Origin of the sequence: Arthrobacter sp. Soil764 (assembly GCF_001428075.1) — a bacterium.
In the GTDB taxonomy this organism is placed as follows: domain Bacteria; phylum Actinomycetota; class Actinomycetes; order Actinomycetales; family Micrococcaceae; genus Arthrobacter.
On record NZ_LMSI01000020.1, the window covers coordinates 391,876 to 505,928 of the forward strand.

Annotated in this window: 108 protein-coding genes, 1 tRNA gene, 1 other RNA gene, 3 pseudogenes and 1 riboswitch (1 of these 114 running past the window's edge); of the genes and pseudogenes, 76 read left to right on the forward strand and 37 right to left on the reverse strand. The window is 65.9% G+C overall.

The annotated features are described in order from the left end of the window. The coding region (locus ASG86_RS20790; protein ID WP_442854303.1) for an LGFP repeat-containing protein at positions 1-277 on the reverse strand (277 nt) is incomplete at both ends. A gap of 1 nt (position 278) precedes the next feature. Continuing rightward, positions 279-1,290, reverse strand: a pseudogene (locus tag ASG86_RS21035) (GH25 family lysozyme); the annotation flags it as partial. Positions 1,291-2,021: 731 nt separating this feature from the next. Here ASG86_RS21035 and ASG86_RS13165 point away from each other — a divergent pair. The 16 genes from ASG86_RS13165 to ASG86_RS13235 all read left to right on the forward strand — a co-directional run bounded on the left by ASG86_RS13165 (position 2,022) and on the right by ASG86_RS13235 (position 17,385). Beyond that, entirely contained in the window at positions 2,022-3,245 is a 1,224-nt protein-coding gene (locus ASG86_RS13165; RefSeq protein WP_056334912.1) for a CpaF family protein, read from the forward strand. Continuing rightward, positions 3,242-4,099: a type II secretion system F family protein gene (locus ASG86_RS13170; protein ID WP_082566785.1), complete on the forward strand. Its 858-nt coding sequence runs from the start codon at positions 3,242-3,244 to the stop codon at positions 4,097-4,099. Before ASG86_RS13165 ends, ASG86_RS13170 begins: the two co-directional genes overlap by 4 nt. Further along, positions 4,096-5,037, forward strand: coding sequence for a type II secretion system F family protein (locus ASG86_RS13175; protein WP_056334914.1), 942 nt, complete (start codon positions 4,096-4,098; stop codon positions 5,035-5,037). The genes ASG86_RS13170 and ASG86_RS13175 overlap by 4 nt, the downstream gene beginning before the upstream one ends. A gap of 74 nt (positions 5,038-5,111) precedes the next feature. Further along, the gene (locus tag ASG86_RS20795) at positions 5,112-5,399 is read left to right on the forward strand and encodes a hypothetical protein (protein ID WP_056334916.1); all 288 of its coding nucleotides are present in this window, start codon (positions 5,112-5,114) and stop codon (positions 5,397-5,399) included. 3 nt (positions 5,400-5,402) lie between these two features. Next, the gene (locus tag ASG86_RS13185; RefSeq protein WP_056334918.1) at positions 5,403-5,816 is read left to right on the forward strand and encodes a TadE family protein; all 414 of its coding nucleotides are present in this window, start codon (positions 5,403-5,405) and stop codon (positions 5,814-5,816) included. Positions 5,817-5,931: 115 nt separating this feature from the next. Beyond that, positions 5,932-6,420, forward strand: a complete 489-nt coding sequence (locus tag ASG86_RS13190; protein ID WP_327019829.1) for a hypothetical protein — start codon at positions 5,932-5,934, stop codon at positions 6,418-6,420. Then, positions 6,417-6,863: a pilus assembly protein TadG-related protein gene (locus ASG86_RS13195; protein ID WP_235565176.1), complete on the forward strand. Its 447-nt coding sequence runs from the start codon at positions 6,417-6,419 to the stop codon at positions 6,861-6,863. Before ASG86_RS13190 ends, ASG86_RS13195 begins: the two co-directional genes overlap by 4 nt. A gap of 127 nt (positions 6,864-6,990) precedes the next feature. Beyond that, the gene (gene prfB / locus ASG86_RS13200; protein WP_056334923.1) at positions 6,991-8,106 is read left to right on the forward strand and encodes a peptide chain release factor 2; all 1,116 of its coding nucleotides are present in this window, start codon (positions 6,991-6,993) and stop codon (positions 8,104-8,106) included. A 186-nt stretch (positions 8,107-8,292) separates the two neighbouring features. Then, the gene (gene ftsE / locus ASG86_RS13205; protein ID WP_056334926.1) at positions 8,293-9,081 is read left to right on the forward strand and encodes a cell division ATP-binding protein FtsE; all 789 of its coding nucleotides are present in this window, start codon (positions 8,293-8,295) and stop codon (positions 9,079-9,081) included. Further along, positions 9,078-9,992 (forward strand): permease-like cell division protein FtsX, encoded by a 915-nt coding sequence (gene ftsX, locus ASG86_RS13210; protein WP_056334929.1) that lies wholly within the window; start codon positions 9,078-9,080, stop codon positions 9,990-9,992. Before ftsE ends, ftsX begins: the two co-directional genes overlap by 4 nt. A 27-nt stretch (positions 9,993-10,019) precedes the next feature. Next, entirely contained in the window at positions 10,020-11,450 is a 1,431-nt protein-coding gene (locus tag ASG86_RS13215; RefSeq protein ID WP_156386186.1) for a M23 family metallopeptidase, read from the forward strand. A gap of 84 nt (positions 11,451-11,534) precedes the next feature. Continuing rightward, a complete protein-coding gene (gene smpB, locus ASG86_RS13220; RefSeq protein ID WP_043453530.1) occupies positions 11,535-12,008 on the forward strand; it encodes an SsrA-binding protein SmpB in 474 nt (157 codons plus the stop codon). 73 nt (positions 12,009-12,081) lie between these two features. Further along, positions 12,082-12,450: a transfer-messenger RNA gene (ssrA, locus tag ASG86_RS20235) on the forward strand. A 211-nt stretch (positions 12,451-12,661) separates the two neighbouring features. Next, positions 12,662-13,126, forward strand: coding sequence for a pyridoxamine 5'-phosphate oxidase family protein (locus ASG86_RS13225; RefSeq protein WP_056334931.1), 465 nt, complete (start codon positions 12,662-12,664; stop codon positions 13,124-13,126). Positions 13,127-13,183: 57 nt separating this feature from the next. After that, entirely contained in the window at positions 13,184-16,363 is a 3,180-nt protein-coding gene (locus ASG86_RS13230; RefSeq protein ID WP_056334934.1) for an HAD-IA family hydrolase, read from the forward strand. Beyond that, positions 16,360-17,385, forward strand: coding sequence for an ATP-dependent 6-phosphofructokinase (locus ASG86_RS13235; RefSeq protein ID WP_056334936.1), 1,026 nt, complete (start codon positions 16,360-16,362; stop codon positions 17,383-17,385). Before ASG86_RS13230 ends, ASG86_RS13235 begins: the two co-directional genes overlap by 4 nt. 8 nt (positions 17,386-17,393) lie before the next feature. Here the strand turns inward: ASG86_RS13235 and ASG86_RS13240 are convergent, their stop codons facing one another. Both ASG86_RS13240 and ASG86_RS13245 read right to left on the reverse strand, forming a co-directional pair. Then, positions 17,394-18,404 (reverse strand): zinc-dependent alcohol dehydrogenase family protein, encoded by a 1,011-nt coding sequence (locus ASG86_RS13240; RefSeq protein ID WP_056334940.1) that lies wholly within the window; start codon positions 18,402-18,404, stop codon positions 17,394-17,396. Positions 18,405-18,426: 22 nt separating this feature from the next. Then, on the reverse strand, positions 18,427-18,897 hold the full coding sequence (locus ASG86_RS13245; RefSeq protein ID WP_056334944.1) for a pyridoxamine 5'-phosphate oxidase family protein: 471 nt from the start codon (positions 18,895-18,897) through the stop codon (positions 18,427-18,429). A 163-nt stretch (positions 18,898-19,060) separates the two neighbouring features. On the opposite strand from ASG86_RS13245, the gene ASG86_RS13250 reads away from it, so the two are divergent. Together ASG86_RS13250 and ASG86_RS13255 are read left to right on the forward strand one after the other, a co-directional pair. After that, a complete protein-coding gene (locus tag ASG86_RS13250) occupies positions 19,061-19,984 on the forward strand; it encodes a hypothetical protein (RefSeq protein ID WP_235565177.1) in 924 nt (307 codons plus the stop codon). Next, positions 19,981-21,035: pseudogene (locus tag ASG86_RS13255) on the forward strand (zinc-dependent alcohol dehydrogenase family protein). The gene ASG86_RS13250 and the pseudogene ASG86_RS13255 overlap by 4 nt, the downstream one beginning before the upstream one ends. Before the next feature lie 31 nt (positions 21,036-21,066). Here the strand turns inward: ASG86_RS13255 and ASG86_RS13260 are convergent. Then, positions 21,067-21,531, reverse strand: coding sequence for a pyridoxamine 5'-phosphate oxidase family protein (locus tag ASG86_RS13260; RefSeq protein ID WP_056334947.1), 465 nt, complete (start codon positions 21,529-21,531; stop codon positions 21,067-21,069). 164 nt (positions 21,532-21,695) lie between these two features. Here ASG86_RS13260 and ASG86_RS13265 point away from each other — a divergent pair, with 164 nt between their 5' ends. Next, complete coding sequence (locus tag ASG86_RS13265) at positions 21,696-22,679, forward strand: S1C family serine protease (RefSeq protein WP_056334949.1); 984 nt, start codon at positions 21,696-21,698, stop codon at positions 22,677-22,679. A 97-nt stretch (positions 22,680-22,776) separates the two neighbouring features. Here ASG86_RS13265 and ASG86_RS13270 read toward each other — a convergent pair whose 3' ends face one another. The 10 genes from ASG86_RS13270 to ASG86_RS13315 all read right to left on the reverse strand — a co-directional run bounded on the left by ASG86_RS13270 (position 22,777) and on the right by ASG86_RS13315 (position 31,261). Then, a complete protein-coding gene (locus ASG86_RS13270; RefSeq protein WP_056334952.1) occupies positions 22,777-23,154 on the reverse strand; it encodes a hypothetical protein in 378 nt (125 codons plus the stop codon). 62 nt (positions 23,155-23,216) lie between these two features. After that, complete coding sequence (locus ASG86_RS13275) at positions 23,217-23,615, reverse strand: fluoride efflux transporter FluC (protein ID WP_056334955.1); 399 nt, start codon at positions 23,613-23,615, stop codon at positions 23,217-23,219. Further along, positions 23,612-24,013, reverse strand: a complete 402-nt coding sequence (locus ASG86_RS13280; RefSeq protein ID WP_056335536.1) for a fluoride efflux transporter FluC — start codon at positions 24,011-24,013, stop codon at positions 23,612-23,614. Before ASG86_RS13280 ends, ASG86_RS13275 begins: the two co-directional genes overlap by 4 nt. A gap of 7 nt (positions 24,014-24,020) precedes the next feature. Continuing rightward, positions 24,021-24,734, reverse strand: a complete 714-nt coding sequence (locus ASG86_RS13285; RefSeq protein WP_056334958.1) for a metal-dependent transcriptional regulator — start codon at positions 24,732-24,734, stop codon at positions 24,021-24,023. A gap of 45 nt (positions 24,735-24,779) precedes the next feature. Then, complete coding sequence (locus ASG86_RS13290) at positions 24,780-25,538, reverse strand: class I SAM-dependent methyltransferase (RefSeq protein WP_056334960.1); 759 nt, start codon at positions 25,536-25,538, stop codon at positions 24,780-24,782. Positions 25,539-25,639: 101 nt separating this feature from the next. Continuing rightward, entirely contained in the window at positions 25,640-27,058 is a 1,419-nt protein-coding gene (locus tag ASG86_RS13295) for an aminotransferase class V-fold PLP-dependent enzyme (protein ID WP_056334963.1), read from the reverse strand. 36 nt (positions 27,059-27,094) lie between these two features. Next, a riboswitch (SAM riboswitch) is annotated at positions 27,095-27,208 on the reverse strand. Positions 27,209-27,361: 153 nt separating this feature from the next. Beyond that, positions 27,362-28,174: a histidinol-phosphatase gene (gene hisN, locus ASG86_RS13300; RefSeq protein ID WP_056334967.1), complete on the reverse strand. Its 813-nt coding sequence runs from the start codon at positions 28,172-28,174 to the stop codon at positions 27,362-27,364. Between the two features lie 44 nt (positions 28,175-28,218). Continuing rightward, positions 28,219-29,334 carry a ribosome small subunit-dependent GTPase A gene (gene rsgA / locus ASG86_RS13305; protein WP_056334969.1) on the reverse strand — a complete coding sequence of 372 codons (1,116 nt, stop codon included), beginning with the start codon at positions 29,332-29,334 and terminating at the stop codon, positions 28,219-28,221. Beyond that, the gene (gene aroA / locus ASG86_RS13310) at positions 29,324-30,706 is read right to left on the reverse strand and encodes a 3-phosphoshikimate 1-carboxyvinyltransferase (protein WP_056334972.1); all 1,383 of its coding nucleotides are present in this window, start codon (positions 30,704-30,706) and stop codon (positions 29,324-29,326) included. Before aroA ends, rsgA begins: the two co-directional genes overlap by 11 nt. Positions 30,707-30,712: 6 nt before the next feature. Next, the gene (locus ASG86_RS13315) at positions 30,713-31,261 is read right to left on the reverse strand and encodes a DoxX family protein (protein ID WP_056334973.1); all 549 of its coding nucleotides are present in this window, start codon (positions 31,259-31,261) and stop codon (positions 30,713-30,715) included. 276 nt (positions 31,262-31,537) lie between these two features. On the opposite strand from ASG86_RS13315, the gene ASG86_RS13320 reads away from it, so the two are divergent. Together ASG86_RS13320 and rsrA are read left to right on the forward strand one after the other, a co-directional pair. Next, positions 31,538-32,311, forward strand: coding sequence for a sigma-70 family RNA polymerase sigma factor (locus ASG86_RS13320; protein ID WP_235565178.1), 774 nt, complete (start codon positions 31,538-31,540; stop codon positions 32,309-32,311). After that, the gene (gene rsrA, locus ASG86_RS13325; RefSeq protein WP_056334975.1) at positions 32,308-32,568 is read left to right on the forward strand and encodes a mycothiol system anti-sigma-R factor; all 261 of its coding nucleotides are present in this window, start codon (positions 32,308-32,310) and stop codon (positions 32,566-32,568) included. Before ASG86_RS13320 ends, rsrA begins: the two co-directional genes overlap by 4 nt. 117 nt (positions 32,569-32,685) lie before the next feature. On the opposite strand, the gene ASG86_RS21215 is transcribed toward rsrA, so the two are convergent. From ASG86_RS21215 to ASG86_RS13345, 5 genes are all read right to left on the reverse strand, one after another. After that, the gene (locus ASG86_RS21215) at positions 32,686-32,760 is read right to left on the reverse strand and encodes a 50S ribosomal protein bL37 (RefSeq protein ID WP_369299106.1); all 75 of its coding nucleotides are present in this window, start codon (positions 32,758-32,760) and stop codon (positions 32,686-32,688) included. A 121-nt stretch (positions 32,761-32,881) separates the two neighbouring features. Next, on the reverse strand, positions 32,882-33,343 hold the full coding sequence (locus tag ASG86_RS13330) for a PadR family transcriptional regulator (RefSeq protein ID WP_056334978.1): 462 nt from the start codon (positions 33,341-33,343) through the stop codon (positions 32,882-32,884). Further along, entirely contained in the window at positions 33,343-34,176 is an 834-nt protein-coding gene (locus ASG86_RS13335; RefSeq protein ID WP_056334981.1) for a DUF4097 family beta strand repeat-containing protein, read from the reverse strand. The genes ASG86_RS13330 and ASG86_RS13335 overlap by 1 nt, the downstream gene beginning before the upstream one ends. An 82-nt stretch (positions 34,177-34,258) precedes the next feature. Further along, positions 34,259-34,858: a GDSL-type esterase/lipase family protein gene (locus ASG86_RS13340; protein WP_056334984.1), complete on the reverse strand. Its 600-nt coding sequence runs from the start codon at positions 34,856-34,858 to the stop codon at positions 34,259-34,261. Between the two features lie 155 nt (positions 34,859-35,013). Then, positions 35,014-38,823 carry a multifunctional oxoglutarate decarboxylase/oxoglutarate dehydrogenase thiamine pyrophosphate-binding subunit/dihydrolipoyllysine-residue succinyltransferase subunit gene (locus tag ASG86_RS13345; protein ID WP_056334987.1) on the reverse strand — a complete coding sequence of 1,270 codons (3,810 nt, stop codon included), beginning with the start codon at positions 38,821-38,823 and terminating at the stop codon, positions 35,014-35,016. A 596-nt stretch (positions 38,824-39,419) separates the two neighbouring features. On the opposite strand from ASG86_RS13345, the gene ASG86_RS13350 reads away from it, so the two are divergent. The 5 genes from ASG86_RS13350 (at position 39,420) to ASG86_RS13370 (ending at position 44,571) form a co-directional block, all read left to right on the forward strand. Next, on the forward strand, positions 39,420-40,754 hold the full coding sequence (locus tag ASG86_RS13350) for a hemolysin family protein (RefSeq protein ID WP_056334989.1): 1,335 nt from the start codon (positions 39,420-39,422) through the stop codon (positions 40,752-40,754). Continuing rightward, entirely contained in the window at positions 40,751-41,830 is a 1,080-nt protein-coding gene (locus tag ASG86_RS13355) for a hemolysin family protein (protein ID WP_056334992.1), read from the forward strand. Before ASG86_RS13350 ends, ASG86_RS13355 begins: the two co-directional genes overlap by 4 nt. Positions 41,831-41,897: 67 nt before the next feature. Continuing rightward, the gene (locus tag ASG86_RS13360) at positions 41,898-42,875 is read left to right on the forward strand and encodes a metal ABC transporter solute-binding protein, Zn/Mn family (protein ID WP_056334995.1); all 978 of its coding nucleotides are present in this window, start codon (positions 41,898-41,900) and stop codon (positions 42,873-42,875) included. Next, complete coding sequence (locus ASG86_RS13365) at positions 42,872-43,687, forward strand: metal ABC transporter ATP-binding protein (RefSeq protein WP_056334998.1); 816 nt, start codon at positions 42,872-42,874, stop codon at positions 43,685-43,687. The genes ASG86_RS13360 and ASG86_RS13365 overlap by 4 nt, the downstream gene beginning before the upstream one ends. Further along, positions 43,687-44,571 (forward strand): metal ABC transporter permease, encoded by an 885-nt coding sequence (locus ASG86_RS13370; protein WP_056335001.1) that lies wholly within the window; start codon positions 43,687-43,689, stop codon positions 44,569-44,571. Before ASG86_RS13365 ends, ASG86_RS13370 begins: the two co-directional genes overlap by 1 nt. On the opposite strand, the gene ASG86_RS13375 is transcribed toward ASG86_RS13370, so the two are convergent. Then, complete coding sequence (locus ASG86_RS13375) at positions 44,549-45,010, reverse strand: Fur family transcriptional regulator (protein WP_018768436.1); 462 nt, start codon at positions 45,008-45,010, stop codon at positions 44,549-44,551. The genes ASG86_RS13370 and ASG86_RS13375 overlap by 23 nt on opposite strands. Before the next feature lie 116 nt (positions 45,011-45,126). On the opposite strand from ASG86_RS13375, the gene ASG86_RS13380 reads away from it, so the two are divergent. Beyond that, on the forward strand, positions 45,127-45,783 hold the full coding sequence (locus ASG86_RS13380; protein ID WP_056335004.1) for an MBL fold metallo-hydrolase: 657 nt from the start codon (positions 45,127-45,129) through the stop codon (positions 45,781-45,783). Here ASG86_RS13380 and ASG86_RS13385 read toward each other — a convergent pair. After that, positions 45,780-46,889, reverse strand: a complete 1,110-nt coding sequence (locus tag ASG86_RS13385; protein WP_056335006.1) for a PLP-dependent cysteine synthase family protein — start codon at positions 46,887-46,889, stop codon at positions 45,780-45,782. The genes ASG86_RS13380 and ASG86_RS13385 overlap by 4 nt on opposite strands. A 109-nt stretch (positions 46,890-46,998) precedes the next feature. On the opposite strand from ASG86_RS13385, the gene ASG86_RS13390 reads away from it, so the two are divergent. Genes ASG86_RS13390 through ASG86_RS13400 form a run of 3 tightly spaced genes read left to right on the forward strand, consistent with a single transcriptional unit; the run spans position 46,999 to position 49,489 of the window. Next, a complete protein-coding gene (locus ASG86_RS13390; RefSeq protein WP_056335009.1) occupies positions 46,999-47,913 on the forward strand; it encodes a sulfurtransferase in 915 nt (304 codons plus the stop codon). Then, complete coding sequence (locus ASG86_RS13395) at positions 47,910-49,058, forward strand: NAD(P)-dependent alcohol dehydrogenase (protein WP_056335012.1); 1,149 nt, start codon at positions 47,910-47,912, stop codon at positions 49,056-49,058. The genes ASG86_RS13390 and ASG86_RS13395 overlap by 4 nt, the downstream gene beginning before the upstream one ends. After that, positions 49,055-49,489 carry an HIT family protein gene (locus ASG86_RS13400; protein ID WP_056335015.1) on the forward strand — a complete coding sequence of 145 codons (435 nt, stop codon included), beginning with the start codon at positions 49,055-49,057 and terminating at the stop codon, positions 49,487-49,489. Before ASG86_RS13395 ends, ASG86_RS13400 begins: the two co-directional genes overlap by 4 nt. Before the next feature lie 18 nt (positions 49,490-49,507). On the opposite strand, the gene ASG86_RS13405 is transcribed toward ASG86_RS13400, so the two are convergent. From ASG86_RS13405 to ASG86_RS13420, 4 genes are all read right to left on the reverse strand, one after another. After that, positions 49,508-50,491, reverse strand: coding sequence for a beta-ketoacyl-ACP synthase III (locus tag ASG86_RS13405; protein WP_056335017.1), 984 nt, complete (start codon positions 50,489-50,491; stop codon positions 49,508-49,510). A gap of 26 nt (positions 50,492-50,517) precedes the next feature. Further along, positions 50,518-54,483, reverse strand: coding sequence for an ATP-dependent RNA helicase HrpA (gene hrpA / locus ASG86_RS13410; protein WP_056335020.1), 3,966 nt, complete (start codon positions 54,481-54,483; stop codon positions 50,518-50,520). 67 nt (positions 54,484-54,550) lie between these two features. After that, positions 54,551-54,889 carry a protealysin inhibitor emfourin gene (locus ASG86_RS13415; protein WP_056335023.1) on the reverse strand — a complete coding sequence of 113 codons (339 nt, stop codon included), beginning with the start codon at positions 54,887-54,889 and terminating at the stop codon, positions 54,551-54,553. A gap of 59 nt (positions 54,890-54,948) precedes the next feature. Continuing rightward, positions 54,949-56,001, reverse strand: coding sequence for a M4 family metallopeptidase (locus ASG86_RS13420; protein ID WP_056335026.1), 1,053 nt, complete (start codon positions 55,999-56,001; stop codon positions 54,949-54,951). Positions 56,002-56,126: 125 nt separating this feature from the next. Here ASG86_RS13420 and ASG86_RS13425 point away from each other — a divergent pair, with 125 nt between their 5' ends. Next, on the forward strand, positions 56,127-57,077 hold the full coding sequence (locus tag ASG86_RS13425; RefSeq protein ID WP_056335029.1) for a cation diffusion facilitator family transporter: 951 nt from the start codon (positions 56,127-56,129) through the stop codon (positions 57,075-57,077). An 81-nt stretch (positions 57,078-57,158) separates the two neighbouring features. Here the strand turns inward: ASG86_RS13425 and ASG86_RS13430 are convergent. The 4 genes from ASG86_RS13430 to ASG86_RS13445 all read right to left on the reverse strand — a co-directional run bounded on the left by ASG86_RS13430 (position 57,159) and on the right by ASG86_RS13445 (position 60,289). Next, positions 57,159-57,231, reverse strand: a tRNA-Arg gene (locus ASG86_RS13430). Positions 57,232-57,341: 110 nt separating this feature from the next. Next, on the reverse strand, positions 57,342-58,925 hold the full coding sequence (locus ASG86_RS13435) for a ferredoxin--NADP reductase (protein ID WP_056335031.1): 1,584 nt from the start codon (positions 58,923-58,925) through the stop codon (positions 57,342-57,344). Then, positions 58,922-59,794 carry an FAD:protein FMN transferase gene (locus ASG86_RS13440; protein WP_056335034.1) on the reverse strand — a complete coding sequence of 291 codons (873 nt, stop codon included), beginning with the start codon at positions 59,792-59,794 and terminating at the stop codon, positions 58,922-58,924. Before ASG86_RS13440 ends, ASG86_RS13435 begins: the two co-directional genes overlap by 4 nt. A gap of 3 nt (positions 59,795-59,797) precedes the next feature. Beyond that, positions 59,798-60,289 carry an FMN-binding protein gene (locus ASG86_RS13445; protein ID WP_056335037.1) on the reverse strand — a complete coding sequence of 164 codons (492 nt, stop codon included), beginning with the start codon at positions 60,287-60,289 and terminating at the stop codon, positions 59,798-59,800. Positions 60,290-60,453: 164 nt separating this feature from the next. Here ASG86_RS13445 and argS point away from each other — a divergent pair, with 164 nt between their 5' ends. The 26 genes from argS to ASG86_RS13575 all read left to right on the forward strand — a co-directional run bounded on the left by argS (position 60,454) and on the right by ASG86_RS13575 (position 89,726). After that, complete coding sequence (argS, locus tag ASG86_RS13450) at positions 60,454-62,103, forward strand: arginine--tRNA ligase (protein ID WP_056335040.1); 1,650 nt, start codon at positions 60,454-60,456, stop codon at positions 62,101-62,103. Between the two features lie 5 nt (positions 62,104-62,108). Next, on the forward strand, positions 62,109-63,581 hold the full coding sequence (gene lysA, locus ASG86_RS13455) for a diaminopimelate decarboxylase (protein ID WP_056335043.1): 1,473 nt from the start codon (positions 62,109-62,111) through the stop codon (positions 63,579-63,581). After that, positions 63,582-64,898, forward strand: a complete 1,317-nt coding sequence (locus tag ASG86_RS13460; RefSeq protein WP_056335046.1) for a homoserine dehydrogenase — start codon at positions 63,582-63,584, stop codon at positions 64,896-64,898. Then, the gene (gene thrC, locus ASG86_RS13465; protein WP_056335048.1) at positions 64,899-66,005 is read left to right on the forward strand and encodes a threonine synthase; all 1,107 of its coding nucleotides are present in this window, start codon (positions 64,899-64,901) and stop codon (positions 66,003-66,005) included. It begins immediately after the preceding gene. 2 nt (positions 66,006-66,007) lie between these two features. Next, entirely contained in the window at positions 66,008-66,982 is a 975-nt protein-coding gene (gene thrB, locus ASG86_RS13470; protein ID WP_056335051.1) for a homoserine kinase, read from the forward strand. 293 nt (positions 66,983-67,275) lie between these two features. Beyond that, positions 67,276-69,411 carry a transcription termination factor Rho gene (gene rho, locus ASG86_RS13475; protein ID WP_056335054.1) on the forward strand — a complete coding sequence of 712 codons (2,136 nt, stop codon included), beginning with the start codon at positions 67,276-67,278 and terminating at the stop codon, positions 69,409-69,411. A 246-nt stretch (positions 69,412-69,657) separates the two neighbouring features. Then, positions 69,658-70,731, forward strand: a complete 1,074-nt coding sequence (gene prfA / locus ASG86_RS13480) for a peptide chain release factor 1 (RefSeq protein WP_056335055.1) — start codon at positions 69,658-69,660, stop codon at positions 70,729-70,731. A 13-nt stretch (positions 70,732-70,744) separates the two neighbouring features. After that, positions 70,745-71,644 carry a peptide chain release factor N(5)-glutamine methyltransferase gene (gene prmC, locus ASG86_RS13485; protein ID WP_056335058.1) on the forward strand — a complete coding sequence of 300 codons (900 nt, stop codon included), beginning with the start codon at positions 70,745-70,747 and terminating at the stop codon, positions 71,642-71,644. Continuing rightward, positions 71,641-72,438, forward strand: a complete 798-nt coding sequence (locus tag ASG86_RS13490; protein WP_056335062.1) for an L-threonylcarbamoyladenylate synthase — start codon at positions 71,641-71,643, stop codon at positions 72,436-72,438. Before prmC ends, ASG86_RS13490 begins: the two co-directional genes overlap by 4 nt. 1 nt (position 72,439) lies before the next feature. Continuing rightward, a complete protein-coding gene (locus ASG86_RS13495) occupies positions 72,440-73,351 on the forward strand; it encodes a glycosyltransferase (protein WP_056335063.1) in 912 nt (303 codons plus the stop codon). A gap of 6 nt (positions 73,352-73,357) precedes the next feature. Beyond that, positions 73,358-74,320 carry a glycosyltransferase gene (locus ASG86_RS13500; RefSeq protein ID WP_056335066.1) on the forward strand — a complete coding sequence of 321 codons (963 nt, stop codon included), beginning with the start codon at positions 73,358-73,360 and terminating at the stop codon, positions 74,318-74,320. A gap of 99 nt (positions 74,321-74,419) precedes the next feature. After that, positions 74,420-76,288, forward strand: a complete 1,869-nt coding sequence (locus ASG86_RS13505) for a polysaccharide biosynthesis protein (protein WP_056335069.1) — start codon at positions 74,420-74,422, stop codon at positions 76,286-76,288. Then, a complete protein-coding gene (locus ASG86_RS13510; protein ID WP_082566787.1) occupies positions 76,285-77,310 on the forward strand; it encodes an MraY family glycosyltransferase in 1,026 nt (341 codons plus the stop codon). Before ASG86_RS13505 ends, ASG86_RS13510 begins: the two co-directional genes overlap by 4 nt. A 99-nt stretch (positions 77,311-77,409) precedes the next feature. Then, the gene (locus tag ASG86_RS13515; RefSeq protein WP_056335072.1) at positions 77,410-77,880 is read left to right on the forward strand and encodes a hypothetical protein; all 471 of its coding nucleotides are present in this window, start codon (positions 77,410-77,412) and stop codon (positions 77,878-77,880) included. A 4-nt stretch (positions 77,881-77,884) separates the two neighbouring features. Continuing rightward, on the forward strand, positions 77,885-78,223 hold the full coding sequence (locus tag ASG86_RS13520) for an AtpZ/AtpI family protein (protein WP_056335076.1): 339 nt from the start codon (positions 77,885-77,887) through the stop codon (positions 78,221-78,223). 81 nt (positions 78,224-78,304) lie between these two features. Beyond that, a complete protein-coding gene (gene atpB / locus ASG86_RS13525; protein ID WP_056335080.1) occupies positions 78,305-79,105 on the forward strand; it encodes a F0F1 ATP synthase subunit A in 801 nt (266 codons plus the stop codon). 107 nt (positions 79,106-79,212) lie between these two features. Further along, positions 79,213-79,416, forward strand: a complete 204-nt coding sequence (gene atpE / locus ASG86_RS13530; RefSeq protein WP_009356484.1) for an ATP synthase F0 subunit C — start codon at positions 79,213-79,215, stop codon at positions 79,414-79,416. Positions 79,417-79,467: 51 nt separating this feature from the next. Continuing rightward, the gene (locus tag ASG86_RS13535) at positions 79,468-80,019 is read left to right on the forward strand and encodes a F0F1 ATP synthase subunit B (protein WP_056335084.1); all 552 of its coding nucleotides are present in this window, start codon (positions 79,468-79,470) and stop codon (positions 80,017-80,019) included. Continuing rightward, on the forward strand, positions 80,019-80,846 hold the full coding sequence (locus ASG86_RS13540) for a F0F1 ATP synthase subunit delta (RefSeq protein WP_056335089.1): 828 nt from the start codon (positions 80,019-80,021) through the stop codon (positions 80,844-80,846). The genes ASG86_RS13535 and ASG86_RS13540 overlap by 1 nt, the downstream gene beginning before the upstream one ends. Positions 80,847-80,923: 77 nt before the next feature. Further along, a complete protein-coding gene (gene atpA / locus ASG86_RS13545; protein WP_056335091.1) occupies positions 80,924-82,561 on the forward strand; it encodes a F0F1 ATP synthase subunit alpha in 1,638 nt (545 codons plus the stop codon). A 72-nt stretch (positions 82,562-82,633) separates the two neighbouring features. Further along, a complete protein-coding gene (locus ASG86_RS13550) occupies positions 82,634-83,524 on the forward strand; it encodes a F0F1 ATP synthase subunit gamma (protein ID WP_056335093.1) in 891 nt (296 codons plus the stop codon). 82 nt (positions 83,525-83,606) lie between these two features. Continuing rightward, positions 83,607-85,061, forward strand: coding sequence for a F0F1 ATP synthase subunit beta (gene atpD, locus ASG86_RS13555; protein WP_056335096.1), 1,455 nt, complete (start codon positions 83,607-83,609; stop codon positions 85,059-85,061). A 1-nt stretch (position 85,062) separates the two neighbouring features. Further along, positions 85,063-85,347: a F0F1 ATP synthase subunit epsilon gene (locus ASG86_RS13560; protein ID WP_056335099.1), complete on the forward strand. Its 285-nt coding sequence runs from the start codon at positions 85,063-85,065 to the stop codon at positions 85,345-85,347. Positions 85,348-85,357: 10 nt separating this feature from the next. Beyond that, positions 85,358-85,789, forward strand: coding sequence for a DUF2550 domain-containing protein (locus tag ASG86_RS13565; protein WP_056335102.1), 432 nt, complete (start codon positions 85,358-85,360; stop codon positions 85,787-85,789). A 5-nt stretch (positions 85,790-85,794) separates the two neighbouring features. After that, a complete protein-coding gene (locus ASG86_RS13570) occupies positions 85,795-87,123 on the forward strand; it encodes an alpha/beta hydrolase (protein ID WP_056335105.1) in 1,329 nt (442 codons plus the stop codon). Positions 87,124-87,155: 32 nt separating this feature from the next. After that, on the forward strand, positions 87,156-89,726 hold the full coding sequence (locus tag ASG86_RS13575; RefSeq protein ID WP_056335544.1) for a phosphatidylglycerol lysyltransferase domain-containing protein: 2,571 nt from the start codon (positions 87,156-87,158) through the stop codon (positions 89,724-89,726). 155 nt (positions 89,727-89,881) lie between these two features. Here the strand turns inward: ASG86_RS13575 and ASG86_RS13580 are convergent, their stop codons facing one another. After that, positions 89,882-90,085: a cold-shock protein gene (locus ASG86_RS13580; RefSeq protein WP_011692441.1), complete on the reverse strand. Its 204-nt coding sequence runs from the start codon at positions 90,083-90,085 to the stop codon at positions 89,882-89,884. A 305-nt stretch (positions 90,086-90,390) separates the two neighbouring features. Further along, positions 90,391-91,086 carry an endonuclease NucS gene (gene nucS, locus ASG86_RS13585; RefSeq protein WP_056335108.1) on the reverse strand — a complete coding sequence of 232 codons (696 nt, stop codon included), beginning with the start codon at positions 91,084-91,086 and terminating at the stop codon, positions 90,391-90,393. 120 nt (positions 91,087-91,206) lie between these two features. Here nucS and ASG86_RS13590 point away from each other — a divergent pair, with 120 nt between their 5' ends. Then, positions 91,207-91,560: a hypothetical protein gene (locus ASG86_RS13590; RefSeq protein ID WP_056335111.1), complete on the forward strand. Its 354-nt coding sequence runs from the start codon at positions 91,207-91,209 to the stop codon at positions 91,558-91,560. Between the two features lie 78 nt (positions 91,561-91,638). After that, a complete protein-coding gene (locus ASG86_RS13595; RefSeq protein ID WP_056335113.1) occupies positions 91,639-92,436 on the forward strand; it encodes an alpha/beta hydrolase in 798 nt (265 codons plus the stop codon). On the opposite strand, the gene ASG86_RS13600 is transcribed toward ASG86_RS13595, so the two are convergent. Continuing rightward, positions 92,433-93,752, reverse strand: coding sequence for an AI-2E family transporter (locus tag ASG86_RS13600; protein ID WP_056335118.1), 1,320 nt, complete (start codon positions 93,750-93,752; stop codon positions 92,433-92,435). The two genes, ASG86_RS13595 and ASG86_RS13600, sit on opposite strands and share 4 nt — an antisense overlap. Before the next feature lie 233 nt (positions 93,753-93,985). Here ASG86_RS13600 and ASG86_RS13605 point away from each other — a divergent pair, with 233 nt between their 5' ends. The 4 genes from ASG86_RS13605 to ASG86_RS13620 are packed head-to-tail and all read left to right on the forward strand — an operon-like array spanning position 93,986 to position 98,115. Then, a complete protein-coding gene (locus tag ASG86_RS13605; protein WP_056335120.1) occupies positions 93,986-95,662 on the forward strand; it encodes a hypothetical protein in 1,677 nt (558 codons plus the stop codon). Positions 95,663-95,714: 52 nt separating this feature from the next. After that, entirely contained in the window at positions 95,715-96,710 is a 996-nt protein-coding gene (locus ASG86_RS13610; RefSeq protein WP_056335547.1) for a tetratricopeptide repeat protein, read from the forward strand. After that, the gene (locus ASG86_RS13615) at positions 96,710-97,807 is read left to right on the forward strand and encodes an NADH:flavin oxidoreductase/NADH oxidase (protein WP_056335123.1); all 1,098 of its coding nucleotides are present in this window, start codon (positions 96,710-96,712) and stop codon (positions 97,805-97,807) included. Before ASG86_RS13610 ends, ASG86_RS13615 begins: the two co-directional genes overlap by 1 nt. 14 nt (positions 97,808-97,821) lie before the next feature. After that, positions 97,822-98,115, forward strand: a complete 294-nt coding sequence (locus ASG86_RS13620; RefSeq protein WP_056335125.1) for a DUF3253 domain-containing protein — start codon at positions 97,822-97,824, stop codon at positions 98,113-98,115. A 14-nt stretch (positions 98,116-98,129) separates the two neighbouring features. Here ASG86_RS13620 and ASG86_RS13625 read toward each other — a convergent pair whose 3' ends face one another. Further along, a complete protein-coding gene (locus tag ASG86_RS13625) occupies positions 98,130-100,004 on the reverse strand; it encodes a Na+/H+ antiporter (RefSeq protein WP_056335128.1) in 1,875 nt (624 codons plus the stop codon). A gap of 50 nt (positions 100,005-100,054) precedes the next feature. On the opposite strand from ASG86_RS13625, the gene ASG86_RS13630 reads away from it, so the two are divergent. The 5 genes and pseudogenes from ASG86_RS13630 to ASG86_RS13650 all read left to right on the forward strand — a co-directional run bounded on the left by ASG86_RS13630 (position 100,055) and on the right by ASG86_RS13650 (position 105,434). Next, a complete protein-coding gene (locus tag ASG86_RS13630) occupies positions 100,055-100,849 on the forward strand; it encodes an ABC transporter ATP-binding protein (RefSeq protein WP_056335131.1) in 795 nt (264 codons plus the stop codon). Then, a complete protein-coding gene (locus ASG86_RS13635) occupies positions 100,831-102,402 on the forward strand; it encodes a hypothetical protein (RefSeq protein ID WP_056335134.1) in 1,572 nt (523 codons plus the stop codon). The genes ASG86_RS13630 and ASG86_RS13635 overlap by 19 nt, the downstream gene beginning before the upstream one ends. A 22-nt stretch (positions 102,403-102,424) precedes the next feature. Further along, positions 102,425-103,203: pseudogene (gene nagB, locus ASG86_RS13640) on the forward strand (glucosamine-6-phosphate deaminase). Between the two features lie 108 nt (positions 103,204-103,311). Further along, positions 103,312-103,653 carry a DUF3039 domain-containing protein gene (locus tag ASG86_RS13645; RefSeq protein ID WP_056335137.1) on the forward strand — a complete coding sequence of 114 codons (342 nt, stop codon included), beginning with the start codon at positions 103,312-103,314 and terminating at the stop codon, positions 103,651-103,653. Next, positions 103,653-105,434 (forward strand): DEAD/DEAH box helicase, encoded by a 1,782-nt coding sequence (locus ASG86_RS13650; RefSeq protein ID WP_056335139.1) that lies wholly within the window; start codon positions 103,653-103,655, stop codon positions 105,432-105,434. The genes ASG86_RS13645 and ASG86_RS13650 overlap by 1 nt, the downstream gene beginning before the upstream one ends. Before the next feature lie 4 nt (positions 105,435-105,438). Here ASG86_RS13650 and ASG86_RS13655 read toward each other — a convergent pair whose 3' ends face one another. Further along, positions 105,439-106,071: an isochorismatase family protein gene (locus ASG86_RS13655; RefSeq protein ID WP_056335142.1), complete on the reverse strand. Its 633-nt coding sequence runs from the start codon at positions 106,069-106,071 to the stop codon at positions 105,439-105,441. A 10-nt stretch (positions 106,072-106,081) separates the two neighbouring features. Then, positions 106,082-107,410, reverse strand: a complete 1,329-nt coding sequence (locus ASG86_RS13660; RefSeq protein WP_056335548.1) for a nicotinate phosphoribosyltransferase — start codon at positions 107,408-107,410, stop codon at positions 106,082-106,084. Positions 107,411-107,565: 155 nt separating this feature from the next. Between ASG86_RS13660 and clpS the strand changes: the two genes are divergently transcribed. From clpS to rdgB, 6 genes are all read left to right on the forward strand, one after another. After that, positions 107,566-107,949 carry an ATP-dependent Clp protease adapter ClpS gene (clpS, locus tag ASG86_RS13665; protein ID WP_056335145.1) on the forward strand — a complete coding sequence of 128 codons (384 nt, stop codon included), beginning with the start codon at positions 107,566-107,568 and terminating at the stop codon, positions 107,947-107,949. Next, the gene (locus ASG86_RS13670) at positions 107,942-108,508 is read left to right on the forward strand and encodes a DUF2017 domain-containing protein (protein WP_056335147.1); all 567 of its coding nucleotides are present in this window, start codon (positions 107,942-107,944) and stop codon (positions 108,506-108,508) included. Before clpS ends, ASG86_RS13670 begins: the two co-directional genes overlap by 8 nt. A gap of 123 nt (positions 108,509-108,631) precedes the next feature. Further along, positions 108,632-109,645 carry a glutamate racemase gene (murI, locus tag ASG86_RS13675; protein ID WP_056335150.1) on the forward strand — a complete coding sequence of 338 codons (1,014 nt, stop codon included), beginning with the start codon at positions 108,632-108,634 and terminating at the stop codon, positions 109,643-109,645. Beyond that, the gene (locus ASG86_RS13680; protein WP_056335153.1) at positions 109,642-110,439 is read left to right on the forward strand and encodes an MBL fold metallo-hydrolase; all 798 of its coding nucleotides are present in this window, start codon (positions 109,642-109,644) and stop codon (positions 110,437-110,439) included. Before murI ends, ASG86_RS13680 begins: the two co-directional genes overlap by 4 nt. Positions 110,440-110,467: 28 nt before the next feature. Next, a complete protein-coding gene (gene rph / locus ASG86_RS13685; protein ID WP_056335156.1) occupies positions 110,468-111,226 on the forward strand; it encodes a ribonuclease PH in 759 nt (252 codons plus the stop codon). Continuing rightward, on the forward strand, positions 111,223-111,882 hold the full coding sequence (gene rdgB / locus ASG86_RS13690) for an RdgB/HAM1 family non-canonical purine NTP pyrophosphatase (protein ID WP_056335159.1): 660 nt from the start codon (positions 111,223-111,225) through the stop codon (positions 111,880-111,882). The genes rph and rdgB overlap by 4 nt, the downstream gene beginning before the upstream one ends. 89 nt (positions 111,883-111,971) lie before the next feature. On the opposite strand, the gene ASG86_RS13695 is transcribed toward rdgB, so the two are convergent. Then, on the reverse strand, positions 111,972-112,766 hold the full coding sequence (locus ASG86_RS13695; RefSeq protein WP_056335552.1) for a VTT domain-containing protein: 795 nt from the start codon (positions 112,764-112,766) through the stop codon (positions 111,972-111,974). 83 nt (positions 112,767-112,849) lie between these two features. On the opposite strand from ASG86_RS13695, the gene ASG86_RS13700 reads away from it, so the two are divergent. Both ASG86_RS13700 and ASG86_RS13705 read left to right on the forward strand, forming a co-directional pair. Continuing rightward, positions 112,850-113,908 (forward strand): exonuclease domain-containing protein, encoded by a 1,059-nt coding sequence (locus tag ASG86_RS13700; RefSeq protein WP_056335161.1) that lies wholly within the window; start codon positions 112,850-112,852, stop codon positions 113,906-113,908. A gap of 82 nt (positions 113,909-113,990) precedes the next feature. Further along, on the forward strand, positions 113,991-114,053 hold the 5' end (the start) of the coding sequence (locus ASG86_RS13705) for a DUF4395 domain-containing protein (RefSeq protein WP_056335164.1). The gene runs 417 nt beyond the window's last position; the window shows 63 of its 480 coding nt (coding positions 1-63); it begins with the start codon at positions 113,991-113,993; the stop codon falls past the right edge of the window.

The following is a 114,053-nucleotide window of genomic DNA, read 5'->3' on the forward strand; positions in this document are numbered from 1 at the left end:
CGTCGCGGATGGGYCCGKTGGGTGAGACGTGGGCGCCTGTGGCGGTGGACCAGAGGATGGCTCCGTTTTGGAAGTTCTGGTAGCAGCCGCCGTCTTTGAGGCCGCATGTTTGGTCGGAGGTTGGGTAGCCGAGGGTGCCGCGCTCGAAGCCGGTGGTTTTCCAGGCKTCGCGGATGGGTCCGTTGGGTGAGACGTGGGCGCCTGTGGCGGTGGACCAGAGGATGGCTCCGTTTTGGAAGTTCTGGTAGCAGCCGCCGTCTTTGAGGCCGCATGTTTGNTGGGTGAGACGTGGGCGCCTGTGGCGGTGGACCAGAGGATGGCTCCGTTTTGGAAGTTCTGGTAGCAGCCGCCGTCTTTGAGGCCGCATGTTTGATCGGAGGTGGGGTAGCCCAGGGTGCCCCCCTCGAAGCCGGTGGCTCTCCAGGCCTCACGGATGAGCCCATTTGGAGAAGCTTGGGCTCCCGTCGCAGTGGACCAGATTATGGCGCCATTCTCAAAGTCTTGGTAACAACCCCCGTCCCGCAAGCCACAAACTATTGAGCTTATTTGCGCGCCAAGTTCCGGCGTACGGGCACGGGCGTCAGCAATAGCTTGACTTGCAGCCGACGGAACTACGACCGAAGCGAAAGCCTTGAGGCCGGCGTAATCCCCGTTCCAGACGTTCGAGTCACCGGCGAAGGGGCCGGTGCTGCTGTACTGCCAAATGCTGTACGTGCCCCAGCTTCCCGTGGGAATGGCGCCGGCGTCATTGGTGGCCGAGTAGGGGTATGCAGCGACCCAAAGCGGATAGTCCCCGAAACCAGCAGGATTGCCCAAGCACTGGTTCCACCAATTCGTATTTGTATAGATCACCGGCAACCTGCCAGTGAGTGACCTCATGGTGTTGCCAAAGTCCTGAACCCATGATGTCAGCTGCCCTGGGGACATGCCGTAGCAGGTGTTACCAAAGTAGAAGCCGTTAATGGTCCGACCCTCGTACGGGTTGAACTCAAAGTCGAGAACCGGGGGCATGGTGTACCCGTCCGCAGACCAGCCACCGCCGTTATTCACGAAGTAGCGCGCCTGGTCGGAGCCTGAGGACCAGTTGGGAATCGCGAAGTGGTAGGCGCCCCGCACCATGCCAACGTTTCGTGCCCCCTGATATTGGGAGCCGAACAGGTCATTGGTGAAGTAGTTTCCTTCGGAAGCCTTCACGTAGGCGAATCTTGCACCCATGTTCCACTGCTGCTGCCAGTCGACGCTGGTCTGGTGTCCGCTGACATCGAGTCCCTGGACACCAAAGGAAGGCATCCACGTGCCTTCGGTCCCCAGTGACTCCGCGCTAAGCTTCTTCACGCCAGACGGGGATGACGAGGTCACTCGCTTTGACCTCTGTCCCATTTCCGCTCCACCCGGGCCAATGGCTTGGGACATCGACTCGGGAGTGGCCGCCGCAGACGGACTGGCTTCAATGGACGGCTGCGGCGCCGTTGCGGTTGTTGGCGCGGCTTCTGAAGTTGTCTGCGGCGAAGAAGGCGCCGGCGTTGTTTGCGGCGACGTGGCGGCCGTCTTGGACGGTGTGGGCGTGGGACTGGGCTCTAAAGCGGAAGCTGCTCCGGTGAGACCAGGCCCAGTCAGCAATGAGACGGCCAGCAAGCCAGTCCCAAGGGACATCATGATTGGGCGACGGGACTGAGACAGGTTCCGCTTCATATGTGCTCCGGAGACAATGTGGCGCTCCCCCGAGCGCCTCTTTGGATACTGCTCAGGTGGTTTCCCCAGGAAGACACCTGATAGTGCTATTTCGATAAATAACGCGCTCACCTTAGCACCGCTGTTACTGGTGGAACTAGTGATTCTCATGTTACTTATGTGAATACTGCGCTCCTCCAAGCAGAATCTTGAGGCTCTCCTGAGGAGAATCTTGAGGGTGGATAGTTGTCCACAGGAGCGCTGAATGACTTGTTGTGGCTGGACCTGCTCTTTAGGCTTTACCCAGTCGCACTGCCTCTGCCGGGGGCGGCAGTTGTATGGGGGAACATATGGACGCGCTGGGAATTGTCGAGGACGAGGTCCGTGAGCTCATCCGCCGGCGCGGACTGGATCCGCTCAGGCAAGCCGGAGAGGTTCGAAGGCTGGTGGAAGCAGCCGTCACTGACTATGACGAGCGTGCTCTGATGGGGCCTCTTCCGCCCCTTGGCCCGCTGGACGCAGCCCGCAGGTTCCTGTTCGATGCCGTCGCGGGCTTTGGGGTGCTCCAGCCACTGCTCGACGATCCGTCGATCGAAGAGATTTGGTTCAATGCCCCAAATGAAATTTATGTGGCACGCAACGGCGAGTCAGAGCTGACATCGTTGAGCCTCTCCGAGCAGCAGGTTCGCGACTTGGTCGAACGCATGCTGAAAAGCTCCGGCCGGCGGTTGGATATGTCGTCTCCGTTTGTGGATGCTGCCCTGCCTGATGGGTCAAGGCTCCACGTCGTCATCCCCGATGTGACCCGCCGCCACTGGGCCGTCAATATAAGAAAGTTCGTGGTGAAAGCCAGCCGCCTGGAACACCTGGTCGAGCTGGGGACGCTGACGCCGCAGTCGGCGCGATTTCTCGGCGCAGCGGTGTCCAGCGGCCTGAACATCCTCGTGTCAGGGGCGACACAGGCAGGCAAGACAACCATGCTGAACTGCCTGGCGGCCAGCATCGGAAGCCGGGAGCGTGTCATCACTGTCGAGGAAATCTTTGAGCTGCAGTTTCCGCTCCGGGACGTGGTGGGGTTGCAGTGCAGGCAACCAAACCTCGAAGGTGAGGGCGAAATTCCACTCCGTCGCCTGGTGAAGGAAGCCTTGCGGATGCGCCCGGACCGACTGGTTGTGGGCGAAGTGCGGGAAGCTGAGAGCCTGGACATGCTGATCGCACTTAACAGTGGACTTCCCGGGATGTGCACCGTCCATGCGAACTCGGCCCATGATGCTGTCACCAAAATCTGTACATTGCCGCTGCTGGCGGGGGAGAACATCTCAAGTGCGTTCGTTGTCCCCACCGTTGCATCCTGCATAGACCTGGTGGTGCACTGCAGCAGGAACGCCGACGGGCGGCGACAAGTGACTCAGATTCTGTCGCTGGGCCGACGCGTGGAAAATGGCATCATCGAGTCGTCAATGATCTTCGCTTTGGAGAATGGAGTCCTGCAGCCTCGTGCCAATGCCATGCCGGCGGCGGAAAAGTTCTCGCGGGCAGGATACGACGTCGCTGCACTGCTGGATCCGCGATGATCCCGGCGCTGGTGGGGGCGGCGTTGGGGGTGGGTTTCTTCCTGATCTGGTGGTCCTGCTGGGAAAGGCCGGACCACGGTGTCCGCAAGCGGAAGCCCAGCCGGCTGACTGACCTGCTCGCGGCTGCCGGGGTCGATAAGGTCTCAGCGCGCGGCCTGGCGGGCACGTGCCTGGGGCTGGGAATTTTCGTGGCACTCATCTTCTATGGCCTCAGCCGTTCGTGGCCGATTGCCGTCTGCTTTGGGCTTTTCGGCGCCTGGCTGCCAATCACCATCCTCCGGTGGCGGGCCAAAAAGAGAACGGCCATGCTGCGCCAGCTTTGGCCTGACGTCGTCGATCACCTCCGATCGGCAATCCGTGCCGGCCTGCCGCTGCCTGAGGCCCTCATTCAACTTGGAGAGAAGGGGCCTGAGGAACTGCGGCCCACCTTTCGTGAGTTCGGCGCTGACTACCGTGCCGGCGGCCAGTTCGATGGCTCCCTCAACAAACTGAAGCAGCGGCTGGCCGATCCCGTGGCTGACCGGATTATCGAAGCGCTCCGGCTGACCCGCGAAGTGGGCGGCTCAGACCTGGGGAAGCTCCTGGGCACACTGGCCGAGTTCCTGCGGGAAAACGCCCGGACGCGCAGTGAACTGGAAGCCCGTCAGTCCTGGACCATTAATGCCGCCCGGCTTGCCGTCGCAGCACCCTGGATCGTGATGATCCTGCTCGCCACCAGGCCGGAGGCGATCCAGGCCTACAACACGCCGATGGGTGCAGCAGTCCTGCTCGGCGGTCTGGTTGTCTCGCTCATTTGCTACACCGTCATGCTGAAGATCGGGGCCTTGCCACAGGACGAAAGGGTACTCCGGTGATCATCGTTCCGCCTTCAGCAGTACTTTGCGGTATCGGCCTTGGCTTGGGATTGTGGCTTGTGATCTTCCGGTCACCGCCAGTGCGGGCCATGACCCTCTCTGAACGCATCGAGCCGCAACTGAAGTCGCAGAACCTGGAGTCGCGGCTCCTCCGTGCAGGCGAGCAGAACCTGACACCTTTCGGCCCGCTGGAACGGATTCTCCGCCCTGTCTTCCGGGACTGGCTCTCCGCATTGGGGAAACTCAACCCCTCGCCCGGGGCCACCGGGCGCCGATTGGTCCAGGCAGGGATCAACAAGTCGCCAATCGACTTCCGTGCGGAACAGCTGCTCTGGGCCGCTGCCGGTTTTGCCCTATCGTTGGCCCTCATCTTCATCGGAGCCGCGGCCGGGAGGTTCAATCCGCTCCTGGCAGCTGCGGTAATCGCCGGCAGTGCTGCAGCAGGTTTTGTGCTGCGGGACTACTGGCTTGGTGCCCAGGTGCGCAGGCGGGAAGCACGGATGATGGCGGAGTTTCCCAGCCTCGCCGAACTGATGGCGCTGGCGGTCGGGGCAGGGGAGAGCGCAACGGGCGCTTTGGATCGCGTTTGCAGGAGTGCCAACGGTGAGCTGTCAAAGGAGTTTTCAAAGATCCTCGCGGAGACGAGGGCAGGCAAACCCCTGGTCTTGGCCTTGCAGGAGTTCTCTGCCCGCACCGACCTTGCCCCCTTGGTCCGGTTCGTTGACGGCATCATCGTTGCAGTGGAAAGAGGAACGCCCCTCGCAGACGTGCTCCGCGCGCAGGCACAGGACGTCCGCGATTCGGCCAAACGGGACCTCATGGAAGCTGCAGGAAAAAAGGAAATCGCGATGATGGTGCCTCTGGTTTTCGGAGTGCTTCCCCTCACCGTTGTGTTTGCTGTCTTCCCCGGCCTCGCTGCCATCAACCTGGGTTTCTGATGAGGAAACAACCCGAAGCCCGCATCCACCGCAACTACTAAAAGCCACTCCAGGATCCAGGAATAGGACGCAAGATGCAAAACATGGGAACCCGCTGTCTGCTGCTGCTTCTTGGCCTTACGGCCACACTGCAGCTAAAGGTGCCCCGCCCGGCCAGGGCGGGTCGACGTACAGGCTGGCATGTCAATGAAGGCCTCCAGCCGCGTCAGGCAAGCACAATCGATAATCCGGAGCGCGGTGACGTGCCGGGATGGGTGATGATAACCCTGATGTCCGCCGTCCTGGTTGCAGCCCTCCTGGCGCTCGCTGGCCCCGCTTTGGAAGCGATGTTCAACCAGGCAATGGACAAGGTTGGAAACTGAGCCGTGGTGATCTCCGCTCACGGGCCGGTGCAGCCGGAGCTGTCCCGGCCGGGGGAGCGGGGTTCAGCTGTGGTGGACTTTGTCCTGGTTGGCGGGTTGCTGACCATGTTCTTCCTTGCGATCATCCAGCTGACCCTGGTTCTGCACGTCCGGAACACACTCATCGATGCTGCGGCCTCTGGTGCACGGTACGGGACACTCGCTGACCGTAATGCCTCGGATGCGCAGGAACGGACCCGCAGCCTCATCGGCATGGCACTGAACGAGGGGTTTGCCGAACAGATCAGTGCGCAGGAAGTAACGGTCCAAGGCATGCGCACTTTGGAGGTAACCGTCCGGTCTCCAATGCCGGTTATCGGGTTCATTGGCCCACGGGACATGCTGGAGGTGAAAGGGCATGCGGCTGTTCAGCCCTGAGCCGCTCAGCGCCGGCCCATTGCCACGCTCCCATGGCCAGTCCGGTTCCAATGCCTTCCCGTTCCGCACCCGCCTGGCAGAAGCATTCTGCAGGGAGGGTCCCGGGGGCACACGAGTGGGTGACGCTATCCAGTGCCCCAGGCATGACCACCGGGAGCACGCGGAGCCGGGCTTCGTGTATGAGCGCCGTGGGCTGATGAATGAGGATGGAAGTGCAGTCGTCGAATTCACGTTCCTTGCACTCCTGCTGATGGTTCCGCTGGTGTACTTCGTCATCACCGTCGGCCAAATCCAAGGCGGTTCCTTCGCCGTGGTGGGCGCCGCCGACCAGGCTGCCAAGGTCTTTGTGGCACAGCCCGATGCCCCCACCGCCCAGGCAGCTGCTGAGCGGGCAGTGGCCCTTGCCCTCTCCGACTTCGGGCACCCTGTGGCAAGGGCCCACATGACCACCAGCTGCAACCCGGCTGACTGCCAGGCTGCCGGGACAACGGTAACGGTGACCGTCAGGCTGAACGTTCCGCTGCCGTTCATACCGTTCGTGGATGGATTGTCCGCCACGGAGGTTGAGGCGTCCTCCACGCAACTGGTGGGGAGGTACCGGTGAATCGCGGGGAACCGGATGAGAACGGCCAGGTGATGGTAATGATCCTCGGCTACATCGTCCTGGCGCTCTTGGTGGCGACAGTCGTCATCGGAATATCTGCTGTCTACCTGGAGCACAAGCGCCTGTTGTCCCTGGCGGACGGCGCCTCCCTGGCGGCGGCCGACAGCTACACCCTGGGTGAAGTCATGTCACAGGGCGGAAGCCCCTCGGCTGTCCTTAGTCCCGCCCGCGTCCGCAATGTCGCTGCCGATTTCGTCGCAAGAAGTCCTGCCTCGGAGCGTTTCTCCAGTCTTGCCGTCACTGGGGCAACGGGCACGCCGGACGGGTCCACCGCCGTCGTGGTCCTCACTGCAGCCGTGCACCCGCCTGTGGTGAACTTCCTCGTTCCGGACGGTATCCGGATCGAGGCGACATCCACGGCGCGCTCGCGCCTGACCCGCTGAGTCGCGCACCCGCCGGGTCAAGCACCTGCGTTGAGCATGACACTGAGACAGGCACGGTGCGGGGCCATGGGGCGTGCACGCCTCCCACGCAGGGCCGTATCCGCCAATAGCGTAGGCTTAAACCACCATGGCCAATATTGATTTTTCCGCTGAAATCCGCGCGCTGCGCGCCACGTACGAGTCCATTGAACGCGTCAGCGACGTGGAGACACTCAAGGAAGACATCGCCGAACTCAGCGAGCGGGCAGGGGAGCCGGACCTCTGGGACGATCCCTCGGCCGCACAGAAAATCACCTCCCGGCTTTCCCACCGCCAGTCCGAACTCGAACGCCTCACCAACCTGGCGTCCAGGATTGACGATCTCGAAGTCCTGGTGGAGCTTGGGCAGGACGAGGACGACGCCGACTCGATGGGGGAGGCCGCAGCCGAACTTGAATCCATCAAGAAGGCCCTCAAGGACCTGGAAGTAGTCACGCTGCTGTCCGGCGAATACGACGAACGCGAAGCCGTCGTCTCAATCCGCGCCGGTGCGGGAGGAGTGGACGCTGCTGACTTTGCCGAGATGCTGATGCGCATGTACCTCCGGTGGGCGGAACGCCACGGGTACCCCACAACGGTCATGGACACCTCCTACGCGGAGGAAGCCGGACTCAAATCGGCCACCTTCGAGGTGAAGGCTCCTTATGCGTACGGCACCCTGAGCGTGGAAGCCGGAACCCACCGCCTTGTCCGGATCAGCCCGTTCGACAACCAGGGCCGCCGCCAAACGTCCTTCGCTGCCGTTGAGGTCATCCCCCTGATCGAGCAGACGGACTCCATCGACATCCCGGATAATGAAATCCGGGTGGATGTGTTCCGTTCGTCCGGCCCGGGCGGCCAGTCGGTCAACACCACGGACTCCGCCGTCCGCTTGACCCACATTCCCACCGGCACCGTGGTGTCGATGCAGAACGAGAAATCACAGCTGCAGAACCGCGCCGCCGCCATGCGCGTGCTGCAGTCGCGGCTCCTGCTGTTGAAGAAGGAGCAGGAGGATGCGGAGAAGAAGGCGCTGGCCGGCGATGTCAAAGCATCGTGGGGTGACCAGATGCGCTCCTACGTCCTGAACCCTTACCAGATGGTCAAGGACCTGCGCACGGAACACGAAGTGGGCAATACGTCGGCAGTGTTCGACGGCGAAATCGACGACTTCATCGACGCCGGCATCCGCTGGCGTACTGACAACCGCAACGCCGACAAGTAACCCGCCAGGCCGGCAGGCCGCCAGCTGATCCGGCGACACGCCCCCGAAAGCAGGCCCAACCGCCGGGCATCCTGCGTATAGTCGAGGGGCCGGGGCCCTACTTTCCCCAAACGAAAACCCGTGCACCGGCTGCAGAACTGGGCTGCATCACATGAATCAGCCATGCCCTGCAGGGTACTTAGGGCCATGATCCGATTCGAAAATGTCACCAAGGTTTACGACCAGAAAGCCCGCCCGGCGCTGGACTCCATCAACCTTGAGATTGACCGCGGCGAATTCGCCTTCCTCGTGGGCGCATCCGGCTCCGGAAAATCCACCTTCCTCCGCCTCGTGCTGAAGGAAGACCGCGCCACGTCCGGCGCTGTCTACGTCGCCGGCCAGAACGTCGCCAAGATCTCCAGCTGGCGGGTTCCGCGCCTTCGCCGCGGCATCGGCGTCGTCTTCCAGGACTTCCGCCTCCTGCCTCAAAAGAACGTGTTCGCCAACGTAGCCTTCGCCATGCAGGTCATCGGCAAGAGCCGGAGCGTCATCCGCGACACGGTCCCGGAAGTCCTCAAGACCGTGGGCCTGGAAGGCAAGGAACACCGCATGCCGCACGAGCTCTCCGGCGGCGAGCAGCAGCGCGTGGCGATCGCCCGTGCCGTGGTCAACCGGCCCGGGATCCTCCTCGCCGACGAACCCACCGGAAACCTGGACCCCACCACTTCCATGGGCATCATGGGCGTGCTGGACAAGATCAACCAAAACGGAACCACCGTGGTGATGGCCACGCACGACGACGACATCGTCAACGAGATGCGCAAGCGGGTGGTTGAGCTCAGGAACGGCGTGGTGATCCGCGACGAAGCCAAGGCCTTGTACACGTCGATGATCCCCGTCGTCGGCCAGTCCAGGCGGCTGAAGGACGCCAGCGGCAGGGAAGCGCCCGACGGCGGCCTGCCGGGCAACGGCGCTGAAGGCGAGGCCCAGCGGTGAGGCTCGCATTCATCCTTTCGGAGATCGGCAGCGGCCTGCGCCGCAACCTTTCCATGGTGGTCTCGGTCATCCTGGTGACGTTCGTGTCCCTCACCTTCGTGGGCGCGGCCGGGATGCTGCAGATGCAGATCAACCAGATGAAGGGCTACTGGTACGACAAGGTCCAGGTTGCCATCTTCCTGTGCAGTGAAGGTTCGACGGCGCCCGGTTGCGCTTCCGGGCCGGTCACCCCTGAGCAGCAACAGGGCCTGAACGCCCTCCTTGAATCTCCGGCAGTGGCGCAGTACATCAACGACTTCCAGTTCGAGTCCAAGGATGAGGCCTACAAGCACTTCAAGGACCAGTTTTCGAACTCGCCCATCGTTGATTCCGTGACGCCGGACCAGTTGCCGGCATCATTCCGGATCAACATGAAGGACCCGGAGAAGTACCAGATCATCAGCGAGACGTTCTCCTCGCAGCCTGGTGTGGAGACGGTAATTGATCAGCGCCAGCTCCTCGAACGCCTCTTCTCGGTAATGAACGGGGCTTCCCTGGTGGCGGTCGGCATTGCCGGTGTCATGATCGTCTGCGCCATCCTGCTGATTGCCACCACCATCAGGCTCTCCGCATTCAGCAGGCGCCGCGAGACCGGGATCATGCGTCTGGTCGGTGCCTCGAAGACCGTGATCCAGCTGCCGTTCATCCTGGAAGGCGTCATAGCGGCCGTCATCGGTGCTGCCCTCGCCTCGGGCACCCTGTGGGCAGTTGCGCACTTCTTCCTGGGCGACTACATGTCCCGTCAGTACCCCGATACAGCCTTCATCTCATCCGGCCAGACCTTGATCCTCGTGCCGGCGCTGCTGATCCTTGGCGGATCCTTGGCAGGAATTTCGTCTCTCTTGACCTTACGCAGATATTTGCGCGTTTAGGCTGTGCACACCGACCAAGGAATGCCCATGAACCTGACTGATCACAACTTGCCCCGCCCCCGGCGCAGCCGAGGGCGGTCTGCTGCCCGCCGTTTGGGCATCGTCAGCGGCGTGCTCACCGTCATCCTTTCGGCCGGGATGGCCCTTGCCACTCCAGTCGCGTTCGCAGACGACCTCGAAGACCGCCAGGCCGCGCTCGAGGCTGAAGCTGCCCGCGTCCAGGCGTCCCTTGAGTTCGTCGACTCCCGGATCGCAAAGGCCGCCGGCGACTTGGTGATCTATCAGGGCCAACTGCCAGGCGCCCAGCAGGCACTCCTGGAGGCACAGGGGCGCGTAGCCGGCGCCGTCAAGGAAGTCGAAGCACTGTCGGCCCGCGTGGATATGGCCCAGCAGAACAAGGCCAAGATCACCCAGCAGCTGGAAACCGACAAGCAGAAGATCGCCGACACCAAGAAGCTGATCGGCCAGATTGCCACCCAGGCCTACAAATCCGGCGGTGTGCCCTCGAACCTGTCGCTCTTCTTCGGATCCAACAGCGGCAGCAGCCTGACCGAAACCATGGACCTCGCCGACCAGGCCATGCGCAGCCAGAACGCTGCGATGGACAAGCTCAGCCAGCAGAATGCCACCAACGTCAACTCGCAGGCACGGCTTCAGGCCGTGGAAGCAGAGATCAAGGACCTCAAGGCCAAGGCCGACGCCGCGCTGGAGCGAGAGAAGGCCGCACGCGACGAGGCCGCCGCCAAAAAGGCCCAGGTCGACCAGCTGATCGCGGATACCACGCGCCTCGACGCTGAGCTCCAGGCGGCCAAGCCCGGCATCCAGGCGCAACTGGCCGGTGTCCAGGCGAACCAGAACCAGGTGGCGAACGAAATCGCCGAACGTGACCGCAGGGCCCGCGAGGCGTGGGAAGCCGAACAGCGCAGACAGGCTGCGGCTGCGGCTGCTGCGGCGGCCGCTGCTGCAGCCGCCGCGAACCGCCCGGCACCGCCCGCCCCGCCGTACGTCCCGCCCGCTGCAGGATCGCCGTCGGCCTTTGGCCTCCGCCACCCCTTCGACGGCAGCATCTCCATCACCTCCGGTTTTGGGTACCGCACCACTCCGCCGGGAACCGTCGATTTCTACGGCACCGGCGGATACATGCACACCGGAATCGACTTTGGTGCCGCCTGCGGAACGCCCGTGTACGCTGCAGCTGCCGGTGAAGTCTTCAGCTCAGGCTGGAACTCCGCCGACGGCGGCGGCTGGCGCGTCAAGATTGACCACGGGGTGTCGCAGGGCAACACGCTCACCACCATCTACTACCACAACTCCAGCATCGTGGTCTCGAATGGGCAAAGAGTTTCCCAGGGCCAGCTCATTGCCTACTCCGGCAGCACCGGCAACTCAACGGGTTGCCACGCCCACTTCGAAACCTGGCTCAACGGGGCCGCGGTCGACCCCATGGGCCTGCTGTAGGGGCCAGGCACTGCTGCCGTAGACTGGTATAGCTCCGCGCCGCAGGCCCGGAGGCACCCGAACTGAAACCCGAGGAGTTTTCCCGTGCCGAAAGAAAGTGGCCGTAAGGTGGTGGCCACCAACCGCAAGGCCCGGCACGATTATCACGTGCTGGACACTTACGAGGCCGGCATCGCGCTGATGGGCACGGAAGTGAAGTCCCTGCGCGAGGGCCACGCCTCTATGGTGGACGGATTCTGTACGTTCTACAACGACGAGTTGTGGATGGAAGCCATCCACATTCCCGAGTACAACCAGGGCAGCTGGACCAACCACGCTGCCCGCCGCCGCCGGAAGCTGCTCCTGCACCGGGAAGAGCTGATCAAGATCTCCCGCAAGGTTCAGGAAGCCGGGTACACCATAGTGCCGCTCCAGCTTTACTTTGTGGACGGTCGCGCCAAGGTGGAAATCGCCGTTGCCCGCGGTAAGCGCGAGTACGACAAGCGCCAGACGCTGCGGGAGCAGCAGGACAACCGCGAAGCCCAGCGGGAGATGCGCGAGCGCAACCGGCGACGCTAGGAATTATTTCCGCGGGGCATGCGTTAGTATGGGTAGTCCGGCAGGCTTGCCAGCCGGTTTGGTAACAAAATACGGGGATGATCGGTTTCGACGGTGTTAGTCGCGACAGGTGAAGCGGGCCGAGGATGCAGAATTATCTCGTAAACGCTTTCTGCAAACCAATAAGTGCCGAATCTAAGCGCACTGACTTCGCTCTTGCTGCCTAAGCAGTAAGACAGTCCGTCAGCCCGGGGTTGCTATCGCCCCGGATCCTGGCGTCATTTAGATAGCCACTGCTGTTTGCTCCCGTCATCGGAGTAAACGGGACTTTTAGATGACTGGGCCCGGATCAGCCAGCTGTTTGCAGCATGGCTGGGGCCGAGAAAATCCGACGCAAACTGCGCCCGGAGAAGCCCTGACAACACGACATCGGACGGGGGTTCAATTCCCCCCATCTCCACCCTTGCGGTGAGTCGAGACATCCTTCCCGGATGAGTCGAGTCATCGGTAGCACCCCGGTCTTCGGACCGGGGTGTTTTTTTGCCCTGAAACCAGGTGCCCTGCCGCACGAGCCCTGCCGCACGAGCGGTCCTGCCCCAGGGCAGCCCGTCCCACATACATGGCGGGCCTAAATCCTCTAGCGGGGGAGCGCGCATGTCATTACCTTCGACAGCATGCACAATGACCCGCCCCAAACGCCCACTGAAGTCCTGGATCCCGGGACGTGCTGGGACCTCCTGCGCAGCGTGTCGGTCGGCCACCTGGCAGTACTGGTGAACGGGTACCCGGAAGTCTTCCCGGTGAACTACAAGGTTGACCAGCAGTCCCTGGTCTTCCGCACAGGCGAAGGAACAAAACTGCGGGCAGCCGGGGGCCCACTCGCCGTCGCCCTGGAAGCCGACGGCCATGACGACGCCAGGGCTTGGAGCGTCCTGGTCAAAGGCAAGGCCGTCGTCCTGGAGCCCTCGGAGGAACTGCTGACCGGGGCCGCGCTGACGCTCTTTCCATGGCAAGCCGGTGAAAAGGACCATTACGTCCGGATCGAACCCACGTCAATAACCGGCAGGCGCTTCACCATCACCTCGCCCTTGACATGGTGGAACCACGTGGGGCGGTCGTCCCATTCGGACACAGCGTAGCCGGCGCCGGGCCCTACGGCCCTGTCCGGAACGAGCGCTTGCTGGTACCACTGACCTATGATTGGGTCTCCCACCGCCGCTGCTGCCAGGCCACCCTTTGATGCCGTCATTTTCGACCTGGACGGGGTAGTCACCAATACGGCGCTGGTTCACCAGGCTGCCTGGAATGACGCGTTCGACCGGATCCTCCATGATCCAAGGGTGCCCCCGGACGCCAACCGTGCCCCGCTCAGCAGGGCGGACTACCTCACCTTCATTGACGGCATGCCGCGCGAGGAGGGGGTGGTGCGGTTCCTGGCTGCCCGGGGAGTGCAGGTTGAAAAGGGACAGGAGACGGATGAAGCGGGCGCCTGGACCGGGTTCGGCCTGGGCGCATGGAAGAACGAGCTGTTCCTGCAGCACCTGCGGGCCGACGGTGTCCAGAGCTACCCCGGGACGCTGGAACTGCTGCAGAGGCTTCAAGGCGCTGCAGTGCCAACGGCTGTGGTCACCTCGAGCCGCAATGCGGGCGTGGTCCTGGAAGCGGCGGGCATCCAGGACCTGTTCCGGGCAGTGATGGACGGAACGACGGCGGCACGGCTGGGCCTGCGCGGAAAGCCGGCGCCGGACATCTTTCTTGAGGCCGCATCACGGCTGGGCGTGGCCCCATCGCATGCCGTGGTGATCGAGGATTCCACGGCAGGGGTTGAGGCGGCCCGGCACGGAGGCTTCGGCCTCGTGGTCGGGATCGACCGCACCGGAAACCGCCGGCAGCTGGAGGCTGCCGGCGCCGACACCGTCCTGAACGACGTGGGGGAGCTGGACCTGGGACAGGTCATCGGCAACGCATGGCACCTCGTCTATCAAGGCTTCGACGCCGCACACGAGGGCCATCGGGAGGCCCTTACCACCTTGGGCAACGGCTACATGGGCGTCCGGGGAGCCGCGCCCGAAGGCGGCAACTTCAGCTACGCGGGACTGTACCTCGCCGGCGTCTACAACCGTGTCCAGGTAACTGCGGCCGGCGAGACGCTGCTGGAAGAGCACATGGTCAACGCACCCGACTGCCTCCCACTCGATCTGCGCCTGGCCGGCCAGCAATGGTGGTCCGAAGGCGGGATGGGGCCGATCCGCGAACACCGGGTCCTTGACCTCAAACGGGCAGTGCTCGAGCGGCGCCTGCTGCTGGAAAGTGCCGACCACCGCCGGCTGGAAGTGGTGCAGACCCGCTTCGTTTCCATGGCCGAACCCCATCTGCTGGTCCTGGAGACGGTGATCACCGCCCTGGGCTGGAGCGGGGAGGTGGAGGTCCGCAGCGGGATCAACGCCGGCGTCCGCAACGCCAACCTGCCCGAACCTGCCCAAGGCTCCGACCTCCACCTGGCTGACAGGACATCCTCCCCGCGCTCCCTCCCGGAGCGAGTCCAGGACGATGCTTCCGTCGTCGAAGTGGAAACCACCCAAAGCCTCATCCGGATCGCTGCAGCGTATCGAACTTACGTTTCTGCGAATACAGCGGCAATTGAGGATGGCAGGAAAGGGGACTTCCATTTCCAAACCCTTCTGCTGCCGCTTGACGCCGGCGCTGCGGTACGGATCACCAAGACGGTGGCAGTAGTGACGTCCCGTGACCGTGCCATCTCCTCGCCGGAGACGGGTGCCCGTGCTGTCCTGGAACGTACGGGTGGCGACTTCGACTTGCTGCTGGCGGCGCATGAGGAGGCCTGGCGGCGCGAGCTGCGTCCGTTCCTGGTGGAAATAGATGCCCCGGTCCAGGTTCGCCTGGTCCTGAACCTGCACATCTTCCATTTGCTTCAGACGTTGACACATCACACGGCCGAGCTGGACGCCGGCGTGACTGCGCGCGGACTCCACGGCGAGGGGTACCGTGGCCACGTCTTCTGGGATGAGCTGTTTGTCCTGCCGGTACTGACCTCAAGGACGCCCGAGGTTGCCAGGTCCGTGATCGAGTACAGGTGGCGGCGGCTTCCCGCCGCCCGGCATGCCGCGGCACTGGAAGGCTTGGCAGGGGCCAAGTTTCCTTGGCAAAGCGCCAGCGACGGAACCGAGGAAACGCCAAAATGGTTATACAACGACCGGTCCGGCAGATGGGTCAAGGACCACTCGCACCTGCAGGTCCACTCGGGACTGGCCGTCGCCTTCAATGCCTGGCAGTATTTCCAGGCCACCGGGAACAAGATCTGGCTCCTCCAAAAAGGGGCTGAACTCGTGATCGAGGTTGCCCGTTTCTTCCGTTCACTGGCGGACTACGACCAGCAAGGCGGCCGGTACCACCTGCGCGGCGTCGTGGGACCGGACGAGTACCATACCGGCTATCCCGGCAGCGACACGCCGGGGTTGGACGACAACGCCTACACCAATGTCATGGCGGCATGGGTCTGCTCCCAGGCGGGGGGAATCATGGGCTTCCTCCATGGCAGCGAGCGGGCCGGACTCATGGAACGCCTGGGCGTCACGGAAGAGGAAACCGCGGGATGGTCTCACATGGGAACGGCGATGTACGTCCCGTTTCATGATGACGGCGTCATCAGCCAGTTCGAGGGATACGGGGGGTTGAAGGAACTTGACTGGGAGCATTACCGGGACAGGTACGGCGACATCGAGCGGCTGGACCTCATCCTGGAAGCAGAGGATGACACCACCAACTGCTACAAGCTGGCAAAGCAGGCAGATGTCCTGATGCTCCCTTACCTGTTGGGCCACGAAGTGCTCGCCGCCACCCTTCAACGGCTGCAGTATGGCTTTACGCCTGAACAACTCAATAAAACCATCGAGTATTATCTGGCCAGGACCGCGCACGGGTCCACGCTGAGCAGGGTTGCCCACGCGTCCGTCCTTGCAGGCGTGGACGCGGACCGGGCGTGGGACAGCTTCCGCGAAGCGCTCGACGCCGATCTTGACGATACCCAGCACGGCACCACGCGCGCGGGTATCCATTTGGGCGCGATGGCAGGAACCATCGACGTGGTGCAGCGCAGCTTTGCTGGGCTGCGGTTCAGCGGCGACACCATCCTGTTCGCCCCCAACCTCCCCACCGGGCTGCGCGCCGTCGCTTTTGAGGTCCTCTACCGGGGGCACCGCCTCCGCGTGCACCTCAAGGGCGGGGACATGAGCATCGCCTCGGCCCCCGGCGACGCCGGGCCGATCAAGGTGCAGGTGCGTGGCCTCGATGAGGTCCTTCCTCCCGGCCAGACCCGGCATTTCCCGTTGCCTGCCTCGGAGGTGGTGGCGCCATGAAGCGGCTGGGGATACTTACCAGTGGTGGTGACTGCCCGGGGGTGAACGCCGTGATCCGGGGAGCGGTACTGGGCGGGGACATTGCACATGGCTACGAATTCCTGGGGTTCAAGGACGGCTGGCGGGGCGTCCTGGAGCAGGATGTTTTTCCGCTGCCCCGGACGAGCGTCCGTGGGATCTCGCGCCTGGGCGGAACCATTCTGGGCACGTCCCGGACCAATCCGCTGGTGGATGGCGGCATCGAGGGCGTCCGTGCCTGTTTGCGGAACAACGAACTCGACGGCCTGATTGCCATTGGGGGAGAGGGCACACTGGCGGCGGCCCGGGAACTGTGCGCCCAGGGCATCAATGTGGTGGGAGTGCCCAAGACCATCGATAACGACCTCGGCGCTACGGACTACACTTTCGGCTTCGATTCAGCGGTCCAGACCGCCACCGAGGCCATTGACCGGCTGCGGACCACCGGTGAATCACATCACCGCTGCATGGTGGCCGAAGTGATGGGCCGCAACGCGGGCTGGATTGCACTGCATTCCGGGATGGCGTCGGGCGCGCACGCCATCCTGATACCTGAACATCCTGTGTCCCTGGACCAAATCTGTTCCTGGGTGCTGTCAGCCCGTGACCGTGGCAGGGCACCCATGGTGGTGGTGGCCGAGGCCTTTGCTCCCGAGGGGCACGCGGCACCTTACGCGCCCCGCGGCCTGGACACTTTCGGGCGGCCGCGCTTGGGAGGCATCGGACTGCTCCTGGAAGGAGAGCTGCAGATACGGACCGGCATCGAAACGCGGGCCACCGTCCTGGGCCACATCCAGCGCGGCGGCGAACCTACAGCCTTCGACCGTGTCCTTGCCACCCGGCTTGGCCTCGCCGCCGTCGAATCCGCCGCGGCGGGCAGATGGGGCACCATGGTGTCGCTGCGGGGCACGGACATCATCAACGTCGGCCTGGGGGAAGCGCTGGGCGAACTGAAGGTGGTCCCGGAAGCCCGTTACCAGGAGGCCGCCGTCCTGTTCGGGTGAGGCAGGAACTAGTGTTCCGGCCGGACCCGCAGGACCGCCGAACCGGTAATCCTGTCGGCAGCCAGGTCTTCCAGGGCCCGGTCCGCAGCCTCGAACGGGTACACCGTAGTTGTGAGCGCCAGGGAAAGCCTGGCCGCGAGGGCCAGGAATTCACGCCCGTCGGCCCGGGTATTGGCGGTGACGCTCAGCAGCTGCCGTTCGAAAAAGAGCTCCCTGCCGTAATTGAGGGCTGGGATGTCGGTCAGGTGGATTCCGGCGATGGCCAGGGTTCCACCACGGTCCAGGGCACGCAGCGCGGCCGGGACAAGGTCCCCCACCGGTGCAAAAAGAATGGCGGAGTCAAGCGGTACCGGCGGTTGGTCATACGCTTTCCCCACATAGTCCGCCCCCAACTCCACCGCGAGCCGCCGCGCACGTTCGGACCGGGTCATGACAAACACCGAGGCACCCTGTTTGAGCGCCAGCTGGGCAGTGATATGGGCCGAGCTGCCAAAGCCGTAGATACCCAGGCGGCCCCCTACCGGGAGGGCGGCGCGCTTCAGTGCGCGGTAGCCGATGATGCCCGAACACAGCAGCGGCGCAGCCTGTTCGTCCGGGAAGCCAGGAGGCAGCCGGTAGGCAAAGTCCTCCAAAACCGTCAGATACTCGGCAAAGCCGCCATCCCGGTCCCAGCCCGTGAAGAGGGGCGTTAGGCATAGATTTTCGTCTCCGCGGCGGCAGTAGTCGCACCTGCCGCAGACGCCGCCAAGCCACGCGACGCCCACCCTGTCGCCGGTCCTGAAACGGGAGCAGTCAGCCCCTGTTTCAACAACGACGCCGACTGCCTCGTGCCCGGGTACGGTGCGCGGACGGTGCGGGCCCAGGTCTCCTTCTGCGAGATGGAGGTCCGTGCGGCAAACACCGCAAACAGTGACCTCCACCAGCAGTTCGCGGGCCGCAGGCGTGGGAGTGTCACGAAGCCCCTGAACCAGCGGGCGGGTGGAAATGGGGCCAGGCCCGTTTACCCACCAGGCACGCACAGTGCCTCCCGTCCGGGATGGTTTACTCGAAACCGGCGCGGGTTGCGTCATCCAGCGGGGTCTGCCACAGCAGCGGCGCGTCCACGCTGAAGCGCCTGCCCGTTATCGATTCGGGGGTGATGCGGATGAAGTGCTCCTGCCCCACGCCCTGCCACGGAAACAGCGCCCGCCGGACGTCATCCAGGTCAGCGCCGGTGGGCGTTGCCTCAGCTGCCGTCCCCTTAACCACGACGCTCCAGGCAAGGCCAAACTGGGAGCTGACCGCATCTGCTTCCAGGGCCACCGTGGCCTCCGACAGGAGGGCCTGGTGCTTGGTGCCCCCGCCGGTGCGGAACACCAGCGTCCGGCCGTCCACCTTGTAATTGACGGGAAAGACATCCGGATGGCCATCGGCGATGACGGCAAGGCGCCCCACCCCGCTTTGGGAAAGGAGGTTCCAGCACTCGTCCGCGTCAAGGATTTCCGGTACAGGCACGTTCGTTTTCTCAGTCATAGGGCACAGCGTAGGCAACTCTCCTGCCTCCGGTAAGGGCATAAAGGCCCGGCCTCAAAGGCCTGGCCGCAAAGGAAGGACCTATGGCCCTTGGGACCCGGCCCGGCTCAATGGGAGTCTGTGGGGAGGCAAGGAAACCCGGATCTTCCTGCGAAAGGTGGCCATGCTCACGCACTTGTTCGCCAGCCGCATGCTGTGGGCTGTTGCCGGTCTGCTGGCGCTGGCCGCAGCGGGGACCGGAATATGGCGGCCCGAAATCTACGATGGGGTGGTCGCCAGTGAATTGATCCCCGGTGCTTACTCCCAGGACCTGCTGTCCATGGCGGCCGGGATCGGATTGGTGTACTTGGCATGGGCCGCCAGGCCGGACAGGGCCAAACACCAGATCGTGGCCCTGGGACTGCTTGGCTATCTGTTCTACGCCTACGGAATCTATGTCATTGAGCGGACCTACAACGGCCTGTACCTGCTCTATATGGCCGTCTTCACACTGTCGTTCTGGGCCATGGTCACTGCCGGGGCCACCATGGGCCGCGACGCGCCATCCGTCTCCCTTCCGCATGGGTTCGGGATCGTGTCGGCTGCCGGTGCCGTCCTTCAGCCGCTCATCTTCTACCCCCTCTGGATCGGGATGCTCCTGCCCTTGATGCGGAGCGGCGAGCAACTCGATTCCCTGTACTCGATCTTCATCCTGGACCTTTGCTTCATCATGCCCGCATTCCTGGTCCTGTCCCTCCTGACCTACCGGAAGCACCGTGCTGGGCTGCTGCTTCTGCCGGCCCTGTACGTCCTCGGCTTCACCCTCATCTTTTCGCTGGCGGTGGGTGAAATGGTCAAACCCCTGTTCGGCGCTGAGGGCAGCATGGCCGCCCTGCTGCCCGCACTTGGGCTCTCTGGGCTGTTCCTGGTGCTCGGAATCCTGCATCTGGCCAAACTGCAGGTAACACAGGCACCCACAATAGGTCCCGGTGTTCCACCGTCGGGCGGTATCCAGCCCGTCCGTCAGCAATCCGCCCGCCAACAAACCCCGCAGGCCGGCCGGCAACCGCCGCCAAGCCCTCCGCAGAGTAAGGAAAAAACACCATGAAAGCTCTCGTCTACGGCGGACCCGGTGACAAGTCATGGACGGATGTTCCGGACCCCCGGATCCAGCAACCCGGCGACGTCATCGTCAAAGTCGACACCACCACGATCTGCGGCACAGACCTGCATATCCTCAAAGGCGACGTTCCCGCCGTCGAAAAGGGCCGGATCCTGGGCCACGAAGGAGTGGGAACGGTGGTGGAAACGGGTCCTTCCGTGACCGGACTGAAGGTAAACGACCGCGTCATCATCTCGTGCATCAAGTCCTGCGGCCACTGTGCCAACTGCAAGGCCGGCCTCTACTCGCACTGCCTGGGAAGTGAGGGCAGGAAGGCACCGGGTGGATCTTCGGACACCTGATCGACGGGACACAGGCCGAATACGTCCGGGTGCCCTATGCCGAAAACTCGCTGCACCTGCTGCCCGCGGGGGTCAGCGACGAACAGGCCGTCATGCTCTCCGATATCCTTCCCACTGGATTCGAGATCGGCGTCCAGTACGGCCGGGTGAAGCCCGGCGATGCCGTTGCCGTGGTGGGCGCCGGTCCGGTGGGCCTGGCAGCGATCACCACCGCGGGACTGTACGGCGCGGCCACGATTGTGGCCGTCGACCTTGACGCCAACCGGCTGGAGAAGGCAAGGGAGTTCGGCGCCACGGACACGGTCCTTTCCGGCAGCAGCGACTGGCGGGAACAGGTCCTGGCCCTGACGGGCGGACGGGGTGTGGATGTGGCCATCGAAGCTGTCGGCGTCCCGGGAACATTTGCCATGTGCACCGACATCGTGCGGCCCGGCGGATCCGTAGCCAACGTTGGAGTGCACGGAAAGCCGGTGGAGCTGCACCTGGAAAACCTCTGGATCCAGAACATCAATATCAGCATGGGGCTGGTGAATACCAACACCACCCCCATGCTGCTTAAGCTGGTGGCCCAGGGGAAGATCCGGGCGGAAAAATTCGCCACCCACCATTTTGGGTTCGACCAGTTCCTTGATGCCTACGACACGTTCTCCCGGGCCGCCGAAACCAAGGCGCTCAAGGTGATCCTCAAGTCCTGACGAGGCAAGGCCTGATCAGGTTCGGCGGCCGCTACAGCCAGTCGGCGGAGAAATCGACGGGCGGCCACCAGCGGGAACGCGGCGTGACCGGAAACCGGCGGCCGGTGACATCGGTGGGGGTAATGGCCACCAGGTGGTCCTTGATCCCCGGCTCCCAAGGTTCCCGGTCGGCGTCGCCGGCCGGAAGCCGCATGGTGGTCTCATCAAAGGGCCGCGGCCTGCCCTTGGCAACAACGCTCCAGACCTCCGTGGAATACGGATTGAGGCCGTCAACCTCCAGGGCGGCAATTCCGCCACCAAGCAGGGCGCGAAGCTTGGTCCCGGGTGCGGTGCGGAACACCAGAGTTTCTCCGGCGACGGAAAAGTTCACGGGGAAAATCTCGGGAATGTCACCGTTGATGACCGCCAACCGGCCGATATAGGAGGACCGAAGGTAGCGCCAGCATTCCTCGGCGTTCAGTATTTCTGTTTGAGACCCTGCGGGGGAGTCAGTCATGCTCCGATCCTAAAGCCTGCGACAGGTGCTGCCCACCGCAATGCCGGCGTTCACCCAAGGCGTAGCTGTTCCGGGAGTGGACCTGGCCCATCCATTGTTGTGTCCCATAAGGCCCGTAAAGGGCATGCCATTGCCGGAAGCGGCACCAAGGGCGGAGGTGCGTCATGGACCAGGCGCAGGAACCCATACCCACCGGGGACGATGACGTCCTGGACTCGTACTCGCAGACCGTCATGCGGGTGGCAGCAGCCGTTACGCCGCACGTGGCTGCGATCGAAATGACCGCAAAGAGGGGCAACGGCAGGGTCAGGGTGGGCGCGGGCTCGGCGGTGCTCTTCACGCAGGACGGCTACCTGCTCACCAATTCACACGTCGTGGCCGGCACCCGGCACGGTTTTGCCGCGTTCGGAGACGGCAGCCGGATGGACCTGGAGCTGGTGGGAGCCGACCCCCTGTCAGATCTCGCCGTGGTCCACGGTTCGCGGTCCAAGGTGCCGCCCGCCGAATTCGGCGCGGCAGAGACGCTGCGCGTGGGCCAGTTGGTGGTCGCCGTCGGAAATCCGCTGGGCCTGGCAGGTTCAGTCACCGCGGGCGTGGTCAGTGGCCTGGGCCGGGCCATCCCGGTCTGGTCGGGCGGCAACCGGCGGGTCATCGAGGACGTCATCCAGACAGATGCTGCCCTGAATCCCGGAAATTCCGGTGGAGCGCTGGCGGATACCCACGCCAGGATTGTCGGCATCAACACCGCAGTGGCCGGCGCCGGCCTGGGCCTTGCCATCCCGATCAACGCCACCACCCGCAGGATCATCTCCGCACTGTTGTCGGACGGGAGGGTGCGCCGCGCCTACCTGGGGCTTGTGAGCACCCCGATCCAGCTCAACCCGCGCGCCGTGATCCGCAGCGGACGGCGGGAAGGGCTGCGCATCGTGGAAGTGCTGCCCGGTTCGCCGGCCGACAAGGCAGGTCTTTCCGCAGGCGACATCATCGTCACCGCCGGAGGGCGGCCCGTGAGCAATGCCGAAAGCCTGCAGCGGCTCCTGTTTTCCGATGCCATCGGCGAGCCGCTCGATGTGGCCGTGCTGCGTGACGGTACCGAGCTGCACCTCACCGCTGTCCCGGAGGAAATGACGGGCAACGGCCCGGCATGATGCACGACGGCGGCCCGGCCGCTAGCAGGCATGTCACCGGGGCACATTGCCGGGGCAGTCATCGATCGCGTCCTCGGGCACGGCCACCGGGGCGGGCTTAAGGGCTGACCGGAGGCGCTTGCACGTCCGCGATGCCCACGAAACGCGTCCCCACGCCGTCGTACTCGCTGCGGACGCAGCCGGGACGGACGGCGGGAACATCGGCGGGCGCATGGTGACTGCACACCACGTAGGTGAAGTCCGGCCACCACTTCTTGGGCCGGGCCGCCTCCTCATAACCGCAGACCGCGCATTCCAGGTGCACCCACACCGGCCGCTTGCCCGTCCGGTTGGCGCGCGACTGCACCAGCCAAGGCGGAGGATTGTCCAGGATGCCACGGAGTTCGGCCTCCGTCATCCACTTCGGCAGGCCGTGGCGCTGCGCCATTTCAAGGGGAACATCAAGGGTTATTGCGGCGTCGCGTCTGCTGATCATCACCTTCCACCATACGGGAGGCCGCCAAATCGCCGGCCGGAACGCCGCCGGAAACAGTGTCCCTAGGCGGCCAGCGCAATCCCCGCGGCCGCGGCAGCAAAGCCGAAGCCCAGGTTGACCGCCACGTTCAGGGCAGCGGAGCCGAACCGGGCTTCGCTGAGCAGGCGGATGGTGGCGGTGGTCCACGAGCTGAAGGTGGTGAGCCCGCCGGCCAGTCCCGTAGCCAGGCCAACCTGCCATTCCGCGCCCAGTCCCAGCCTGGCAGTCAGCCCATGTGCCAGGCCGATGATGAAGCACCCCGCAACGTTGACCACCAGCGTGGCCCAGGGCCAGTGCAGTGCCGCATGGCCAGCGGTGCGGACGCTGCGGATGCTGCTGTGGTGCGCGAACCAGCTGTCGATTGCGAACCGCAGGAGTGCCCCGGCCACGCCAAAGACTCCCACCAGGGCTGCCGTGATCATTGCAGTCCGAGGTTCCGGGCAATAAGCCTTCCGGAACGCCAGCCCAGGCCGGCAGCCGCCAGGCCGAGCCCCAGTGACAATCCCAGATACAGAATCCATTCGGGGTGCGCACCTGCTCGGGCCAACTGGTCCGAGGCGAAAATCACCGCTGAAAACGTGGTGAAGGAGCCCAGCAGGCCCGGCCCTATCCCGGCCCGCAGCCAGAACGTCGTATGCGGGCGTGACATCCAGACGGTGGTCAGCGCCGCGAGGGCGAAACTGCCGCTGATGTTGATGGCCAGCGTGGCCCATGGGACCGAGCCGGGCACGTCCGGAAACGCCAGCCCCAGCCCGTAGCGCAGCTCACTGCCGGCCAGCCCGCCGACGGCGACAGCCAGCCAGGCGCGGCCGGTGGGCATCGCCACGTCAGAGTCCGTCCAGGGTGCAGCCGGCGTGCGGGGCGTCGCTGGAGACCCACAGCGCGGAGGCGATTTCGTCGGCGAGGTCGAACTCGCGGGCGCCGGCCGGACCGCTGATCCGCACCACCAGGGCGCCGCCGAAGGGCCGGCGTCCCACCACCTCCACATCGGCGTCGAGGTCGATGTCCTGGGCGGCAAGGTAGCGCAGCAGCTCCGGGTTGTCGTCGCTGATCCTGGTAATCCTGCCGGCATGCCCCTGGTCCAGTTCGGCGAGAAGGTGCGCGCGCGGCATCAGCACCTTCCCGTCGGCAGTGGGAATGGGGTCGCCGTGCGGGTCACGCTTTGGATTGCCGAGCTTGGCGGCCACCCGTTCGATGAACGTGTCAGACACGGCGTGTTCGAGTTGTTCAGCCTCATCATGGACTTCGTCCCAGCTATAGCCGAGCCGCTGGACAAGGTACGTCTCGATCAGCCGGTGGCGCCGGACCATGGACAGGGCCAGCCGCAGGCCGGCCTCGGTCAGCGTGACGGCGCTGTAGGGCTTGTGGTCCACCAGGCCCTGGTCCTTCAGCTTGCGGACCATCTCGGACACTGAGGAATTGGCCACCCCCAGCCGCTGTGCAAGCTGGGTGGACGTGATTGGCTTGTCCTGCCATTCGGTGAACGAATAGATGACCTTGACGTAATCCTCGATCGAGGAGGAGGGCGCGCTGGTCTTCACACGGTCAAGCCTACCGGCTCCGGGGGCGCCGCATGGGATGCGCCGTCATGCTTTGGCGGCCCGCCAGGCCAGGGTGAGGTAGGGGAGGGCAATTTCCTGGTCAGGGGTATAGGCCAGGTGTTCGTGCAGGTACCAGTCCAGGTTGGCCAGGACTTTGGCACGGGTTGCCTCGCCGGCCCGGAGGTAGTAGCTGCGGGACTTGGTGAGTTCCATCAGGTCCGTGGTGGTCACCGTGTCCTGCCAGTGGGTGACGTGCCCTTCGAGGCCTCGGAATTCGGGTCCGACGACGGGTTTGTGGCCGGGCCGGTACACGTCGCCCGCGTGCATGATCCGGGAGAGCCGGTGCACCCAGGGGACAGAGGTGTCCAGCTGGTTCCAGACCAGGGCCAGGGTTCCGTGCAGGCGCAGGACGCGGGCCAGCTCAGTGCTTGCCGCGAGGGCGTCGCACCAGTGCCACGCCTGGGCAACGGTGACGACGTCGAAGCGGGCGTCGGGCAGGCCTGTCGCCTCGGCAGTCCCCGGCACGGCCGTGGCGGCCGGGTAGTGTTCCATGAGCTGGGCGAGCATGTCCGCGGAGGGGTCCACGGCGGTGACATGCAGTCCCATGTCCAGCAGCAAGGCGGTGAACTTTCCGGTGCCGGCGCCCACGTCGAGGGCATCATGGGCATCCGTGGGCACCAGCCACCGGGCTGCCTCTTCCGGGTAGCCGGGGCGGACGCGCTGGTAGTGCCTGCCGCCGTCCTGGAAGCTCTGCCCGAGTTCCCTGCGCCGCCCGTGATCAAGCTTGGGGCCACCCCGAACCACGCGTGGCCTCCTTCACCTGACGTCCTGCGGTACCTTTCGAATTTACCGCATCCTCCTGGCCGCCGGATCGATTGCCTGGACGGCAGGGGTTGGGCAGGGTGTCAGTCGTCGATGCAGGGCGCGGCGCCGGCGGTGCCCGGGGTGTTGGGTGCCCAGTGCGGGTAGGTGCGGGTGTCATTGGCGGGCACCCAGCGGCCCGCGTCCACCACGTAGTCCCAGCCCAGCCCGTTGCTCCGCAGGGCACGGATGCCGGCCAGCAGGCGTTCGGCGTCCTCCAGGCGTGAACCGACACCGAAGCTGGCGCGGAGGGAACCGGACGGCAGGCCCAGTCGCTTCAGCAGCGGGTGCGCGCAGAAGCGGCCGTCCCGCAGTCCCACGCCGTGCTCTGCCGAGAGGTACGCCGCCACCAGTCCTGCGTCGTAGCCCTCAACGGAGAAGTTGACCACGCCGATGGTGTCCGTTTCCGGGTTGGTGTCCTTGAAGATCTGGTGGACGGTGACGCCGTCGATCTCCTGCAGGCCCTCCACCAGGAAGGAACGGATGGCGGACTCGTGGGCATGCCAGCGTTCCTGGTCCAGCCCGGCAATGACCTGGGTGGCGCGGGCCAGTGTGGCGGCTCCCAGGACGTTCGGTGAGCCCCCCTCATGGCGCGCCGGTCCAGTGGCCCAGCTGACGCCGTCGAGCCTGGCTTCCTTGACCGCGCCGCCGCCCGCGAGGTGCGGGACGCCGGTGTCCAGCCAGTCCGGGCGTCCCACCAGGACGCCGGCGCCGAAGGGCGCATACAGCTTGTGGCCGGAGAAGGCGAGGTAGTCGACGTCGTCCGCGCTGATATCCACGCGGCGGTGGGGGGCGAGCTGGGCGGCATCTACCACGATCCGTGCACCATGCTCATGGGCCAGCGCGGCCAGGGCGCGGATGGGCAGGATTTCGCCGGTGACGTTGGAGGCTCCGGTAACCGCGAGCAGGCTGACGCCGCCCTGGCTCAGCTCCGCGCGGACGGCGTCGATGGTTTCGGTGATGGTGTCGGCGGCAACGATGCTGCGGTGCGGGACGCCCTGCCACGGCAGGAGGTTGGCGTGGTGTTCGATGTCCAGGTAGAGCACCTCGCCGTCGTGCCGGCCATTGGTCACCGGCAGGCAACCGGCCAGCAGGTTCAGCGAATCGGTGGTGTTGCGGGTGAAGATGACCGAATCATCCGAGCGGCCGCCGACGAAATCCCTGACGATGCTGCGGGCGTTCTCATACACCGAGGTGCTGATCTGGGACGCGTATCCTGCCCCGCGGTGGACGCTCGCGTAGTAGGGGAGGATCTCGTTCAGGTAGGCCGACACCACGGACAGCGCCGGGGCGGAGGCGCCGTAATCGAGGTTGGCGTACCGCACGTGTCCGCCTGAAATCAGGGGTGCCTGGATTTCGGCGCCGGTGACGGCAGCGAGGGGCCGGCCGGCAGCGGCGTGGCGTCCGTCGGGGACGCTGGCTTCGGCAATGACGGGCTGGGGGGAGACGGTGGCAGTTGTCACAGAGACCTCACTTGATGACAGGACTCCGCCAGGGGGAATCCGCGCTTGCCGCATCCGCTCCGGACCGGCCTGGTCGTCACCCGGGGCACCCCACCGCGAATGGAGGGTTGCCGGCCAGCAAACCGGGGTTTTGCGCTGGCACTCGTGACCTGAATAAAAGCGTAGGACATGGGGCGGCCAGGATTGAAGCCGCGGCAATTGTTAAGGTGTTTATTACGTGCCGCCGAATAAACGACGCCGGACACTTCCCCAGGAAGGTGTCCGGCGTCGCATTATTCGCTTTTATGCGGAAAAGCGCATCAGTTACAGCAGATCATCCAGGTACGGGTTCAGGCGGTGCAGGACCTCCGAGTGCAGGATTGAGTTCGTGGCCAGGGCGTTTCCGCCGAACGGGCCGTCCTCGCCTTCCAGGGATGTGAACCGGCCGCCGGCCTCCACCACGATCGGCACCAGTGCGGCCATGTCATAGAGGTTCAGTTCCGGTTCGCAGGCGATGTCCACCGAGCCTTCGGCCACCATGCAGTACGACCAGAAATCGCCGTAGGCCCGGGTGCGCCAGACATCCTCGGTCAGGCCAAGGAACTCGTCCAGGTTTCCGCGTTCCTTCCACCCGCCCAGGCTGGAGTACGAGAGGGAGGCATCGGAAAGCTTCGACACGTCCGAGACGCGGAGCCGGGTGGCAGCGGCAAGGGACCTGCCCATGTACGCGCCCATGCCTTTCGCCGCCCACCAGCGCTTGCCAAGGGCCGGGGCGCTGACCACGCCCACCACCGGCTCACCCTCGTCCACGAGGGCGATCAGCGTGGCCCACACCGGAACGCCGCGGACAAAGTTCTTGGTCCCGTCAATGGGATCGATGATCCAGCGCCGCGAACCGTGGCCGGTGCTCCCGAATTCCTCGCCCAGGACGGCGTCGCGGGGGCGGGAACGGGAAAGCTGGCCGCGGATGGCTTCCTCGGCGGCCTTGTCCGCGTCGGTGACCGGCGTCAGGTCCGGCTTGGTCTCAACGTGGAGGTCCAGGGCCTTGAAGCGGCTCATGGTCTGGTCATCCACGGAGTCGGCCAGGACATGGGCCAGGCGCAGGTCATCGTTGTAGCTCGAAGCGGGTTGGATCATGGTTCCAAACTACCGTCTGCAAACGGTTCTGCCGGGAGAACGCGTCAGTTGACGCTGCCGAGCTCCTTGGTTTCCTGTGCTTCCATCCGTGGATCCGCACCCAGCAGCCGCCGCAGGGACGCCAGCCGGGCAGCCCCGGTGGGGCCTGCATGTCCGCCCGCCACCCAGTCGTCAAGGCCGCAGTCCACCGCGGCTGCCGTGTGCTTGCAGCCGCGTTCGCAGTTTTCGATGCCGGGGGAGAGGTCCGGGAAGGAGCGCAGGATCCGGTCCGGGTTCACGTGCGCCAGGCCGAAGGAGCGGATGCCGGGGGTGTCGATGATCCAGCTGCCGGGCGGCGCATCCGCCAGCCGCAAGGCAAGGGCGGAGGAGGATGTGTGGCGGCCGCGGCCGGTCACGGCGTTCACTCCGCCGGTGGCCCGCTCCGCGCCGGTCAGTGCGTTCACCATGGTGGACTTTCCGACACCTGAGTGCCCGAGCATCACGGTGACCTTGCCGTCCAGGTGGTCACGGAGGGCAGCCACCGCCGCGCTCTCCAGCCGCGCCGAGAGGCCGTCATCGGACCGGGCGTCGATGCCTGATGCCAGCGCATCGGCTGTCCGGCTGATGATGACCGGGAAGTCCAGGTGGGTGTAGTTGGAAAGGAGTTCCGCAGGGTCCTTGACGTCGGCCTTGGTGACCAGCAGGATGGGCTCGATCCCTGCGTCGTAGGCGGCCACCAGTGCGCGGTCGATGAATCCCGTGCGGGGCTCCGGGTTGGCCGCGGCCACCACGATCACCAGTTGGTCCGCGTTGGCCACCACCGCGCGCTCAATGGGGTCGGTGTCGTCGGCGCTGCGTCGCAGGAGGGTATGGCGGTCCTGGATCTTCACCAGCCGGGCCAGCGTGTCCGGTGCGCCGGACACGTCCCCCACCAGTGACACGAAATCGCCGGCAACCACTGGCGAGCGGCGCAGTTCCCGGGCGCGCGCCGCGATGACAACGCGCTCGTTCTCCGAGTCCTCGTCCACCACTGCGGTGTACCGGCCCCGGTCCACCGTGATGATCCGTCCGGTCACGGCGTCGTCATGGCTGGGGCGGTCCTTGGTGCGCGGCCGGGAACCCTTCTTGCTGGGACGGATGCGGACGTCCGATTCGTCCCAGGAACCAGTGCTACGCGCCACTGACGCGCCCTTCCGGTCCGGCTGCGGACCCCGCGTTCTGGGCCAGCATGCCGGCCCACAGCTGTGGGAAGTCCGGCATGGTCTTGGCAGTGGTGGCGATGTCCTCCACCTGGACGCCCTCCACCGCGAGTCCCAGGATGGCACCGGCCGTGGCCATGCGGTGGTCCGCGTAGCTATGCACGACGCCGCCGTGCAGCGGGGCGGGCCGGATCACCAGGCCGTCGCTGGTTTCCTCGGCGTCGCCGCCGAGCCGGTTGATCTCCGCCACCAGGGCCGCAAGCCGGTCCGTCTCGTGCCCCCTCAGGTGGGCGATCCCGCTGAGCCGGGAAGGTCCCGAGGCCAGGGCACACAAGGCTGCCACCGTCGGAGCCAGTTCACTGGTGTCCGCGAAGTCACCGCCCTTGATCTCCGGGCCGCCGGTGACGGTCAGGACGCCGTCAGCCAGGGTCACCGTGGCGCCCATGCTGGCCAGGATTCCGCGCCAAAGGTCTCCCACCTGCTGGGTTTCCGCCGGCCAGTTGGGAATCCGGACCGTCCCCCGCGAGGCAAGGGCCGCCGCAAGGAAGGGCCCGGCGTTGGACAGGTCCTGTTCGATCCGCTGGTCGAAGGCGCGGATGGGACCCGGCGCCACCACCCAGTGGTTGGGGACGGAATCGTCCACTGACACGCCGGCGCCGCGCAGGACGGCCACCGTCATGTTGATGTGGTCCAGGCTGGGCACCGGCTTGCCCACGTGTTCCAGGTGCAGGCCCTCGTCGAACCGCGCCCCCACCAGGAGGAGGGCGGAGACGAACTGCGAGGAGGCACTGGCGTCGATCACCAGATGCCCGCCGCGCACCGCGCCGGTGCCCTCCACCACGAAGGGGAGCGACGACGGCGCGCTGCCGTCCTCGGCGGATACGGCCACGCCCAGGGCCTTGAGGGCCTCGATGATGGTTCCCATGGGCCGCTTCCGGGCGTGGGGGTCGCCGTCGAACAGGCTGGTTCCATTGCGGAGTGCCGCCAGCGGCGGGACGAACCGCATGACGGTGCCGGCGAGTCCGCAGTCGATCCTGGTCACCGCTGCCGGCGCTGTCGCCGGCAGCGGTACCACCTCCAGGTCGGGACCGAAGGCGCCGTCCCCGGGCACTTCGGTGATGACGGCACCGAGCTGCCGGAGTGCGTCGACCATGAGCGCCGAGTCCCTCGAATGCAGGGGCGCGCGCAGCCGGGACGGGCCGTCCGCGAGGGCCGCCAGGACCAGGTACCTGTTGGTCAGGGATTTGGATCCGGGCACCGTCACGGTGGCGTCAATGGGCCGGGACGCAAAAGGCGCGGCCCAATTGTGGACAGGTGTTCCGGAGTCGTCCCGGGTGGCAGCTGCTGCGGTCATTCGTGCTTATGCTCCCGTGGCGTGTTCGACAGCGCGGCGCACGGCCTTGTCCGCCTTGTTCAGCTTCTTGGTGGTGGTTTTGCGGGCGTCGGCGGCCAGGTGCGAGGCATTCCTGCGGGCATCGGCCGCCAGGTGCTCGGCGCGCCAGGCCAGGCCGGGCTTGCCCGCGGTGTCCACGGAAGCGAGCAGGGCGCCGCCGCTCAGCGAGAGGTTCTTGAGCAGCTGGTTCCGGCGGCCTTCGCGCCCTTCCTTGCTGCTGATGTCCGCACTGCGCCACTCAACAAAGGTGTTCAGGAGCGAAATCACCGTCAACAGGCCGGCCGAGAGACGGGAGAACTTGCCAAGGCCGAACAGGACACCGGCACCCACCTGCGTCCCGCCGATAACCCGGGCAAGGGTCTTTTCATTCGCCTGGAACGGGAGCGCTGATGCGGCCTTGCGCAGCAGCGGTGAGAGCTGCTGTGCCGTGTCGTCGGCGTTCCTGAGCTTATCCAGTCCGGCAAGAACGAAACTGGAGGCAAGCATGGGCCGTGCGAGGGTGCGGACAAAGGGCATGGATTTCCTCCTGGATGGACGAGCCGCGGCGAGCGGCGGAGTCGGTCCTAGTCTTGCACTTTTGGGGAATATTTGCCCGTGGGAGCCGGTTATGGCAAAAGGGTCCGCGACAGGGGGCCCGACGATCATTCACCCGATACAGAGCGGAGTTGGCCCTTGGGGAAGGTGTTGGACGGAACCAGGCAGGCGGGCCCGGTGGCAGTGGACAAGCTGGCCTCGGAGCCCCGGGAGTACGGCATGCCCCGGGCAGGGAGCCTGACAGTAGACTTGAAGGCAATGAACACCCTGGATCCGGCCGTTGCGGCCATGTATGAGGCTACCCCCGGCGAAGTGAACGGGAAGGCCGGCTCCGCGCCTGTGCCTGCGGGAAAAGCAGGCGCTGATTCGGTGACCGCTGCTGCGGACACCGAGGACAGTACCCTGGACGTCTCCAAAGAGAGCGACGAACAACGCCGCCTTCGTTTTGAGCGGGACGCCATGCAGTACGTTGACCAGCTGTATTCCGCTGCCATGCGCATGGCGCGGAACCCGTCCGACGCCGAAGACCTGGTGCAGGAGGCCTACACCAAGGCGTTTTCGGCCTTCCACCAGTACAAGCCGGGTACAAACCTGAAAGCCTGGTTGTACCGGATCCTGACCAACACGTACATCAACCTCTACCGGAAGAGGCAGCGCGAGCCCCTGCAGTCCAACTCGGACAGCATTGAGGACTGGCAGCTGGCACGGGCGGAATCACACACCTCGAGCGGACTGCGTTCGGCCGAGGCAGAAGCGCTGGACCATCTTCCCGATTCGGACGTGAAGCGGGCGCTGCAGGATATTCCGGAGGAGTTCCGGCTGGCGGTCTACTTCGCCGACGTGGAGGGCTTCGCCTACAAGGAAATTTCAGACATCATGAATACGCCCATCGGCACTGTGATGTCCCGGCTCCACCGCGGCCGGCGAATGTTGCGGGACATGCTCGCGGAATACGCCGCCGAGCGGGGATTCAAAACGGCCGCGGACGCCACCGATGCGGCAGGAAGCAAAGCACAGGAGAACAGGAAATGAGCGACTGCCAGGGATTGGGCGATTGCGATGACACCCGGATGCAACGCATCTACGAATACCTTGACGGGGCACTGACCCGCGAGGACATTACGGAAATCAAGAACCACCTTGATGACTGCCCTGAGTGCACGGAGCAGTATGACCTGGAGTGCGTCATCCGCAACATGGTCAAGCGTTCCTGCACGGAGTCCGCTCCGGACAACCTGAAGAACGCCATCCTGGACAGGATCCACGCCATCCGTCCCGTGGAGGCATAGGTACAGCCATCCCTCGCACGGAGCGCGTGAGCGGATCAGGGCCGCAGACAGCAAAGGACCCCGGAAGCCGGTTGGCTTGCGGGGTCCTTTGCTTGAACCGTAGTTCCTGGCATGTGCCTAGGTGTTGGGGCGCTTCCCGTGGTTCGCGCCGCCACGCTTACGGTCACGACGCTTGCGTGCACGCTTGCTCATAGCTGGCCTCCTTACTGTTGGTACTCAAAAAGAGCTGCCCTCAAGTCTCGCACATGATGTGGCGGCCCGCGAACCGGGAAGGGGCGGATGACCTGCGGCAGCGCGGCAGGATGCGCCATGCCTAGGACTGGAGGGTGCTCCGGATGGCAGCGCGGGCCTCGTCCAGGGCTGCCCTGACGGTTTCCAGTGTGCCGGGGCTGATGGGACGGCGCATGCCCGGCTGCCGGAGGTCTGCGCACAACTCGTCGCGGAACTTCTGCACCATCAGTTCCACATCCAGTCTTTCCAGGGAGACCGCGATGTCATGCTCGACCCCCGCCACATCCTCCCGGCGCCGGTCCAGTTCGGCAAGGCCGGCGGCGGTGATGTAGTAGTTGGTGCGCCGCCCGGCCCGCTCGGTGGCCACCAGGCCGTCTTCCTCGAGCTTGCCCAAGCGGGGGTAGATGGTTCCGGCGCTGGGGGAGTAGGTCCCGCCAAACCGGTCCTTGAGCGCTTTGATGAGCTCATAGCCGTGCCTGGGCCCGCCTTCCAGCAGGGCCAGGAGGTAGAGGCGCAAGGCACCGTGTGCGAAGACGGGCGGCATCAGCCCTGTGCTTCCCCGTCACCGTCAACGGGTCCGGGAGAATGGACGATCGAAGTCCTGCCCGACACCGAATTGGTCCGGACGAGCATCAGTTGCCCGTCCGGTCCGGTAATGGTCTCCACTTTGCCATTGGCCAGGAGGCACTGCCGGCCGTCTAGGATCACCGCTCCACCGGCGGATTTTGCCACGATGTCGGCGCCGACGTCATGCGGCAGCACGATGGTGAGGTCCCCGGACACCGAGTTGGAGCCGAAGTCACGGGTAAAGCCGAGCAATTCGAAGTTGAGGTGGCCGCTCACGGTGTTGGTGCGGACATTGGTGAAGTGGCCGGAGGCGGTAACCGCTCCGGAGACACTCTTGGCGGTGAGCACGCCGTGGTGGTTCCTGACGTCCACGCTGCCGCTGATGGTGCTGACCTGCAGCTCGCCGGATGTGCTGTCCGCCACCACCGAACCTGACACGGTATTCAGCCTGACATGGGCGGAGATGCCCGAAATGATTCCCTCACCGCTGACGGTGCCTGCCTCGACCTCCACCCCTTGGGGAACGGCGATGGTGATGACAGCGGAATTCTCGCTGTTGTGGTTGACCGTCTTCATGAGGTTCTTGAACCAGCCCTGGGCACCGTGCAGCTGATGCCGCACTTCCAGCCTTCCGCTGTTGAGCGATACCGCCACCGGATCGCCGTGCACCTCGGCAAGCTCCAGCCGGACCCCGGGTCCGGTGTGCGTCACCATCTGGAACCTTCCCCGGACCATGCCCAGCTTCAGGGACGTCACGCCATCGATGTCCATCGTTTGCGGCTCTGTAACAGTCCAGTCCTGCCCGGTCATGGTCCCCTCCAAAAGACGATATATCGCGTTGGTCTCCAACGTAATGCCGCCGGAAGGTGTGGTCAAGGTATCCCGAAAGGGGTTACTGGGGCGCATCCAGGCGGAGCCACTGGAACCAGCCGCGGTGCAGCACCAGCCATGCCATGAGGCCATACCCCGCCTGGCCGGGCGTACCGCCGTTGGCCGCGAGGTCCTGGCGCCACTGTTCATGGTTCAGCAACGGCGAGAACGTGTCGACGTAGAGGTGCTTGCGGCGGGTGGTGACGTCAGCGAAGGCGGTGTTCAGTTCGTCAAGCCGCCGGTTCTGCGCTGGGTCAAGTGTGGGCGGCGGCCCCACAACGAAAACCTCGATCCGGTTCTGGGAGGCCGAGTCCAGGATGTTGGCCAGGTTCAGCCTGCTCCGTGCTGTGGAGAGGCCAAACTCGATGTCCCGTCCGGACAGGCCGATGACCAGCCTGTTCTCCGCCTGGGCGCTGAAGCGCCGGCCGGCTTCATCCAGCCACCGCGCGGCCAGCCCCTCCGTACCTTCCTGCGGACAGGGGAGGGAGTAGCTTTCCAGGAGCATGCCGTCCTGGGGAGTGCGGGCCAGGACGCGGCCCAGCCAGCCAAGCGCCCTGGGATCGCCCAGTCCGGCCAGCAGTTCGTCTCCTACAGCTGCGATCCGCAGCTTCCTGTCTTCCACGCGTTCCTCTTTACTTCGGTACGGGTTTGCTTCGGTACGGCCGCTGCATCGTCGCCGCCGCGGCTGCGGAGGTACGGGGCGGCGCTGTTCATCCATTAAACAGAACTGCCCGGCCGGAGTCTGGTATTTAGACTCCGGCCGGGCAGCCTTACTGCTTACTTCCGTGCAAATGCCTGCTTCAGCAGGACATCCTGTTCCGCGGCGTGCCGCTTCATGGAACCGGCAGCCGTGGAGGCGGATGCCGGCCGGGACACCAGGCGCACGCGGCGGTCGAGGATTTCCGGCAGGTTCAGGCCGATGAACGGCCAGGGGCCCTGGTTGGCAGGCTCATCCTGGGCCCAGACAACCTCGGCGTTGGGGTACTTGGCGAGTTCAGCCGCGATCTCCTCATGCGGCAGCGGGTAGAGCTGCTCCACGCGGATGATGGCGGTGGTCTTGTCGCCGGTCTTCTGCCGGGTGGACAGGAGATCGTAGTACAGGCGGCCGGACACCAGGAGGACGCGTTCGACGGCGGTCGCCGGCAGCTGCTCATGCTCACCGATGACGGGGCGGAAGGTGCCGTTGGTGAAATCCTCCACGGACGACGCGGCAGCCTTCAGGCGCAGCAGCTGCTTGGGCGTGAAGATGATCAGCGGCTTCCGCGGGCGGTTGTACGCCTGGCGGCGCAGCAGGTGGAAGTGCGAGGCCGCCGTGGTGGGGTTGGCCACGATCATGTTGTCTTCTGCACACAGCTGCAGGAAACGCTCGATCCTCGCCGAGGAGTGGTCAGGTCCCTGGCCTTCGTAGCCGTGCGGAAGCATCAGGACCAAGGAAGAACGCTGGCCCCACTTCTGCTCGGCAGAGGAGATGAATTCGTCGATGATGGTCTGCGCACCGTTGACGAAGTCGCCGAACTGGGCTTCCCAGAGGACCAGGGCGTCCGGGCGCTCCACGGAGTAGCCGTACTCGAAGCCCATGGCAGCGTATTCGGACAGCAGCGAGTCGTAGATCCACAGCTTGGCCTGGTCGTCGGAAAGGTTGCCCAGCGGCAGCCATTCCTTGCCATTGGCGCGGTCGTGGAAGACAGCGTGGCGCTGCACGAACGTGCCGCGGCGCGAGTCCTGGCCGGCGAGGCGTACGGGCACGCCTTCCATGATCAGGGAGCCGAACGCCGCGATTTCGCCGAAGCCCCAGTCGATGCCGCCCTGGCGGGACATCTGCTCGCGCTTCTCCAGCAGCTGCTTCAGCTTCGGGTGGACCGTGAAGCCCTCGGGGATCTCGACGTGTGCCTTGCCGATCCGGGCCAGGGTCTCGGCGCTGATGGCCGTGGAGGCCGGAGCGCTGACGCTGGAATCGGACTGCTGTGCCATGGGCCGCTCGATATCGGACACGGCGGCGGAATCCGCGGTGACGATCGGGATCGGGGAAGTCTGGGCGGCGTGGGTCTCGGCAAAGACCCGCTCCAGCCGTTCCTGGTAGTCGCGGAGCAGCTGCTCGGCTTCTTCCTCGGTGATATCCCCACGGCCGATCAGCGACTCGGTGTACAGCTTGCGGACGGAGCGCTTGGCCTCGATCAGGTTGTACATCAGCGGCTGGGTCATCGAGGGGTCGTCGCCCTCGTTGTGGCCACGGCGGCGGTAGCACACCATGTCGATGACGACGTCCTTGTGGAAGCGCTGGCGGAATTCGTAGGCAAGCTGGCCAATGCGGACAACGGCCTCGGGGTCGTCGCCGTTCACGTGGAAGACCGGTGCCTGGATCATCTTGGCAACGTCGGTGGAGTACGTGGACGAGCGCGATGACGAAGGGGCGGTGGTGAAGCCGACCTGGTTGTTGACCACGATGTGGATGGTTCCGCCGGTGCGGTAGCCGCGCAGCTGGGAAAGGTTGAGCGTTTCCGCCACCACGCCCTGGCCGGCGAAGGCAGCGTCGCCGTGGACCATGATGGGCAGGACGGGGAACGATTGGCCCTGGTCCAGCCGGTCCTGCTTGGCCCTGACAATGCCTTCGAGGACGGAGTCCACGGCTTCCAGGTGGGACGGGTTGGCGGCGAGGTAGACCTTGGTCTCCTTGCCGTTGTCCGACGTGAACGTGCCCTCGGTGCCCAGGTGGTACTTGACGTCACCGGAGCCCTGGACGGAGCGCGGATCCTGCGTGCCTTCGAATTCCCGGAAGACCTGGGCGTAGGTCTTGCCGGCGATGTTGGTCAGGACGTTGAGCCGGCCGCGGTGGGCCATGCCGATGGCAACTTCGTCCAGGCCGTCGTCGGCGGCATCGGACATGATGGCGTCCAGCAGCGGGATCAGGGACTCGCCGCCTTCCAGCGAGAAGCGCTTCTGCCCAACGAACTTGGTCTGCAGGAAGGTCTCGAAGGCCTCGGCCGCGTTCAGCTTGGAGACAATGCGCAGCTGCTCTTCACGGCTTGGCTTGGAGTAGGGGTGCTCCAGCTGGTCCTGGAACCATTTGCGCTCGGCAGGCTCCTGGATGTGCATGTATTCGATGCCGGTGGTGCGGCAGTAGGCGTCGCGCAGGACTCCGAGGATGTCGCGGAACTTCAGCATCGGCTTGCCGCCGAAGCCGCCCGTGGGCCATTCGCGGTCCAGGTCCCAGAGGGTCAGCCCGTAGGTGAGGACGTCGAGATCCGGGTGCTTGCGCTGGACGTACTCCAGCGGATCGGTATCCGCCATGAGGTGTCCGCGCACGCGGAAGGAGTGGATCAGCTGCTGGATCCGGGCCACCTTGTTGATCTCATCGGCCGGATCCACCTGCAGGTCCGGGCTCCAGCGCACGGGCTCGTAGGGGATGCGCAGGGCTTCGAAGATCTCGTCGTAGAAGTTCTGCGCACCGAGCAGCAGCTGGTGCACCAGCTTGAGGAACTCGCCGCTGCCGGCGCCCTGGATGACGCGGTGGTCGTAGGTCGAGGTCAGGGTGAGGACCTTGCTGATGGCGTTCTGCGCGATGATCTTTTCGCTGGCGCCCTGGAACTCGGCGGGGTAGTCAAGCGCGCCGACGCCGATGATGGCGGCCTGGCCCTTGGACAGGCGCGGCACCGAGTGCACGGTGCCGATGCCGCCGGGGTTGGTCAGGGACACGGTGGTGCCCTGGTGGTCCTCGGCGGTGAGCTTGCCGTTGCGGGCGCGCTTGATGAGGTCCTCGTACGTGTGCCAGAACTCGGCGAAATTGAGGGTCTCTGCCTTCTTGATGTTCGGGACCATGAGCAGGCGGGTGCCGTCGGGCTTGGGCATGTCGATGGCGATGCCGAAGTTGACGTGTGCCGGCTGGACTGCGACGGGCTTGCCGTCCACCTCGTCGTAGTAGACGTTCATCGACGGGAACTGGGACAGCGCGCGGATCACTGCATAGCCAATGAGGTGCGTGAAGGAAACCTTGCCGCCGCGGGCGCGGGCGAGGTTGGAGTTGATGACCACGCGGTTGTCGATCAGCAGCTTGGCGGGAATCGCGCGGACGCTGGTTGCGGTGGGCACCTCAAGGCTGGTGACCATGTTGGTGGCGATGGCCTTGGCCGGTCCGCGGAGGACGGAGACGACGTCCTCCTCCGGCGCGGTGGGAGCCTTGACGTTCTTGGGCAGCTGCGCAGGAATTGGCTGCGAGCCGGTTCCTGCTTCGGTCTTCTTGCCGCCGTCGCGTGCTTCCGTGGCGGGGGCCTTCTTTACAGGTGCCGGGGCCGCTGCCGGAGCGGCAGGCGCCGGGGCGGCCGGGGGAGCGGCAGGGGCTGCGGCCGGCGACGGTGCCGACGCAGCGGGTGCCGGCTTCACCACGGGAAGTTCCCGGGTGGGAGGGTTGGCAGCATGAGCGGAATTCCCGTTGTTGGAAGAACCGTTACCCGAGTCGAAGGATTCAAACAGCGGCCACCATTTGGCGTCCACAGCGTTCTTGTCCTTTTGGTACTGCTCGTACAGTTCGTCAACGAGCCACTCGTTCCCGCCAAATTCCTCTGGTAGACGGTGGCTTGGCTGCTCTGGCACTTGAAATACGCCTCTTCCATGAGTTTGATTTCTCTTTGGCCCCCCGGTGCTTCAGCACTGCGATCGAACCAGTCTCTGCGTCCTCTGAACCCAGACCCTTTGCAAGTCTAGTGAGCATCTTGTGTTAACTGCCAATAAGGGTGACCCAAATCATGAAGTGACGTTCGCGGGGCTAAATGCAGGGCTAAAAAAGCATCCCAATATGAACTCGGGGACGGTAGTTCCGGGGCGACGTCCATGCCTTACCGGCAGCCCCGGGGAGCGCTTGGGGACCGGAAAACGTCCCGGTCCCGGACACCCTGCCGCGCATCAGGGGAGGGGGCCGCTCCTGTAGACTGATAAGTCTTATGGACAGTAAATCTAGGTGCCGGCCTGGGCGCTGTCAGCGGAGCTCCACGAGAAGCGCCGCGCAGTCCGCCCCCAGAGCCGGCAAACCCCGACAACGCGCCCATCACCAGCCAACGGCCCAGCTTGCCGCGGCCTGCACGGAACGGTCATCGCGATCCGCCGACCATCCTCCGCCGGGCCGAAACAGCTTTTCCCCTCTCCCTTTGACTGCCCTTAGGCCCCTTTCGGCACTCCAGGCGGGATGCTGAATGGAGTGGCTCCTCCTGGCAGCAGGCTTGCTGCTGATCGCCGGCACCGGATTCTTCGTTGCCGTCGAGTTCTCCCTCATCGCCCTCGATCAATCCACTGTCCAGCGCGCCATTGACGACGGCGATGCCGGCGCCGCTCCTTTGCTCGCCTGCCTTAAGTCGCTGTCAACGCAGCTCTCAAGCTGCCAGCTGGGCATCACCTTGACCACGCTGCTCACCGGGTATGTCATGGAACCCTCGGTAGGCCACCTGCTCGAGGCGCCGCTGGCCGCCGTCGGACTTCCGGCCGTGGCGGTGCAGTCCATCTCGCTGGTCCTGGCGATGGTGGTGGCGACACTGCTGTCCATGCTCCTGGGCGAACTGGTGCCCAAGAACATGGCAATTGCGCTGGCGTTTCCCGTGGGCCGGGCACTTGCCGGGCCACAGCTGGTTTTCACGGCCATCTTCAAGCCCGCCATCCTGGTCCTCAACGGCTTTTCCAACAAGGTCCTGCACATCTTCGGGCTGGAAGCCAAGGAGGAAATCTCCGGAGCGCGGACTCCTGCAGAGCTTGCCTCGCTGGTCCGCAGGTCTGCGGCGATGGGGACGCTCGACGCCGGAACCGCCAACTTCATCGCCCGCACCCTTAATTTCTCGACCCGGACGGCCGCTGACGTCATGACGCCGCGCATCCGGCTTGAGACGATCGACGCGGACCAGCCGGTCTCCGATGTGGTCGATGCAGCACGGAGGACCGGATACTCCCGGTTCCCCGTCATAGGTGATTCCGCCGATGACATCCGTGGCCTGGTGCATGTCAAGAAGGCCGTTGCTGTGCCGTGGGAACGGCGCCGCAACCTTGAAGCCGGTGCCATTATGACCGAGGTGCTGCGGGTGCCCGAGACCATCCATCTTGATGCCCTGCTGGCCGAGCTGAGGGAGGGAAACCTCCAGCTGGCAGTCGTGCTCGATGAATACGGCGGCACGGCAGGCATCGCCACCCTCGAGGACCTCGTGGAGGAAATCGTGGGCGAGGTGGCGGACGAACACGACAGGGTCCGTCCCGGACTCCTGCAAAGCGCCTCCGGCGACTGGTACTTCCCCGGACTCCTCCGCCCGGATGAGTTGTCAGAACAGATTCCGGGATTGAGTGTTCCGGATGAAGCAGCCTACGAGACCGTGGGTGGCTATGTCATGAGCAAGCTCGGCAGGATCGCCGTGGTGGGTGACGCCGTCGACGTGGGCGGCGGAACCCTGAGCGTCACCAGGATGGACGGCCGCAGGATCGACCGCATCTGCTTCCACCCCACGGAACAACCCGCCGCGCAGGACGCCAATGACAGGAGCAAGCCATGAGCGACTGGGCCGGAATACTCTGGCTGGGCTTCCTCCTTCTGGGCAACGCCTTTTTCGTGGGCGCTGAATTCGCCATCATGTCCGCGCGGCGGAGCCAGATCGAGCCTTTGGCCGATGCCGGGTCCAAGCGCGCCCAGACCACCCTGCGCGCCATGGAGAACGTGTCGTTGATGCTGGCCTGCGCGCAGCTGGGCATCACCGTGTGTTCGCTGCTGATCCTGCTGGTGGCCGAGCCGGCAATCCACCACCTGCTTGCCGCCCCCATGGAGGCGGTGGGCCTGCCGGCGGAAGCCGCGGACGTTGCGGCCTTCGCCGTTGCCCTGATGCTGGTGACCTTCCTGCACGTCACCTTCGGCGAGATGGTGCCCAAGAACATTTCGGTGTCCGTGGCGGACAAGGCGGCACTGGTCCTGGCCCCGCCCCTGCTGTTCATCTCGCGGCTGGTCCACCCGGTGATTTCCGTCCTCAACTGGTCGGCCAACCACATCCTCAAACTGATGCGGATCGAGCCAAAGGACGAGGTGACGTCCTCCTTCACCCTGGAGGAGGTTCAGTCGATCGTCCAGGAGTCCACACGCCACGGGCTGGTGGACGACGACGCCGGGCTTATCACCGGTGCGCTCGAGTTCTCGGAGCACACGGCGGAGGACATCATGGTGCCGCTCGAAAACCTGGTCATGCTGGGGGCCTCCACCACTCCGGTGGAGTTTGAAAAAACCGTCAGCCGTACGGGGTTCTCGCGGTTTCCCATGCTGGATGACGAGGACATGCTCTACGGCTACCTCCACGTCAAGGATGTGCTGTCCATTCCGGAGTCTGCCTACGAATTGCCGATTGCCGAGAGCCGCATCCGGTCGCTGGCCAACCTGGCGCTGGGGGACGAGATCGAAAAGGCGATGTCCGTCATGCAGCGAACGGGATCCCACTTGGCCCGCGTGATTGGCCCGGACGGCAGGACCCGGGGGGTGCTCTTCCTGGAGGACGTCATTGAACAGCTCGTCGGCGAAATCCGCGATGCGACGCAGGCCACCGGGATCCGGCGCCTGGGTCAGCCGAACGGCAGCGGACCTAAATAGGAATCATTCGCATTTAGGTATAGGCTTGCACTGTCGTCCTCCCCATCTGCATGAACTGAGGTTTTCCGTGCGCCGTACAGCCGCCGCCAGCTCTTTCCTTGCCGCCCTGACCGGACTCGGGCTGTTGCTGACTGCCTGCAGCCCGCAACAGTCCGGGACGCCGGCTTCCGCGCAGGGGATCAACGTCGTGGCCTCAACCAATGTCTACGGCGACATCGCCAGGACCATAGGCGGGGACAAGGTCAACGTCACCGCGATCATCAACAGCGCCGGCCAGGATCCGCACTCCTACGAGGCAACCGCGCAGGACCGCCTGACCGTCTCCAAAGCGCAACTGGTCATCGAAAACGGCGGCGGCTACGACGATTTCCTCCATACCCTCGTGGAGAGCAGCAAGCTCGGCAGCGGCTCCGTGCTGACCGCCGTCGAAATCTCCGGCCTTGCCCACCCGGAAGAGGAGGCACCGGCGGCAACCCCGCCCGCGGCGGAGGGGCAGGACGGGCACGACCACGGCGACTTCAACGAGCACGTCTGGTACAGCCTGCCGGCCATGGAACGCGTGGCCGACAGTGTGGCGGAGAAACTCGGCATGCTGGATCCTGGTTCCGCTGCCACATTCACTGCCAATGCCGACGCCTTCAAGTCTTCCCTCTCCGGACTGCACAGCAAGCTGGAGGCCGCGAAAGGCGCGGCGGCCGGAGGCCAGGTTGCGGTCACCGAGCCCGTCCCGCTGTACCTGCTCGAAGATGCGGGCCTGGAGAACGCCACGCCGGAGCAGTACACTGCCGCGATCGAGGAGGGCACGGACGTGCCTCCCGCCGCCATGAAGGAAGCCACCGACGTGGTGGAGTCCAGGACGGTGCGGCTGCTGGCCTACAACGCGCAGACCGAAGGCCCGCAGACGGAAACACTGAAGAAAGCGGCCGAAGCTGCAGGCGTTCCGGTGGTGGACTTCACCGAAACCCTGCCGGAGGGCAAGACCTACCTGCAGTGGATGACGGACAATGTGAACAACGTCAGCAAAATTCTGGAGTCAAACAGGTGAAATCCGTCGTCAGCCTCGAAGGGGCGTGCCTCAAGTTCGGTCAGCGCACGCTCTGGGAGGACCTGGACCTGGAGATCAGGCCCGGTGAGTTCTTCGCCGTGCTGGGTCCCAACGGCAGCGGCAAAACCAGTTTCCTGAAAGTCCTCCTGGGCCTGCAGAAGCTGCACTCCGGAAAGGCGTCCCTGGGCGGACGGCCCGTGGAACGCGGCAGCAGCCTGATTGGCTACATTCCCCAGCAAAAGTCCTTTCCGCAGGACACACCCATGCGTGCCCGCGACCTGGTAGCGCTGGGCGTCGATGGGCACCGCTGGGGCGTCCGGCTGTCGGCGGGCAGGACAAACCGGAGGGTGGACCAGCTCCTGGAGCTGGTGGGCGCCTCCGACTACGCCAAGGTTCCGGTTGGCCAGCTCTCCGGCGGCGAACAGCAGCGGCTGCGGGTGGCGCAGGCGCTGGCGACGGACCCCCAGGTCCTGCTCTGCGACGAACCGCTGCTGTCCCTTGACCTGCACCACCAGCAGGCAGTCAGCGCCCTGATCAACAAACAAAGCCGTGAGCACAACAGCGCTGTTGTCTTCGTTACCCACGAAATCAACCCCATCATCGACTACGTCGACCGGGTCCTGTACCTGGCAGGGGGACGGTTCCGGGTGGGGACACCGGAAGAGGTCATGACCACTGAAGTGCTCTCCGACCTGTACGGCACCCAGGTAGAGGTGATCCACGCCAACGGGCGGATCGTCGTCGTTGGCCTGCCCGACGCCACCACCCACCACCACGCCGAGGCCGACGCCCTGGCAGGGGAGGCCGCGTAGTGGACGCCGACAGCATCCTCGGGGCCATCTTCAACTTCGACAACTACGGCGAACTGCTGGTGCTGGTCCAGAACTCCATCTGGGCGGGCGCCATCCTGGGGCTCCTTGGCGGCCTGGTGGGCACATTCGTCATGAAGCGGGACCTTGCCTTCGCGGTCCACGGCATTTCCGAACTTTCCTTCGCGGGGGCCGCCTTCGCCCTGCTGGTCGGCACGGACGTGGTGTTCGGCTCGCTCATCGGATCAGTGGCCGCAGCACTGCTGCTGGGCCTGATGGGAGTCAGGGCCAGGGACAGGAACTCCACCATCGGCGTGATCATGCCGTTCGGCCTGGGCCTCGGAATCCTGTTCCTGTCCCTGTACCAAGGCCGCGCTGCGAACAAGTTCGGGCTCCTCACGGGGCAGATCGTCTCCGTGGATACCGTCCAGCTCCAGGCCCTCGCCGGGACCGCCGTCGTGGTGATGCTCGTGCTGCTGGCCATCTGGCGGCCGCTGAACTTCGCCAGCGTGGATCCCGAGCTCGCCGAGGCGCGGGGAGTCCCGGTCCGCACGCTGGGAATCGTGTTCATGCTGGTCCTGGGCGTCAGTGTGGCGTTGTCCATCCAGGTGGTTGGCGCCCTGCTGGTGCTTGCCCTGCTGATTACGCCTGCCGCCGCGGCGCTGCGGGTCACGTCCACGCCGGTAGCGGCAGTGGTCCTCAGCGTCGTCTTCGCGGTGAGTGCAACCGTGGGCGGAATCCTGCTGGCATTGGGCGGACGGATTCCCATCAGCCCCTACGTCACCACGCTGTCATTCCTGATCTACGTCGTGTGCCGCGCCATCAGCTCGGTGCGCGACGCCCGCGGCATCAACGGGCGGGTCCTTACAGCTTCCCGGCGGCCTTAAGGGCGGTGCAGTCCGGGCACAGGCCAAAGATCTCCACCGTGTGGTCCACCTCGGTGAACCCATGCTCGGCGGCCGTGCGCACTGCCCACGTTTCAACAGCGGGTGCTTCCACTTCCACCGCCTTCCCGCAATTCCTGCACAGCAGGTGGTGATGGTGGGCAGTGACGGCGCAGCGCCGGTACACCGCCTCGCCGTCGCCGTTGCGGAGCACATCCACCAGCCCTTCGTCGGCGAGCGACTGCAGGATCCGGTAGGCAGTGGCCAGTGACACGGACACGCCCTGGTTCTGCAGGATCCGGTACAGCTCCTGCGTGCTGACGAAGTCGTCCAGGTGGTCCAGCGCCGCACTGACGGCCTTGCGCTGCTTGGTTACGCGCTGTTCCCTGCCGCCTCCTGCCGGGGATGGGGCGGCGGAATCAGCCTTGACGCCGATCGGCATGGACGAACTCGCTTCCGTGGGGGGCAAACACCAAGATTACCAGCCGGAGCTTCAAGGGCAGGGCTTAGGGACAGGGGCCGTGGACACGATTCCTGGGCGGACCCTAGGCTGGCGCTATGAAGCTGACCAAATACACCCACGCCTGCATCCGGCTCGAGAAGGAAGGCAGCGTCCTGGTCCTGGATCCCGGCACCTTCTCCGAATCAGCCGAGGCGCTGTCCGGGGCGCAGGCGGTCCTGGTGACCCACGAACACCCGGACCACATCGACACAAAGGCCGTGGTGGCCGCCCTCATCGAAGACGAAGGCCTGGCACTGTACGCCCCCGACGGTGTCGCCAAACAACTGCGTGGGGAAGCTCCGGCTGCGGCAGACCGCATCCACACGGTGGAACCCGGCCAGTCCTTCCAGGCAGCGGGCTTCGATATCCGCAGCTTCGGCGGCCAGCATGCCCTGATCCACCCGCAGATCCCCGTGGTGGCGAACATCGGTTTCCTGGTGGACGGGAACGTCTACCACCCGGGAGACTCGTTCGTCATCCCGGACGGAACCCCGGTCCGGACGCTCCTGGTCCCGCTGCACGCGCCGTGGAGCAAGTCCGCCGAGGTGGTGGATTTCGTGATTGGGGTGCGGGCGCCGCGCGCGTTCCAGATTCATGACGGGCTGCTTAACGAGAACGGCCTGGGCATCGTTGAAGGCCACGTCAAGCGGATCGGCGCCAAGTACGGTACCGAATACAGGCACCTGGCCGCCCGCGAATCCGTTGAGGTTTAGGCAGGAGCGCCGGTCCACTCCCCGGTGTCCAGGAAGCGCGAAATCACTGCCTCGTACGGCGCGGGATCCAACCCCTTGGAAGCCAGCCAGTCCTGGTTCCAGTAGGTCCCCGCATACCGTTCGCCGCCGTCGCACATCAATGAGACGATGCTGCCCCGGCGGCCCTCTGACAGCATCTGCGCCACTGTCTGCCAAACTCCCCACAGGTTGGTGCCAGTGGATGGACCCGCGTGCAGCCCGGCGAAGGAGTCCAGGTGCCGCATGGCGGCGATCGAGGCGGCATCCGGGACCTGGACCATGCGGTCGATCACCGAGGGGATGAAGCTCGGCTCCATCCGGGCCCGCCCAATGCCTTCGATGCGCGAGGGGCCGGTGGGCCGTCCGGCTGTTTCCCCCAGCCAGCCTGGATAGAACGCCGAGTTCTCCGGATCAACCACCAGCAGCCGGGTTGCATGGCTGTGGTAGCGCAGGTACCGGCCGATCGTGGCACTGGTTCCACCCGTGCCGGCGCCCACCACGATCCATTCCGGCACCGGGTGCTGCTCCAGGCTGAGCTGGCCGAAGATGGATTCGGCGATGTTGTTGTTCCCGCGCCAGTCCGTGGCCCGCTCCGCGAACGTGAACTGGTCCATGTAATGCCCGTTGCAGGTGGCAGCCACTTCCTCCGCCGTGGCATAGACATCCGAGGCGTTCTCCACCAGCAGGCAGGAGCCGCCGAATTTTTCGATCAGCGCGATCTTTTCCGGGCTGGTGGTGCGTGCCATCACGGCAACAAAGGGGAGCCCCAGCAGCTGGGCGAAGTAGGCCTCCGAGACCGCCGTGCTGCCGCTCGAGGCCTCCACGATGGTAGTGTGCGCCCGGATCCAGCCGTTGACCAGGCCGAACAGGAACAGGGACCTGGCCAGCCGGTGCTTCAGGCTGCCGGAGCGGTGGGTGGATTCGTCCTTCAGGTACAGCTGGATGCCCCACTGTTCCGGCAGCGGCACGGAGTACAGGTGGGTGTCCGCCGAGCGGTTGTTTTCGGCCTTGATGGTCCGGATGGCATGGTCGGCCCAGTCCCGGTCCGAGCCGTCATGGTTCCTGCCGGTGCTGCCCTCGATCGTCACCAGTCCAGCCTACCCGCGGCACCGGGAGCAGCCCGTCTAGAGTGGGACCGTTGGCCGTCACGGCATGGCGTTTCCGCCTCGGCCGCCCCATGCAATGGAAGGAGCACCGATGAAGCCCTTGATGGACGTTCCCGCCCTGGAGGCCAGGCTCGCCGCCGGGCACCGCACGGTGCTGCTGGATGTGCGCTGGGTGCTGGGTGATCCCCACGGCCGCGACCACTATCTCGCCGGGCATCTGCCGGGCGCGGTGTTCGTGGACCTGGCTTCCGAGCTTTCGGATCCGGCGGTCCCGGACCGGGGACGGCATCCCCTGCCGTCCGCCGGACAGTTCCAGGAAGCCGCCAGGGGCTGGGGCATCAGGAAGGGCGATGTGGTGGTCGCCTACGATGACAGTGCAAACATGGCAGCCGCCAGGGTGTGGTGGATGCTCCGCGATGCCGGCCTTGACGAGGTTTACCTGCTCGACGGCGGCCTGGGCGCGTGGCGTGCCGCAGCCCTGCCCGTGGAAGGGGGCCCCGTCCATCCCGCCCCGGGTGACGTGGAGTTGGGCACCGGGCACATGCCGGTGGTCGACGCCGGGGCTGCCGCCGCCTGGCCGCGCCATGGCCTGCTGCTCGATGCCAGGGCAGGGGAAAGGTACCGGGGCGACGTTGAGCCGGTTGATCCCCGGGCCGGCCATATTCCCGGCGCGTTGAGTGCCCCCACGACGGGGAACGTTGACGACGGCGGCCGGTTCCTTTCGCGCGCGGAGCTTCGGCGGCGGTTCGAATCCCTGGGCGTCTCGGCCGGCCGGCCCGTGGCCGTCTACTGCGGTTCCGGCGTGACGGCAGCCCATGAGGTGGCTGCGCTGGAACTCGCGGGGATCCCGGCCGCGCTGTACCCCGGCTCATTTTCGGAGTGGTCCAACCGGCCCGAACTGCCGGTGGCCACCGGACCGGAACCAGGTGCCATGGCGGCCGGGACCCGGGACCGCGGAGGGCCGGTTGGAAACTCCGCCGGCGGCGGGGGTACGGTCGCACTATGACACCAGGACGCCCCGTACCTCCGCCCCTCGCCAAACCTATAAGCCCTGCCAAACCCACGGAACACACCGGGGTGCGTGCCGCCGCTTACGGTGCAGTCTCCCGGGACAGTGGCCTGGTGCCGCTGACCGTGGCCCGGCGGGCACCCAAGCCGAATGATGTGGAAATCGCGATCGAGTTCTGCGGGCTCTGCCACTCCGATGTGCACGCCACCCGCGGAGAATGGGGCGGCCAGTCGTACCCGCTGGTTCCCGGCCACGAAATCGTGGGAACCGTCAGCAGGGTGGGTTCTGACGTTACCCGCTTTGCCGTGGGCGACCGGGTGGGTGTGGGCTGCATGGTGGACTCCTGCCGTGAATGCGACAGCTGCCTTGACGGCCTGGAGCAGTATTGCGAAAACGGGATGACCGGCACCTACGGCGCGAAGGACCGGCGGGACGGCGATGTCATCACCCAGGGTGGATATTCCTCTTCCATCGTGGTGGACCGCCGCTACGTCCTCCGCGTCCCGGCGTCACTGGACCCGGCCGCCGTCGCGCCCCTGCTGTGCGCCGGCGTCACCACCTTCTCGCCGCTGCGGCATTTCGACGCCGGGGAAGGGGACGTGGTGGGCGTCGTCGGACTTGGCGGGCTTGGCCACATGGCCGTCAAGCTCGCAAAGGCGATGGGAGCGAAGGTGGTGGTGTTCACCACGTCGGAGTCCAAGGTGGCAGCTGCGCTGGAGTTGGGCGCGGACCAGGTTGTCCTGTCCCGCGATGAAGCTGCCATGGCGGCCGCGGACCGCACGGTGGACCTCATCATCGATACGGTTGCCGCCCCGCACGACCTGAACCCCTTCTTCCGCACCCTTCGGGTGGACGGGGCATTGTTCCAGCTGGGGCTGCCCTCCGAAGCCATGCCCCCGGTCAACCCGGGTGCCCTGATCCGCCGCAGGATCGCCTACGCGGGATCCCTGATCGGCGGTATCGCTGAAACCCAGGAGATGCTGGATTTCTGTGCTGAGCACGGCGTGGTGGCCGACATCGAGGTGGTGTCCGCCGGCAGGCTGAATGAAGCTTACGACCGGATGGTCGCAGGAGACGTAAAGTACCGGTTCGTGCTGGATACCGGCACACTGCACACAGCCGCCGAGGAGGCAGACGCATGAGCACCTTGTTCACGAAGATCATTAACGGTGAGATTCCGGGCCGGTTTGTGTGGCGCGAGGACGACGTTTCGGCGTTCCTCACCACCGGCCCGCTCGCCGACGGCCACACGCTGGTGGTCCCCACGGAGGAAGTGGACCGCTGGACGGACGCGTCGCCGGAAACCCTTGCGAAAGTCATGGAGGTGGCGCGGCGCATCGGTGCGGTCCAGGTGGATATCTTCGGGGCACGGCGGGCGGGCCTGATCGTGGCGGGCTACGAAGTCAACCACCTGCATGTCCATGTATGGCCGTCGCAAAGCATGGCCGATTTCGACTTTGGCTCCGCGGACCAGAACCCGGACCCCGCCGTCCTGGAGGCCAACGCGGAAAAGCTGCGCGAAGGCCTCCGCGCCGCCGGGTACGGGGAGTTCGTACCCGGCAGCCAGGGATAAGTCAGGCGAGCCGGGACATCAGTCCCGGCGCGGGGTCATCGCCACCATGCCGGCGTAGGTGAAGCCGCCGCCGAAGCCGAACAGCAGTGCTGGGACGTCCGCGGGGATCCGCCCGGAGTGCCACCATTTGCTCAGGCCGAGCGGCACGCTGGCGGCGGAGGTGTTCCCCGACTCGGTGACATCGGTGATGACAATCCGGTCCGAGAGCCCCAGTGCCTCCGCGAGGGGTTCGATGATGCGGAGGTTGGCCTGGTGCGCGGCCAGGACCTGGATGTCGTCCAGTGTCAGCCCGGCCTTCGCCACCGTTTCGCGGGCACGTTCCGGCGCCTTGGTCAGGGCCCAGCGCAATACCTCGCGCCCGTTCTGCGAAAACCTTCCCGAGGGCGGAGAGATCCGGACAGCATCGGCCATGCCGCCCTCCGAACCCCACACCACCGGACCGATCCGGGGCGTCTCCGAAGGGCGTACGACGGCGGCGCCGGCGCCGTCGGCGGTGAGTACGGCGGTTGCGCGGTCCGTCCAGTCAGTCACCGCCGACAGGGTTTCTGCCCCGACCACGATCGCGTGGGACGCGCTTCCGCTGCGGATGGCCTGGTCCGCCACGCCAAGGGCGTATTCAAAACCCGAGCAGGCCGTGTTGACGTCCATGATTCCCGGGCCGCGCCCGTCCCGACCCAATCGCAGCGCATCAGCCACGCGGCCGGCGGTGTTGGGGGAGCGTTCGGCGGCCGTGGTGGTGGCCACCACGACGAGGTCGATATCCCCGGCCGGGACGCCCGAATCTGCCAGTGCCATCCGGGCCGCGGGAATGGCAAGGTCCACCACGGTCTCGCCCTCGCCGGCGATGCGCCGTGTGACGATGCCGGTGCGCTGGCGGATCCACTCATCGCTCGTCTCCATCATGCCTTCGAGCTCATGGTTGTCCATGATGCGCGAGGGCTGGGCGTGGCCGAGGCCGGCAATCTCGGTCCCTGCCGGGCCCTGGGCAAGCGTGAGCTTCATTCGATTCCTCTCATTGGTGGCCGCCGCTAGGCGGGGGCCAGTGCTTTGTTGAGCACGGCGCGGATCCGCTTTTCGGATACCGAATAGGCGGTGCCGAGCTCGACGGTGAACAGGCTTACCCGGAGCTCCTCGATCATCCAGCGCACCTGGGTTAACTCCCGTCCTGCACGGCGTCCCGGCAGGAGCGCCGAGACGGCATGGTCATAATCGTCCTCAAGCCGCTGGACCACAGCCATGTTGAGGGCGTCGCGCTGGACGTTGCCAGGCAGGCGTTCCAGCCGTTTCTCGATGGCCGCCAGGTACCTGGGCAGCTGGCTGAGCTGCGCGTAGCCCGTCCGTGCCACAAAACCCGGATACACCAGCTGCTCCAGCTGGCTCTTGATGTCGTTCAGCGCGCTGATCAGGGCCAGGCTGGTGGTGCCCTTGAGCTGCTTTTCGATCCGGCGGGTGCTGGCCAGGATGCGCTCCACCACGGCGGTGACCGTGAAGACGGTGTCGATCAGTTCGGCGCGCACCACCTCATAGAGCTGGTCAAAGGCCTTCCGGTCCCACGGAAGGTCCGCGGGCGTCAGCTTGTCGATGGCCGCCAGCGCGCAGTCGGCAATCAGGGCGGACACCGAGCCGTGCGGGTTCTGGCTGAAGGTGAGCTTTTCCGTGTTGCTCAAATGCTCCAGGACATAGCGGTCCGGTGCCGGAACCCGCAGGGCCAACAGGCGGATCACACCGCCGCGCATCGCGTCGAGCTGTTCCTCCTGGGTCTGGAAGACCCGCAGCGACACTGAGGTGCCCTTGTCCACCAGCGCAGGGTAGCCGGTAACAGTGTGGCCTTTGACCATGCTGCTTACCTGGCGCTCGACGGTGCCGAAGGTCCATTCCTTCAGGCCCTCCTGCTCTACGAACCCGGCCGCGGCGGCGGCTCCCGGCACCCCGGCCGCCTGCTGCCGTACGGGTGCCCCGGCGTCGGGCGCCTTGCCGTTCCCGCGCTGCCCCTTGCCACCGGCGCCGGGCGCAGCGGAGGCCGGGGTGGCGCCAAGCGATTCGGCAATGGCACGCCGGGTGGCGGGGGCCAGCCTCTCCTGGAGTTCCGCAAGGTCCTTTCCCTCGCCAAGGACCTTGCCCTTGCTGTCCACCACCTTGAAACTCACGCGCAGGTGCGGAGGCACGGCATCCCAGTTCCAGGAACCGGGCAGGATGATGGCGCCGCGGATACGCCGCAGCGTGAGCTCGAGCGACGGTTCCAGTTCATCCTTGGCCGGATCGAAGTCCGATTCCAGCAAGGCCACGGCCTGCCGGGCAACATCGGGGGCAGGAACGAAATTCTTCCGGATCTGCTTGGGCAGCGACTTGATCAGCGCCGTCACCAGCTCCACGCGCTGGCCCGGGATCAGCCAGCGGAACGGAGCGTCATCCAGCTGGTTGAGGAACAGGACCGGAACTTCTGCCGTGACGCCGTCGGACGGATTGGGCGGCGATCCCGGGGCCACGGGGTGGAACTCGTACGTCAGGGGAAGCTCGAAACCCTTGTGCAGCCAGGTTTTTGGGTACGCCGATTCATCCAGGTCGTCGGCATCGTCGCTGATCAGCATCGACTTGTCGTAGTCCAGGAGGTCGGGGTTCTCCCGGCGGGCATCCTTCCACCATTTGTCGAAGTGCCGTTCGGACACCACGTCGGGGCCGATCCTGGCGTCGTAGAACTCGAACAGCGTCTCGTCGTCCACCAGCAGGCCGCGGCGGCGCATCCGTGCCTCGAGTTCCTCCACTTCGTGCAGCAGCGCCCGGTTGCGGTGGAAGAACTTGTGGTGGGTCTTCCAGTCACCCTCCACCAGTGCGTGGCGGATGAACAGTTCCCGGGCCACTACCGGGTCCACCCTGCCGTAGTTGATCCGCCGCTGGGCGATGATGGGAACGCCGTAGAGGGTGACCTTTTCGTAGGCCATCACGGCGCCCTGCCGGGTGGACCAGTGCGGTTCACTGTAGCTGCGCTTCACCAGGTCCGGCGCCACCTGCTCGGCCCACAGGGGATCGAATTTCGCGGCCACCCGGGCCCACAGCCGGCTGGTTTCCACCAGCTCCGCTGCCATGACGAACGTAGGGGACTTCTTGAACAACGCGGAGCCCGGGAAGATCGCGAACCGGCTGCCGCGGGCGCCGGCATATTCGCGCTTGCGCTCGTCCAGGATTCCGATGTGGCTGAGCAGCCCGGAAAGCAGGCTGATGTGGATGCCGTCGTGGTTGCCCACGGGATCGGCCAGGCGCTTGTTGTCCAGGGAGATCCCCAGCGGCCGGGCGAGCTGGCGCAGCTGGGCGAAGAGGTCCTGCCATTCCCGCACGCGCAGGTAGTTGATGAATTCGGCGCGGCACAACCGGCGGAAGGCCGACGACGACAGCTCCTGCTGTTTCTCCTGCAGGTAGTTCCAGAGATTGAGGTAGCCCGTGAAGTCCGAGTTCTCGTCCCGGAAACGGTTGTGCTTCTCCGCGGCCAGCTGTTGCTTGTCCGTGGGCCGTTCACGCGGGTCCTGGATGGTCAGGGCTGCCGCCAGGACCATGACTTCGCGGACGCACCCCCGTTTCCCGGCCTCCACGATCATCCGGCCCAGCCGGGGATCGACGGGCAGCTGGGCGAGTTTCTGTCCGACGGCGGTGAGGCCGCCGGCTGCCTCGGGTCTGCCGCCCTTTCCCTGGGGTCGTGGGGGAGCCAGGGCGCCCAGCTCGCGAAGGAGGGTGACGCCGTCGTTGATGGCCCTGGTTTCCGGCGGCTCGACGAAGGGGAACTCCTCAACGTCCTTGGGGCCTTTCGCCACGCCCATGGCGGTCATCTGGAGGATGACGGCAGCGAGGTTGGTGCGCAGGATTTCCGGATCCGTGAAGCGGGGACGGGATTCGAAGTCCTCCTCCGAGTAGAGGCGGATGGCGATGCCGTCAGACACACGGCCGCAGCGGCCGGAACGCTGGTTGGCCGATGCCTGCGAGACACGTTCAATGGGCAGGCGCTGGACCTTGGTGCGGTGTGAATAACGGGAAATGCGGGCGGTGCCGGTGTCGATGACGTACTTGATGCCGGGGACCGTCAGCGACGTTTCCGCCACGTTGGTGGCCAGCACGATCCGGCGCTTGCCGCCCGGGTGGAACACCTTGTGCTGCTCCTGCAGGCTCAGGCGGGCGAACAGGGGGAGGATTTCGGTGTTGGCCAGCCTGCGGTTGGACTGGATACGGGCCTGCAGTGCGTCTGCGGCATCGCGGATTTCCCGCTCCCCGGAGAAGAAGACCAGGATGTCGCCGGGCGCCTCCGCCGCGAGTTCGTCCACGGCATCGCAGACGGCGTCCAGGGGGTCGCGGTCCTCCTCGAGTTCATCGTCCGAGGCTTCGTCGTCGTCTGCCTTCGGCTGGGACAGGGGGCGGTAGCGGATTTCCACGGGATAGGTCCGGCCCGACACCTCAACGATGGGGGCGGGGTCTTCCGGCGTGCCGAAATGGTTGGCGAACCGTTCGGGATCGATGGTGGCCGAGGTGATGATGACCTTCAGGTCCGGCCGCTGCGGCAGGATCCGTTTCAGGTAGCCGAGGATGAAGTCGATGTTGAGGCTTCGTTCGTGTGCCTCGTCAATGATGATGGTGCTGTACTTGCGCAGCAGCCTGTCCCGCTGGATCTCGGCGAGCAGGATGCCGTCCGTCATCAGCTTGACCTTGGTTGCCTTGCTGACCTCGCCCGTGAAACGGACCTGGAAGCCCACCTCCTGGCCGATGTCCACGCCAAGTTCTTCCGCAATGCGCTCGGCCACGGTCCGTGCTGCCAGCCGCCGGGGCTGGGTGTGCCCGATCAGGCCCTTCTCGCCCAGGCCAAGTTCCAGGCACATCTTGGGGATCTGGGTGGTCTTTCCGGAGCCGGTCTCGCCGGCGATGATGGTCACCTGGTTGGCGGCGATCGCGGCCATCAGGTCCTCGCGGCGCTCGGAAACCGGCAGCTCGGCGGGATAGGAGATATGAAAAGTCATGGCTGCAGACAGTCTACTGCCGGACAGAAACAGCCCTTCATTCGACTCCCTGCTGCGGCACGCACCTTCAGGCGGGACCGCCTCCACCAGCCCCGGGCCGGGACCCGCCGGGAGATTCTTCTGCGGCCGCCCGTGCGGTATCAACCAGGACGCGCCAGGGACCGGTGAGGGCATGTTCCGGCAGGGCAGCCCGGCGCTGCCCTGCCGAGATGGAGTACATGAAGCGGTCAGGCTGCGGTGCCTCGAAAGCCGCGGCGGCTGCCCGCGGGGTGCTGGGAACGGCGTCCCAGGGGCAGGCCTCCACAAGGGGCTGCCACTGGCTGAGGTCACTGTCCGACTGGGCATCAACGGTCCACACCCGCGTGACCGCAGCCAACCCGCCGCTCCGCTCCACCTTGATCTTCATGGCCTGGCCCCTGGGCTTTCCTCTGGCCCGGCGGCCTGTGACCCGGCAGCCGGTGGTGGTTAAACCTTGACCTTTACAGTTTCCCACGCCCCCCGTACGGCGTCATGCTCTTTGGAGTCCGAACCAAAAAGGTCCGTGGCGGCACGTACCGTGGCGCGGGCAAAGACGGTAAACGTTGCGGCCGGCGGCAACGACCCATTGGTAAGGGCCTCGTACCAGATGCGGCCGGGAGCCTCCCAGGCGTGGCCGCCCAGGGCATCCGCAACCAGGTAGAACGCGCGGTTGGGGATGCCGGAGTTGATGTGCACGCCGCCATTGTCAGCGCTGGTCCGGACGTAGGAGTCCATGGAATCTGGTTGCGGGTCCTTGCCCAGCACGTCGTCGTCGTATGCCGTTCCGGGGGCTTTCATGGACCGAAGGGCCAGCCCCTGGACGTTGGACGTAAAGAGGCCTTCCCCGATCAGCCAGCTGGCCTGGGCCGCGGTCTGCTTCCGGACGTATTGCTCAACGAGCGCGCCAAAGACATCCGACATCGATTCATTCAGGGCACCCGCCTGGTTCCGGTAAACAAGTCCGGCCGAGTATTGGGTAACGCCGTGCGCCAGTTCGTGGCCGATGACGCTGATGGACTTGGTGAACCGTTCAAAGACGTCACCGTCGCCATCGCCAAACACCATTTGGGTGCCGTTCCAGAAAGCGTTGTCGTACAGATTTCCGAAGTGCACCGTGGCATCAAGCTTCAGCCCGCGTCCGTCAATCGAATCCCGTCCAAAGGCCTCGGCATACAGCCGGTGGGTGTGTCCCAGTCCGTCGTAGGCCTCATCGGTGGCGGCATCGCCGGTGGCACGCCCGCCTTCCTTACGGACCAGCCTGCCCGGCAGGGTCTCTTCACCGCCCGCATCGTATACGGTGCGGTTCACCGGACCCGGCTTGGCCTGCCGCAGGCTGGGCGGAAGGACCGGGACAGCCTGTGCGCGTGCAGCCTGGAATGATTCGACGTGGCCCAGGGCCTTCCGCGCGGCGCTGGCCGCGGAAGAGAACCCGGGAGCGTCCTGTTGCGCCAGCCGGCGCAACAGATAGGGCGGAACGATGGAACAGAACTGAACGTGCATGGCGTACTCCCTCAGCTAGGTGGTTTCAGCTTAAGAGGAGCCAGTGACAATCAACGGCAGGCCGCGGCCCCAGATTGGTCAGCCATCCTGGTACTGCAGCAGGCGCAGGTGGGTACGGTAAGCGCATGGCTGAAACCGAAAAGGGCTCCACGTCCAGCTCAACCCTGCTGACGGTCATTATCGCCTTCGTGGCCAACACCCTTGTGGCGGCGGCGAAGTCAGTGGCCGCTGTCCTGACGGGCTCGGCCTCCATGGCGGCGGAGGCAGCGCACTCCTGGGCAGATACCGGAAACCAGGTGTTCCTGTTCTTCGCCGAGCGCCGTTCCGCCCGGCCCCGGGACAAGAGCCATCCCATGGGGTACGGCCGGGAAGCCTATGTGTGGTCCATGTTCGCCGCGTTCGGCCTGTTTACCGCCGGCGCGGTGGTGTCCATCATGCATGGCATCCAGCAGATCATTGAGCCGGAACCTGCCGCGGATTTCGCTGTGGCCTACGTGGTCCTGGCCGTGGCTTTCGTTTTCGAGGGAATCTCCTTCGTCCAGGCCTTCCGGCAGACCAGGAAGGCGGCCCACGAGCTGGACCGGCACACGCTGGAGCAGGTACTCATTAGCTCCGATCCCACCCTGCGCGCCGTCTTCGCCGAGGACGCTGCCGCGCTGATCGGCCTCGTGGTGGCATTCGTGGGCGTGTTCCTGCATCAGGTCACGGGATCGCCGCTGCCGGATGCGATCGGTTCGATCGCCGTCGGCGTACTGCTGGCCGTCGTCGCCGTCGTCCTGATCGACCGGAACAGGCGTTTCCTGGTGGGCCAGGGCGTCACCCCTGACATCGAACGGTCCATGGCCCGGCGGGTGCTGGAGCACCCGGACATCGCCCGGCTCACCTACCTGCACCTGGAATTCGTGGGACCCCGCAAGCTGTATCTCGTGGCGGCCGTTGACCTGCAGGGGGACCATCCCGAACACGAGGTGGCCGTAACCCTCCGCCGGCTCGAGCGTGAGCTGGAGGACCACGAAACGGTCGAGGAAGCCGTGCTGACCCTGGCCACGCTTGATGAGGCCGCCCTGAAATTTTGATCCTGCGGCACGCGGGGTGGGACCGGATAAGGGATGCAACGAAAGAACCCCGCCGCTTCACTGAAGCGGCGGGGTTTTCTGTGCCCTCGGTAGGATTCGAACCTACGGCCTTCTGCTCCGGAGGCAGACGCTCTATCCCCTGAGCTACGAGGGCAATCCGGATTTCCTGCCGTTCCCGGCGGGACGTCCTAGAGCTTAGCAGGAAGGTGGCCCGCAAGGGAAAACCGACACCTGGACGGGGAAGGGGCGGGCAATCAGGTGTCCTCAGTAGCCGGAGAAAGAGTCTGTCCGGACCCGCCGGGCGCCCGCGCTCTTCGCCGCGCGGCGCAGCGATGCAACGCTCGCCGGGGACCCCGACACATAGACCTCGCGGGCCGCTATGTCCGGCACCAGTGCCGCAAGGGTTTTCCCGTCCAGCCGGTCCCCGGGGAGCCGGTCTTCCTGCGAGCCGTCCCGGGGGCCGGCGTCACCGGCAGCGGAGGCCAGTCCGGACGGCGGCCGTGAACCATCCGCCGTGCGGACAAGCACCCGGATGCCGGAATCCCGGAGTTCTTCCGCATAGGCCACTTCATCAGCGCTCCTGGCCAGGAGGAGGAGTACTGCGTCCCGCTCCCGCAGGCCCCCTGAGGACAGATGCGAAACGAAGGGGGTGATCCCGATGCCCGCTGCGATGAGCAGCACCGGGCGGTGCGGATCGCGCGGCAGGACAAAGTCGCCGCCCACTGCCGTGGCTGCCACTTCGTCTCCCGGCCGCAGCGCCAGGAGCGACTCCTTTGCCGCGGACAAGGGGCCGGCCGTCCGCACGGCAAACTTCACCAGGCGCTCGCCGGGGGAGCCGGTCAAACTGAACATCCGTCGTCGGCCCCTCCCGTCAGGCCTGGCCTGCGGCAGGTCCACTTCCATGTACTGGCCGGGAAGGAAACGCACCGGCCGGGCAGGTTGGAAGGAGAACTCGGTGGTGGCCGGCGTCAGCTGCCGGGTACCCGTGAGCCGGAGCTTCACGGCCCCGCGCTGGCCTGCCAGGAAGGCCAGCAGGTTGCCGGCCAGCAGGGCGGCCTCAGGTGAGTTGGCAAAGATGCCCAGGTTCCAGGGGGCGGCAAAGAGCACCGCCACCACGGCGGCCAGCGCCAACTGTTGCCGGCGGCGGGGCGGCAGCGTCAGGGGCTCGGTCAGCATGAATCCGACGAAGAACAGGACCGGCCGCTGTGCCAGGGCCTGGTAGATGCCCATGCCCGCCGTCATGCCGGAGCGAAGCAGTTCCAGCGTGATGACGGCGCTGGCCACCAGCGTGAACACGGACGCCATCAGCACTTTGTGGGTTCGGTACAGGACCAGCAGCACGCCCGGCAGCAGCAGCCACAGCATGGCAGGAGTCGCCGCCCACCACGTTGCAATGTTCAATCCGGTCAGTCCGGTGGCAAACGCACCGGCGGCAGCGGGATTGAAGATGTGCCGGCCACGCCACGCCAGTGCGTATTTCGAGGCGGATGCCAGGGTACACGCCAGTGCCACCCCGGCCAGGTCCAGCGGCTGGAGCGACGGCCAGAACAGGAAATAGAGCAGCAGCCCCGTGATGAGGGACGACTCCGTATGGGGGTTCACCCGGAAAAAAGCCGCCAGCGCCCGGTTGGAGGCGTAGGTCAGGCCCAGGCACAGTGCAAGGTGGACCAGCATGTCCGGAATGCCGAACGTGAGCCAGCCCAGGATGTTGAGCAGGACGCTGTAGGCGGCCAGCACCGCCAGGACCACCAGGGTAATCCGGTACATGGTGAACCTGCCCACGGCAGTCCCCATCCGGCCGGCCAGGGACGCGGGCGGGCGGGCGTGCGGCGTTTCCACGGGGTTCATGAGAACAGCGTCCCTTCGAATTCGGCGGAGTAGGCGGCGCTGCCGTCGGAAAAGACGGTCAGCCAGGAAAAATCAAAGGTTTCCTGGAGCGCGGCGCCGGGAACAAAGAACAGGGCCGTTGCAAGGGCATCGGCCAGCATGGCCGTCCCAGCCAGGGTCCAGGTGGCGACGGCGGTCCGCACCGGCTGCCCGGTGGTCCCGTCCAGGACGTGGTGCAGCCCGTCGCCCCAGGCGCGGCGGTTGGCGGCGGAGGCACACAGGGCGCGGCCGTCCAGGTCGATCTTCCCGATCGCCTGGGCCGGGTTGTAGGGGTGTTCAAGCGCCACGCTGACGGGCCCTGCTCCGCGGGCCAGGAGGTCGCCGCCGGCATCGATGACGAACGCGCCAACGCCCGCATCCAAGAGCTCCGCGGACAGCAGGTCCACCAACAGGCCCTTGCCGGCCGCGCCGATATCCAGCAGCGCGGGGGCGCTCGCGGTCAGGACTGTTCCGGACCAGGTGAGTACCGATTCCCAGGCCGGGGCGGGCAGCGGCGGACCGGCCGGCCGCAGCGAATACGCTGCGTCATACCCCAGGCGTTCCAGGCTGCCGCCGATCAGCGGGGTCATGGCGCCGCCGGTAACCCGGTACAGCAGGCGGTACAGCTCGCCCAGCGGGGCGGCCTCCTCCGGAAAGGCATAACGTCCCGGCGTCCGTGCCAGCTGAGCCACCCGTGAGTCGGGACGGAAACGGGACCAGTCGCCGTCGAATTTTTCAACCCTGTCCAGGAGGCGTGCGCGAAGGGAGGGCGGCAATGGCTGCGCAGTGGTGATTTCCCAGGCGGTTCCAATGCCCTGGAACGAAAAGTCCTCCCAGTCCCTGACGGGCACTGCCTACTGCGCCTCCGCCTTGATCTTGTCGACGGCCTGGTTGAAGCCTCCGCTGGTCAGGGAGGACCCCGCAACCTTGGAAACGTTAAGCTCGTCGATGTTCCTGCCCACCACCTGCGCGGCGATGCCGCCGGCGAACTGGCCTTGGAACTTCCGGGTGTTTGGATTGGACGGGTGCTGGGTGATCTGCACGTCCGTGACTTTTCCTGCCGCCAGCGTCAACTGCACGCCCACGGTTTCCGTGCCGTTTGGGGACACGTAGTTCCCGTCCGCGCTGTAGGTGCCGTCCTTGTAACTGCCGCCTGTGCCGGCAGGGGCGGCAGAACCGGCAGCAGGAGCGGCCGGGGTTCCCGTGGTGCCAGGGGTGCTGTCCGCCGCGGACGGTGCGCAGCCCGCCACCGTTCCTGCGAGGGACAGGCCTGCGAGACCGGCGAAAATGCTTTTGCGGAACGCAGTGCCGGAGGTGTCGGGGCTTTGGGGGCTGGAGGGTCTCATGAAGGCTCTCGTTTCACTTTTGGGGCTATACCGTTCACTTTCGCTACGGTTTAGTCAACGCCGGATCCACGCGAATGGTTCACCGCACTCTTCCGGATGCGTCCGGGAAGGCAGCCAGGAGCGCCAAATTCTTTGCTGTCACTGGCCCCCGGTAGTCTAGAGGGGTGACTCCCGAAGAACTTTCCCTCGCCATATCCGCCTGCCTCAAGGACGCCGTCGCCGCCGGCGAGATTGCTCTCGCGGCATCAGCAGTTCCCGAGGACGTGCGCGTGGAGCGGCCCAAGAACCGGGACCACGGCGACTGGGCCACCAACATCGCCCTGCAGCTGGCCAAGCAGGCGGGCACCAACCCGCGCGAATTCGCCAGCGTGCTCAGCGCCCGCCTCAAGTCGATCAACGGCGTCTCCGCCGTGGACATCGCCGGACCCGGCTTCCTGAACATCACAGTGGACGCCGCAGCCGCCGGTGCACTGGCAAAGGCCATCGTGGAGGCCGGCAAGGACTACGGCACCAACACGGCGCTCGCCGGGCGCACCGTGAATATGGAATTCGTGTCCGCCAACCCCACCGGGCCCCTCCATATCGGCCACACCCGTTGGGCTGCCCTGGGGGATTCGATCGCCCGCGTGCTGCGCGCTTCCGGCGCTGACGTCACGGCCGAGTACTACATTAACGACGCCGGCTCGCAGATGAACACCTTCGCGCACTCCGTCTACAACCGGCTGCACGGCCTTCCCGTGCCCGACGGCGGCTACCCGGGCCAGTACATCGCAGACCTTGGCCACGAAGTGCTCACCGCGCACCCGGACATCCGCGAACTCACCGAGGTTGCCGCGCTGCCGGTCATCCGCGCCGCCGCCTACGAAGCGCAGATGAAGGACATCAAGGCCACCCTGGCGGACTTCGGCGTGGAGTTCGACGTCTTCTTCTCCGAGCAGGAACTGCACGACGCCGGCGCTATCGAAAGTGCCGTGGCGCGCCTTCGTGAACAGGGCCACGTGTTCGACGACGGCGGTGCGGTCTGGCTGCGGACCACGGACTTTGGCGATGACAAGGACCGCGTGATGATCCGTGCGAACGGCGAGCCCACCTACTTCGCCGCGGATGCCGCCTACTACCTGTCCAAGAAGGACCGCGGTTTCACCGAGAAGATCTACCTCCTGGGCGCTGACCACCACGGCTACATCAACCGGCTGAAGGCCATCGCCGCCGCTGCCGGCGATGACCCCGAAACGAACATTGAGGTCCTGATCGGCCAGCTGGTGTCCGTTAACGGAGCCAAGCTGTCCAAGCGCGCCGGCAACATCATCGAGCTCAAGGACCTGATCGACTGGCTGGGCAAGGACGCCGTCCGCTACTCCCTGGCCCGGTTCCCGGCCGATTCGCCGTTGACCCTTGATCCGGAGCTGTTGAAGAAGCACAGCAATGAGAACCCCGTGTTCTATGTGCAGTACGCCCATGCCCGTTCGCGCGGCGCCGCACGCAATGCGGTGGATGCAGGCGTGGACCGCTCAGCATTCGAGGCCTCGCTGCTGGACCATGCCACCGAAAATGAGCTGCTGTCCTACCTGGGCAGCTACCCGTCCATCGTGGCCAAGGCGGCAGAGCTGCGCGAACCGCACCGCGTTGCCCGCCACCTGGAGGCCATCGCCGGGGCCTACCACCGCTGGTACGACGCCTGCCGCATTGCCCCCATGGGTGACGAAGCGGTGACCGACCTCAACCGCACCCGGCTGTGGCTCAACGACGCCACCAGCCAGGTGCTGGCCAACGGACTTGACCTGCTGGGCGTTTCAGCCCCGGAACGGATGTAGGACCGATGACGCAGACAGCAGCACAGGGTTCTCCGCTTGCCCCGGAATGGCTCGCCGTTCCGGCGGACCTCAATGCCCTCCACCAACCCATGTGGGCCCGTGACGTGGCGCGCAACGGGGATGGCGAACTCAGCATTGACGGTATCCCCGTCAGCGAGTTGCAGCGGCAGTACGGCACGCCGCTTTTCGTCATGAGCGAGAACGACTTCCGCGCCCGGGCCAGGGCCTTCAGCGACGCGTTCAATGACGCGTTCGCGGACATCTGCGGGGGAGTGGACGTCTACTACGCCGGGAAGTCGTTCCTGTGCACCTCGGTTGTCCGGTGGGTGGAGGAGGAAGGGCTGCGCCTGGATACGGCATCTGGCGGGGAACTCGCCGTTGCCCACCGGGCCGGGATTCCCGGGGCGGACGTCGCCCTGCACGGCAACAACAAGTCCGACGCCGAGATCCACCGGGCCCTTGACATGGGCCTGGGCCGGATCGTGGTGGACAGCCTGGCCGAACTGCAGCGCGTAGGGAGCATTGCCCAGGCCCGCGGTGAACAGGCGAAGGTCATGCTTCGGCTCACTCCCGGCGTCCACGCCCACACGCACGAATTCATCGCCACCGCCCACGAGGACCAGAAGTTTGGCCTCTCCATGGCGGCCGACACCACCGATGAGGCAGGCATCTCCGCCGCAGAGGAAGCAGTGGCGGCGGCAGCAGCGCACCCCGGCATCGAACTGCTGGGCCTGCACTGCCACATCGGCTCGCAGATCTTCGAGCCGGACGGTTTTGCCCTGGCCGCCCAGAAGCTCCTGCGCTTCCTGGCCGCCATGCAGGGCAAGTACTCCATCACCATGCCCGAACTGGACCTCGGCGGCGGGTACGGGATCGCCTACACCCCGGTGGATACCCCGCGCCCCGCAGCGGAAATCGCGACGGCGATGGCCGCCGTCGTGCGTTCAACCTGCGCCGAGCTGGGCATCGACGCGCCCCGCATCTCCATCGAGCCCGGCCGCGCCATCGTGGGCAGCACCACCTTCACCCTCTACGAGGTGGGCACGCTGAAGACGGTCCGCGTGGATGCCCCTGCGGCTTCCGCCGGCGGTGACGCGGGCAACAACGTTACGTATCCGCGCCGGTATGTTTCGGTTGACGGCGGCATGAGCGATAACGCCCGGCCGGTGCTGTACGACGCGGATTATTCGGCCGTTTTGGCCTCGCGCACATCCGACGCGGCTCCGCAACTGTCCCGCGTGGTGGGCAAACATTGCGAGAGCGGCGACATAGTTGTTAGAGATGTATATCTGCCCGAGGACGTGGCAGCCGGTGATCTGCTTGCTGTACCGGGAACCGGCGCCTACTGCTGGGCCCTCTCGAGCAACTACAACTATCTGGCCCGGCCGGGCGTTGTCGCGGTGCGCGACGGATCTGCCCGGCTGATTGTCCGCGGGGAAACCGAAGAAGACCTGCTGAACCGCGACATGGGAGCCTGAATGACGGAAATGCGAACGCTGAAAGTGGCCCTGTTGGGCTGTGGCAACGTTGGGGCCCAGGTTGCGCGGATCCTCATTGAGGACGCAGACGCCCTCGCCGCCCGCACCGGTGCCCGCCTGCAGCTCAGCGGCATTGCCGTGCGCAACGTCAACGCCCCGCGTGACGTGGACCTGCCGCAGGAGCTCTTCACCACCGACGCCGACACCCTGGTCAAGGACGCCGACCTGGTGATCGAACTGATGGGCGGCATTGAACCGGCCCGCACGCTGATCCTCTCCGCGCTGCGCAACGGCGCCTGCGTGGTCACGGGCAACAAGGCGCTCCTGGCCCAGGACGGACCCACCCTCTACGAAGAGGCCGACAAAGCAGGCGTCCAACTGTCCTACGAAGCCGCCGTGGCCGGAGCCATCCCCATCCTCCGCCCCATCCGCGACAGCCTCTCCGGCGACCGGATCACCCGGGTGCTGGGCATCGTCAACGGCACCACCAACTTCATCCTCGACCAGATGGACACCACCGGCGCCCAGTTCTCCGACGCCCTGGCCGAGGCCCAGCGCCTTGGCTACGCGGAAGCGGACCCCACTGCCGACATCGAAGGCCACGACGCTGCAGCGAAGGCCGCCATCCTGGCCTCGCTGTCCTTCCACACCCGCTTCGCCCTGGACGACGTCCACTGTGAAGGCATCACGTCCGTCAGCGCCGGGGACATCGCCGCCGCCAAGGATGCTGGTTTCGTCATCAAGCTGCTGGCCATCGCGGAAAAACTGACCGGCGCCGACGGCAAGGAAGGCGTGTCCGTCCGCGTCCACCCCACCCTCCTGCCGCGCGAACACCCGCTGGCCGCCGTGCGCGGGGCGTTCAATGCCGTGTTCATCGAGGCCGAAAACGCCGGTGAGCTGATGTTCTACGGCCAGGGAGCCGGCGGCACCCCCACGGCATCCGCCGTGCTGGGCGATCTCGTCTCAGCAGCCCGCCGCCTGGTCCTGGGCGGCCCGGGACGTACCGAAACCACCACCGGCCACGTTCCGGCGCTTCCCATCGACGCGGCCACCACCAGCTATTACATCGGCCTGGACGTCGCAGACCAGCCGGGCGTGCTGGCAAAGATCGCCCAGCTGTTCGCCGGCCACGGCGTCTCCATCGAAATCATGCGGCAGACCATCCACCGTGACGCCGAATCCAACGTGGAGTCGGCCGAACTGCGGATTGTCACCCACCGTGCGTCAGAGGCTGCCCTTGCAGCCACCGTCGAGGCCGTGAAGGGCCTGGACGTCATCAATTCAGTTACATCCGTTTTGCGGGTAGAAGGAGTCTAAGTGGCTCACCAATGGCGCGGTGTCATCCGCGAATACGCTGACCGTCTGCCCGTGACGGAGTCCACCAGGGTCATCACCCTGGGCGAGGGCGGCACCCCGCTGGTGCACGCGCAGAAGCTCTCCGAACTCACCGGTTCCCAGGTCTACCTGAAGGTCGAAGGGATGAACCCAACCGGATCCTTCAAGGACCGCGGCATGACCATGGCCATGACCGCCGCGGTGGCCTCCGGTGCCAAGGCCGTTGTGTGCGCTTCCACCGGCAACACCTCCGCGTCCGCCGCTGCCTACGCAACCGCCGCCGGCCTGAAGTGCGCCGTCCTGGTGCCCGAAGGCAAGATCTCGATGGGCAAGCTCAGCCAGGCCATCGCCCACGGCGCCACCCTCCTGCAGGTCGACGGCAACTTCGACAACTGCCTGGACATCGCCCGCAAACTGGGGGAGTCCTACCCCGTCTTCCTGGTCAACTCCGTCAATCCTGCCCGGATCCAGGGACAGAAAACCGGCGCTTTCGAAGTGGTGGACGCCCTGGGCGACGCACCGGATATCCACGTCCTGCCCGTGGGGAACGCCGGCAACATCACCGCGTACTGGAAGGGCTACAAGGAGTACTCGGCTCCATTCGAGTCCGAAGCAGCCGGCACGCTTCCCGCCGTTTCCACCAGGACGCCGGCCATGTGGGGCTTCCAGGCTGCCGGGGCAGCACCGTTCGTAGCCGGGCACCCCATCACCGAGCCGGACACCATCGCCACGGCCATCCGCATCGGAAATCCTGCGTCGTGGGACGGGGCCGTGGGTGCACGTGACGAATCCGGCGGACTCATCGAAGCCGTCACCGACGAGGAAATCCTGAACGCCCACCGCTGGCTGTCATCCCGTGAAGGCGTGTTCGTGGAGCCGGGCTCCGCCGCCGGTGTGGCCGGCCTGCTCAAGAAGCACGCCGCCGGCGACGTGCCCTCCGGCAAGACCATCGTCATCACCGTCACCGGCCACGGCCTGAAGGACCCCCAGTGGGCCCTGCGCACGGAGGACGGCAGCGACGTCCAGCCCGTCAAGGTTCCAAACGATGTGGTCACCGTTGCCGCTGAACTGGGACTGGAAGAAAAATAGCCTTGGACACCACCTCACAGGCCGCGGTCGGACTGCACCTGATAGAGCCGGGGCAGCGCGTCACCGTCCGGGTCCCCGCCACGAGTGCGAACCTGGGCCCCGGCTACGACAGCCTTGGGCTTGCGCTGGCCCTGCATGACACCCTCACCGTGGAAAGCCTCGACACCGAAGAACTCGTTTTCGAGCTCCACGGCGAGGGGGCTGACACCCTGCCGCGGGATGCCAGCCACCTGGTGGTCCGCGCCATGGACGCGGCTTTTGAGCGGCTGGGTTACCGGCACGGCGGACTGAAGGTGGTTGCCGACAACGTCAACCCGCATGGCCGCGGCCTGGGCTCGTCTGCATCCGCAGTGGTGGCCGCAGTCTCGGCTGCCAACGCCATGGTGCCGGCCGAAGACCAGCGCGGAAAGGACTGGATCCTCCAGCTCACCAGTGAACTGGAGGGCCATCCGGACAACGTGGCACCGGCCCTTTTCGGCGGACTGGCGCTGTCATGGCAGGACAGTGAGCAGTACAGCAGCACCCGTGCCACCGTGGCCAGGTCCGTGATCCCCATCGTGGCGGTCCCCAACTTCGAACTGTCCACTGAAGCGGCCCGCGCCCTGCTGCCGGCTTCCGTGGGACACCATGCGGCCGCCATGAACTCCGGCCGTGCCGCCCTGCTGATCCACGCGCTGACGCAGAACCCCGAATTCCTGTTGCCGGGCACTGAGGATTACCTGCACCAGAGCTACCGCGCCGACGCCATGCGGCCGAGTGCCGCCTTGATCAGCGCACTCCGCAAAGCAGGCTACGCGGCAGTGGTTTCCGGGGCCGGGCCCACCGTCCTGGTGCTGGCAAACGGCGAAGAGCAGGCAGGCCACGCCCTCGCCTTCATCGAGGCTTACACGGCGGAGAACACGCCGGACATCGGCTGGCGCGTGCTGAAGCTGGCAGTGGACGTTGAAGGTGCTAAGGTTGAACTGCACCGGCGGTAATTCCGCCTATCTGATCTGCTCCTGCATACAGTTGCTATTTGATCTACCACTGTGAATGTATTCCGGTGCCGCCTGCTTGGTCTGTCGCAGGAATCTGCAGCATTCAACTGCCCCTGAACCGTCAGCCCGGCGTTGTGCCATGGGCGCAGCGCAAGGTGAATCAGTATCCGGCCCTGCTGGCCGAAATCCAACCGGCAAGGCCGAAATCCCGGCTGCAGATCTGAACTGCAGCCCAGATCAAATCATCGCGCCCAGCTCCCAGTCTGGACGCCGTCGAGGGGGAAGGATCCTTCGTGACCGAAACCACTGAGCTGTCGCCAGCTGTGGAACACACAACTTCTGCTGCCGAATCACCGGCCGCAACCGCCAAGAGCAGCGGCCTCGCCGGCCTGAAGCTCGCCCAGCTGCAGGCCCTGGCCAGCCAGCTCGGTATCTCGGGCGGATCCCGCATGCGCAAGGGGGATCTGGTCTCGGCCATTTCCGCCCACCGTGCAGGGACACTCACCGCCAAGGCCCCCGCAACGGCAGCGGAAAAGGCTCCGCAAACCGCCGTGGCTTCAGCTGCACCGGCTTCCGCTCCGGAGGCCCCGGCCGCCGAAGCTCCCGCCGCCGAGGGTACCCGTGCCCGCGGACGCGGCCGCAGCCGCCGCGCCGTCAGTGACGGTGTGGTTGCCCCGGTTGCCGAAGCTCCCGTCGCGGAAACCGCTGCCGCGCCTTCCGGCGCAACGGTTGAGTCGCCGTCGGCCGCCCCCGCGGAAACCACGGAGGGAACTGAGGGCGCCCAGGAGCGCCGCCAGCCCCGCACCCGCAACCGCCGCCGCAGCGAGGCTGCTGCCGTGGCCATCCAGGAAGCCCCGGCGGAAACCCCGGCAGAGCAGCCCGCCACGGAACAGCGTTCCGGCGAACAGCGTACCGAAGCCCCCGCAATTGAAACGGGCGACGCCGGCCAGCGCACCGAACGCCGCGACGGCGGCCGCACCCGCGGCCGCGACAACACCTCCCGCGACTCGGACGGCGGCCGTGACAACAGCGGCAGCCGTGATGCCGGCCAGCGTGAAGGCAGCCGGGACAACCGCGACAACGACGACAGCGACGGCGGAAGCCGCCGGAACCGCCGGAACCGCCGCGACCGGAACGACCGCAATGACCGCTCCGGCGGCCAGGACCGGGACAACTCCCGCAACGACCGCTTCCGCGACCGCAACGACCGCCGCCGCGGCCGCAACCAGGGCCCCGACGTCGACGACGTCGAGATCACCGAGGACGACGTGCTGCTGCCCGTCGCCGGCATCCTGGACGTCCTGGAGAACTACGCGTTCATCCGCACCTCCGGCTACCTGCCCGGCCCCAACGACGTCTACGTCTCCCTGGCCCAGGTCAAGAAGTACAACCTCCGCAAGGGCGACGCCGTGGTCGGTGCCATCCGCGCACCCCGTGACGGCGAAGACCGCAGCCAGCAGTCCAACCGCCAGAAGTTCAACGCCCTGGTGCGCGTGACCTCTGTCAACGGCAAGACCCCGGAAGAGCTCAAGGACCGCGTAGAGTTCGCCAAACTGGTCCCGCTGTACCCGTCCGAGCGCCTGCGCCTGGAGACCGACCCCAAGAAGATCGGTCCCCGCGTCATCGACCTCGTTGCCCCCATCGGCAAGGGCCAGCGCGGCCTGATCGTCTCCCCGCCCAAGGCCGGCAAGACGCTCATCCTGCAGTCCATCGCCAACGCGATCACCACCAACAACCCTGAGGTCCACCTCATGATGGTGCTGGTCGACGAACGCCCCGAAGAAGTGACGGACATGCAGCGCACGGTCAAGGGTGAGGTCATCGCCTCCACCTTCGACCGTCCCGCCGACGACCACACAACCGTGGCCGAACTCTCCATCGAACGCGCCAAGCGCCTCGTGGAAATGGGCATGGACGTGGTGGTCCTCCTGGACTCCATGACCCGCCTGGGCCGTGCCTACAACCTGGCAGCACCGGCCTCCGGCCGCATCCTGTCCGGCGGTGTGGACTCCGCAGCCCTGTACCCGCCCAAGCGCTTCTTCGGTGCCGCCCGCAACATCGAGAACGGCGGCTCGCTCACCATCCTGGCCACCGCCCTCGTCGAGACCGGTTCCAAGATGGACGAGGTCATCTTCGAAGAGTTCAAGGGCACCGGCAACATGGAGCTCCGCCTGTCCCGCCAGCTGGCGGACAAGCGCATCTTCCCGGCCGTGGACGTCAACGCCTCCGGCACCCGCCGCGAGGAGAACCTGCTCTCGCCCGAAGAAGTCAAGATCATGTGGAAGCTGCGCCGCGTCCTCTCCGGACTCGAGACCCAGCAGAGCCTTGAACTGCTCACCAACAAGATCCGGGAAACCCAGAGCAACGTCGAGTTCCTCATGCAGGTCCAGAAGACGACGCTTGGCGCGAAGTCGGATAACGACAAGTAGCTGAGTAAAGGGGCGGGGTGCCGGAAAATCCCGCGGCTTGGGGGGCCGCGCGGGTTTTCCGCCCCCGCCCCTTCGCGTGGCGGCTCAGTCCTGACGGACCTGAGCCGCCACGCTCCGGCAGGCCCGAAGCCACTCCCGGGGCGGAAAATCCGCGCGGCCGGCACGAGCTCACCGGGTGCCGCGCATGCTTTGGGAATGGATTCCTGTGCCTGACTAAACTAGGTGCAGAACGAAAGAGGTTTATAGATGTTTGAGTCCGTACAGGGCCTGCTTGATGAGCATGATGCTATCCAGGCGCAGCTGGGGGATCCTGCTGTTTATGCTGACCAGCGGCTTGCCCGGAAGCTCGGGCGGCGGTCGGCTCAGCTCAATGGCATTGTTGAGGCATATCACAAGTGGGAAGGCATCCGGGACGATCTTGCTGCCGCCAAGGAGATGGCTGACGAGGATCCCGAGTTCGCTGCCGAGGTGCCTGAACTCGAAACCGCACTGGAGACTGCTGCCGCCAAGCTTCGCCGCCTGCTGATTCCCCGCGATCCTGACGATGCCCGCAACGTGATCCTTGAAGTCAAGGGCGGTGAAGGCGGCGACGAAGCTGCCCTGTTCGCCGGGGACCTGCTGCGCATGTACACCCGGTACGCGGAGTCACGCGGCTGGAAGACTGAAATCATCTCCGCCACCGAGTCCGACCTTGGCGGGTACAAGGACGTCCAGGTGGCCGTCAAGGGCAACTCCAACGACCCCGCGGAGGGCGTCTACGCCCGGCTCAAGTTCGAAGGCGGCGTGCATCGCGTCCAGCGCGTCCCCGTCACGGAATCCCAGGGCCGCATCCACACCTCCGCCGCCGGCGTGCTGGTCCTGCCGGAAGTGGACGAGCCTGAAGAGCTCGAAATCAACCAGAACGACCTGAAGATCGACGTCTACCGGTCATCCGGCCCCGGCGGGCAGTCGGTTAACACCACGGACTCCGCCGTCCGCATCACCCACCTTCCCACCGGGATCGTGGTGGCCATGCAGAACGAGAAATCACAGCTGCAGAACCGCGAGGCCGGCATGCGCGTCCTGCGCGCCCGCATCCTGGCCCACCAGCAGGAGCAGATCGACGCCGAGAATTCCGCCCAGCGCAAGTCGCAGATCCGCACCATGGACCGCTCGGAGCGCATCCGGACCTACAACTACCCGGAAAACCGGATCGCCGACCACCGCACCGGCTACAAGGCCTACAACCTTGACCAGGTCATGAACGGGGACCTCGAACCGGTGATCCAGTCCGCCATCGAGATGGATGAGCAGGCGCGGCTGGACGCCATCGGCGACTGACCGGGAGCTTCGCATGACTGAGCCCGCCCCCGCGGCGCCTTCCCAGTCCCTGGCCGCGGCGGTCCGCGAGGCCGCGGCAATACTGGCCGAGGCAGGCGTACCCAGTCCGCGCGTGGACGCGGAACTGCTCGCCGACCACCTGCTGAACGTGGGGCTCGGGCGCCTGCGCGCCATGATGCTGGGTGATACGCCTGCTCCCGAAGGCTACGAAGCCCTCGTGGCCGAGCGCGCCGGCAGGGTCCCCCTGCAGCACATCACTGGCGTGGCGCACTTCCGCTACCTGGAACTGGCTGTGGGGCCCGGGGTATTCATCCCGCGTCCGGAGACCGAATCCGTGGTCCAGCTGGCCATCGACCACGTCAAGGACATGCCCCACCCCCGGATCGTGGACCTCGGGACGGGCTCCGGTGCCATCGCCGGTTCGCTGGCGCATGAAGTGCCGGGCGCCGAGGTGCACGCCGTCGAATTCAGCCCGTTTGCGCACGCCTGGGCAGCGAAAAACCTGGCCCCCCTGGGCGTCAACCTTGTCCTGGGGGACCTGCGCGATGCCTTTCCGGAACTCAACGGAACTGTCGACGTCGTGGTTTCCAACCCGCCGTACATCCCGGCCGAAGCCATCCCCAACGAACCCGAAGTAGCCCTGCACGATCCCCCGGAGGCTTTGTACGGCGGGGGAGCGGACGGCATGGAACTTCCGACGGCGGCGGCCGCCTCCGCTGCCCGGCTGCTGCGTCCAGGGGGCTACTTCGTCATGGAACACGCGGAAGTCCAGTCCGGCTGGATTGCCGCAATGCTTGCCAGGACGGGATCCTGGACAACCATCACGACGCACCTGGACCTCAACGGCAAGGAGCGCGCCACCAGTGCCCTGCTCGCGGACCAGGCCATACGGAATGAAAGAATGGGCCAGTGACCACAACTTATGACTGCACCACTGACGACGAACGGGCACGGGGACTGGAACATGCCCAGCGTGCCATCAGCGAAAAGAAGTGCGTCGTGCTTCCCACGGACACCGTGTACGGCATCGGCGCAGATGGGTTCTCGCCGCAGGCCGTCACCATGCTGCTGGTGTCCAAGGGACGCAGCCGCACCATGCCCCCGCCCGTCCTGATCCCGCGCATTAACGCACTGGACGGCCTGGCAACCGAGGTGTCGGCCGAGGCCCGCAAACTGGCGGAGGCCTTCTGGCCCGGCGGCCTGACCCTGATCCTGCACGCCCAGCCCTCGCTGGACTGGGACCTCGGCGAAACCAAAGGCACCGTGGCCCTCCGGATGCCCGCCGACGAGGTGGCCCTGGAACTGCTGACCCTGACGGGACCATTGGCCGTGTCCTCGGCCAACCGCACGGGCCAGGCCCCGGCCCAGACGGCTGCAGCGGCACGGGAACAGCTGGCCGACTCGGTGGAGGTGTACCTGGAGGGCGGCCCCCGCCCGCTGGAGGGTGAAGCCGGCGTTCCGTCCACCATCGTGGACGCCACCGGCCCCATCCTGCGCGTGGTGCGCAACGGGGCAGTGAGCCTGGACCGGTTGCGCGAGCACGTCCCGGGCGTCCTGGGCCTGGGCGAAATCCCCATGGCTGAGGAGGAACCGGAGGCATCCGCCGCACCGGAGGTCGAGGAGGCTGCATCATCCACCCCGGACGCTGGCGCTTCCGCCGCGGGCAGCAGTGCAATCAGCACCACCGACAACCAGGCAGGGAACTGACATGCAGCCCAAAGTTGCCGTGGCAGCCGTAACCTTCGACCGCCACGAGGAGCTTGCCCTGCTGCTGAAGGGGCTGGCCGGGCAGACTGCCCCGATCCATTCGATCGCCCTGGTCGACTCCGGCACCGTACCCGCCACCGACGTGGTCAAAGCAGGGGGAGCGCAGAACATCAACTACCTGCGCTCCGATGCCAACCTCGGCGGCGCGGGCGGTTTTGCCTATGCCATCCTGGCGGCCATGGCCAGCGGCGCCGAGTGGATCTGGATGATGGACGACGACGGCCATCCCGAAGACGCCAGCTGCCTGGCCGAGCTGCTCCGCACGGCCGGGGAGCACCAGTTGGACATCATCAGCCCGCTCGTTGCGGCCACGGCGGACCCCAACCGGCTGTCTTTCAATTTCCGCATCAACGGACTGCTCACCAACGACCGGTCACGGCTGGCGCCGATGGGCTACCTTCCGGACATGGTGCACTTCTTCAACGGTGCGCTGATCCGGACCGAGGTTTTTTACCGGATCGGCATTCCGGACGTGAAGTTCTTCATCCGCGGTGACGAAGTGGACTTCCTGTCCCGGGTGAAAAAAGCCGGGCTCAAATACGGCACCCTGGCCACAGTCGCTGTGCAGCACCCGGCCACCTGGAGCGAGATGAAACCGGTGTTCGGCGGGTTCATTACCCCCGTAATCCCCGAGGGCGAGTTCAAGCGCTACTGCTATTTCCGGAACCGCGGCTACCTCACCCGCAAGTACCGGAACCTGCGCTGGTTCAGTGCCGACATCGTCGGTTTCCCCTACTACTTCCTCACAACCGGTGACCTCAAAGGCCTGGCGCACTGGTTCAGGGCCTATTCCACCGGCTTCCGCGGCAAGGGCTTCGGCTCGCCGGCGGAACTGATGTCCTCCAAAAGCTAGGCCGACGTGGAAAACCTGTACGCCGTCGTCGTCACGTATAACCGCGCCGACTTCCTGCGCAACCTGCTGGCATCCTTCGCGCAGCTCAGCTCCGCACCGGCGCGGATCCTTGTCGTGGACAACGCCAGCACCGACCATACAGCCGACGTCGTAGCGCGGGCGGCCGCCGACGGCGGACCACCCATCCAGTACGAACGGCTCGACCGGAACGTCGGCGGGGCCGGCGGATTCTCCCGGGGCGTGGAACTGGCGCTGGAGTCCGGCGCCGAATGGCTGTGGCTGATGGACGACGACGTAGAGGTGCTTCCAGGTGCCGTGGAGGCACTGGACAGGTTCACCCCGGACTACTCGTGCATGATCGGCCGGCGCTACGACGCCAACGGCAAACCGTTCTTCTGGCAGCACCACTTCGTCGAGGCACTGGGCATCTTCCTCCCGGTCTCGCGCGACGTGTTCCGGCACTCCGACGTCTTCCGCACGAATGTGGGTAACTTCGAAGGGATGCTGATCAAGGCCTCCGTGGCGCGGAGCATCGGCTTGCCGGACCCGCGGTTCTTCATCACCTGGGACGACCTCATCTACGGCTGGCTTGCCGCTCAAAAGACGCCGGTGGTGTACGTCAACGCCTTTGTCATCAGGAAGGTCCGGGCACAGCGCCAGGTGGACCTGGGCCTGCGGCACCTTAATGATTCGTCTGACCTGAGCCGGCGCTATGTGATGCGCAACCGCGGGCACGTGGCGCACTATTTGCGGGCCTACGGCAGATACAACCGCGCCGGTTTCGCAGTGGGTACCGCACTGACCTTCCTGAAGGAACTTGTCCGGCTGGTCCTCGTTGAGCGGACCCTCAAAGGGGCCGGTGCGCTCTGGCGTGGATGGCGTGAATCGCGGAGTATCCTCGCGGACAACGGCTGGAAACCCATGCCGCCGCTGCCGGTACATCCGGGCAGCGGAAGCCGAAGCGATTAGTATCGTGCTAAGCCCCGACGCCGTCCAACAATTTTCGCGGCGGCATATTTTGAAACAGGCGCCTGGCCGCCGTGGTAGTGGAAGTCGGTTGCATCTTCGTTGAGTACAACATCAGAAACGCGGTCACCTGCCGCCGTACGGGACGAGAAGCCCGCCCTCTGGATCTGGATCCAGCTCTTCCTCGACTCGATGTCGTGGGTGGTGGCGATCGGCCTGGCGCTGCTGCTGCGCTATGAGATGGGCATCCGGGTGGAACAATTCGCCGGTGCCGCCCTCATCGCCGCCATCGCCGTGGTGGCCCAGATGCTGGCCGGCTACTCCCTTGCCCTGTACCGGGGCAGGTACCCCTTCGGCAGCTTCCAGGAGGCCAGGGCCCTCGTCTTCGTCACCGTCATCGTGGCCGCCACTATAACGGCCAGCCTGCTGGTGATCTACGCGGAGATCAACATCGGCCGCAGCGTGGGCTTGATCGCCTTCCCCTTCGCCTGCCTCTTCATGTGCGCGGCACGCTACGCCAAACGGCTCTACGTAGAGGGCAGGACCCGGCCCGGGGACGGGGCACAAAACACCCTGGTCTACGGCGCCGGCTTCCTGGGCAACTCCCTGGTGACCCGGATGCTGCAGGACCCGGATTCGCCTTATTTCCCGGTAGGCCTCGTAGACGACGACCCCACCAAAAAGCACCTGCGGCTTTCCGGGGTCCAGGTCCAGGGCCGGGGCGATGACCTGCCCGCCATCATCCGCCGCACCAGGGCGAAGGTACTGGTCCTGGCTTTCGCCAATGTGGAGGCCAGCGTTGTCCGCCGCATCTCGGACGCCGTGGCCGGCCTGAATGTCCGCGTATTGGTCCTGCCCCCGCTGCGGGACATGCTGGGCACCGGCGCACCCGCCGGTTTCTCCGACTTCCGCGACGTGGCAGTGGAGGACCTGATCGGCCGGCGGCCCGTGGACATCGAGGTCGATGAGATTGCCGGGTACATCAAGGGCAAACGGGTGTTGGTCACTGGTGCAGGAGGCTCCATCGGATCGGAGCTCTGCCGCCAGATCGTGCAATTCCATCCCGCGGAACTGATCATGCTGGACCATGACGAGACCGGGCTGCAGCAGACCCAGATCTCCATCACCGGCCGGGGGCTGCTGGCGGACAGGGACACTGTGCTGGCGAATATCCGTGACGGCGAAGCCCTGCAGGAGATCTTCGAGGACCGCCGCCCCCAGGTGGTCTTCCACGCCGCTGCGCTCAAGCACGCGCCGCTGCTCCAGCAGTACCCCGTGGAAGCCTGGAAGACCAACGTCTGCGGCACGTTGAACGTCCTGCGTGCCGCCCAGCACGCCGGCGTCACCCATTTCGTAAACATCTCCACCGACAAAGCCGCCAATCCCACCACGGCCCTGGGCCACTCCAAACGGGTTGCCGAGAAACTCACCGCGTGGATGGCAGGCCAGACCGCCGGCAAGTACGTCTCCGTCCGTTTCGGCAACGTGATGGGGAGCCGGGGTTCCATGCTGCCGCTCTTCACCGAACAGATTCGCGTTGGCGGTCCCGTCACGGTCACGGATCCCGACGTCACCCGGTTCTTCATGACCATCCCCGAGGCCTGCCAGCTGGTAATCCAGGCCGGCGCCATTGGTGCCGGCGGAGATGTGCTGATCCTGGACATGGGGGAACCGGTCCGGATCCTGGATGTTGCCCAGCGGATGATTGCCATGTCGGGAAAGGACGTGGAGATCATCTACACCGGCCTGCGGCCGGGGGAGAAGCTGCATGAGGAACTGGTGGGCAACGGTGAGCTGGACCGGCGACCGCTGCATCCGAAAATTTCACACACCAGGGCCACCGAGCAGGATCCGGACAAGCTGGACCTCAACGTCTGGCTGGCGCGCTGCGAGGCAGAACAGGGCCTGCACATCTCCGACATCCCCGACGACGAGGCCGATGACTCAGGTGAGATCCGGGTGGCGTCATGATGCCCCTGGCCCTGGTAGCCGCGGTTACCCTGCTGGCAAGCCTGCTGCTTCCCTTTGCCGTAAAGCCCCTGCTGGTCCGGATGGGCGTGGTGGATGTTCCTTCCGCACGTTCATCCCACGTCAAGGTGACCATACGCGGAATGGGCGTCGCCACGGCCGCAGCAACGGTCATTGGTTACGTGGCAGCCCTGTTGCTCGGCGTCGTCACGGTGGACCGCTCGGTGTCTGCCGTCGTGCTCGCCGTCATTGTCGCGTGCTCCGCCATCGGCTGGATTGAAGACCTGCGCGGCCTTTCCATCCGGGGCCGCGCCGCGGCCCAGCTCGGAATCGGCGCCGCGGGGTCCGCGGTGCTGATCATCCTCACCGGGCAATCGTTCTGGTGGCTGCCCCTCGGGGCCCTGGCGATTGCCGCCTACGTCAACATCGCCAATTTCATGGACGGCGTCAACGGCATCTCGGGACTTCACGGGGTCACCGCCGGGGGCGCCTACGCGGTAGCAGGAATGCTTTCTGCACAACCCTGGCTGACCGCAGGCGGAGCCGTGCTCGCGATGTCCTTCCTCGGCTTCCTGCCGTGGAACCTGGGCCGGGGTTCGGTGTTCCTGGGTGACGTCGGCAGTTACCTGCTGGGAGCGTCAATTGCCGCCCTGGCAGTGGCGGGCTTCCTCAGCGGGGTCTACGTGGAGTACGTCCTCTCGCCGATCCTGGTCTATGCCGCAGATACCGGATATACCTTGCTGCGCCGGATCAAGGCGGGGGAGCGCTGGTATGCATCCCACCGCGAGCACGTCTACCAGCGGCTTACCGACGTCGGCTTCTCGCACCTGCAGTCGGCGGCTGCCGTGACCGTGAGCACCCTTGCCGTGATTGTCCTTGGTTTTGTGGCCGCCACCGCCCAACTGGGTGTTGTGGCACTGTGCGTCGCCGCGAGCGTGCTGGTGCTTGCCCTGTACCTGGCCAGCCCGGACCTGATCCGCCGCTACCGGCGCCGGTCCAAAGTAACGCGGCTGCCGGTGACTTAAGGTTGTTCTATCTCGTGTAGAATTTAGGGGCAGCCCAAGCTGCCACTCCACCCCCTGCCTCCTGGCCAGCTGCCATGTGGTGCCGACGATTGGGATCGAATGACCTCCAACGCCGAGTCCGGACCTGCGTCCGGCAACGGACCCGTTGGCGCCTCCGGTCCCACCCCTTCGCTGTGGCTGAACCTGCTTAAGCGCAGTTCAATTGCTGCTGCAGCCGGACTTGCGCTGTGTGCCATTCCTGCCGGACTCCTCAATGGAGCAGCCGGCGCGGCTTCCAGTTTGCTCGGGGGCCTGCTGGTCATGCTGTTCTTCGGGATCAGCCTGCTGGTCGGCCACTTCGTGGGACGCGGGAATCCGTCCGGCGCGATCGGGATGTTCGTGGCCACGTACTTCATCAAGGTGGTTGGCTTCGCGATCGTCCTGTTCGTCATCGGCGCCCCGGAGTGGCTCCACGGACGCTGGTTCGTCATTGGCGCCGTTGTTGCGGTGGTCCTGTGGCAGGCCGCGGAGATCCACGGCTTCAGCAGGGCGCGCCTCCAGATCTATAACGATCCAGAGGGGAAGGAATAACCCTATGCGCAACGTACGGAAACATGCGCAGGCAGGCCGCTCCGCAACCACACGCGGGGCATCCGCGCCCGGAGTCGCGGGCGATAACTCCGACGGCGGCTACAACGCTGGAATAGCTGTGTTCAGCTACATCGTTGGCGGAATCATCGTCTGGAGTTTGATAGGGTGGGGACTGGATTATCTGTGGGGAACGCGCTGGATTGTGCTCGCAGGCGCTCTGCTCGGAGCCGTCGGAGGTTTCTACCTTTCCCACATGCACGGCCTCACCAGTTCCCGCAAAAATGCTGATGAGCGCCATGCTCCCAGCGCACCGTCCCAGGACGGAAAAGATAGTGCCAAATAATTTCACAGGGGGAACAGCAGGCGCTCATGCTGCCGGACCCCGCCCAACGCCCAATGATGGACACTGCAGAGAGGAAACGCGTTGATCGCGCTTGCGCTCCCGGCCCAAGATTCAGGAGAGTTTACTCCTCCTGGTATTAACGAAATGCATTTGCCGGCAATCCTGCCGTGGGGTGCCGCAGAAGGATTCTCCAAGCAGATGCTGCTGGTCCTCCTCTCTGTCGCAATTATCGCTACCTTCTTCGTGCTGGCTGCACGCAAGCAGCAGCTGGTACCCGGCAAGCTCCAGTTCGCCGGCGAGGCCGCCTACGGCTTCGTCCGCAACGGAATTGCCAAGGACATCATCGGCGGCAGGGACTTCATCAAGTATGTTCCCCTCCTGTTCAGCCTGTTCTTCTTCATCCTGGTCAACAACATCTACGGTGCTATCCCGCTGATCCAGCTCCCCACGTTCTCGCACGTGGGTGGAGCGTATGTGCTGGCCGGCCTGGTGTACTTCACCTGGATCGCCATCGGCGTCAAGAAGAACGGCCTGCGCTACTTCAAGCTGGCCACCGTCCCCTCGGGCGTCCCGTGGTTCATCCTGCCGATCGTGATCCCCATCGAGATCATCTCCAACTTCCTCGTCCGGCCTGTGACGCACAGCCTCCGTCTGTTCGCCACCATGCTTGCCGGCCACCTGATCGTGATGATTGCCGGATCCGGCATTGAATACCTGGTGATGCAGGAGAACGTCCTGCTGAAGGGCACCTCGGTCCTGGTCCTCGCCGGTGCCATCGCCATGTACATGCTTGAAGCCCTGATCATGGTCCTGCAGGCCTACGTCTTTACGCTGCTGACCGCGATCTACATCGAAGGCGCCCTGCACGCCGACAGCCACTAGGCACCCGCCGGCGAAGCGCAGCTTCGGGGCAACCACAGACTTCCCCTCGCGGGGATGAAGCAACCCAAACAACCTGCCACATGGGTGGCATCTTGAAAGGAAGAAAAATGGAAGGCAATCTCAACCTCGTAGGTTACGGTCTGTCCGCAATCGGCGGTGGTATCGGTGTTGGCCTCGTATTCGCTGCCTACATCAACGGCGTTGCACGCCAGCCGGAAGCACAGCGTGTCCTGCAGCCGATCGCGTTCCTTGGCCTTGCGCTGACCGAAGCCCTTGCCATCCTCGGCCTGGTCTTCGCCTTCGTTCTCTAGTCCTAGAGCGAAGCGAACTTTCAGAACCGAGTAGAAAAGGACGGGTGAAATATGAATCAGCTGATCATCTCAGCCGCCACTGAGGGCGAAGTCAACCCCCTCATGCCCAACCTCTGGGAAATGGGCGTTGTCCTCGTGGGCTTCCTCATCCTCTTGTTCATCGTGGTCAAGTTTGTTGTCCCGATGTTCGAGAAGACCTTCGCGGAGCGTGCCGAGGCCATCGAAGGCGGCATCGCCAAGGCTGAAAAGGCACAGGCTGAGGCGTCTGCTGCACTCGAAGAGTACAAGCAGCAGCTGACCGACGCCCGCACCGAAGCCAACCGCATCCGTGAGGAAGCCCGCGCCGAAGGTGCACAGATCCTTGCGGATCTCAAGGAGAAGGCTGCAGCCGAGTCTGCCCGCATCACAGCGCAGGCCCACGCACAGATCGAATCCGAGCGCCAGGCGGCCGTTGTGTCGCTGCGCTCTGAGGTGGGCACCCTGGCCACCACCCTTGCCGGCCGCATCGTGGGCGAATCGCTCAACGACGATGAGCGCGCAGCACGGGTCGTGGACCGTTTCCTGGCAGATCTGGAGTCCCAGAACGCAGGTGCAGCTAAGTAATGGCAGGCGTATCGAGCGAATCGCTGGCAACAGCGCTGGCGGAGTTGGAAGCAAAGCTTCCGACGGCGTCGCTGCAGCTGGCAAAGGAACTCTTCGGAATTCTGGGAATGGTGGACAGCTCGGCTGGCTTGCGCCGCGCCCTGACTGACCCGTCCCGCAACGGTGACGAAAAGTCGGCGCTGGTCAAGCAGCTGGTTGGCGGGAAAGTCTCCGCTGATGCTGCAGACATCGCAGGCGGACTGGCCAGCTCACGCTGGGCAAACGCCCGTGATATCGGCGATGCACTCGAGACTCTTGCCGCAACGGTGGTCATTTCCGTTGCTGAAAACAAGTCGGCCGTTTCTGCCTCCGGAATCACTGGCCTGGAAGAGCTGGAGAACGATCTGTTCTCCTTCAACCAGGCTGTTGCCTCCAGCCATGAGGTACAACGTGCTCTGTCCGAACCACAGGCCAGCAGTGCAGCCCAGGTTGCGCTTGCCGAGAAGCTTGTGCCCGCTGCCAGTGAGGAAGCCAAAGTCCTCATTGCGCAGGCTGTGACCCAGCCCCGTGGCATCAAGCCCACCCGGCTTGTTGAGCGGTTTGCCGAGCTGGCAGCCAAGCGGCAGCAGCGCTGGATTGCAACGGTCAGCGTGACCCGTCCTTTGACCCAGACGCAGCTCGCCCGCCTGCAGGCCGGCCTGAATGCCCTGTACGGACGGGAACTGAAGGTCAACGTCAATGTTGACCCGGCACTCATTGGCGGCATTCGCGTCCAGGTCGGTGACGAAGTGCTTGACGCTTCGGTCCTCACCAAGCTGGGCGAACTGCAGCGCCAGCTGGCCGGCTAGCCGGACAAGCACAACAAACTGATAGAAACCCCGGTCACCGATTGCGGTGACCACAAACAGGAGAGCAGGGACTGCAGATGGCCGAATTGACCATCAACGCCGACGACGTCCGTAATGCGCTGAACGAGTTCGCGGCGTCCTACGAACCCGGAAACGCAGAGCGCGTAGAGGTCGGCCGCGTAACTACCGCTGGTGACGGCATCGCCCGTGTTGAGGGCCTTCCCTCGGTCATGGCGAACGAGCTGCTGCGTTTTGAGGACGGCACCCTGGGCCTCGCCCAGAACCTCGACGTCCGCGAAATCGGCGTCATCGTCCTCGGTGACTTCACCGGCATCGAAGAAGGCCAGGAAGTGCACCGCACCGGACAGGTTCTGTCCGTCCCCGTGGGCGACGCCTTCCTGGGCCGCGTCGTTGACCCGCTGGGCATGCCCATCGACGACCTCGGCGAGATCAAGGCCGAGACCACCCGCGCACTGGAGCTCCAGGCTCCCGGCGTGACCCAGCGCAAGTCGGTGCACGAGCCGATGCAGACCGGCCTCAAGGCGATCGACGCCATGATCCCGATCGGCCGCGGCCAGCGCCAGCTCATCATTGGTGACCGCCAGACCGGTAAGTCCGCCATCGCGATCGACACCATCATCAACCAGAAGGCCAACTGGGCTTCGGGCGATGTAACCAAGCAGGTCCGCTGCATCTACGTTGCCATCGGGCAGAAGGCGTCCACCATTGCCGCCATCCGCCAGACCCTCGAGGACAACGGCGCGTTGGAGTACACCACCATCGTGGCTTCCCCCGCCTCCGACCCCGCAGGTTTCAAGTACCTGGCTCCGTACGCAGGCTCGGCCATCGGCCAGCACTGGATGTACGGCGGCAAGCACGTCCTCATCGTGTTCGATGACCTGTCCAAGCAGGCCGAAGCCTACCGCGCCGTGTCGCTGCTGCTGCGCCGCCCGCCGGGACGCGAAGCCTACCCGGGCGACGTCTTCTACCTGCACTCCCGCCTCCTGGAGCGTTGTGCCAAGCTCTCCGACGAGCTCGGTGCCGGCTCCATGACGGGCCTGCCGCTGATCGAGACCAAGGCGAACGACGTGTCCGCCTACATCCCGACCAACGTCATCTCCATCACGGACGGCCAGATCTTCCTGCAGTCCGATCTCTTCAACGCCAACCAGCGTCCCGCTGTTGACGTGGGTGTCTCGGTGTCCCGCGTTGGCGGTGCCGCCCAGGTGAAGTCCATGAAGAAGGTCTCCGGAACATTGAAGCTGGACCTGGCCCAGTACCGCGACATGCAGGCGTTCGCGATGTTCGCATCCGACCTGGACGCAGCATCCCGCCAGCAGCTGACCCGCGGCGCCCGCCTGATGGAACTGCTCAAGCAGGGCCAGTACTCGCCGTTCCCGGTCGAGGACCAGGTTGTGTCCATCTGGGCCGGCACCAACGGCTACCTGGACGACGTTCCGGTGGAGGACATCAGCCGCTTTGAGTCCGAGTTCCTGGAGCACCTGCGCCACAAGTCCTCGATCCTGACCACGCTGGCCCAGACCAACGTGCTGGACGATGACACCGTGGCTGCCTTGAAGTCCTCGATCGTGGACTTCAAGAAGGGCTTCTTCGGCGAGGGTGACAACCACCTGGTAGGCGCCGGCCACGAGGAGCATGACGCCATCTCCGAGGGCGAAGTCGACCAGGAAAAGATCGTCAAGCAGAAGCGCTAGTTCCGCACCGCCTGGTGTGCCGGGCCAAACGGTCCGGCACACCAGGCTACGGAATGTTAGGAAAGGATAAGTATGGGAGCCCAGATCCGGGTCTACCGCCAGAAGATCAGCTCGACCACGTCGATGCGCAAGATCTTCAAGGCGATGGAACTGATCGCTACCTCGCGCATCGGGAAGGCCCGTGCGCGCGTAGCAGCTTCACTGCCTTACGCGAACGCGATTACGCGCGCCGTTTCTGCTGTCGCCAGCCAAAGCGAAATCGACCACCCGCTGACCACTGAGCCGGAGCAGATCCGCCGCGCCGCCGTCCTGGTAATTACCTCGGACCGCGGTTTGGCAGGTTCCTATTCCGCCAGCGTCCTCAAGCAGGCGGAAGGTCTCAACGAGCTGCTCCACGCCGAAGGCAAGGAAGTCAAAACCTACGTCGTGGGCCGTAAGGCCCAGGCCTACTTCGATTTCCGGAACCGGCAGTACGCGCGGGTCTGGACCGGAGGAACCGACGCACCAGAGTTCGCAACCGCCCGGGAAATCGGCGAAGCGCTGCTTGCCGAATTTGCCACCGACTTCGAAGACGGCGGCGTGGATGAAATCCACGTTGTCTACACCCGCTTCAAGTCCATGGTCACCCAGGAGCCGACGGTCATCCGCCTGCTCCCGCTTGAAGTTGTCGAAGAGCAGGCCGCGTCCGAATCGGATCTCCTGCCGCTTTACGAGTTCGAGCCGGAAACGGAGCGTGTTCTTGACGCCCTGCTCCCGCGCTACATCGAATCCCGTATCTTCGCAGCCATGCTGCAGGCAGCAGCTTCCGAGCTCGCCGCCCGCCAGCGGGCGATGAAGTCCGCAGGCGACAACGCGACGGACCTGATCAAGAAGTACACGCGTCTGCGCAACACGGCCCGCCAGGCCGAAATCACGCAGGAACTCTCCGAGATTGTTGCCGGTGCCGACGCCCTCGCGTCGTAGCCTCCACCGTCTCGGTTCCGCGTAACCAGCACCACCACAGATAGACTTAACCCCACGCCATCTACTGAATGAAGTGAGAGAGATGACTGCCACTGCTACCGAACACGTAGCCGCAACGTCCGGTGCAACCGGCCGTATTGCGCGCGTAATCGGCCCGGTTGTCGACGTCGAATTCCCGGCTGACGCAATCCCGTCAATCTACAACGCCCTCACCACCGAGATCACTCTCAACGGTGAAACCAAGACCATCACCTTCGAAGTTGCGCTGCACCTCGGCGACAACCTCATTCGCGCGATCTCGCTGCAGGCGACCGACGGCCTGGTCCGCGGCACCAACGTGGTGGACACCGGTGCCCCGATTTCCGTCCCGGTTGGCGACGGCGTCAAGGGCCACATCTTCAACGTTCTGGGCCAGCCCCTGGACGTTGCCGAGTCGGAACTGGAGATCAGCGAACGCTGGCCCATCCACCGCAAGGCACCGAGCTTCGCTTCACTCGAAGGCTCCACCGAGATGCTGGAAACCGGCATCAAGGTCATCGACCTCCTCACCCCGTACATCAAGGGTGGAAAGATCGGCCTGTTCGGCGGTGCCGGCGTGGGCAAGACCGTTCTGATCCAGGAAATGATCACCCGTGTTGCACGCAACTTCGGTGGTACCTCCGTCTTCGCCGGTGTGGGTGAGCGCACGCGTGAAGGTAATGACCTTTGGGTTGAAATGGAAGAGGCGGGCGTCCTCAAGGACACGGCCCTTGTCTTCGGCCAGATGGACGAGCCGCCGGGAACGCGTCTGCGCGTGGCCCTGTCCGCACTGACCATGGCGGAGTACTTCCGCGATGTGCAGAACCAGGACGTGCTGCTCTTCATCGACAACATCTTCCGCTTTACCCAGGCTGGTTCCGAGGTCTCGACCCTGCTGGGCCGCATGCCTTCGGCCGTGGGCTACCAGCCCAACCTGGCGGATGAGATGGGCCTCCTGCAGGAGCGCATCACCTCCACCAAGGGCCACTCCATCACCTCGATGCAGGCCATCTACGTCCCCGCAGATGACTACACCGACCCGGCTCCGGCCACGACCTTCGCACACCTCGACGCGACCACGGAACTTTCCCGTGAAATCGCCTCCCGTGGTCTGTACCCGGCCGTTGACCCGCTGACGTCCACCTCCCGCATCCTGGACCCCCAGTACATCGGACAGGACCACTACAACACGGCAGTCCGTGTGAAGCAGATCCTGCAGAAGAACAAGGAACTCCAGGACATCATCGCCATCCTCGGTGTCGATGAACTTTCTGAAGAAGACAAGATCGTCGTGTCGCGTGCACGCCGCATCCAGCAGTTCCTCTCGCAGAACACCTACACCGCCAAGCAGTTCACGGGCGTCGAGGGCTCCACGGTTTCCATCAAGGACACCGTTGAGGGCTTCGCAGCCATCTGCGACGGCGAGCTGGACCACATCGCGGAGCAGGCGTTCTTCAACGTCGGCGGCCTCGATGACGTTGAGCGCCAGTGGGCCAAGATCCAGGAACAGACCAAGTAATATGGCTGAGCTTGAGGTTGAGATTGTCGCAGCGGACCACTTCGTGTGGTCCGGAGCGGCCAAGATGGTCAAGGCCCGCACCAGCGATGGTGAAATCGGAATCCTGCCCGGCCACTCGCCCCTGCTGGCGATCCTGGCCGAGGGTGAACTGGCCATCCAGCCGGTGTCCGGGGACCGTATTGCGGTGGATGTGGACGGCGGGTTCTTCTCCGTTGACAACAACCGCGTGGTGATCGTTGCCGACAATGCCCAGATGGGCGGCTCGGCTACCGCTGGGATCCGCTAGCACGACCTTGATGGACGCTCCTGGTATTCCGTTCATCGCACTGGCAATCGCCTTCGGATTGCTGATTATTGCACTGTGCCTTTCGGGGGTGCGCCGCTTCAACCTGCGGCGTGCCCTCGGCACGGTGGACGCCTCCATTCGCTTGGCTGGAAACAGCTGGCAAATGGGGGTTTGTCGTTATCAGGACAATGACCTGGAATGGTTCAGGCTCATCTCCCTGAGCGTCCGCCCCAAGTACACGTTCAAGCGCAGTTCCCTGGAGCTGCTGGGCCGGCGGAAACCTACGGAGGCTGAGGCCGTCAAGGTCCAGCCGGACGTGGTGATCGTTGAACTGCGCTATGAGGGGCAGGACCTGCACCTTGCCATGAGGTTCGACGCCTACACGGGTCTTTCATCCTGGCTGGAAGCAGGTCCGGTGATAGGCGTGGGGACCTGGCGCTAGCCGACGTGGATTGGCTTTCAGACATCCGGCTCACGGACGGTCCCTTGTATGGAACCGTCCTGGTATTGGGAGCGGGCGGCGCAGCCTGGCTCCTGGTGCCGCCCTGGCGCGCCTCCATGACGCCGGGGCACCGGGCCAGGGCATGGTCGTCCCGCATCCTGGCCGCAGCGGCAGCTGCCTTTGCCCTGGTTGGGACCGTCCACTGGGCGCTGATCAATGTTTTCACCACCTTTCCCGAGGACCTGCCGGACCCCGTGCTGCTGTGGCTGGTGCCCGGCGTGGCGGCTATCGTCCTGGGCCTGTTCCGGCTGCCGCGGACAAGCTGGGGCGCACGCGGGGGAGGGATCCTCGCCGCATTGCTGGTGGTGCTGCTCTCGGCGGTGCAAATCAACGCGTATTTTGGGCTGAACAGGACAGTCAGCGATTTGCTCGGCACGGCCCAGGCCCGCATCCCGGTCCTCGAACAGAAGCTCATGCGCCTGCCGGGCCAGTCCGACGGCGTACCGCTCCAAGGCTGGAAGCCGGAGGGGGAGTTGCCGGCCGGGGGAGTCCTGCGGAAGTCCACAATCCCCGGGACCTTGTCCGGAATGAACACCCGTGACGCCTACATCTACCTTCCCCCGGCCTATTTTGCCGCGAACCGCCCTGCACTGCCGGTACTGGTCCTGGTGGCCGGCCAGCCGGGAGGGCCCGCGGATTGGCTTACCGGCGGAGCCATCCGGGGCCATATGGATTCCTTTGCCGCTGCACACGGCGGGGTGTCCCCGGTGGTGGTCATCCCGGATCCCAACGGCTCCCAGTCTGCCAACACCATGTGCATGGACAGCCGCATTGCCAACGCGGACACCTACCTCGCCCGGGATGTGCCGCAGTGGATCGGTTCCACCCTCGCCGTGGATACCAACCACAGCCACTGGGCCATAGGCGGGTTTTCCTTTGGCGGCACCTGCGCCGTGCAGATGGGGACCAGGCATCCGGACATTTACGCCGACGTGCTCGCCTTTTCCAGTGAGGCCGAGCCCGCCATCGCCAAGGAACGGCAGAAGACCATCGACGCAGCCTTTCCGGGCAACCCTGATGAATTCACCAGGCAGACTCCACTGGAGATCATGAAACACCAACGGTTTGAGTCCAGCGGCATGTACCTCACGGCAGGCCTGAACGACCCCGAGTTCGTGGCGAACCTCCACACGCTGGCCAATGCGGCAGAGGCTGCTGGCTTCACCGTGCAGGCGCACGAGGTGGAGCACACCGGCCACTCCTGGGACACCTCGTCCAAGCGGTTCGCGGATGCCCTGCAGTTCCTTGGCACCCAGTGGGGGCTGGAGTGGTGAGCACCAGGAACCCCGACCGTACCGCCGTCCTGATGTGGGCCGCCGTCGGACGCCCTGCAGTCCGGCAGGCGCTGCTGGCGCTGAAGTCCATGCCCTTCACCCTGGGCGTGCTTGTTACCTTCCTTGCCGCCGCGGCGCTGACCGGAAGCTTCCTCGACGGGCCGCCGGAACAGCTCCTGGGACTGGCATCCGCCAGCGGCCCCGGCCTGCGCAGCGGGCAGTGGTGGACGCTGTTCACCAGCCTTTTCTTCGCCACCAACCCCCTCGCGTACCTTGCGGCGTCGCTGATGATCGTGCTGCTGCTGGGCCTGGCGGAGCGCAGGCTAGGCCGGAGGGCCGCCGTCGGACTGTTCTTTGGCGGGCAGTTCGCGGCCGTCACGGTGTTCCTCCTGGTGACCCAGCTGGCCGGGTACGTGGGCGACGGCTGGCTGGACGCGATGGTGGATGACAGGCTCATCGGCCCGTACGCCCCGGTGCTCACCGCCGGCCTGGCGGCCAGTGCCCGGATCACAGTGCTGTGGCAGCGACGTCTCCGCACCGTGGTGCTGACCACGTCCCTCCTGCTGGTCCTCTATGTGGGGCACGCCGAAACCGTCATTGGCCTCATCGGCGCCCTGCTGGGCCTTCTCGCAGGCTGGTGGATCCAGGGGGACCAGGGGCGGCTTCACCGTCACCGGTCCACGGGACGGGAAACCAGGAACCTCCTGGCCCTCACCGTTGCCGTGTTTGCGGTGGGGCCCATCCTGACGGGAATCACCCGCGCCCCAACCGGCCCGCTGGCCCTGTTGCGGGATGTGGTGCTGAGCCCGATGCCCACGCTGAATCAACTGATTTTCAACTGCGGCGCCACCGTTGACGCGACCTGCCTGGAAACGGGAAGGGCAGGATTTGCCGGGCCCTTCGGCCTGGCGCTGGCCGTGGTGCCGGTCATCCTGCTGCTGATCTGCGCGGACGGCATGCGCCGGGGGCGCCGGCTGGCCCTGAACATTGCGCTGGCCATCCAGCTGGCTGTCACCGCCCTCGCGGCGGTCTACCTTGCCCTGTTCGCCCTTGTTCCCTCACGCCTGCAGGGTACCCACGCAACCCCAATGTCCTCCGCCTTCGCCCATGTGCTGCCGCTCGTGGGTGTCCCGCTGCTGCTGGCGGTGGTCCTGTGGCTGAACCGGCGGCAGTTCCGCGTGCAGACGCGTCCCGGGGCCCGGCGCACGCTCGGGGTTGTTGTCTGTGGAACCTGGCTTGTCCTGGCCGGTTCCTATACTGTGGCCTGGTTCTGGTCCGGCGGGCTGTCCCGTGACGGCGGGCTGCTGGGTCTTTTCGCCGAGCTGGCCCGGCAGTACGTCCCGGTGCCGATTCCGCAGCAGTTCCGCCGGGTCTTCCCCGAACGCGACAGTGCCGAAGCCCTGCTGTTCGCCTACTCGGGGCCGGTGTTCTGGCTCGTCGCCCTGCTGGCGGTGTTATGGGTGCTGGTGGGCCGGCATCACGGCCTCCACTTCGGGCGGCAGGACCGCAGCCGTGCCCGTGAGCTGCTCCACCAAGGCGGCGGCCCCTTGTCCTGGATGGCCCTCTGGGAGCCCAACACGTACTGGTTCAGCCCGGACGGGGCAGGCGGCATGGCTTTCCAGCAGCACGGGACCGTGGCCCTGACCCTGGGCGGCGCGTTCGGTGACCGGAAGGGGGAGCAGCGGGTGACCGAAGACTTCCTGGACTACTGCCGCAGCCACGCCCTGATACCGGCGCTGTATTCCTGTGACGACTCCATGTGGCCCATGCTGAGGGAACGCGGCTTTTCCCGCGTGGCCGTCGCGCAGGAGACCCGGCTGGCGCTGAACGAGCTGGAGTTCAAGGGCAAGGAATGGCAGAACGTCAGGACCGCCCTCAACCGTGCCTCGAAGCTGGGGGTGCATGCGGTCTGGGGTTCCCACCATTCGCTGCCCGCAACGCTCCGGTCACGGCTGAACGAAGTGTCCGAGGAATGGGCGGCCGGCAAGTCCGTTCCGGAGATGGGCTTCACGCTGGGGGGAGTGGACGAGCTTGACGACGAGGAAGTCCTGTGCTGCCTCGCCGTGGACGGCAGCGGTACCGTCCACGGCGTGACCAGTTGGCTGCCGGTGTACGACGGCGGGCGGCTGGTGAGCAGGACGCTGGACGTCATGCGCCGCGGGAGTGAGGGATTTCCAGGGGTGATGGAATTCCTGATTGCCTCCGCCGTGCTGGAACTGCGGGGATCGGTGGACGTCATCTCCCTGTCGGGGTCGCCGCTGGCCAGCCGGCCTGATGGCCCGCCGGAACGGGGAACACGCGCAGAGGGCACAGGCACCGAAGGAATCGGTGGAGCCGGTGACGCAGGGCAGGAGGCAGCCGATGAGGGCGCGCAGAACCTGGTCAGGATCCTGGACCTTGTGGGCCACGCGCTTGAGCCGGTCTACGGTTTCCGCTCCCTGGCGGCCTTCAAGTCCCGGTTCAAGCCGGAGTACCGCGCCCTCTACCTGTATTACCAGGACCCGCTGCATCTGCCGGCCATCGGCAGGGCGCTGACCCGTGCGTACCTGCCCGGACTTTCCCTGGCGCAGGGGGCGCGGCTGGTCCGCAAACTGGTGACCTGACGCTGCAACAACAGGGAACGGCCTGGTAATGGTCAAGTCGATATACGGGAAAAGCAGTATTCCCGTGGCAACAATTACGGCATAAACAAATGGTCCCCGGCATTCTGCCGGGGACCATTTGTTTCGCTGACAGCCGCGGTGCGGCCGGGCGGGTACTAGACCAGCGTTACGCCAGTGGCCTGGGGGCCCTTGGCACCCTGGCCGATTTCGAACTGAACGCGCTGGTTCTCGTCGAGGGTCTTGAAGCCGCCGGTCTGGATTTCGGAGTAGTGAACGAAGACATCGCCATCGGAGTCATCCGGGGTGATGAAGCCGAAGCCCTTTTCAGCGTTGAACCACTTGACGGTTCCCTGTGCCATTTATTTCTCCTCATTGTGGAACTTTTTAAGACCGGCACACCTCGTGCCGACCTTGGTCACTCCGCGAGAAGAATCCTGATTGCCTTGTCCCAAAGGGAGGTCCGGCGCTGCAGGAGCTTCGCGCTCGCAACATGTCTTGCGAGCATGAAAAACACCTACACAAAGACTGAGATAAGAATTTCATGCCCGTTCCCGCAGGTCAACGGCCCGGAGGACAAAAAGGACAAATTTTGGGTAAAAAACTGATGTCGCAGAAGCAGGCAGCCAGCGCCGGCAATTTAAATGGCTAAGCAGGAAAGGGAAAACTAGAAGAGGCGGGATTCGCTGTCGTCAACGCCGCGCATGGCGTCGTAATCCAGGGTCACGCAGTCGATTCCGCGGTCGTTGGCCAGCACCTTGGCCTGCGGCTTGATCTGCTGGGCCGCGAAGATTCCGCGGACCGGTGCCAGCAGGGGATCGCGGTTGAGCAGCTCGAGGTAGCGGGTCAGCTGCTCCACCCCGTCGATGTCGCCCCGGCGCTTGAGTTCGATGGCCACCGTGGCCCCGTCGGCGTCGCGGGCCAGGATGTCAACGGGGCCAATGGCGGTGAAGTACTCGCGCCTGATGAGCGAGTAGCCCTGGCCGAGCGTCTCGATCTGTTCCGCGAGCAGCCGCTGCAGGTCCGCTTCCACCCCGTCCTTGATTAGCCCGGGGTCCACGCCCAGGTCATGGGAGGACTCAGTGATCTTTTCGTGGATGTTGATGATGAGCCGGTCATCGGTCTTGGCCGACTGCACGGTCCACTGCTCCACCACGCCAAGTTCCAGGTCCACGTCGTCCGGGGACGATACCCGCAGTATGGCAGGCGGGCTCATCCAGTTCAGCGGCTTGTAGGAACCGCCGTCGGAATGGACCAGCACGGAGCCGTCCGCCTTAACCAGCAGGAGCCGGGTGGCGAGGGGGAGGTGGGCTTTGAGCCGGCCAACATAATCAACGGAGCAATGGGCTATGACAAGTCGCACGCCGTACAGACTACCGCGTGGGCTCCGGCAGGTTATGCCCGACGGCGGGAGGCCGGGTGCATCTGAAGGGGTGGCAGGGAGCGGGACGGGTGAGTGGGCGGGCTGGGGCAGAATGGATACATGCCCCGTTCCAACCGTCCCCGCCGTCCCGTTTCCGGCAAGGGTTCCGCACCCGGCAGGGGCGCAGGAGGGAAAAGGAGCGGCGACGTTCCCGAGCTGGACCTGGAACGCGCCCGGGCTGGGATTGCCCGCCGGGAAAGCGCCCCTGACGGGGAGTGGATGGTCCGGACCATGACCGCCAGGAACGCAGAGAAGACCTACATCTGCCCGGAGTGCTCCACTGCCGTGCCGCCCGGCATTGCACATCTGGTGGTGTGGAAGGATGACCACCTCTTTGGTGCGGCGGCGGGCCTGGCGGAGCGGCGGCACTGGCACACCAACTGCTGGATGACGCGCAGCTACCGGTACCGCTGACCACCCCCGCCGCTGCAGGCGCCCGCCGCCACGGTTGCGTGACGCAGCCATGTCCTCGCTGTCGCTAAGCTGGCAGGCATGACTTTTGATCCGGCGTCGTACCAATTCACCCAGTCCGGGGGCCCTGTCCCCATCCGTGCCTCCACTGTCCTGCCTGCCCGGCGCGAGAACATCGAACTGCAGACCGGGGACGGCCACAGGCTGGTGGGCGAACTGGCGCTGCCCGAATCGGGTCCGGTCAAGGCCACGCTGATCACCCTCCATCCGCTGCCGACGCACGGCGGCTTCATGGATTCCCACGTCTACCGCAAGGCCTCCTACCGGTTGCCGGCGCTGGCGGGATTTGCGGTGCTGCGCTTCAATACGCGGGGTACCGCCTCCGACCGCGGCACAAGCAGCGGCGCGTTCGAGGAAGGGATCGGGGAGCGGCATGACGTCGAGGCAGCCGTGCGGTTCGCCGTTGATCGGGGACTTCCCAACCGCTGGCTGGTGGGCTGGTCATTCGGGACCGAACTGGCGCTGATGTACGGCGCCCTGGAGCCGGTGGCCGGGGAGATCGAGGGCGCGGTGCTGTTGTCGCCGCCGCTGCACCGGGCCACGGACAAGCACCTGCAGCTGTGGGCGGAATCGGGCAAGCCCCTGACCGTCCTGGTGCCGGAGCATGACGACTTCCTCCAGCCTGCCGAGGCCGCCGAACGGTTCCGGCTGGTGCCGCAGGCGCGCGTGGTGGGCGTGGCCGGGGCCAAGCATCTGTGGGTGGGGGAGAAGTACGCGGGCCGGGTCCTGAACGACATCGTGGCGCTGGTCAGCCCAGACCCCGGCGCAGCCCCGCTGCCGCAGGAATGGGACGGGCCGGTGGCCACTGCCGGAGCTTAGTGCTGGTCCTGCCGGACGATGTAGATCTCCCGGAGCAGCAGCAGCACGGCGGCGGCGGTGGGAATGGCGATCAGGGCACCGAGCACGCCCAGCAGGCTGCCGCCGGCAATGACGGAGATCACCGCCACCGCACCGGGCACGGCAACTGCCTTCTGCATGATGCGCGGCGAAATGAAGTAGGCCTCGAACTGCAGGTAGGCGAAGTAGCAGACCGCGTAGATGGCGGCCGCCTGCCAGCCCTCGGTAAGTGATACGAGGACCACCACGATGCCTGCGATCATGCCGCCAACCAGCGGGATGAAGGCGAGCAGGACCACCACGAAGGCCAGGAGCAGGGCAAACGGAATGCCCACAATGGACATCACCACGAAGGCGAACGTCGCATTGAGGAGGGCCACACAGGCCTGGCCGATCACGTAGTTCCCCACCGACCGGGTGATTTCCTCCGAGAGGGCTGCCACCCGGTTCCGGCGGGAGCGTGGTGCCAGCCGGTAGCCCCACTTCTTCATGGCCGGCAGCGCTGCCAGGAAGTACAGGCTCAGCACCAGGACGATCAGGGTGCCGAACAGCCCGTTGGCCACAGTGGAACCGAATCCCACCACGCCGCCGAAAATACCGCCCATGGCGGCGGGATCGTTGACGAACTTGTCCAGTTCCTCGGTGATGCGGTCGCGCACGCCGAACTGGTCATCGAGGCTGCGGAAGAAGTCCGAGTCCATGAAGCTGCGCACCCAGTCCGGCGCCTGCCGCACGATCTCCGATACCTGTTCAACAATGGTGGGGATGAGCGTGGCGAAGAATCCGACGACGGCGCCCATCAGGACAGCCACGGAGACCAGGATCCCCGCGGGCCGGGGGATCCTGCGGTTCTCCAGCCAGCCCACCACGGGTTCAAGCCCCAGGGCGATGAACAGCGCCGCGACGATCCACAGCAGCAATTGCGTGGTGTGGGACCCGATCCAGTAGACCAGCAGCGCCAGGCCCACGCCCACCGTCCCCATGAAGCCCATGTACAGCGGATGCTGGGGGGACATGCGTGGACCCGGGTGGCCGAACTGGGGTTCGTCCTCGCCGCCCTGGTCCGCATCGGGTACCTGCCCGGTGTATTCGGGGGGCATTTCGAAGCGAAGCCTGGGCTGTGCCCCCGGCAGGGGCTGGCGGAGCCTGCGGACCACCTGGCCAAGGGCGGCGGTGGCGTGACCCCTGCGGTGCGCGGCTGCTGCCATGCCGAGGGGAGGCACCGGCGCAGGGACAGGGCCCTTGGAATCCCCGGATTTTCCGGCTGCCGCCGAGGACGGGTCCGTCTTGTCAGTCACTGGTTTTGGGGCCTGTTCCGTGCGTGGCTCCGCGTTTGCGGGCGGGTGTGATGATCATCGCAAACACTATCAGCAGGCTTGTCACCGCGAGCTGAAGCCACCACCTTGGGCCCGCCAACGGAAGGGGCGGACCCGGCTAAAAGGACCCAGTGGTAACAGAAAGGTTACTATTGGAGGCAAACCCCCGCTGATGATAGGTGTTTCCCTTGCGTTTAAAGACTGCAGCCGCACTTGTGCTGCTCGGCCTCCTGACACTTTTGGCCGGTATCGGCCAGAGAACCATCTGGGCTCCATCCGAGACGTTCACCGCATCCGTGCCGGCCGATTCCGCCGCCGCGCCGCTGACCGTCATCGACCAGAAGCTGCGCACCCTGCACGAAGGACCGGTCAAGATCACCGTCCAGGGCGACGGAAACTTCATGCTGGCCACCGGACGGCCTGATGACGTCAGCGCCTGGGTGGGCAAGACGGCCCACAACACCATCACGGGCGTTTCCGAGGATGAAAAATCACTCATGGTTGAGCACGCAGACGGCGAAGGCACCGCGCCCAACCCGGCCGGTTCAGACCTCTGGGTTTCCACCGAGAACGCCGGCGGCGAGCTCGACTACACCTGGACCCCGCCTGCCGACGGTGACTGGAGCCTGCTGCTCGCCTCCGACGGCACCAAGCCCGCTCCCGTTTCTGTCTCCATGACCTTCCCCAACGACACCTCCACCCCCTGGGCCGTTCCGCTGATGGTCCTGGGCAGCTTGCTGATCCTGGGCGGAATCGTCCTGGCGCTGCTCTCGGCCCGCCGGAAGGTCGGCGAAGGCGGCGACAGCGGCTACGCCCGCCGTGCCCGTGAACGCAACGCCGCGCCGCAGGGCCAGGCCCCGTCGTCGTCCTCCTCTTCCAAGGCCACCATGGTGGCGGCCGGTGTGGTTGCAGCGCTGCTGGCCGGATCCGGCACCGCAGCCCAGGCCGCCACTCCCAGCCCGCAGCCGTCCGGGGGTGCCGCATCGCCGGCCGCCAAGGAGGCAGCGGGATCGCCGGTCCTGCTGGACGCCCAGTTCCGCCGGATCCTCGAACAGGTCTCCAGCGCCACCGACGCCGGCGATGCAGCCAAGGATGCGGCCAAGCTGTCGGACCGCGTGGCGGGACCCGAACTGGAAATCCGCACCCAGAACTACAAGATCCGCTCCCAGGTGGGCTCCTACGAGCCGCGGATGCCCGTGCGCTCCACCAAGCTGCTCACCACCGTGGTCACCAGCGGCCGCGACTGGCCCCGCTCGGTGCTCGCCGTGACGCAGGGCGAAGGGAACGTGGTTCCGCAGATCCTGACCCTGGTCCAGCAGTCACCGCGCGAAAACTACAAGCTGATGGAAACCACCCCCCTTCAGCCGGGCACCACCTTCCCGAACATCAGCCGGGGCGGTACCGAGACGCTCGCCGCATCGGACAAGACCGGGCTGCTCTACAGTGGCGAGGAAGCAATGTCCGGCCTGGCTGACAGGCTCACCTCGGCGGACTCGCCGTTCAAGGACAAGCTGGTCGAAGGCCAGTCCTCGCCGTACATCGCCGACACCCTGTCCTACCAGGCCGAGGTGGTCAAGGCAGGCGAGAACGGCAACTTCTCCTTCACCCACAAGGTGGTCCCGGAGAGCACCGTGGTGTTCCGTACCTCCGACGGCGGCGCCCTGGTCCTGGGCCGGATCAACTTCGGCTTCGAAGGCACCCCCAAGGCGGCCGGTGACAAGCTGAGCATCGGCGATGACGCGGCAGCATTGGCCGGCGGCAAGGAGACCACCACGGGCATGGTCCTGAGCTTCGCCGAATCCATGGCGGTCTACCTCCCGCCCGCAGGATCCACGGACCCGATGAAGCTCGTCGCCGCCACCCGCGGCCTGGTCGGCGCCTCCTTCAAGTAGGCCCCTGGCTGTATTACCACCGGCAGCGGCCGGAGTGGCTAGAGTGGGAAACATGAGTTCGCCAGCTTCCCGCCCAGTCCCTCCTGCCGCTGCCAACCCGCTTAACCTGCGCGGCGCCGTCGACCTTTCCTCGCTGAAGCGCCCCGCATCACCCTCCGGTACTGCCGCCCCCTCCGGCCCTGCCGCAGGAGCGCCGCAGGCCCCGCAGCCGGGGGCCCCCGCGGGCGGCACCGAACTCACGGTCAATGTCACGGAGGCCAACTTCCAGCAGCTGGTGGAACGGTCCGCCCAGGTGCCGGTGGTGTTTGCCCTGTGGGCCCCCTACTCGCCCGAGTCCGGCAGGATGGTTGAGACCCTTGAGCGCGTGGTTGCCAGCTATGGCGGCCGGCTGGTCCTTGGCGCCGCGGACATCGAGGCCTTCCCGCAGCTTGCCCAGGCCTTCCAGGTGCAGGCCGTCCCCACCGCCGTCGCCGTCCTCAAGGGGCAGCCGGTGCCGCTGTTCCAGGGCGGGGCCGAGGAACAGCAGGTGCGCAGCCTCTTTGACGAACTCCTCAAGGTGGCTGCGGCCAACGGGGTTACCGGGAGCCTTGACGGCGGAGCGGGCGGAGAGCCGGAGCCTGCGCCACTGCCGCCGCTGCACCAGGCCGCCTTCGACGCCATTGAGGCCGGCGACTACGCCGCCGCTGCCGAGGCCTACCGCCAGGCGCTGAAGGAGATGCCGTCGGACCACGAGGCCAAGGCCGGGCTGGCGCAGGTGGAGCTGATGGACCGGCTGCAGTCCTTGTCGGCCCAGGACAGCGAGGCGCTGCGGGCGCAGGCCGCCGCTGAGCCGGACAACCTGGCAGCGCAGCTTGGCGTGGCGGACCTGGATGTGGCCGGCGGGCACGTCGAGGATGCGCTGAACCGGCTGGTGGCGTTCATCGGCAGGAACTTCGGCCCGGAGCGGGAGACCGCGCGGGTGCGGCTGCTGGAGCTGTTCGACGTGGTGGGCGCCGGTGATGAGCGGGTGGCAAAGGCACGGCAGGCGCTTGCCCGGGTGCTGTTCTAGTGCCGGCCCTGTTCCAGCCGCTGACGCTGCGGTCCATGGAGTTGGAGCACCGCGGCTGGGTTTCGCCCATGTGCCAGTACAGCTGCGATCCCGACGACGCTCCGGGAGTACCGAACGACTGGCACCTGGTGCACCTGGGCGGGTTTGCCACGGGCGGCGCGGCGATGATCCTCACCGAAGCGGCGGCAGTGAACGCCGCAGGCCGGATCAGTCCCCGCGATGCCGGCCTCTACAACGACGACCAGGCGGCGGCCTGGCAGCGGATCATTTCCTTTGTGCACCGGCACGGTGTTGCCGGTACGAAAATCGGCGTGCAGCTGGCCCATGCCGGGCGCAAAGCGTCCACGTACTGGCCGTTTTCAGGCAAGCACGGCAGTGTTCCGGCGTCCGACGGCGGCTGGGACACCGTGGGCCCGTCCACCACGGCCTTCGAGGGCTATGCGGCGCCTGCCGCCATGACCGGGGAACAGATCCACGGTGTCATTGCCGATTTCGCCGCAGCCGCCGTCCGCGCGGTGGACGCCGGCTTTGACACCATGGAGATCCACGGGGCGCACGGCTACCTCCTGCACCAGTTCCAGAGCCCGTTGATCAACCAGCGCAGCGATGAGTGGGGCGGCGATGAAGCCGGACGGAACCGGCTCATGCTGGCCGTGGTTGACGCGGTCCGCGCCGTGATTCCCGATTCCATGCCCCTGCTGCTCCGGATCTCGGCCACCGACTGGGCACCGGGCGGCGTGGACCAGGCGGCGTCTGTCCGGCTGGCGCGGGAGGCCGCCGCGCACGGCGTGGACCTGGTGGATGTCTCCAGCGGCGGGGCGGTGGCCAACCAGCAGATCAAGCCGGGCCTGGGCTATCAAACCGGATTCTCTGCTGCTATCCGCGGGGAGGCAGGAATTGCCACCGGAACGGTGGGCCTGGTGACCACCCCGGGGCAGGCGGAACATGCCATCGCCACCGGGCAGGCGGACGGCGTCTTCATTGCCCGGGCGGCCCTGCGGGACCCCCACTGGTGGCTCCGCGCGGCATTCGACCTGGGCTATGACATCTCCTGGCCTCCCCAGTACGAGCGGGCCATCCCGCGCCGGGCCTTCTGACCGCGGCGTCCGGCATGGCGGATCCCGGCGGTAATGGCCCTGAGACCACGGTTGACCGGCAACTGGAAGCGAAAATCCTGGAACTTTTGGCATCCCGGGCGGCCACCTCCACCATCTGCCCTTCCGATGCCGCCAGGGCGGTGGGCGGAGATGACTGGCGCGGGCTCATGGATCCAGCACGTGATGCCGCGCGGCGCCTGGTCGATGCGGGGCTGGTCCATGTCACCCAACGCGGGATGGTGGTTGATCCCGCCACGGCCAAGGGGCCGATCAGGATCCGGAAGGTTCCTCAACGCGACGGCGGGTAAACGACTCTGTGCCGTCAGCCCAGCAGGTCATCCACATAGCACCAGCGCCACTCTTCGCCGGGTTCGATGCTGCGCATCACCGGGTGGCCGGACTCCTTGAAGTGGCGGCTGGCGTGCCGGCCGGCGGAGGAGTCGCAGCAGGCGACGTTTCCGCACCCCAGGCACATGCGCAGGTGCACCGGCGTGGTTCCCTCCCGCTCGCACGCGGCACAGGACGGGTTGGCGGGTGCCGGCGATGGCATGGTGGCCGTCAGGTGGTCGCAGACGCCGCCGGGCTGGGACAATCCTTCGCCGGCGCCTTCAGCGGCAGCGCCCAGTTCGTGGAGGGAAGCGTCCAGCATGGACTCCTCCACATCGAGCCGTTCCAGGACCTCGCTGAGGACTTCATGGGCAAAGTCCCCGCCGCGCCGGAGCTCCAGCACCTTGTCCCGTTCGGCCTCCAGCATGGCCATCCGCAGCTGCGCGTACCGCTGGCTGGGGGTGGCCGCCTCTGCCGCGGACCTGCCCAGGCGTTCCCAGGCCGCAAGTCCCCGCTCCTGGGTGCGCCGGCGCAGCATGTCCATGACCTCCGGCGGGTCGCTGTCGCGCCGCAGCTGCTCCAGCCGCTCCATCCCCGCCGTCGTGGCCAGCTGCATCAATGAGGCCTGGTTCAGTGCGTCCTCCCGCTTGTCGGGCCCCGGCAGCCCCAGGGCCCGGACCAGGGGCGGCAGCGTGAATCCCTGCAGCACCAGGGTGCCGGCCACCACCACCATGGCGGCCAGGACCAGCACGTTGCGGTGCTCCAGGTCATCCGGCAGTGTCAGGACGGCGGCTAGGGTCACCACACCGCGCATGCCCGCCCAGGACACAATCGCGGGAAACTGCCAGGGCGGCGCAGGGTCTGCCCGCTGCACCGACGGAATCAGGCGGGGCAGGTACGTGGCCGGAAAGACCCAGACGGGGCGCAGCACCAGCACCGCCAGCAGGATCACGGCGCACCCAAGCCACACACGGCCGGCGCCGAGCGAATCGTCCTGGACACTGTCAATGATGCTCCGCACCTGGAGGCCGATCAGGAGGAACACGGCGTTCTCCAGCAGGAACTGGACGGTGTCCCAGTTGCTCCGGGCGCTTTGCCGCGCGGCACCGTTGGGCATGGAGGGCGCCTTGGTGCCCATTACCAGGCCGGTGACGACGACGGCGAGCACGCCGGACGCGTGAATCGCCTCGGCGGGAAGGAATGCAACGAACGGTGCCATCAGCGACGTTGAGGTGTTGATGGCAACGTTGCTGATCCGTTTCCTGATTTCGGTGAGGAGGTAAGCGGCGGCGAGGCCCACCACGAGGCCCCCGCCGGCGGCCACCACAAAGCCGCCCGCCACATCCAGTACCGAGACGGACCCGGCAATGGCCGCGAGCGCGGCGCGCAGGCACACCAGCGCCGTGGCGTCATTGACCAGTGATTCGCCTTCCAGGATGTTCACGATCCGGCGCGGCATTCCCACCTTCCGCGCGATGGCCGTAGCAGCCACGGCGTCCGGAGGCGCCACCACGGCACCCAGGGCAATGGCGGCCGCCAGCGGGATTTCGGGGAAGAGCCACCACACCACCAGCCCGACTCCCAGGGTGCCGAAGATGACGTAGCCCACGGACAACAGGCCGATGGACCGGCGGTTGGTCTTGAAGTCGAACAGCGAGGTGCGGAACGCGGCCGCGTAGAGCAGCGGCGGCAGCAGGCCCACCAGCACCAGCTCCGGGTTCAGCTCCACCGGCGGAATGAACGGCAGGAACGATCCCGCCACCCCCGCCAGGACCAGCAGCAGCGGAACCGGGATATTGAACCTGCGGCCCGCGGCGGCACCGGCGCACACCACGGCAACAATCACCAGCAGGCCCAATGCGATATCCATGGGGTTAGTTTCCCACCCCGCCAGCCCCGGTCCGAGGCTAGGCTGGGCTCATGACTGCTCCGCTACCTGACCAGGCGTCGAATACCGGGCCCGTGGCTGCCCTTTCCATCCGCGGGCTGGCCAAACGGTTCGGCGGGAAGATCGCCGTGGACGGCATCAGCCTGGAGGTTCCCGCGGGTTCGTTTTTCGGGATCGTGGGCCCCAACGGTGCCGGCAAGACCACCACGCTGTCCATGGCCACCGGCCTTCTGCGCCCCGACTTCGGCACGGCGGTGGTGCACGCCGTGGATGTCTGGCAGCATCCGCTGGAAGCCAAGCGGTTGATGGGGATCCTGCCTGATGGCGTCCGGCTTTTCGACCGTCTTACGGGAGAGCAGCTGATTACTTATGCCGGGCTCCTGCGTGGCATGGACAAGGCCGTGGTGGCTGCCCGGGTGGGGGAGCTGCTCGCGGCCATGGACCTGACGCAGGACGCCGGCACGCTGGTGGTGGACTATTCGGCCGGCATGACCAAGAAGATCGCCCTGGCCTCCGCCCTGATCCACGCCCCGCGGCTCCTGGTCCTCGACGAACCCTTCGAAGCGGTCGACCCCGTGTCGGCCGCGAACATCCGCTCCATCCTGGACCGGTACGTGGCCTCCGGCGGGACCGTCATCGTGTCCAGCCACGTGATGGACCTGGTCCAGCGCATGTGCGACCACGTTGCCGTGGTGGCCCGCGGCCGGCTGCTGGCGGCGGGGACGGTGGACGAGGTGCGCGCCGGCGCCTCCCTTGAGGACCGGTTCGTGCAGCTGGTCGGCGGGCACAGCCACACGGAAGGGCTGGAATGGTTGCGCACCTTCTAAGGCTCAAGCTCACGCTGCTTCGCAATGGGCTGCGCCGCAGCCCTTGGCAGCTGGTGGGCATGGCCATCGCAGGGCTCTATGCCCTGGGGGTCGTGGCAACACTGATCATCGCCCTGGTCCTGCTGCGCAACGCCAGTCCCGAGACCGCACACACCGCAGTTGTCCTGGGCGGCTCCGCCGCCGTGCTTGGCTGGGGCGTCATACCGGTGGTGGCATCCGCCACGGACATGACCCTTGATCCGGCGCGCTTCACCACCTTTTCGGTTCCCATGAAGCAGCTGCTCGCCGGCCTGGCCCTGGGCGGGCTGATCGGCATCCCGGGCCTGGCCACCGTGCTGGTGGCCCTGTCCACGGTGGTGACCTGGTCCCGCGGAGTGCTTCCCGCGCTCGCAGCCCTCCTGGGCGCAGCCCTGGGCGTGATGACCTGCGTCGTGCTGGCCAAGGTGGTCACCACCGCAACGGCAAGCCTGGCTGCTTCCCGGCGCTTCAAGGACATCAGCGCCATCGCGTTCATGGTGCCACTGGTCCTGCTGGGACCCATCGTGGCAGGGGTTGGCCGCGGCATCAGCGCGTCCACCGGGTTCCTGCCCGGGTTCGCCCGGACGTTGTCCTGGACCCCGCTTGGAGCACCGTGGGCGCTCGGCGGCGACATCGCGTCCGGCCGGCCCGGGCAGGCCGCTGTGAAGCTGCTGGTGTCCGTGGCAGTCCTCGGCGCCCTGGCCTGGTGCTGGAAGCTGCTGCTTGAGCGCGCGCTGGTGACTCCGCCATATGCCGGTGCCGGGAAGCGCAGGGGCGGCCGCCTGGGCCTGTTCGGCGTGCTGCCGGCCACCCCCGCCGGCGCCGTGATGGCCAGGTCGCTTACCTACTGGCTACGGGACCCGCGGTATTCGGGTTCGCTGGTGGTGATCCCGCTGCTTCCGGTGGTGCTGGCTTTCCAGGGGGCCCAGACCGGCAGCTATGGCAGCCTTGCCTTCCTCGCCCCGGTGTCGGCCTTCATCCTGGCCTGGTCCATCTCCGCGGACGTCTCCTATGACAACACGGCCTTTGCGCTGCACCTGGCCATCGGGGTCCGCGGGGTGGCGGACCGGCTTGGCAGGGCCCTGGCGTGCCTGACCTTCGCGCTGCCGGTGGTGCTGGTGTTCGCCGTGGGGTACGCGGCCTTCACGCAGAACTGGGCAGCGCTGCCGGGCCAGCTGGGATTCAGCCTGGGAATCCTCTTCACGGGCCTGGGGCTGTCCTCGGTGGTGTCGGCCCGGTACACGGTAACGGTCCCGCTGCCTGGCGACAGCCCGTTCAAGAAGCCGCCGGGCAACGTGGGCCAGACCCTGGCCGTGCAGTTCGTGGGAATGCTGGTCCTGATGCTCCTGGTCCTGCCCGAGGCCGCGCTGCTGGTTGCGCAGGCCGTCACCGGGAATGTCCTGTTCGGCTGGCTTAATCTTGCCGCAGGAACAATCCTTGGCCTGGTCCTGTTCCTGGCCGGTGTCCGCCTGGGGGGCAAGTGGCTCGACGCGCGGGGGCCCGAGCTCCTGGCGCAGGTAACCGTCAACCGCTGACAAGGTCACGGAAAGGAACAATATGGAAATCGTCATCCTGGGCGGCAGCAGGCAGATCGGAAAGCTTGCGGCCGACGCCATTGAACAGCTGGTCCGGCGCAAGCCTGCCGCCGTCCTTGGCCTGGCCACGGGGTCCTCGCCGCTGCCCGTCTACGACGAACTGGCCGCCCGGCACGAACAGGGCCTGGACTTCAGCGGCGCCTCCGGATTCGCGCTGGACGAATACGTAGGCCTGCCGGCAGGCCATCCCGAGTCCTACCGCGAGGTGGTCCGCCGGGAATTCACCAACCGGGTGAACATCGCGCCGGAGAACGTCCATGGCCCCGACGGAACCGCAACCGACATCCCCGCAGCCTGCGAGGCGTACGAACAGGCCATCCCGAGGCGGGCGGCGTGGACCTGCAGCTGCTGGGCGTGGGCACCGACGGCCACATCGGCTTTAATGAACCAGGCTCTTCCTTCGCATCCCGGACCAGGATCAAGAGCCTGATCGAGCAGACCCGCAGGGACAACGCCAGGTTCTTCAACAGCCTGGCTGAGGTGCCGCACCACGTCATTACCCAGGGACTGGGCACCATCATGGCGGCCAGGCACGTGATCCTGCTGGCAACCGGTGCGCAAAAGGCCCAGGCCGTCCGCGATTTCGTCGAAGGACCGGTGGCAGCCATTTGCCCTGCGTCCGTGCTGCAGTTCCATCCCCACGCCACCGTCCTACTGGACGAGGCCGCCGCTTCCGCCCTGAAACTGGCGGATTTCTACCGCCACACCTACGAGAACAAGCCGGCCTGGCAAGGTCTTTAGGTGCCCTGCAGGCGCTGCGCACGACGACGAAAAAGTACGACGGCGGCCGGTACCGGAGCCTGCCACGGGCGTGCCGCCGTCGAACGCCCGGCCGGTGGAACGGCTAAGATGGATGGCATGACTAGCATGACGGACCCTCTCGAAAACGACCCGATGCGCGAGCTTTCCGGGGCTGGATCGTCCACGGCCACCATTGAGCGCGAGGAACTGCGCCAGGAAGTGGAACCCGGGGACCGGGAGCGCTTTTCGCACTATGTGCGGAAGGAAAAGATCATGGAGTCCGCGCTGACCGGGGAGCCCGTCATCGCCCTTTGCGGCAAGGTCTGGACGCCGGGCCGGGACCCGCAGAAGTTCCCGGTCTGCCCCATGTGCAAGGAGGTCTACGAAGGCCTCCGGCCGGGCAATGACGGCGGCAAGGGTCCCGGAGGGGACTCGGACAGCAACAAATAGTGACGGAGACGCTCTTTGGCGGCCCCACCCTGCCTCCGGCCTACCCGGAACGCGCAGCCTGGGGAACCGCCCCGAAACTCCGTGCCTGGCAGCAGGAAGCCCTTGACCTCTATCTGAGGAACAGCCCCCGGGACTTCCTTGCGGTGGCAACCCCGGGTGCCGGTAAAACCACCTTCGCGCTGCGGATCGCCTCCACGCTCATCGACTCCGGTGCCGTGAACCGGGTGACCATTGTGGCGCCCACTGACCACCTGAAGCGCCAGTGGGCGGATGCTGCCGCCAAGGTGGGGATCGCCATCGACCCCAACTTCAAGAACTCCGACGGCCAGCACGGCCGTGGCTTCATAGGCGTCGCCGTCACCTATGCCCAGGTGGCCAGCAAGCCGCTGCTGCACCGGGCCAAGACTGAAGCGGCCCGGACCCTGGTGATCCTGGACGAAATCCACCACGGCGGCGAAGCCCTGTCCTGGGGCGACGGCCTGCGCGAGGCTTTCGATCCCGCCGTGCGCCGGCTGTCCCTGACCGGTACGCCGTTCCGTTCGGACACCTCGCCCATCCCGTTCGTGGAGTACGCCGAGGACCGGGACGGCATCCGGCGCTCCAAGGCGGACTACACCTACGGCTACGGCAACGCCCTCCGTGACCATGTGGTCCGGCCCGTGATGTTCATGGCCTACTCCGGCCAGATGCGCTGGCGCACCAGCGCGGGCGAGGAAATGGCGGCGTCCCTGGGTGAGGCGGCGGTGACCAAGGACATCACCAGCCATGCCTGGCGGACGGCGCTGAACCCGGCGGGGGAGTGGATTCCCGCGGTTCTGGCGGGGGCGGACAAAAGGCTCAGCGAAGTCCGGCGCACTGTCCCCGACGCCGGGGGCCTGGTCATCGCCACCGACCACGAGGACGCCCGCGCGTACGCGGGGCAGCTGAAGAGGATCACCGGCGAATCGCCCACCGTCATCCTGTCCGACGACGCCAAGGCCTCCAGCAAGATCGAGGAATTCTCCGCCGGCGAGAAACGCTGGATGGTGGCCGTGCGCATGGTGTCCGAAGGCGTCGACGTTCCGCGCCTTTCCGTCGGCGTCTACGCCACCTCAACCTCCACGCCGCTGTTCTTCGCGCAGGCGGTGGGCCGCTTTGTGCGTGCCCGCAAAAGGGGAGAGACGGCGTCGGTCTTCCTGCCTTCGGTGCCGCAGCTGATGGCGCTGGCCAACTCCATGGAAATGGAACGCGACCACGCGCTGGACCGGCCGGAGAAAGAGGACGGGGACGGACTGTTCAACCCCGAAGACTCGCTCATGGAGGAGGCCAACCGCGAGGAGAAGGCCTCCGACAGCCTCACCAAGGGCAAGTTCGAGGCGCTGGACTCCCAGGCATCCTTTGACCGGGTCCTGTTCGACGGCGGCGAGTTCGGTACGGGCGGCGAAGTGGGGTCCGACGACGAGCTGGACTTCCTGGGGATCCCCGGCCTGCTGGACGCGGAGCAGGTGGGGACACTGCTGCGCCAGCGCCAGCACGAGCAGCTGAACCGGAAAAACCGCAAAGCACCGACGGCCGCCGAGAGCCAGGCCCCGGCCGTTCCCGACCACCGGATGCTGATGGACCTGCGGAATGAACTGGCCAAGAACGTCGCTGCCTGGGCTGCCCGGACCGGGACACCCCACGGCGTGGTGCACACCAAGCTGCGCACGGTCTGCGGCGGGCCTCCCGTTGCGCAGGCCAACGAGGAACAGCTGAAGTCGCGGCTGCGCAAGCTCCAGGACTGGTTCGTGGGCCGCAAGTAGCGGCTCAGGCGATGTCGGCCCCGCCCAGTTCCAGCTCGACCACCGTGTCTTCGAGGTCCTCGGCGATGCCGGCGGTCAGCGACCGTACCACCGTGACGCCGTAGCCGGCCTGGACGGCGTCCAGCGCCGTGGCCTTCACGCAGTAGTCGGTGGCGATGCCGACCACCACCACGTCCTCCACGTCGTGGCTCTGCAGCCAGTCATCGAGGCCGATGGCGTCTTCATCGGGCTCCAGCGACTCCCTGGCGCCGGCCAGGCCGCCGGCCTGCCGTTCCCCGGTGGGAACGGCGTCTTCCGGGGCCAGCAAACCCTCGAAACCTGAGTAGGCGGCGGCGAACTGGCCTTTCCGGAAGTAGGCATCGATGAACTCGGTGTCCAGATCCGGATGAAGATCGGCTCCCCGGGTGCCGGCTACGCAGTGCGGCGGCCAGCTCTCCTTGAAATCAGGGGTGTCCGAGAAGTGGCTGCCGGGGTCCACGTGCCAGTCCTGGGTGGCAACCACATAGTCGTATTCGCTGTTGTGGGCATCCAGGTACTCGCTGATGGCACCTGCCACGGCCGCGCCGCCGGGAACGGCGAGCGAGCCGCCCTCGCAGAAATCGTTCTGCACGTCCACGATGATCAAAGCGCGGGACATCAGTGCTCCTTCAGTTTTCCTCATAGACAGTGGGGATGGCGGCCTCGCCCCGCTGCAGGCGGTTGACCACGGACGGCAGCTCGGCCATGGAGTCGGCGTGGCGCTGCCGTGCGCGGAGCACGCCGTCGTATCCGGTCCAGCCAGGCAGCAGTTCGCCGTTCTTCATGAACTGCTGCAGCAACGGACGGTCATTGCCGTCGTCCTCCGGCCGGTGGCCCACGCCCACCACCTCCGCGGTAGCGGTGCCGCGTTCGTCCAGCTTCCGCAGCGCGTACTTGCGCCCGCCAACACTGGCCTTGTTCTTGGCCGCCTTGGCCACGGACACGAAGTTGCCGTCATCGCCGGTCCGGCTGACCAGCTTGTAGACCATGCTGGCGGTGGGAGCCCCGGAGCCGGTCACCAGCGACGTTCCCACGCCGTAGGAATCCACCGGCGCCGACTGCAGGGCGGCGATGGCGTACTCATCCAGGTCCGAGGTCACCACGATCTTGGTGTGTTCGTTGCCGAGGTCGTCCAGCAGCCTGCGCACCCACTGCGCCTGGGCCACCAGGTCGCCGGAGTCCAGCCGGACGGCGCCCAGGCGGGGCCCTGCCAGGTCCACTGCCGTGCGGACTGCCTTTTCGACGTCGTACGTATCCACCAGCAGCGACGTTCCGTCGCCCAGCGAGGCAATCTGGGCCTCGAAGGCCTCCCGCTCGGTGTCGTGCAGCAGCGTGAACGAGTGGGCTGCGGTGCCCACGGTCTTCACGCCGTAGCGGATGCCTGCTTCAAGGTTTGACGTGCTGTCAAAACCGGCAATGATGGCCGCGCGGGCTGATGCCGTGGCGGCTTCCTCATGGGTGCGCCGGGAGCCCATCTCGATACAGGGCCGGCCACCGGCGGCACTGACCATCCGGGAAGCGGCGGAGGCAATGGCGGTGTCGTGGTTAAGCACCGACAGCAGGTAGGTCTCCAGCATGCAGGCTTCGGCGAAGGAGGCCTCGACGATCAGGATGGGGGAGTTGGGGAAGTAAGCCTCGCCCTCGGCATAGCCCCAGATGTCGCCCGAGAATTTGTAGTTGGCCAGGTACTCCAGCGTCTCCTGGTTCACCACCCGGGTCCGCTCCAGGAACTCCAGTTCAGCGTCGCCGAAGCGGAACTGCGCAATGCCTTCCAGGAGCCGTCCCGTTCCGGCGACGATGCCGTAGCGCCGGCCGTCCGGCAGCCGCCGCGCGAACGCCTCGAACACGGACCTGCGGTGCGCCGCCCCGGAATGGAGGGACGCCTGCAGCATGGTCAGCTCGTAGTGGTCGGTGTAAAAGGACGTGCGGGGATGGTCCCAGCCGGCTGAGGTGCTCACGAAAGTCACTCTAGTCCCCACCGGCTCCCGCGTCTCGCTTCGCTTCGCCGCGGGGCCCTCGCCGGCGTGGGCCCACCCACCGGCTCCCGCGTCTCGCTTCGCTTCACCGCGGGGCCCTCGCCGGCGTGGGCCCACCCTCCCCATAGAATGGACAGATGACCATAAGCGTTGCGCCCGGCCCTGATACACAGGAGGGCACCCGGACCGGCACGGCAGAGTCCACCGACTCCCTGACCGCACCGGACATCCCCTGGAACCTGGTGATCTGGAACGATCCGGTGAATCTGATGAGCTACGTCAGCTACGTGTTCCAAAGCTACTTTGGCTACTCCGAGACGAAAGCGAACAAATTGATGATGGAGGTCCACCGGAAGGGCCGCTCCATCGTCGCCTCGGGCAGCAAGGAGCAGGTGGAACGCCACGCCGTGGCCATGCACGGGTTCGGCCTGTGGGCCACGGTGGAAAAGGCCAGCGGCGGCAACGGCGGCGCATCAGGCAAGTCCGGCGGTCCGCGCCAGGGTAAGGGAAAACGTGGCTAAGGCATTTAAATACGGGCTCAAAGGCATCACCGGTTACCTGGAACCGGCTGAACGGGACCTGCTGCGCAGCCTGATCGACGACGTCATCTCCATGCTTGAGCCCGAGGACCGTACGGGGCAGGACCCGCTGGCGGCGCTGATCGGCCTGGACATGGATGTGTCCGAACCCACGGACCGTGCGGTAAAGCGGCTGCTCCCCAACGTCGTGAAGGACGACGGCGGCGCGTCCCTCGAGTTCCGCCAGCTCACCGAGCGTTCACTTCGGGAAACAAAGATCGGGGCCCTGCGCGCCGCGGCGCTGGACCTGGACAAGGACGAGATCGTCCTGACGCCCGAGGGGGCGCAGCACTGGTCCATGGCACTGAACGATGTGCGGCTGGTCCTGGCCGAGCGGCTGGACATCCGGGACGAGGCAGACGCCGAGCACGTCCACCGCATGCAGGACTGGTCCCAGGCCGAAGACGTGGAGAGCTACCTGGCACTCGTCTACAACTTCACCACCTGGCTTCAGGAGTCCCTGGTCCAGGCCATGCTGCAGTCCATGGAAACCCGCCGGTGAGCCGCGGCGGCCAGGGGGAGGCCGTCCGCTGTGACGCAGACGACATGAGTCGCAGGACACAAGATGATGGCTGACGCTTCCGGGAACACCTATCCTCGAATAATCATGACTACAGCCCCGAGCATGGAACCACCGGCGGAAGCGCAGGCAACGGACCCCGGCAGCGGCTTTCCGGACGCTGCCCCGGAAGCCCGTCCCATCGGTGTCTTCGATTCCGGTGTCGGCGGGCTCACCGTGGCCCGCTCCATCATCGATCAGCTGCCCAACGAGTCAATCCTCTACGTGGGGGACACGGCCCACGGTCCCTACGGGCCGCTCCCCATCGCAGAGGTGCGGGCCAACGCGCTGGGTGTCATGGACGAACTGGTGGACTCCGGCGTCAAGCTGCTCACCATCGCCTGCAACTCGGCGTCGGCCGCTGTCCTGCGGGACGCCCGGGAGCGCTACACCGCCAAGTACGGGATCCCGGTCATCGAGGTCATCCAGCCAGCGGTGCGTCGCGCCGTTGCCGCCACCCGCAGCGGACGGGTGGGCGTCATCGGCACGTCGGCCACTGTTGGTTCACGCGCATACGAGGACACCTTCGCCGCCGCACCTGACCTGGAAATCACCTCCGTGGCGTGCCCGGAGTTCGTCAGCTACGTGGAGGCCGGCATCACCACAGGGCCGGCGCTGCTCGCCGTGGCGGAGGAATACCTTGCGCCCCTGAAGGCCGCCGGGGTGGACACCGTGGTGCTGGGCTGCACGCACTACCCGCTGCTGACGGGCGTGATCTCCTACGTCATGGGCGCGGATGTCACACTGGTCTCCAGTGCCGAGGAAACCGCCAAGGATGTCTACCGGGCCCTGGCCACCCACAACCTGCAGCGGACCTCCCCAACCCCGCCCGAGCACCATTTCGTCGCCACTGGCGATGCGGGGCAGTTCGAGGCGCTGGCCCGGCGCTTCCTGGGCCCCGAGGTGCTCTCGGTCCGCCACGTGGACCATGTGGCCGCGCAGTACCCCACGGGCAGCCTGGCCCGGATCACCCCGGAGATGATCGCCGCCGCGCAGAGCGCGCGGGACCGCCCCAGGATCTCCAACTTCGTTGGCGGCGGACTGGCCGGCGCACGCCGGGCCGGAGGGCCCGCCCTGTGAAGCTGACCATCGTGGGATGCACGGGCTCGTTCCCCGGGCCCGGCTCCCCGGCGTCGTGCTACCTCCTGACCGCCACGGACGGTGAACGGACGTGGAAGGTGGTGATGGACCTCGGCAGCGGCGCGCTGGGAGCCATCCAGCGCTACACGGACCTTGAAGACATCGACGCGATCTTCCTCACGCACCTGCACCCGGACCACTGCATGGACCTGTGCGGACTGCACGTGGCCATCCGCTGGAAGCCCGGCGGCTGGGACCGGGGCCGGATTCCCGTGTGGGGCCCCGCCGCCACAGCGGACAGGATGGCAACGGCTTACGGGCTGGACCTGGACCCCGGCATGCATGAGGAGTTCGACTTCACCAACTGGACCGAACGCGAACCCGTGACCGTGGGCCCTTTTACCGTGACCCCCTTCGCCGTCAACCATCCCATCGAGGAGGCCTACGCCCTGCGGGTGGAGGTGGTGGAGCCCGGCAAGGACGGCACCCCGGTGTCCCGGGTCCTGACCTATTCCGGGGACACCGACTCCTGCCCAGGGCTTGAGGAAGCCGCCAAGGACGCCGACCTGTTCCTGTGCGAGGCAGCCTTCGAAGAGGGCCGTGACGCCGACATCAAGGATGTCCACCTGACCGGCAAACGGGCGGGGGAGGCTGCAGCTGCGGCCGGTGCACGGCGGCTCCTGCTCACGCATATCCCGGTATGGACCTCCCAGACCACCGTCATGGCCGAGGCCCGTCCCGTGTTCCCCGGTGACGTGGCCGTTGCCGTGGCCGGCGTGCACTACACCATCTAGCCGCGCCGGTACTCGATAAGCTGGGGGCATGACATCTGAAGCAACTGCAGTGCCCATTGTGCGTGCCGACGGCCGTGCCCCCGACCAGCTCCGGCCCATCAGCATCACCCGCGGATGGTCCAACCAGGCTGAGGGATCGGCGCTGATCGAGTTCGGCAACACCCGGGTGCTGTGCACGGCCTCGCTGACCCCCGGTGTCCCGCGCTGGCTGAAGGGCGAGGGCCGCGGCTGGGTCACCGCGGAATACGCCATGCTGCCGCGCGCCACCAACACCCGGTCCGACCGTGAATCCGTCAAGGGAAAGATCGGCGGCCGCACCCACGAGATTTCGCGCCTGATCGGGCGTTCGCTGCGATCCATCATCGACACCAAGGCCCTGGGGGAGAACACCATCGTCCTGGACTGCGACGTCCTCCAGGCCGACGGCGGCACCCGCACCGCAGCCATCACCGGAGCCTATGTGGCGCTTGCCGACGCCATCCGGTTCGCCCGGGACAACAAGCTGATTGCCCGCACCGCCGAGCCGCTGGTGGACACCATTGCCGCTGTCTCCGTGGGGATCATCGACGGCGTTCCCATGCTGGACCTGCCCTACGTGGAGGATGTGCGCGCCGAGACCGACATGAACGTGGTGGTGACCGGCTCCGGCAAGTTCGTGGAGGTGCAGGGCACCGCGGAGGGCGCTCCCTTCGACCGGGCGGAACTGGACCAGCTCCTCGACCTGGCCCTGCTGGGAACGGCCCAGCTCGCTGCCATCCAGCGCGAAACCCTCGCGGAATCCCTGTGAGCGGAACCCCTGCGGGCAGCGCTCCCCGGCTGGTGCTCGCCACGCACAACAAAGGCAAACTCCGCGAACTCCGTGAGCTGCTGCGCGGGCAGGTACCAGGGCTCGACGTCGACACCCAGGTGGTGGACGCCGCGGCGGCAGGTGCGCCGGACGTCGCCGAAACCGGTGTGACGTTCGCCGAGAATTCGCTGCTGAAGGCACGCGCCGTGGCCGGCGCCACGGGACTGGTGGCCATCGCCGATGACTCCGGGCTGGCCGTGGACGTCATGGGCGGGGCTCCGGGGATCTTCTCCGCCCGCTGGGCAGGACGCCACGGCGACGACGCCGCCAACCTGGACCTGCTGCTGAATCAGCTCTCCGACGTTCCGGACGAGCACCGCGGCGCCGCGTTCGTCTGCGCCGCCGCGCTGGCCATGCCGGCCGGCGCGGAAGGCCCGGGGCGTGAAGTGGTGGAGTACGGGCAGTTGGAGGGGATCCTCTTGCGTGAACCCCGGGGGACAGGCGGGTTTGGCTACGATCCCGTGCTGCAGCCGGCTGGCGAGGACCGGAGCTGCGCCGAGCTCTCCGCCGAGGAAAAGAATGCCATCAGCCACCGCGGCAAGGCCTTCCGGGCACTGCTGCCCTCGATTGTGGCCGCCCTGGAGGCAGCACGCTAGGAGCCCGCCGGCAAGGCCAGCCAACAAAAAGAAGGTGCCCACCCGGCCGGGTGGGCACCTTCTTTTGGCAATTTGGAGCCGGGCGGCTGCTACTCCGGGCGGCCGCGGCGGACGTTGCGGGGAGTCTCCTGCTCCTCTTCCGGCTCGTGCTCCTCGATGAACTCATCGACGGCATCCGTGCCGTAGGCCCGGGCCTGGCGCTTGGCGGACAGGCCGCGCAGGACCTCGATGCCGATGGGAATCACCGAGACCAGCACGATGGCGATGAAGATGATGTCCAGGTTGTCCCGGACCCACGGAACCTTGTCGCCCAGCAGGTAGCCGAGCAGCGTCACGCCGCCGCCCCACAGCACCGCGCCGATGACGTTGTAGATGAAGAACTTCTTCCTGCTCATCTGCGCGACACCAACGATCACGGGGACAAAGGTGCGGATGATGGGCACGAAACGGGCCAGGATCAGGGCCTTTCCGCCGTGCTTTTCAAAGAAGGCATGCGCATTTTCGATATTTTCACGTTTGAAGAGCCGGGAGTTTGGTTTGTTGAAGATGGCCGGGCCGGCCTTGGAACCGATGAGGTAGCCGGTCTGGTTGCCGACGATCGCCGAAACCACGATCAGCAGGGCCAAAAGCCAGATGTTGAACTTGATGGTGTCCGTGGCCACCAGCAGGCCCGCGGTGAACAGCATGGAGTCCCCGGGGAGGAAGAAGCCCACCAGCAACCCGGTTTCGGCGAAGACGATGCCGCACACCAGCAGGACCACCCAGGGAGCGAGCGCGGGATCGGCCAGGAAGACCTGGGGGTTCAGCCAATCGGGCAGGAAGGAAGCCATTTTCGGCTGCACCGGTCCCGCACCGCCCAGCATGGACACAGCGAGGTCATTCATCACAGGAAAGTTCACCCCTCAAGGGTACTTGACCGGCCTGTGCCTCCCCGGCTGGGACGTTTGCGGCGGGTAAGGTAGGGGCCGTGGGTTTGGACTTTACGGCGATCGACTTCGAAACGGCCAACGGCTTCCGCGGCTCCCCGTGCTCCGTGGGACTGACGAAGGTCCGGGGCGGCAGGATCGTCGCAGAGGCCTCCTGGCTGATGCGCCCGCCGGCGGGTTATGACCACTTCGACCACTACAACGTCCGGATCCACGGCATCACCGCCGCGGACGTTGCCGGAACACCCCGTTTCGGCGATCTGTTCCCCGAAATTGGCGCCTTCATCGGTGATGACGTGCTGGCAGCACACAATGCCGCCTTTGACCTGGGCGTGATCCGGTCTGCGCTGGAGGTGTCAGGCCTGCCCGGTCCAGCCTATGACTATGTCTGCACCGTCATGCTATCGCGGCGCTGCTACTCGCTCGTCTCCAATTCCCTTCCCTTCGCCGCCGAGGAAGCGGGCGTGCCGCTGGTAAACCACCATGACGCTGCCGAGGATGCCCGGGCCTGTGCCGGGATCCTCATCGACATCGCCGCGCGCAACGGCGCCAACAGCATCGCCGAACTCTTCCTCTCCCTGGGGCTGGCCATGCCCCACCAGCAGGCCTTCGATCCCGCCTCCGGCGAGCTGTCAAAGGCAAGCATGGCGGCCATGGCGGCTGCTTCCGGCAACGGTGCGGCACTGGTGCAGCGGTTCCAGTCCGGCTGGCCCGAGGAGGGTCCGAATCCGGAACCGAACCTGGACGCCGAGCCCGGCCATCCCCTCTATGCGCAGACGGTGGTATTCACCGGGCAGCTCTCCATCGACCGCCCGGAAGCCAAGCTCCGCTCGGCAAGGTGCGGGGCCCGGACGGAGAGCCGGGTCACCGGACGCACCACGGTCCTGGTGGTGGGGGACGGGTTCGTAGCCTCGGACCTGCGTTCCGGCAGGCTCACCGGCAAGGCCCGCCGCGTCCTGGAGCTCCATGAACGGGGACAGGCCATCGAAGTGCTGTCCGAGGGTGAGTTCCTGCAGATGGTGGGAGGCGGTGACCTCCGGCAGGCCGCGCACGCCGGCGTCGGGGAAGCCTGGGACGGCGCGGCTGCCGTCAGCGCCTGACCTGAGCCGGTACTGGAGTGGCGCACGGTCATGCGGCGCAACACAGCTTGGCCGCGCTGCGGCAGGGTCCTACCCTTTCGTCATGGCCTCCCTCTTTGCTTTCCCGAATCCGGTGAACGAGTACGCTGCCCGTGTCACGGCAGCG

Coding starts and splice junctions, on each gene's coding strand:
- ASG86_RS13260 (WP_056334947.1), bottom strand. CDS start 21,531: ATGACTGACTCCCCCGCAGGGTCTCAAACAGAAATACTGAACGCCGAG.
- ASG86_RS13400 (WP_056335015.1), top strand. CDS start 49,055: ATGAGCACCTTGTTCACGAAGATCATTAACGGTGAGATTCCGGGCCGG.
- ASG86_RS13415 (WP_056335023.1), bottom strand. CDS start 54,889: ATGAAGATCAAGGTGGAGCGGAGCGGCGGGTTGGCTGCGGTCACGCGG.
- ASG86_RS13610 (WP_056335547.1), top strand. CDS start 95,715: ATGAGTTCGCCAGCTTCCCGCCCAGTCCCTCCTGCCGCTGCCAACCCG.
- ASG86_RS13655 (WP_056335142.1), bottom strand. CDS start 106,071: ATGTCCCGCGCTTTGATCATCGTGGACGTGCAGAACGATTTCTGCGAG.
- ASG86_RS13535 (WP_056335084.1), top strand. CDS start 79,468: ATGAATCAGCTGATCATCTCAGCCGCCACTGAGGGCGAAGTCAACCCC.
- prmC (WP_056335058.1), top strand. CDS start 70,745: ATGACTGAGCCCGCCCCCGCGGCGCCTTCCCAGTCCCTGGCCGCGGCG.
- clpS (WP_056335145.1), top strand. CDS start 107,566: ATGACCATAAGCGTTGCGCCCGGCCCTGATACACAGGAGGGCACCCGG.
- ASG86_RS13265 (WP_056334949.1), top strand. CDS start 21,696: ATGGACCAGGCGCAGGAACCCATACCCACCGGGGACGATGACGTCCTG.
- ASG86_RS13395 (WP_056335012.1), top strand. CDS start 47,910: ATGACACCAGGACGCCCCGTACCTCCGCCCCTCGCCAAACCTATAAGC.
- ASG86_RS13215 (WP_156386186.1), top strand. CDS start 10,020: ATGAACCTGACTGATCACAACTTGCCCCGCCCCCGGCGCAGCCGAGGG.
- ASG86_RS13620 (WP_056335125.1), top strand. CDS start 97,822: ATGGCGGATCCCGGCGGTAATGGCCCTGAGACCACGGTTGACCGGCAA.
- ASG86_RS13275 (WP_056334955.1), bottom strand. CDS start 23,615: ATGATCACGGCAGCCCTGGTGGGAGTCTTTGGCGTGGCCGGGGCACTC.
- ASG86_RS13320 (WP_235565178.1), top strand. CDS start 31,538: ATGAACACCCTGGATCCGGCCGTTGCGGCCATGTATGAGGCTACCCCC.
- atpE (WP_009356484.1), top strand. CDS start 79,213: ATGGAAGGCAATCTCAACCTCGTAGGTTACGGTCTGTCCGCAATCGGC.
- ASG86_RS13590 (WP_056335111.1), top strand. CDS start 91,207: ATGCCCCGTTCCAACCGTCCCCGCCGTCCCGTTTCCGGCAAGGGTTCC.
- ASG86_RS13420 (WP_056335026.1), bottom strand. CDS start 56,001: ATGCACGTTCAGTTCTGTTCCATCGTTCCGCCCTATCTGTTGCGCCGG.
- ASG86_RS13510 (WP_082566787.1), top strand. CDS start 76,285: ATGATGCCCCTGGCCCTGGTAGCCGCGGTTACCCTGCTGGCAAGCCTG.
- atpD (WP_056335096.1), top strand. CDS start 83,607: ATGACTGCCACTGCTACCGAACACGTAGCCGCAACGTCCGGTGCAACC.
- ASG86_RS13390 (WP_056335009.1), top strand. CDS start 46,999: ATGAAGCCCTTGATGGACGTTCCCGCCCTGGAGGCCAGGCTCGCCGCC.
- ASG86_RS13350 (WP_056334989.1), top strand. CDS start 39,420: ATGGAGTGGCTCCTCCTGGCAGCAGGCTTGCTGCTGATCGCCGGCACC.
- ASG86_RS13230 (WP_056334934.1), top strand. CDS start 13,184: ATGATTGGGTCTCCCACCGCCGCTGCTGCCAGGCCACCCTTTGATGCC.
- ASG86_RS13425 (WP_056335029.1), top strand. CDS start 56,127: ATGGCTGAAACCGAAAAGGGCTCCACGTCCAGCTCAACCCTGCTGACG.
- prfA (WP_056335055.1), top strand. CDS start 69,658: ATGTTTGAGTCCGTACAGGGCCTGCTTGATGAGCATGATGCTATCCAG.
- ASG86_RS13270 (WP_056334952.1), bottom strand. CDS start 23,154: ATGATCAGCAGACGCGACGCCGCAATAACCCTTGATGTTCCCCTTGAA.
- ASG86_RS13315 (WP_056334973.1), bottom strand. CDS start 31,261: ATGCCCTTTGTCCGCACCCTCGCACGGCCCATGCTTGCCTCCAGTTTC.
- ASG86_RS13630 (WP_056335131.1), top strand. CDS start 100,055: ATGACTGCTCCGCTACCTGACCAGGCGTCGAATACCGGGCCCGTGGCT.
- rph (WP_056335156.1), top strand. CDS start 110,468: ATGACATCTGAAGCAACTGCAGTGCCCATTGTGCGTGCCGACGGCCGT.
- ASG86_RS13625 (WP_056335128.1), bottom strand. CDS start 100,004: ATGGATATCGCATTGGGCCTGCTGGTGATTGTTGCCGTGGTGTGCGCC.
- ASG86_RS13695 (WP_056335552.1), bottom strand. CDS start 112,766: ATGAATGACCTCGCTGTGTCCATGCTGGGCGGTGCGGGACCGGTGCAG.
- ASG86_RS13445 (WP_056335037.1), bottom strand. CDS start 60,289: ATGAGACCCTCCAGCCCCCAAAGCCCCGACACCTCCGGCACTGCGTTC.
- lysA (WP_056335043.1), top strand. CDS start 62,109: ATGACGCAGACAGCAGCACAGGGTTCTCCGCTTGCCCCGGAATGGCTC.
- ASG86_RS13595 (WP_056335113.1), top strand. CDS start 91,639: ATGACTTTTGATCCGGCGTCGTACCAATTCACCCAGTCCGGGGGCCCT.
- ftsE (WP_056334926.1), top strand. CDS start 8,293: ATGATCCGATTCGAAAATGTCACCAAGGTTTACGACCAGAAAGCCCGC.
- ASG86_RS13550 (WP_056335093.1), top strand. CDS start 82,634: ATGGGAGCCCAGATCCGGGTCTACCGCCAGAAGATCAGCTCGACCACG.
- aroA (WP_056334972.1), bottom strand. CDS start 30,706: ATGACCGCAGCAGCTGCCACCCGGGACGACTCCGGAACACCTGTCCAC.
- hrpA (WP_056335020.1), bottom strand. CDS start 54,483: ATGACTTTTCATATCTCCTATCCCGCCGAGCTGCCGGTTTCCGAGCGC.
- ASG86_RS13460 (WP_056335046.1), top strand. CDS start 63,582: ATGACGGAAATGCGAACGCTGAAAGTGGCCCTGTTGGGCTGTGGCAAC.
- ASG86_RS13520 (WP_056335076.1), top strand. CDS start 77,885: ATGCGCAACGTACGGAAACATGCGCAGGCAGGCCGCTCCGCAACCACA.
- ASG86_RS13565 (WP_056335102.1), top strand. CDS start 85,358: ATGGACGCTCCTGGTATTCCGTTCATCGCACTGGCAATCGCCTTCGGA.
- ASG86_RS13580 (WP_011692441.1), bottom strand. CDS start 90,085: ATGGCACAGGGAACCGTCAAGTGGTTCAACGCTGAAAAGGGCTTCGGC.
- ASG86_RS13235 (WP_056334936.1), top strand. CDS start 16,360: ATGAAGCGGCTGGGGATACTTACCAGTGGTGGTGACTGCCCGGGGGTG.
- atpA (WP_056335091.1), top strand. CDS start 80,924: ATGGCCGAATTGACCATCAACGCCGACGACGTCCGTAATGCGCTGAAC.
- murI (WP_056335150.1), top strand. CDS start 108,632: ATGGAACCACCGGCGGAAGCGCAGGCAACGGACCCCGGCAGCGGCTTT.
- ASG86_RS13335 (WP_056334981.1), bottom strand. CDS start 34,176: ATGACCGGGCAGGACTGGACTGTTACAGAGCCGCAAACGATGGACATC.
- ASG86_RS13355 (WP_056334992.1), top strand. CDS start 40,751: ATGAGCGACTGGGCCGGAATACTCTGGCTGGGCTTCCTCCTTCTGGGC.
- ASG86_RS13560 (WP_056335099.1), top strand. CDS start 85,063: ATGGCTGAGCTTGAGGTTGAGATTGTCGCAGCGGACCACTTCGTGTGG.
- ASG86_RS13540 (WP_056335089.1), top strand. CDS start 80,019: ATGGCAGGCGTATCGAGCGAATCGCTGGCAACAGCGCTGGCGGAGTTG.
- ASG86_RS13645 (WP_056335137.1), top strand. CDS start 103,312: ATGGATGGCATGACTAGCATGACGGACCCTCTCGAAAACGACCCGATG.
- ASG86_RS20795 (WP_056334916.1), top strand. CDS start 5,112: ATGCAAAACATGGGAACCCGCTGTCTGCTGCTGCTTCTTGGCCTTACG.
- ASG86_RS13170 (WP_082566785.1), top strand. CDS start 3,242: ATGATCCCGGCGCTGGTGGGGGCGGCGTTGGGGGTGGGTTTCTTCCTG.
- ASG86_RS13495 (WP_056335063.1), top strand. CDS start 72,440: ATGCAGCCCAAAGTTGCCGTGGCAGCCGTAACCTTCGACCGCCACGAG.
- ASG86_RS13405 (WP_056335017.1), bottom strand. CDS start 50,491: ATGAAGCTCACGCTTGCCCAGGGCCCGGCAGGGACCGAGATTGCCGGC.
- ASG86_RS13435 (WP_056335031.1), bottom strand. CDS start 58,925: ATGAACCCCGTGGAAACGCCGCACGCCCGCCCGCCCGCGTCCCTGGCC.
- ASG86_RS13515 (WP_056335072.1), top strand. CDS start 77,410: ATGACCTCCAACGCCGAGTCCGGACCTGCGTCCGGCAACGGACCCGTT.
- ASG86_RS13330 (WP_056334978.1), bottom strand. CDS start 33,343: ATGCCGCCCGTCTTCGCACACGGTGCCTTGCGCCTCTACCTCCTGGCC.
- ASG86_RS13245 (WP_056334944.1), bottom strand. CDS start 18,897: ATGACTGAGAAAACGAACGTGCCTGTACCGGAAATCCTTGACGCGGAC.
- rsrA (WP_056334975.1), top strand. CDS start 32,308: ATGAGCGACTGCCAGGGATTGGGCGATTGCGATGACACCCGGATGCAA.
- ASG86_RS13635 (WP_056335134.1), top strand. CDS start 100,831: ATGGTTGCGCACCTTCTAAGGCTCAAGCTCACGCTGCTTCGCAATGGG.
- ASG86_RS13380 (WP_056335004.1), top strand. CDS start 45,127: ATGAAGCTGACCAAATACACCCACGCCTGCATCCGGCTCGAGAAGGAA.
- ASG86_RS13375 (WP_018768436.1), bottom strand. CDS start 45,010: ATGCCGATCGGCGTCAAGGCTGATTCCGCCGCCCCATCCCCGGCAGGA.
- prfB (WP_056334923.1), top strand. CDS start 6,991: ATGGCCAATATTGATTTTTCCGCTGAAATCCGCGCGCTGCGCGCCACG.
- ASG86_RS13575 (WP_056335544.1), top strand. CDS start 87,156: ATGTGGGCCGCCGTCGGACGCCCTGCAGTCCGGCAGGCGCTGCTGGCG.
- ASG86_RS13280 (WP_056335536.1), bottom strand. CDS start 24,013: ATGCCCACCGGCCGCGCCTGGCTGGCTGTCGCCGTCGGCGGGCTGGCC.
- ASG86_RS13250 (WP_235565177.1), top strand. CDS start 19,061: ATGCTCACGCACTTGTTCGCCAGCCGCATGCTGTGGGCTGTTGCCGGT.
- ASG86_RS13165 (WP_056334912.1), top strand. CDS start 2,022: ATGGACGCGCTGGGAATTGTCGAGGACGAGGTCCGTGAGCTCATCCGC.
- ASG86_RS13225 (WP_056334931.1), top strand. CDS start 12,662: ATGCACAATGACCCGCCCCAAACGCCCACTGAAGTCCTGGATCCCGGG.
- hisN (WP_056334967.1), bottom strand. CDS start 28,174: ATGATCCAACCCGCTTCGAGCTACAACGATGACCTGCGCCTGGCCCAT.